Origin of the sequence: Pseudomonas neuropathica, from assembly GCF_015461835.1 — a bacterium.
In the GTDB taxonomy this organism is placed as follows: Bacteria; Pseudomonadota; Gammaproteobacteria; order Pseudomonadales; family Pseudomonadaceae; genus Aquipseudomonas; species Aquipseudomonas neuropathica.
In genome coordinates this window covers 57,672-171,223 of sequence record NZ_JACOPX010000005.1, presented here as the reverse complement: position 1 = coordinate 171,223, position 113,552 = coordinate 57,672, and the positions used below count along the sequence as shown (strand labels likewise).

111 protein-coding genes (1 of these 111 only partly in view) are annotated in these 113,552 nt (G+C 56.9%); 57 read left to right on the top strand and 54 right to left on the bottom strand.

All coding sequences use genetic code 11. From position 1 onward, the window contains the following. Positions 1-277: 277 nt before the first annotated feature. The 4 genes from H8F23_RS08530 to H8F23_RS08515 all read left to right on the top strand — a co-directional run bounded on the left by H8F23_RS08530 (position 278) and on the right by H8F23_RS08515 (position 5,934). Positions 278-1,720 carry a mannose-1-phosphate guanylyltransferase/mannose-6-phosphate isomerase gene (locus H8F23_RS08530; protein ID WP_194934035.1) on the top strand — a complete coding sequence of 481 codons (1,443 nt, stop codon included), beginning with the start codon at positions 278-280 and terminating at the stop codon, positions 1,718-1,720. Positions 1,721-1,867: 147 nt separating this feature from the next. Beyond that, positions 1,868-3,232, top strand: coding sequence for a phosphohexomutase domain-containing protein (locus H8F23_RS08525; RefSeq protein ID WP_194934034.1), 1,365 nt, complete (start codon positions 1,868-1,870; stop codon positions 3,230-3,232). A 207-nt stretch (positions 3,233-3,439) separates the two neighbouring features. Then, a complete protein-coding gene (locus tag H8F23_RS08520; protein ID WP_194934033.1) occupies positions 3,440-4,546 on the top strand; it encodes a glycosyltransferase in 1,107 nt (368 codons plus the stop codon). After that, positions 4,546-5,934 (top strand): glycosyltransferase family 4 protein, encoded by a 1,389-nt coding sequence (locus H8F23_RS08515; RefSeq protein ID WP_194934032.1) that lies wholly within the window; start codon positions 4,546-4,548, stop codon positions 5,932-5,934. Before H8F23_RS08520 ends, H8F23_RS08515 begins: the two co-directional genes overlap by 1 nt. Positions 5,935-6,204: 270 nt before the next feature. Here the strand turns inward: H8F23_RS08515 and H8F23_RS08510 are convergent, their stop codons facing one another. From H8F23_RS08510 to H8F23_RS08460, 11 genes are all read right to left on the bottom strand, one after another. Beyond that, positions 6,205-7,260: an acyltransferase family protein gene (locus H8F23_RS08510; protein ID WP_194934031.1), complete on the bottom strand. Its 1,056-nt coding sequence runs from the start codon at positions 7,258-7,260 to the stop codon at positions 6,205-6,207. A gap of 192 nt (positions 7,261-7,452) precedes the next feature. Next, a complete protein-coding gene (locus H8F23_RS08505) occupies positions 7,453-8,637 on the bottom strand; it encodes a glycosyltransferase (protein ID WP_194934030.1) in 1,185 nt (394 codons plus the stop codon). 39 nt (positions 8,638-8,676) lie between these two features. Continuing rightward, positions 8,677-10,674 carry a hypothetical protein gene (locus tag H8F23_RS08500; RefSeq protein WP_194934029.1) on the bottom strand — a complete coding sequence of 666 codons (1,998 nt, stop codon included), beginning with the start codon at positions 10,672-10,674 and terminating at the stop codon, positions 8,677-8,679. A 16-nt stretch (positions 10,675-10,690) separates the two neighbouring features. Next, positions 10,691-11,731, bottom strand: coding sequence for an FkbM family methyltransferase (locus tag H8F23_RS08495; RefSeq protein WP_194934028.1), 1,041 nt, complete (start codon positions 11,729-11,731; stop codon positions 10,691-10,693). A 5-nt stretch (positions 11,732-11,736) separates the two neighbouring features. After that, a complete protein-coding gene (locus H8F23_RS08490; protein WP_194934027.1) occupies positions 11,737-12,066 on the bottom strand; it encodes a cupin domain-containing protein in 330 nt (109 codons plus the stop codon). 1 nt (position 12,067) lies between these two features. Continuing rightward, positions 12,068-12,796 carry a glycosyltransferase family 2 protein gene (locus H8F23_RS08485; RefSeq protein WP_194934026.1) on the bottom strand — a complete coding sequence of 243 codons (729 nt, stop codon included), beginning with the start codon at positions 12,794-12,796 and terminating at the stop codon, positions 12,068-12,070. A gap of 1 nt (position 12,797) precedes the next feature. Next, a complete protein-coding gene (locus tag H8F23_RS08480) occupies positions 12,798-13,421 on the bottom strand; it encodes an HAD family hydrolase (RefSeq protein WP_194934025.1) in 624 nt (207 codons plus the stop codon). Next, positions 13,418-14,047, bottom strand: coding sequence for a PI-PLC domain-containing protein (locus H8F23_RS08475; RefSeq protein WP_194934024.1), 630 nt, complete (start codon positions 14,045-14,047; stop codon positions 13,418-13,420). The genes H8F23_RS08480 and H8F23_RS08475 overlap by 4 nt, the downstream gene beginning before the upstream one ends. Beyond that, positions 14,038-14,802, bottom strand: a complete 765-nt coding sequence (locus H8F23_RS08470; protein ID WP_194934023.1) for a glycosyltransferase family 2 protein — start codon at positions 14,800-14,802, stop codon at positions 14,038-14,040. The genes H8F23_RS08475 and H8F23_RS08470 overlap by 10 nt, the downstream gene beginning before the upstream one ends. A gap of 80 nt (positions 14,803-14,882) precedes the next feature. Next, positions 14,883-15,626, bottom strand: coding sequence for an ABC transporter ATP-binding protein (locus H8F23_RS08465; protein ID WP_194934022.1), 744 nt, complete (start codon positions 15,624-15,626; stop codon positions 14,883-14,885). Positions 15,627-15,640: 14 nt separating this feature from the next. Further along, positions 15,641-16,441: an ABC transporter permease gene (locus tag H8F23_RS08460; RefSeq protein ID WP_194934021.1), complete on the bottom strand. Its 801-nt coding sequence runs from the start codon at positions 16,439-16,441 to the stop codon at positions 15,641-15,643. 572 nt (positions 16,442-17,013) lie between these two features. Here H8F23_RS08460 and gmd point away from each other — a divergent pair. The 10 genes from gmd to fabF all read left to right on the top strand — a co-directional run bounded on the left by gmd (position 17,014) and on the right by fabF (position 28,511). Beyond that, positions 17,014-18,045, top strand: coding sequence for a GDP-mannose 4,6-dehydratase (gene gmd / locus H8F23_RS08455; RefSeq protein ID WP_194934020.1), 1,032 nt, complete (start codon positions 17,014-17,016; stop codon positions 18,043-18,045). Next, positions 18,045-18,944: a GDP-mannose 4,6-dehydratase gene (locus H8F23_RS08450; protein WP_194934019.1), complete on the top strand. Its 900-nt coding sequence runs from the start codon at positions 18,045-18,047 to the stop codon at positions 18,942-18,944. The genes gmd and H8F23_RS08450 overlap by 1 nt, the downstream gene beginning before the upstream one ends. Further along, positions 18,941-20,086 carry a glycosyltransferase family 4 protein gene (locus H8F23_RS08445; protein WP_194934018.1) on the top strand — a complete coding sequence of 382 codons (1,146 nt, stop codon included), beginning with the start codon at positions 18,941-18,943 and terminating at the stop codon, positions 20,084-20,086. The genes H8F23_RS08450 and H8F23_RS08445 overlap by 4 nt, the downstream gene beginning before the upstream one ends. Next, a complete protein-coding gene (locus H8F23_RS08440; protein WP_228759154.1) occupies positions 20,083-21,192 on the top strand; it encodes a glycosyltransferase family 4 protein in 1,110 nt (369 codons plus the stop codon). Before H8F23_RS08445 ends, H8F23_RS08440 begins: the two co-directional genes overlap by 4 nt. Positions 21,193-21,651: 459 nt before the next feature. After that, a complete protein-coding gene (locus H8F23_RS08435) occupies positions 21,652-22,623 on the top strand; it encodes a UDP-glucose 4-epimerase family protein (RefSeq protein WP_194934017.1) in 972 nt (323 codons plus the stop codon). Next, a complete protein-coding gene (locus H8F23_RS08430) occupies positions 22,620-23,639 on the top strand; it encodes an MraY family glycosyltransferase (RefSeq protein ID WP_194934016.1) in 1,020 nt (339 codons plus the stop codon). The genes H8F23_RS08435 and H8F23_RS08430 overlap by 4 nt, the downstream gene beginning before the upstream one ends. A gap of 114 nt (positions 23,640-23,753) precedes the next feature. After that, a complete protein-coding gene (locus tag H8F23_RS08425) occupies positions 23,754-25,748 on the top strand; it encodes a polysaccharide biosynthesis protein (RefSeq protein ID WP_194934171.1) in 1,995 nt (664 codons plus the stop codon). 110 nt (positions 25,749-25,858) lie between these two features. Further along, entirely contained in the window at positions 25,859-26,194 is a 336-nt protein-coding gene (locus H8F23_RS08420; RefSeq protein ID WP_194934015.1) for a ComEA family DNA-binding protein, read from the top strand. 216 nt (positions 26,195-26,410) lie between these two features. Beyond that, complete coding sequence (locus tag H8F23_RS08415) at positions 26,411-27,214, top strand: SDR family NAD(P)-dependent oxidoreductase (RefSeq protein ID WP_194934014.1); 804 nt, start codon at positions 26,411-26,413, stop codon at positions 27,212-27,214. Between the two features lie 22 nt (positions 27,215-27,236). Then, positions 27,237-28,511, top strand: coding sequence for a beta-ketoacyl-ACP synthase II (gene fabF / locus H8F23_RS08410; protein WP_194934013.1), 1,275 nt, complete (start codon positions 27,237-27,239; stop codon positions 28,509-28,511). Here the strand turns inward: fabF and H8F23_RS08405 are convergent. From H8F23_RS08405 to eat, 3 genes are all read right to left on the bottom strand, one after another. Next, positions 28,508-29,062, bottom strand: a complete 555-nt coding sequence (locus H8F23_RS08405) for a TetR/AcrR family transcriptional regulator (RefSeq protein WP_093435230.1) — start codon at positions 29,060-29,062, stop codon at positions 28,508-28,510. The genes fabF and H8F23_RS08405 overlap by 4 nt on opposite strands. A 137-nt stretch (positions 29,063-29,199) precedes the next feature. Further along, positions 29,200-29,367: a DUF2897 family protein gene (locus H8F23_RS08400; RefSeq protein ID WP_007908505.1), complete on the bottom strand. Its 168-nt coding sequence runs from the start codon at positions 29,365-29,367 to the stop codon at positions 29,200-29,202. Positions 29,368-29,496: 129 nt separating this feature from the next. Then, the gene (eat, locus tag H8F23_RS08395) at positions 29,497-30,861 is read right to left on the bottom strand and encodes an ethanolamine permease (protein WP_194934012.1); all 1,365 of its coding nucleotides are present in this window, start codon (positions 30,859-30,861) and stop codon (positions 29,497-29,499) included. A 398-nt stretch (positions 30,862-31,259) separates the two neighbouring features. Between eat and kdpF the strand changes: the two genes are divergently transcribed. The 6 genes from kdpF to H8F23_RS08365 all read left to right on the top strand — a co-directional run bounded on the left by kdpF (position 31,260) and on the right by H8F23_RS08365 (position 39,425). Beyond that, a complete protein-coding gene (gene kdpF, locus H8F23_RS08390; protein WP_007899818.1) occupies positions 31,260-31,349 on the top strand; it encodes a K(+)-transporting ATPase subunit F in 90 nt (29 codons plus the stop codon). A gap of 8 nt (positions 31,350-31,357) precedes the next feature. Continuing rightward, on the top strand, positions 31,358-33,052 hold the full coding sequence (kdpA, locus tag H8F23_RS08385) for a potassium-transporting ATPase subunit KdpA (protein WP_194934011.1): 1,695 nt from the start codon (positions 31,358-31,360) through the stop codon (positions 33,050-33,052). Positions 33,053-33,062: 10 nt separating this feature from the next. Beyond that, positions 33,063-35,120: a potassium-transporting ATPase subunit KdpB gene (gene kdpB, locus H8F23_RS08380; protein ID WP_194934010.1), complete on the top strand. Its 2,058-nt coding sequence runs from the start codon at positions 33,063-33,065 to the stop codon at positions 35,118-35,120. A gap of 230 nt (positions 35,121-35,350) precedes the next feature. After that, positions 35,351-35,896 (top strand): potassium-transporting ATPase subunit KdpC, encoded by a 546-nt coding sequence (gene kdpC, locus H8F23_RS08375; RefSeq protein WP_194934009.1) that lies wholly within the window; start codon positions 35,351-35,353, stop codon positions 35,894-35,896. 130 nt (positions 35,897-36,026) lie between these two features. Beyond that, entirely contained in the window at positions 36,027-38,678 is a 2,652-nt protein-coding gene (locus tag H8F23_RS08370; RefSeq protein WP_194934008.1) for a sensor histidine kinase, read from the top strand. Between the two features lie 48 nt (positions 38,679-38,726). Beyond that, positions 38,727-39,425: a response regulator gene (locus tag H8F23_RS08365; protein ID WP_194934007.1), complete on the top strand. Its 699-nt coding sequence runs from the start codon at positions 38,727-38,729 to the stop codon at positions 39,423-39,425. A gap of 135 nt (positions 39,426-39,560) precedes the next feature. Here H8F23_RS08365 and H8F23_RS08360 read toward each other — a convergent pair whose 3' ends face one another. Continuing rightward, positions 39,561-40,598, bottom strand: a complete 1,038-nt coding sequence (locus H8F23_RS08360; RefSeq protein ID WP_123453059.1) for a patatin-like phospholipase family protein — start codon at positions 40,596-40,598, stop codon at positions 39,561-39,563. Positions 40,599-40,813: 215 nt separating this feature from the next. On the opposite strand from H8F23_RS08360, the gene H8F23_RS08355 reads away from it, so the two are divergent. From H8F23_RS08355 to H8F23_RS08345, 3 genes are all read left to right on the top strand, one after another. Next, entirely contained in the window at positions 40,814-41,092 is a 279-nt protein-coding gene (locus H8F23_RS08355; RefSeq protein WP_007908543.1) for a hypothetical protein, read from the top strand. 79 nt (positions 41,093-41,171) lie between these two features. Further along, positions 41,172-41,936 (top strand): CHAD domain-containing protein, encoded by a 765-nt coding sequence (locus H8F23_RS08350; RefSeq protein ID WP_194934006.1) that lies wholly within the window; start codon positions 41,172-41,174, stop codon positions 41,934-41,936. A gap of 233 nt (positions 41,937-42,169) precedes the next feature. Continuing rightward, complete coding sequence (locus tag H8F23_RS08345; RefSeq protein ID WP_064120268.1) at positions 42,170-42,964, top strand: acyl-CoA thioesterase; 795 nt, start codon at positions 42,170-42,172, stop codon at positions 42,962-42,964. Position 42,965: 1 nt separating this feature from the next. Here the strand turns inward: H8F23_RS08345 and H8F23_RS08340 are convergent, their stop codons facing one another. The 3 genes from H8F23_RS08340 to H8F23_RS08330 all read right to left on the bottom strand — a co-directional run bounded on the left by H8F23_RS08340 (position 42,966) and on the right by H8F23_RS08330 (position 46,020). Continuing rightward, positions 42,966-43,331: a DUF962 domain-containing protein gene (locus H8F23_RS08340; protein WP_034155260.1), complete on the bottom strand. Its 366-nt coding sequence runs from the start codon at positions 43,329-43,331 to the stop codon at positions 42,966-42,968. Positions 43,332-43,518: 187 nt separating this feature from the next. After that, entirely contained in the window at positions 43,519-45,000 is a 1,482-nt protein-coding gene (locus tag H8F23_RS08335) for a methyl-accepting chemotaxis protein (protein ID WP_194934005.1), read from the bottom strand. A 213-nt stretch (positions 45,001-45,213) separates the two neighbouring features. Further along, on the bottom strand, positions 45,214-46,020 hold the full coding sequence (locus tag H8F23_RS08330; RefSeq protein WP_194934004.1) for a TatD family hydrolase: 807 nt from the start codon (positions 46,018-46,020) through the stop codon (positions 45,214-45,216). Positions 46,021-46,256: 236 nt separating this feature from the next. On the opposite strand from H8F23_RS08330, the gene H8F23_RS08325 reads away from it, so the two are divergent. From H8F23_RS08325 to H8F23_RS08315, 3 genes are all read left to right on the top strand, one after another. Beyond that, positions 46,257-47,678 (top strand): MltF family protein, encoded by a 1,422-nt coding sequence (locus H8F23_RS08325; RefSeq protein WP_194934003.1) that lies wholly within the window; start codon positions 46,257-46,259, stop codon positions 47,676-47,678. Between the two features lie 112 nt (positions 47,679-47,790). Further along, on the top strand, positions 47,791-48,225 hold the full coding sequence (locus H8F23_RS08320) for a DoxX family protein (RefSeq protein ID WP_007908568.1): 435 nt from the start codon (positions 47,791-47,793) through the stop codon (positions 48,223-48,225). Between the two features lie 248 nt (positions 48,226-48,473). Beyond that, the gene (locus H8F23_RS08315) at positions 48,474-48,782 is read left to right on the top strand and encodes a class I SAM-dependent methyltransferase (RefSeq protein WP_194934002.1); all 309 of its coding nucleotides are present in this window, start codon (positions 48,474-48,476) and stop codon (positions 48,780-48,782) included. 6 nt (positions 48,783-48,788) lie between these two features. On the opposite strand, the gene greB is transcribed toward H8F23_RS08315, so the two are convergent. Genes greB through H8F23_RS08300 form a run of 3 tightly spaced genes read right to left on the bottom strand, consistent with a single transcriptional unit; the run spans position 48,789 to position 52,508 of the window. Continuing rightward, complete coding sequence (gene greB, locus H8F23_RS08310) at positions 48,789-49,286, bottom strand: transcription elongation factor GreB (RefSeq protein WP_003226818.1); 498 nt, start codon at positions 49,284-49,286, stop codon at positions 48,789-48,791. A gap of 34 nt (positions 49,287-49,320) precedes the next feature. Continuing rightward, a complete protein-coding gene (locus tag H8F23_RS08305; RefSeq protein WP_194934001.1) occupies positions 49,321-51,825 on the bottom strand; it encodes an ABC transporter permease in 2,505 nt (834 codons plus the stop codon). After that, on the bottom strand, positions 51,825-52,508 hold the full coding sequence (locus tag H8F23_RS08300; protein WP_007908572.1) for an ABC transporter ATP-binding protein: 684 nt from the start codon (positions 52,506-52,508) through the stop codon (positions 51,825-51,827). The genes H8F23_RS08305 and H8F23_RS08300 overlap by 1 nt, the downstream gene beginning before the upstream one ends. 10 nt (positions 52,509-52,518) lie before the next feature. Here H8F23_RS08300 and H8F23_RS08295 point away from each other — a divergent pair, with 10 nt between their 5' ends. From H8F23_RS08295 to H8F23_RS08285, 3 genes are all read left to right on the top strand, one after another. Next, positions 52,519-53,124 (top strand): arylesterase, encoded by a 606-nt coding sequence (locus H8F23_RS08295; protein ID WP_016985507.1) that lies wholly within the window; start codon positions 52,519-52,521, stop codon positions 53,122-53,124. Between the two features lie 57 nt (positions 53,125-53,181). Beyond that, on the top strand, positions 53,182-53,475 hold the full coding sequence (locus H8F23_RS08290) for a hypothetical protein (protein ID WP_007908575.1): 294 nt from the start codon (positions 53,182-53,184) through the stop codon (positions 53,473-53,475). A gap of 136 nt (positions 53,476-53,611) precedes the next feature. Next, positions 53,612-54,583, top strand: a complete 972-nt coding sequence (locus tag H8F23_RS08285) for a L,D-transpeptidase family protein (protein ID WP_194934000.1) — start codon at positions 53,612-53,614, stop codon at positions 54,581-54,583. 126 nt (positions 54,584-54,709) lie between these two features. Here H8F23_RS08285 and oprI read toward each other — a convergent pair whose 3' ends face one another. After that, the gene (gene oprI, locus H8F23_RS08280) at positions 54,710-54,961 is read right to left on the bottom strand and encodes an outer membrane lipoprotei OprI (protein WP_003199355.1); all 252 of its coding nucleotides are present in this window, start codon (positions 54,959-54,961) and stop codon (positions 54,710-54,712) included. Between the two features lie 638 nt (positions 54,962-55,599). On the opposite strand from oprI, the gene H8F23_RS08275 reads away from it, so the two are divergent. Further along, entirely contained in the window at positions 55,600-55,881 is a 282-nt protein-coding gene (locus H8F23_RS08275; protein ID WP_003226804.1) for a GNAT family N-acetyltransferase, read from the top strand. A 60-nt stretch (positions 55,882-55,941) separates the two neighbouring features. Here the strand turns inward: H8F23_RS08275 and H8F23_RS08270 are convergent, their stop codons facing one another. Beyond that, a complete protein-coding gene (locus H8F23_RS08270; RefSeq protein WP_007908583.1) occupies positions 55,942-57,018 on the bottom strand; it encodes a 3-deoxy-7-phosphoheptulonate synthase in 1,077 nt (358 codons plus the stop codon). A 143-nt stretch (positions 57,019-57,161) separates the two neighbouring features. Further along, positions 57,162-57,605, bottom strand: coding sequence for a PilZ domain-containing protein (locus H8F23_RS08265; protein WP_099756854.1), 444 nt, complete (start codon positions 57,603-57,605; stop codon positions 57,162-57,164). On the opposite strand from H8F23_RS08265, the gene H8F23_RS08260 reads away from it, so the two are divergent. The 5 genes from H8F23_RS08260 (at position 57,604) to cysB (ending at position 61,569) form a co-directional block, all read left to right on the top strand. Next, positions 57,604-57,990 carry a thioredoxin family protein gene (locus H8F23_RS08260; RefSeq protein WP_194933999.1) on the top strand — a complete coding sequence of 129 codons (387 nt, stop codon included), beginning with the start codon at positions 57,604-57,606 and terminating at the stop codon, positions 57,988-57,990. The genes H8F23_RS08265 and H8F23_RS08260 overlap by 2 nt on opposite strands. After that, positions 57,987-58,943 carry a putative 2-dehydropantoate 2-reductase gene (locus H8F23_RS08255; RefSeq protein ID WP_194933998.1) on the top strand — a complete coding sequence of 319 codons (957 nt, stop codon included), beginning with the start codon at positions 57,987-57,989 and terminating at the stop codon, positions 58,941-58,943. The genes H8F23_RS08260 and H8F23_RS08255 overlap by 4 nt, the downstream gene beginning before the upstream one ends. 31 nt (positions 58,944-58,974) lie before the next feature. After that, complete coding sequence (locus tag H8F23_RS08250; RefSeq protein WP_093435175.1) at positions 58,975-59,880, top strand: 5'-nucleotidase; 906 nt, start codon at positions 58,975-58,977, stop codon at positions 59,878-59,880. 97 nt (positions 59,881-59,977) lie between these two features. Continuing rightward, on the top strand, positions 59,978-60,481 hold the full coding sequence (locus tag H8F23_RS08245) for a universal stress protein (RefSeq protein WP_007908589.1): 504 nt from the start codon (positions 59,978-59,980) through the stop codon (positions 60,479-60,481). A 113-nt stretch (positions 60,482-60,594) separates the two neighbouring features. After that, a complete protein-coding gene (cysB, locus tag H8F23_RS08240) occupies positions 60,595-61,569 on the top strand; it encodes an HTH-type transcriptional regulator CysB (RefSeq protein ID WP_007908591.1) in 975 nt (324 codons plus the stop codon). Positions 61,570-61,578: 9 nt separating this feature from the next. Here cysB and H8F23_RS08235 read toward each other — a convergent pair whose 3' ends face one another. Both H8F23_RS08235 and H8F23_RS08230 read right to left on the bottom strand, forming a co-directional pair. Further along, positions 61,579-62,061, bottom strand: a complete 483-nt coding sequence (locus H8F23_RS08235) for a GreA/GreB family elongation factor (RefSeq protein WP_194933997.1) — start codon at positions 62,059-62,061, stop codon at positions 61,579-61,581. A gap of 2 nt (positions 62,062-62,063) precedes the next feature. Continuing rightward, entirely contained in the window at positions 62,064-62,471 is a 408-nt protein-coding gene (locus H8F23_RS08230; RefSeq protein WP_194933996.1) for a hypothetical protein, read from the bottom strand. Positions 62,472-62,595: 124 nt separating this feature from the next. Here H8F23_RS08230 and earP point away from each other — a divergent pair, with 124 nt between their 5' ends. Together earP and H8F23_RS08220 are read left to right on the top strand one after the other, a co-directional pair. After that, the gene (gene earP, locus H8F23_RS08225) at positions 62,596-63,738 is read left to right on the top strand and encodes an elongation factor P maturation arginine rhamnosyltransferase EarP (protein WP_194933995.1); all 1,143 of its coding nucleotides are present in this window, start codon (positions 62,596-62,598) and stop codon (positions 63,736-63,738) included. Between the two features lie 48 nt (positions 63,739-63,786). Then, on the top strand, positions 63,787-64,356 hold the full coding sequence (locus tag H8F23_RS08220) for an elongation factor P (protein ID WP_007908599.1): 570 nt from the start codon (positions 63,787-63,789) through the stop codon (positions 64,354-64,356). A gap of 110 nt (positions 64,357-64,466) precedes the next feature. Here the strand turns inward: H8F23_RS08220 and H8F23_RS08215 are convergent, their stop codons facing one another. From H8F23_RS08215 to H8F23_RS08205, 3 genes are all read right to left on the bottom strand, one after another. Then, on the bottom strand, positions 64,467-64,886 hold the full coding sequence (locus H8F23_RS08215) for an organic hydroperoxide resistance protein (protein ID WP_194933994.1): 420 nt from the start codon (positions 64,884-64,886) through the stop codon (positions 64,467-64,469). Positions 64,887-65,210: 324 nt separating this feature from the next. Then, positions 65,211-65,666 (bottom strand): MarR family winged helix-turn-helix transcriptional regulator, encoded by a 456-nt coding sequence (locus H8F23_RS08210; protein ID WP_194933993.1) that lies wholly within the window; start codon positions 65,664-65,666, stop codon positions 65,211-65,213. Between the two features lie 72 nt (positions 65,667-65,738). Next, a complete protein-coding gene (locus tag H8F23_RS08205; RefSeq protein WP_194933992.1) occupies positions 65,739-66,695 on the bottom strand; it encodes a LysR family transcriptional regulator in 957 nt (318 codons plus the stop codon). A 109-nt stretch (positions 66,696-66,804) separates the two neighbouring features. Here H8F23_RS08205 and H8F23_RS08200 point away from each other — a divergent pair, with 109 nt between their 5' ends. Beyond that, on the top strand, positions 66,805-67,554 hold the full coding sequence (locus tag H8F23_RS08200) for a sulfite exporter TauE/SafE family protein (protein WP_175559623.1): 750 nt from the start codon (positions 66,805-66,807) through the stop codon (positions 67,552-67,554). Here the strand turns inward: H8F23_RS08200 and H8F23_RS08195 are convergent. Continuing rightward, positions 67,544-68,398, bottom strand: a complete 855-nt coding sequence (locus H8F23_RS08195; protein ID WP_007908606.1) for a LysR substrate-binding domain-containing protein — start codon at positions 68,396-68,398, stop codon at positions 67,544-67,546. The two genes, H8F23_RS08200 and H8F23_RS08195, sit on opposite strands and share 11 nt — an antisense overlap. 96 nt (positions 68,399-68,494) lie before the next feature. On the opposite strand from H8F23_RS08195, the gene H8F23_RS08190 reads away from it, so the two are divergent. Together H8F23_RS08190 and H8F23_RS08185 are read left to right on the top strand one after the other, a co-directional pair. Beyond that, positions 68,495-68,716 carry a DUF1127 domain-containing protein gene (locus tag H8F23_RS08190; RefSeq protein WP_093435156.1) on the top strand — a complete coding sequence of 74 codons (222 nt, stop codon included), beginning with the start codon at positions 68,495-68,497 and terminating at the stop codon, positions 68,714-68,716. Between the two features lie 80 nt (positions 68,717-68,796). Beyond that, the gene (locus H8F23_RS08185) at positions 68,797-70,023 is read left to right on the top strand and encodes a winged helix-turn-helix domain-containing protein (RefSeq protein WP_194933991.1); all 1,227 of its coding nucleotides are present in this window, start codon (positions 68,797-68,799) and stop codon (positions 70,021-70,023) included. Positions 70,024-70,121: 98 nt separating this feature from the next. Here the strand turns inward: H8F23_RS08185 and H8F23_RS08180 are convergent, their stop codons facing one another. Then, entirely contained in the window at positions 70,122-71,468 is a 1,347-nt protein-coding gene (locus H8F23_RS08180) for a class II 3-deoxy-7-phosphoheptulonate synthase (RefSeq protein ID WP_194933990.1), read from the bottom strand. A gap of 154 nt (positions 71,469-71,622) precedes the next feature. Here H8F23_RS08180 and H8F23_RS08175 point away from each other — a divergent pair, with 154 nt between their 5' ends. Then, the gene (locus tag H8F23_RS08175; protein WP_186613875.1) at positions 71,623-72,378 is read left to right on the top strand and encodes a spermidine synthase; all 756 of its coding nucleotides are present in this window, start codon (positions 71,623-71,625) and stop codon (positions 72,376-72,378) included. Positions 72,379-72,486: 108 nt separating this feature from the next. Here the strand turns inward: H8F23_RS08175 and H8F23_RS08170 are convergent, their stop codons facing one another. Next, complete coding sequence (locus H8F23_RS08170; RefSeq protein ID WP_093435147.1) at positions 72,487-73,278, bottom strand: crotonase/enoyl-CoA hydratase family protein; 792 nt, start codon at positions 73,276-73,278, stop codon at positions 72,487-72,489. Positions 73,279-73,700: 422 nt separating this feature from the next. Between H8F23_RS08170 and H8F23_RS08165 the strand changes: the two genes are divergently transcribed. Next, positions 73,701-75,374: a DEAD/DEAH box helicase gene (locus tag H8F23_RS08165; RefSeq protein ID WP_008088238.1), complete on the top strand. Its 1,674-nt coding sequence runs from the start codon at positions 73,701-73,703 to the stop codon at positions 75,372-75,374. A gap of 104 nt (positions 75,375-75,478) precedes the next feature. Here the strand turns inward: H8F23_RS08165 and H8F23_RS08160 are convergent, their stop codons facing one another. Next, on the bottom strand, positions 75,479-76,246 hold the full coding sequence (locus tag H8F23_RS08160; RefSeq protein ID WP_194933989.1) for a DODA-type extradiol aromatic ring-opening family dioxygenase: 768 nt from the start codon (positions 76,244-76,246) through the stop codon (positions 75,479-75,481). A 103-nt stretch (positions 76,247-76,349) separates the two neighbouring features. Between H8F23_RS08160 and H8F23_RS08155 the strand changes: the two genes are divergently transcribed. Next, a complete protein-coding gene (locus H8F23_RS08155) occupies positions 76,350-76,997 on the top strand; it encodes a thiopurine S-methyltransferase (protein ID WP_194933988.1) in 648 nt (215 codons plus the stop codon). A gap of 199 nt (positions 76,998-77,196) precedes the next feature. On the opposite strand, the gene htpX is transcribed toward H8F23_RS08155, so the two are convergent. Further along, positions 77,197-78,084, bottom strand: coding sequence for a protease HtpX (gene htpX / locus H8F23_RS08150; RefSeq protein ID WP_007908619.1), 888 nt, complete (start codon positions 78,082-78,084; stop codon positions 77,197-77,199). 303 nt (positions 78,085-78,387) lie between these two features. Next, on the bottom strand, positions 78,388-79,599 hold the full coding sequence (locus H8F23_RS08145) for a pyridoxal phosphate-dependent aminotransferase (RefSeq protein WP_007908620.1): 1,212 nt from the start codon (positions 79,597-79,599) through the stop codon (positions 78,388-78,390). Between the two features lie 224 nt (positions 79,600-79,823). On the opposite strand from H8F23_RS08145, the gene msrB reads away from it, so the two are divergent. The 3 genes from msrB to H8F23_RS08130 all read left to right on the top strand — a co-directional run bounded on the left by msrB (position 79,824) and on the right by H8F23_RS08130 (position 81,272). Then, positions 79,824-80,219, top strand: a complete 396-nt coding sequence (gene msrB, locus H8F23_RS08140; protein WP_093435141.1) for a peptide-methionine (R)-S-oxide reductase MsrB — start codon at positions 79,824-79,826, stop codon at positions 80,217-80,219. Positions 80,220-80,328: 109 nt separating this feature from the next. After that, on the top strand, positions 80,329-80,814 hold the full coding sequence (locus H8F23_RS08135) for a glutathione peroxidase (protein WP_016985485.1): 486 nt from the start codon (positions 80,329-80,331) through the stop codon (positions 80,812-80,814). Further along, positions 80,811-81,272 carry a MarR family winged helix-turn-helix transcriptional regulator gene (locus tag H8F23_RS08130; RefSeq protein ID WP_116256540.1) on the top strand — a complete coding sequence of 154 codons (462 nt, stop codon included), beginning with the start codon at positions 80,811-80,813 and terminating at the stop codon, positions 81,270-81,272. Before H8F23_RS08135 ends, H8F23_RS08130 begins: the two co-directional genes overlap by 4 nt. On the opposite strand, the gene H8F23_RS08125 is transcribed toward H8F23_RS08130, so the two are convergent. After that, positions 81,256-83,577 carry a hybrid sensor histidine kinase/response regulator gene (locus tag H8F23_RS08125; RefSeq protein ID WP_194933987.1) on the bottom strand — a complete coding sequence of 774 codons (2,322 nt, stop codon included), beginning with the start codon at positions 83,575-83,577 and terminating at the stop codon, positions 81,256-81,258. The two genes, H8F23_RS08130 and H8F23_RS08125, sit on opposite strands and share 17 nt — an antisense overlap. Before the next feature lie 167 nt (positions 83,578-83,744). Here H8F23_RS08125 and H8F23_RS08120 point away from each other — a divergent pair, with 167 nt between their 5' ends. Together H8F23_RS08120 and H8F23_RS08115 are read left to right on the top strand one after the other, a co-directional pair. Beyond that, a complete protein-coding gene (locus tag H8F23_RS08120) occupies positions 83,745-84,635 on the top strand; it encodes an ATP-binding protein (RefSeq protein ID WP_095048448.1) in 891 nt (296 codons plus the stop codon). Further along, positions 84,632-85,114 carry a GAF domain-containing protein gene (locus H8F23_RS08115; RefSeq protein WP_194933986.1) on the top strand — a complete coding sequence of 161 codons (483 nt, stop codon included), beginning with the start codon at positions 84,632-84,634 and terminating at the stop codon, positions 85,112-85,114. The genes H8F23_RS08120 and H8F23_RS08115 overlap by 4 nt, the downstream gene beginning before the upstream one ends. Here the strand turns inward: H8F23_RS08115 and H8F23_RS08110 are convergent, their stop codons facing one another. From H8F23_RS08110 to H8F23_RS08075, 8 genes are all read right to left on the bottom strand, one after another. Then, positions 85,115-88,060, bottom strand: coding sequence for an HD domain-containing phosphohydrolase (locus H8F23_RS08110; protein ID WP_194933985.1), 2,946 nt, complete (start codon positions 88,058-88,060; stop codon positions 85,115-85,117). Between the two features lie 47 nt (positions 88,061-88,107). Further along, complete coding sequence (locus H8F23_RS08105) at positions 88,108-91,752, bottom strand: transporter substrate-binding domain-containing protein (protein ID WP_194933984.1); 3,645 nt, start codon at positions 91,750-91,752, stop codon at positions 88,108-88,110. A gap of 8 nt (positions 91,753-91,760) precedes the next feature. Then, entirely contained in the window at positions 91,761-92,387 is a 627-nt protein-coding gene (locus H8F23_RS08100; protein WP_007908640.1) for a response regulator transcription factor, read from the bottom strand. Positions 92,388-92,754: 367 nt separating this feature from the next. Further along, positions 92,755-94,083 carry a deoxyguanosinetriphosphate triphosphohydrolase gene (locus H8F23_RS08095; protein WP_194933983.1) on the bottom strand — a complete coding sequence of 443 codons (1,329 nt, stop codon included), beginning with the start codon at positions 94,081-94,083 and terminating at the stop codon, positions 92,755-92,757. A gap of 76 nt (positions 94,084-94,159) precedes the next feature. Continuing rightward, positions 94,160-95,323, bottom strand: a complete 1,164-nt coding sequence (locus H8F23_RS08090; protein WP_093435124.1) for an EAL domain-containing protein — start codon at positions 95,321-95,323, stop codon at positions 94,160-94,162. Between the two features lie 123 nt (positions 95,324-95,446). Further along, positions 95,447-95,785: a hypothetical protein gene (locus tag H8F23_RS08085; RefSeq protein ID WP_093435122.1), complete on the bottom strand. Its 339-nt coding sequence runs from the start codon at positions 95,783-95,785 to the stop codon at positions 95,447-95,449. After that, positions 95,782-96,168, bottom strand: a complete 387-nt coding sequence (locus H8F23_RS08080; protein ID WP_093435120.1) for a phage holin family protein — start codon at positions 96,166-96,168, stop codon at positions 95,782-95,784. The genes H8F23_RS08085 and H8F23_RS08080 overlap by 4 nt, the downstream gene beginning before the upstream one ends. 2 nt (positions 96,169-96,170) lie before the next feature. Beyond that, positions 96,171-96,485, bottom strand: coding sequence for a DUF883 family protein (locus tag H8F23_RS08075; protein WP_007908653.1), 315 nt, complete (start codon positions 96,483-96,485; stop codon positions 96,171-96,173). Between the two features lie 305 nt (positions 96,486-96,790). Between H8F23_RS08075 and H8F23_RS08070 the strand changes: the two genes are divergently transcribed. After that, on the top strand, positions 96,791-97,999 hold the full coding sequence (locus H8F23_RS08070; protein WP_095048442.1) for an ammonium transporter: 1,209 nt from the start codon (positions 96,791-96,793) through the stop codon (positions 97,997-97,999). Here the strand turns inward: H8F23_RS08070 and H8F23_RS08065 are convergent. Continuing rightward, positions 97,996-99,708, bottom strand: a complete 1,713-nt coding sequence (locus tag H8F23_RS08065) for a cation:proton antiporter (RefSeq protein ID WP_194933982.1) — start codon at positions 99,706-99,708, stop codon at positions 97,996-97,998. The genes H8F23_RS08070 and H8F23_RS08065 overlap by 4 nt on opposite strands. Positions 99,709-99,915: 207 nt before the next feature. Between H8F23_RS08065 and H8F23_RS08060 the strand changes: the two genes are divergently transcribed. The 3 genes from H8F23_RS08060 (at position 99,916) to H8F23_RS08050 (ending at position 101,543) form a co-directional block, all read left to right on the top strand. After that, on the top strand, positions 99,916-100,152 hold the full coding sequence (locus H8F23_RS08060; RefSeq protein WP_093435113.1) for a glutaredoxin family protein: 237 nt from the start codon (positions 99,916-99,918) through the stop codon (positions 100,150-100,152). 112 nt (positions 100,153-100,264) lie between these two features. Further along, entirely contained in the window at positions 100,265-100,582 is a 318-nt protein-coding gene (locus H8F23_RS08055) for a transcriptional regulator (RefSeq protein ID WP_093435111.1), read from the top strand. A gap of 70 nt (positions 100,583-100,652) precedes the next feature. Then, complete coding sequence (locus H8F23_RS08050; protein WP_099756839.1) at positions 100,653-101,543, top strand: pseudouridine synthase; 891 nt, start codon at positions 100,653-100,655, stop codon at positions 101,541-101,543. A 79-nt stretch (positions 101,544-101,622) separates the two neighbouring features. Here the strand turns inward: H8F23_RS08050 and H8F23_RS08045 are convergent, their stop codons facing one another. Further along, on the bottom strand, positions 101,623-101,844 hold the full coding sequence (locus H8F23_RS08045) for a YgdI/YgdR family lipoprotein (RefSeq protein ID WP_007908660.1): 222 nt from the start codon (positions 101,842-101,844) through the stop codon (positions 101,623-101,625). 78 nt (positions 101,845-101,922) lie between these two features. Beyond that, positions 101,923-102,525 carry a molybdenum cofactor guanylyltransferase MobA gene (gene mobA, locus H8F23_RS08040; protein ID WP_194933981.1) on the bottom strand — a complete coding sequence of 201 codons (603 nt, stop codon included), beginning with the start codon at positions 102,523-102,525 and terminating at the stop codon, positions 101,923-101,925. 81 nt (positions 102,526-102,606) lie between these two features. Between mobA and moaB the strand changes: the two genes are divergently transcribed. Together moaB and H8F23_RS08030 are read left to right on the top strand one after the other, a co-directional pair. After that, positions 102,607-103,146: a molybdenum cofactor biosynthesis protein B gene (gene moaB / locus H8F23_RS08035; RefSeq protein WP_093435105.1), complete on the top strand. Its 540-nt coding sequence runs from the start codon at positions 102,607-102,609 to the stop codon at positions 103,144-103,146. Continuing rightward, positions 103,130-104,356, top strand: a complete 1,227-nt coding sequence (locus H8F23_RS08030) for a molybdopterin molybdotransferase MoeA (RefSeq protein ID WP_194933980.1) — start codon at positions 103,130-103,132, stop codon at positions 104,354-104,356. The genes moaB and H8F23_RS08030 overlap by 17 nt, the downstream gene beginning before the upstream one ends. Before the next feature lie 61 nt (positions 104,357-104,417). Here the strand turns inward: H8F23_RS08030 and H8F23_RS08025 are convergent, their stop codons facing one another. After that, complete coding sequence (locus H8F23_RS08025; protein ID WP_194934170.1) at positions 104,418-104,726, bottom strand: hypothetical protein; 309 nt, start codon at positions 104,724-104,726, stop codon at positions 104,418-104,420. Between the two features lie 312 nt (positions 104,727-105,038). On the opposite strand from H8F23_RS08025, the gene yegS reads away from it, so the two are divergent. Further along, positions 105,039-105,956 carry a lipid kinase YegS gene (yegS, locus tag H8F23_RS08020; RefSeq protein ID WP_093435097.1) on the top strand — a complete coding sequence of 306 codons (918 nt, stop codon included), beginning with the start codon at positions 105,039-105,041 and terminating at the stop codon, positions 105,954-105,956. Here the strand turns inward: yegS and H8F23_RS08015 are convergent. From H8F23_RS08015 to H8F23_RS08005, 3 genes are all read right to left on the bottom strand, one after another. Continuing rightward, the gene (locus H8F23_RS08015) at positions 105,940-106,599 is read right to left on the bottom strand and encodes a response regulator (protein WP_093435094.1); all 660 of its coding nucleotides are present in this window, start codon (positions 106,597-106,599) and stop codon (positions 105,940-105,942) included. The two genes, yegS and H8F23_RS08015, sit on opposite strands and share 17 nt — an antisense overlap. After that, positions 106,596-107,489, bottom strand: a complete 894-nt coding sequence (locus tag H8F23_RS08010; RefSeq protein ID WP_095048436.1) for a sensor histidine kinase — start codon at positions 107,487-107,489, stop codon at positions 106,596-106,598. Before H8F23_RS08010 ends, H8F23_RS08015 begins: the two co-directional genes overlap by 4 nt. Before the next feature lie 486 nt (positions 107,490-107,975). Beyond that, positions 107,976-108,443, bottom strand: a complete 468-nt coding sequence (locus tag H8F23_RS08005; RefSeq protein WP_095048435.1) for a hypothetical protein — start codon at positions 108,441-108,443, stop codon at positions 107,976-107,978. Between the two features lie 454 nt (positions 108,444-108,897). Between H8F23_RS08005 and H8F23_RS08000 the strand changes: the two genes are divergently transcribed. After that, a complete protein-coding gene (locus H8F23_RS08000; RefSeq protein WP_064391361.1) occupies positions 108,898-109,833 on the top strand; it encodes a chemotaxis protein CheV in 936 nt (311 codons plus the stop codon). Between the two features lie 166 nt (positions 109,834-109,999). Beyond that, positions 110,000-110,806: an MOSC domain-containing protein gene (locus H8F23_RS07995; protein ID WP_194933979.1), complete on the top strand. Its 807-nt coding sequence runs from the start codon at positions 110,000-110,002 to the stop codon at positions 110,804-110,806. A gap of 71 nt (positions 110,807-110,877) precedes the next feature. Here the strand turns inward: H8F23_RS07995 and ppnP are convergent, their stop codons facing one another. The 3 genes from ppnP to H8F23_RS07980 form a co-directional block, all read right to left on the bottom strand. Further along, positions 110,878-111,162: a pyrimidine/purine nucleoside phosphorylase gene (gene ppnP, locus H8F23_RS07990; protein WP_003226701.1), complete on the bottom strand. Its 285-nt coding sequence runs from the start codon at positions 111,160-111,162 to the stop codon at positions 110,878-110,880. 105 nt (positions 111,163-111,267) lie between these two features. Next, the gene (locus H8F23_RS07985) at positions 111,268-111,810 is read right to left on the bottom strand and encodes an exonuclease domain-containing protein (protein ID WP_194933978.1); all 543 of its coding nucleotides are present in this window, start codon (positions 111,808-111,810) and stop codon (positions 111,268-111,270) included. 70 nt (positions 111,811-111,880) lie between these two features. Then, positions 111,881-113,552, bottom strand: partial view of an acetyl/propionyl/methylcrotonyl-CoA carboxylase subunit alpha gene (locus H8F23_RS07980; RefSeq protein WP_194933977.1) — the 3' portion only. 290 nt of this gene lie beyond the right edge of the window; 1,672 of the gene's 1,962 nt are visible here — the last part of the coding sequence; its start codon lies off the right edge, out of view; the stop codon is at positions 111,881-111,883.

The window sequence follows — 113,552 nt, the reverse complement described above, 5'->3', positions numbered from 1 at the left end:
CTGTAGAATGATCAGCAATCATACCGGTTCTTGCGACTCGCGGTCGTGGGCGGGCAGCTTCGCCTCATTGGGTACGCCTCATAAAAGAAGCCCTGCCCCAATCGTTGATCGGCAAGGATCCGGGTGTTGCGTATTGATTTGGATTTAGGCCGAGCGGCTGTTTTCTCTAGCGGCTTGGAGCAAGTATTTGCGTCAGTCAGGACGCACAAATGACCGGAAATATAACTGAACCCGTTTCTGGAAGTATCTACTGGAGAGGGGGCTAAGGATTGAGAGCATGGAACTGATTCCCGTAATTTTGTCTGGCGGAGTGGGCAGCCGGTTGTGGCCTGTTTCTCGAGAAACCCATCCAAAGCCGTTCATGGCGCTGCCAGATGGCCAGAATCTAATCCAGAAAACTTTCCTTCGTGCTTCGCGTCTGGAAGGTGTGGTGGAAGTTCTGACGGTGACCAACCGCGAACTCCTGTTCAAAACTGAAGATGAATACAGCGCAGTCAACTCTGCCAAGCATGCTCAGGGTTTTATTCTTGAACCCTTTGGTCGCAATACAGCGGCGGCCGTAGCAGCAGCGGCACTTCAACTCGAATCCACGCACGGCCCCGATGCCCAGATGCTGGTGTTGGCTGCTGACCACCTGATCAAAGACGAAAAGGCTTTCGCTGCGGCCGTTTCCAGCGCCATGGCGCTGGCTGCCGACGGCTGGTTGGTGACGTTTGGTATTCAGCCAACCTACCCTGAGACTGGTTTCGGTTACATTGAAGCGCAGAAGGATGCCCCTCTTAAAGGTGGCTTGAAAGTCGCGCGTTTTGTCGAAAAGCCTAACCTTGAAACCGCTCAAAACTACGTCGGCGCGGGGAACTACTACTGGAACTCCGGGATGTTCTGTTTCCGGGTGGGCTCCGTCTTGGAAGAGCTGCGTCAGCATGCTCCGGATGTAGTCGAGGCGGTTAGCAAAACGATCGATAGCTCGCGTCTGACCTCGTCCGCCAAATACCGTTGCTTGGCCCTTGATGCCGAAGCATTCGCATCGGTGCCGGACATCTCCATCGATTACGCGTTGATGGAGCGCTCTTCCAAAGTTGCGACTGTTCCCTGTGACATCGGTTGGAGTGACATCGGTTCGTGGAACGCTGTCAGCGAATTGACCGAGCCCGACGAGAACGGTAACCGCTTTGAGGGCGAGGTACTGTCTCATGATTCGCGCAATAACTACGTCAACAGTGAAGACCGACTGACCGCGCTTGTCGGCGTCGAGGACTTATTGGTCATTGATACGCCTGACGCGGTGATGATTGCTCACAAGGATCACGCTCAAGACGTGAAGCATATTGTCAATCAGCTCAAGGCCTGCAGTCATACGGTGCACTTGCTTCACCGTACCGTGCATCGTCCGTGGGGTACTTACACCACGCTGGAAAACGGCGAGCGTTTCAAGATCAAGCGCATTGTTGTGAAGCCTAAAGCTTCTTTGTCGCTGCAAATGCATCACCACAGAAGCGAGCACTGGATCGTTGTGAGCGGCATGGCTGTCGTGGTGAACGACCAGCAGGAGTTGATGCTGAACACCAATGAGTCCACGTTTATTCGTGCCGGCCACCAGCATCGCCTGATGAACCCGGGAGTCATCGATCTGGTGCTGATCGAAGTGCAGAGTGGTGATTACCTGGGTGAAGACGACATCGTGCGTTTTGAAGATAACTATGGTCGTGTCGATAAGTAAACGCTCTTGGGACGATTTTTTGCCCGCTTGATAGGATTACTGTTGAGCGGGCATATTTTTATCCCGCGTTAGAACGATGTGCTTCTACCTGGCGAGTAAAAAGCAGCATCAGTTGCCTCGCTTCCACATACCCAGCAAGAGAGCGGTATGCATAGCCCTATAAAAACCCAGTGTTTCAAAGCCTACGATATTCGTGGTCAAGTCCCGTTGGATCTCAATGAGGATGTCGCCTATCGAATCGGTCGCTCTATGGTGACCGAGTTAAAGGGCAAAAGTATTGTGCTGGGACGCGATATGCGGCTTGAAAGCCCAATGCTTGCTGACGCGATGTCTCGCGGTTTGCGTGATGCAGGTGCGGATGTCATCGATATTGGTTTGTGTGGCACCGAAGAGGTCTACTTCGCGACCAGTGCGTTCAACGCCGACGGCGGGGTGATGATAACCGCGAGCCATAATCCCAAAGGTTATAACGGGATGAAGTTGGTAAAGTCCGAGTCACGTCCAATTAGCGGAGACACAGGACTCGACGCCATTCGTCTCAGGGTGGAAAGTGGCGATCTCGGAAGCTTGGCCGACTCACCAGGAAAAACTCGCTTCGAGCTCGTAAAGTCCCGGTATATAGAGCATTTGCTAAGTTACATAAAAGTTGCAGACCTCAAACCGCTGAAATTACTTGCCGACCCTGGCAATGGCGCTGCTGGTCCCGTTCTGCTGGAATTGATCGATAAATTGCCTTTTGATTGGGTTGTAATAAATGCCGAGCCCGACGGCAACTTCCCCAACGGCGTACCCAATCCGCTGTTACCGGAGAATCGAGAACTAACCCGACAAGCTCTGCTGTCTAACTCTTGCGATGTGGGTCTGGCTTGGGACGGCGATTTTGATCGCTGCTTCTTTTTCGACGGCAAAGGCCGTTTTATAGAAGGCTATTATGTCGTTGGTTTATTGGCTGAGATGCTTCTAAAAAATCATCCAGGCAGCAAAATCATTCATGATCCCCGATTGACCTGGAATACCATAGACCAAGTAGAACGGGCGGGTGGAGTCCCAGTGCTATGTAAGACAGGACACGCGTTTATCAAAGAGCGCATGCGTCTTGAAGACGCCGTTTATGGCGGTGAAATGAGCGCACATCATTATTTCCGTGATTTTGCATACTGTGATAGTGGGATGATCCCTTGGCTACTGGTAACTGCGCTTATGTCTACCAGTGGAAAGAGTCTTGCGCAATTAGTAGATGAGCGTATTGAGGCTTATCCGTGCACGGGCGAGATTAATTATCGAGTAGAAGACGTTTCGACCACTCTGCAGAAAGTCTTGGATTATTATTTGCCGCAAAACCCATTAATTGATAGAACAGATGGGGTTAGTGTTTCATTTGTGGACTGGCGGTTCAATTTGCGCGGATCAAATACTGAGCCTTTGTTGCGTTTGAATATCGAGGCGAAAGCAGATAAAGCCATGATTTGGGAACGCTTGAAAGAACTCGAATCATTGATTAATGCTGTTTAAAATGTTTGTGTGTTGTTAATGAGTAGTTTTGGATGCGATTTTTTTGGTGCCGTGGTGGCGTTCTGACTATTGATACAGTAGGTTTATATTTTGAAAACGGTCTTATTGCTAAGCACATATCCCATTGCCAGCCCGCGGCATGGAGGGCAGGTTAGGGTCGCAAATATCGCCAGAACGTTTAGCGCCAATGGTTGGAATGTTTTCCATATGGCGATTTACGAGCCAGAGGGATACCCTCCAGCGGTGTTGGGAAAAAATGACATTGAATTTCCTCCGGGTTCCAGCTTTAGAAAATATAAAAACAAATTCGTGCCCTTGATCAACGACTTACTCTCCGGTGAGTATGCAAGCTCGGAAGGGGGGGCGTTTCAGTCAATATTGAAAAAGCTGCCTCCGATCATCGATGCTATTCATGTAGAGCAGCCCTGGTTGTGGCCGCTGGTTCGAAAGATAAAAACGATTGAAAAATATAAAGATGCCTGCCTTATTTATGGATCTCAAAATATAGAGTCGCCATTAAAAAAAGAAATTTTAGACAGCTATCAAATTAAGGGCGCCGACGAAGTTATTGCGGATATCGATCGATTGGAGCAAACCGCTGCCCTTGAGGCTGATATCGCTACCGCGGTAACACAATCTGATTTTGAAATTATTTCAAGCTGGGGAGCAAAATTTCCGTTATTAGCTCCCAATGGCATATCTCCTTGGGAAGCACAGCAAAAAAATTTGGAAATATGGAAGGAGCGACTCCCTAAAAGTCCGTGGATTTTATATGTTGCAAGTGCTCATCCTCCAAATTTTATGGGGTTTAACGAGTGTTTGGGCAGTTCACTGGCATGTATCCCGCCAGATAGTAAGTTAGTAGTTGTTGGAAGCGTTTGTGAACACCTCGAGGCAACTCTTCGTGACAGCCGCTGGGGGGCTTTGAATTTGTCGCGATTGCAACTACTATATATGCTGCCTGACGAAGATCTAGACGCTGTAAAAACTCTTGCCCATGCGTTCCTTCTTCCTATTCCTCATGGCGGTGGCTCCAATATAAAAACAGCAGAAGCAATTTATTCTGGGAAGTATGTGATCGGCACCGAGTCAGCTTTTAGAGGGTTTGAGCAGTATCTCCATCTTCCAGAGTTAACAATTGCAAAAAATGCAAGTGAGTTTCATGCAGCAATAAGAGTGCGTTTATGCGGTCCGAACCAGCTTAGTTTGGAGGGGGCCGATAGAGTTAGCAGGGAGTCTCTGACTTGGACTCAGTGTCTTGCCGCCATTCCTCAAGCCGCAAAGACGAAAATTACTCAAAAGGCTCTAAGTTAATGACTACTTGGTTTGATGTTACTACCATATTAGCTTGGCGGCGTCCGGCTGTTGGGATTATCAGAACCGAAACAGAATGCGCTGGCTATGCGTTGGAAGAAGTTTCAAATGGTGCGAGCATAAAGTTTTGTTCATTCGATAGCATGTCTGGGTTCAATGAGGTTTCTGCGGTTAAAGTGGCTGAAACCCTAAAAAGAATTTCGGGTGATCATGCTCAAACGACTGTGAGAATTTCAAATAGTCAACCGCAAAAAAAAGCACTCGAAACACGACTTAAAGAAATTGCCTTACGTATAACTAGTCGATTACCTTCGCGGGTTCGTGGTTTATTGTATCAGGCTTTTCAACGTCGTAGATTAGCAATAGTTGAGGCGCTTGTATCGTTTAGGCATTTTCGCTTAGCTTTATCGTTGTTCTTCAAGCCGGCGAATAATAAATTTGTTCCTGCCAGGAATAAAACCAATCTAAGTATAGAGGTAAATCCGTTTAAAAAAGGAGACTGTTATATTTCCGTTGGTTTGGACTGGGATAATAAAGACCTACCGTATCTTTATAGATTGAAAAAACATGTGGGTATGAGAGTCGTACTATGTTGCTACGATATTATCCCTGTAAGACTTCCGCATCTCTGTGTTGGCGATGTGGCAGCTAAATTTGCAAACTATTTTTCTGACGTGGCGTGGTGTGCGGATCAGATCCTATGCATATCGGAATATACGCGGACAGACCTAAAACTTTTACTTGAAGAGTTGGGTGCCCCAGTTCCTGATATGCTAGTTATAAAGTTGGGGGGCGATATACTTCAGCAAAAAAGCCCAGTAACTAGTGTGGAAGTGTTATCGCTACTGCAAAAAAAATTCATTCTTTTTGTTTCTACTATCGAGCGTAGAAAAAATCATGAAGTGTTATATCGGGCATACACAAGGCTCATAAGCAAGGGTGTCACAGATTTACCACTGCTAGTATTTGTTGGAATGCCTGGGTGGGGAGTTAATGATTTCTTGAAGGATCTAGAACTGGATCCGAGAGTAAAGGAGTATATAAAGGTTCTGAGCAATGTTTCAGACTCTGATCTGGTGAGCCTATATAGAAACTGCATGTTCACGCTTTTTCCTTCTCTCTATGAAGGCTGGGGACTACCTGTTGCCGAAAGTCTTGCGGCAGGTAAATATTGTCTGGCTTCTAATGCAGCCTCCATACCTGAGGTGGGAGGTAAGTTGCTTGACTATATTGATCCATGGGATATTTTATCGTGGGAGTCTGAGTTGGAAAAATATATTTCTGACTCCGAGGCGCTACGTCTCAAAGAACAGCATATAAAATGTGACTACCGTATTGTTCCTTGGGCTGAGACTGCAAGAAGTATTTTTTCTAATGCTGTCAAATGATGAAGTTGGTTGGTTTTTGTTTATAAAGTCGAAGGGATGACTGGGATATAGCAGCCCGCTCCCTCAGGATACTTAGCCTTTTCTTAAACTGTTGTTTGTTAAGCGCCCGATGTAATGCATCGGGCGATTTTTATTCAAAGGGATAAGTGTGACTTTTATAAATGGTTCCATATTTGCTGCGCTACGCATATTGCTTCGGCGATTTATTAAAACTTTTGACTATCTTAAGATTCGCTTGCGTCTGTGCTTATCCTATAAAAAACTAGATTCTTATTGAAGCTTTTGATTCTCCTCTGTAGACGTTAGTTTTATTTTTTTTGGCTTCATAAGGTTTTTTGAGAAACGCACCATTGGCGTTTCTATTAATACATGGACGCCATATGAGACGATTAAACTTACAGAAATAAATACTATAAAAGTGATTAAGTTGTTTTCTGGTGAAAAGTGCTTTATTAGAACTGCCGCTGCCATATGGCAGGCGTAAAGGGAGTAAGATAACTTACCTAAAAGCTGGAAAATTTTATTATAAAGAAAAGCACAGTGATTTTGGAAGTAAATCAAATAGCAAAATGTTGCAAATGCTAACAGCCAACTAGGGGCGCCTTTATCGAGTGATACATATATTGGAAACGGCGCTATGCTAAATACCAATAGTATGCCAACCAGTCCTGCTATCAGTTTTTGCAGTGAGATTTGATTAGAGTGAAATAGCCAGAAAATCCAGCCTAAGATAAGCATTGGGAGCGTTGAGGCTAGTACGCCAAAGTTTGTTGCCCATTGATGCATTGGGTGGTGGGGGATAATATGAAAGCGGCCTACAGCCAAAAAAATCAAAGTAATCAGTGCGATAGAGTATAAGTCTGCTTTAAAAGCACGCGCAAAGAAATAAGCGAAACCAATTAGTAGATAAAATTTTACCTCGATTGCGAGTGTCCAAAAAATGGGCTCCACGAGAAACTCATTTGGTAGGACGTCTGATCCAAATAAGCTCACGCTAAGTAAAAAATTTTCAAAGTCTAGGTTTCTCGGGCTATCTATTATGTACTCTGACAGTATTCTCAGTGCTACGGCAGCTATGGCGATAGGGTAGAGTCTAAAAATGCGTTTTACAAAAAAATCACTACCGGAACTGACGGTTGCGCTGGCGGCTACAACGAAGCCGCTTGTTATGAAAAAAAGTCCTACGGCATAGCTGCCTATAAAACTTGCGATGTAATACGCGACGCTATCCATAGGGGCCTCTATCAGTGCGGTCACATAGTGATCTAGCACGACCAGAAGCGCCGCAATACCTCTCGCCCCGTCCAGTGACTTAATCCTGTTCAAGTCAGTCTTCCTTCGTGTCTAAATTAATGTTCTGTACTCCATATCATCAACGGCGCTTTTTTATATTGCAGCTGGTAGCTTGGAGGCCTTGATCTAATAGCGTAGTGCATGAGAGAGCGTTTCAGAATCTGCTATTGTTATTTTATGCCGATTCTGATCCTGAGAAGAGCGTGACACTAGAAGCGCACTCGATTAATCGAGCAATAGTTTGTTTCTATTTTCAAGAAAGCTATTTTGTTTGTTTGTTAAGATGCCACCATGGAGTATAGATTGGGTATTGTTAATGACACCAACAATTTTTGATGCAAATCCATCGTGATCATATGGATCCGCTGTGAGCGTCGGATTCTGATTGATTTCACCACAGGATGAGTTATTCGATGAAATTACCGGAATACCCTGAGCCTGCGCTTCTAAAATCGGAAGGCCCAGACCCTCGTAAATAGAAGGAAAGAAAAGAACTTTGGCTTTTTTCATAAGCGATGCGAGAAGTTGATCTGAGGGCGAGCGATACCATTCAACATTCGAGCTAATTGATGAGATTTCCTGTAGAAAACGAGTAACCTCCTTAAAAGGCATGCGTTCACGTCCGACGACGATAATCTTCAGATCTGTTTGTGCTGCAGCCTTTTTTAACGATTCGGAGACTGCAATAAAGTTTTTCCTATGGTCAAGCACGTTCACTAATAGAATATAGTCGCGATTTTCACTTTCGATAGAATTCGTATTTCCGAAGTCTTTGAACGGAATGCAGATTTCCAATCTCGGTTCTAAACTTTTACCATAGAAGCTAATAAAGTCATTTTTGGTGCTTTCGCTGATGCAGATGATTTTTTGAACGTTCTTGATATAAAAGTCATAACCTATGCTGTGTTCATGAGCAAAATGGTAGGCATTCAAGAAGCGAGGCATACGAAGGGCGCCAATCGCTAGAAGATTTGGCACCATGTCATAGACGAAGCCCATTGTATATTGGCCCTCAGGCACCGAGCCTGAAGGAGAACACATCCAAGGAGTGGTCAGTATTGATTCGTCGAAATCTTCCAGACGGATTTCTTTAGGATCGTCCCAATGGCAATTGTATATCTTACCTGTCTTTGTCGTTGATTGTATTGGAGCTTCATTTGGGACTGGATTACCTTTAGCCCAGTCCGGAGCCGAGTGCATTAGAAGAGATGAGTGCTCAATGTCGCTCATCATTGCTTTAGCGTCATCTTTCGAACATGCACATAAGCGACCCTGGTGGGGGGTCGCTAATGTGAGGTTATGCCCTTGTGCGGCTAACTGATGCCAATGATATCGGATGACACGTCGAACTCCGATATGCGTACTATAAAAGTTACGCTCCACTATCATTAATATCTTTTTTTGTTTCATGTGTTTTTTCTATATAAAAGGCACGGATAAATTGAGTATCTAGTCTGCTTTCACTGGTCTTGCATCAATTTTAATCAGCGCTACAGCCAATTTTCTGACGTCTTTGGACTTTCCGTCATCGCTAGGAGAGGACGGGGAAAGCGGAGTGAACGCAAATTGTAGAGTTCTAGCGCCTTTGAAAATTGTCCTTGGTAGTCGAAAAGAGTACTTCTTAGCGGATTTTTTCTTCGACAATGTCAAGAGTGTTATAGGGGTGCCGTTGCAAGTGACCCAGACCAGCTGATTTTTTGTATTTTCGGGCGCGAAACCTCTGGCTGTAACCTCAAGGTTCAAATCATGATTGACGTCAACTTCAGGTACAGGAAGATTCAAGATTGATTGATCTCCAAGTGACCAAACACCCCATGCCTCACGAGCTGCCCAACCGCTACCTAAGATAGAATTCGATATGTTTGCATTTTTTTCAAATAGAATTGGATATTGAGTAGTTATTGGTTGTTTCTTTACTAGGATGGCTGTCAATACCAAAGAGGTATCAGATCTGATATCGATTACTACTTGTGAAGGGTTCGGTGCCAAAATAGTTGTGTCAATGAGGATGGTACATGAGGTCTCTTCCTCTTTCGTGTCCCAGTTCAAGACTTGATTAATACCATTTGTCTTGATTTCAATATCTGATTTGTTAGTGTTACTATGAAAGAAGATTTCAAGACTAAGGTCTTTGCTATTTGGTTCAACACAGATCGAGAGATTTTTATTCCGCTGAAGTGATACTAACCCTTCATTGGTGATGGTCCATACGGACTGATCTAGAACAATTCCGTCGGCGGATAATTGTTGCGAACTCTTGCCGAATAGGCTGACCTTATTATCAAGTTTGATAGCGCTGGCCGACGCGTAAGACAGGTCAGTGCATCCATAAGGCAAGGAGTAATTGTAATTCAAGTCTGGGAGTCGAGCGAACTCGTAGATATAGCCAGGTCGTGAGTCTGTAACAATGAGTTCAACGGTTCTTGCAAGGCGCGGAGTTATTCCTTTTTCGCTCATACAGCGAGAAAGCTCAACATCTTCACCTTGGTTCCAGAACAAAAGTTCGTTCCAGGGAGTTTCTAGAAGCGTCGCCCTCTTGCTAATGATCACACCTCCATTCACATAGACGTTAGGATTGTAATCGCCATATTGCAGCATACTGCTCGGACTCCAGTTCCAAGTGCTGCCAAGGGTAACCCAGTCCGGGAAACGATTACCTTCCAGATCTATTTGGGCTGGAACAATAACTGAAAAGTCCGCCCCAAACTCAAACATTTGATCCAGGAAACCCCTCGGTATTTCATAGCGGTCGTGTGCTATCAATAAGTTTTCGGCGTTTGAAGTCTCGACGATAATATTTTTCTTTTTAGTGATCCATCCTTTCGCAGAATGCTCATCGGGAGCATCAATATACCGAACCTTTTCGTTGTATTGTTCTAGTGACTCCCTTAAAGAGGCTGGCCCACAAATAGCAACGCTCCACGCGATATTATCTATGCCACGCACTTGCTGAACGCTATCGATAAAGCGTATTACTTTCTCTGGACGCCGACCATCTGTAATAAGCGCGAACTCAAATGTTGATAGGGTAGGTGGTACACTATTTCTAGTGCAATACATACTGTAGACGATGGTCCCGTCTTCATCGGTATCTTGATTAAGTAATTCAAAGGTGCACTCTTTGTGTCTTCTTAAAAATGCACCGAAAGAAAATAAAGTAAGCAGATTAGATTGCGAAAATCTGACAAAGAGCAAGCACTTTGCATTATGTTGTAGAAGTCTCAGCGCCTCGTCAATGATCAATGGCCATTGTTTAAATTTACCCAGATCGTTTTCAGTCAGATAAACGGCACTAAAATTTCCATGTAAAGACGGTAGCTCGCGGAAATCGCTGCTAGGATCAAATATCCGAGGCGACGATACGAAATTGTTAGCAGGAGGGTATACTCCAGCCCAGAATACGGTTTTGACGCCGCAAATTTCACTCATTAATTTTGAGTCGAGCATTCTCAGTTAATCGCCTTTATCGTATAAGCTTTTTTAGTGCGCGCAGGGGAGCGCTAAATTTCCAGCTTGTGGAAAGGTAGATGGCTTCAATTTGTGATTTGAGAAAGTTATTTTCGTCTCTCAGTCTACTGTTTTCATCATTAGATGAAAATTCAACAAAGTGCGAACCAGCAGCACCCTGCAGTTCAGAATCGAGTTGGGCTTTGATTTTTTTTGCTTCTGATTTCCAGTACAGCACACGTGCCCATGCTGCGGAATTTTCAGCCACATAATGACGAGCGCGCGCAAGTTCCTGCTGTACGGACAGAGATACCGGATCACCAGGGGGAAGAGTTGGAGAGTCAGACGCTACGTGCCAGTAGTGCTTGCCATCGTATAACGGAACACCCCGCAGTTTCAGATTATCTTCCACTTCACGCCAGTTTACGCCTTTTCGATTAAAGAAAACATTAACTTCAGCGCAGGCCGGGTCGTTTGATTTGATGGCGAATGGTTCAAATCCATGGTTATCTAAGAAAGAAAGAACCTCAAATAGTGCTGGTTCCCCGTTATAGAGTGATGTCGCAGATGTGGTAGGTGTTTCCAGCATTCCAGCGTCGACTGATGAAAGATACTTGCCCAGTGACTCCAGTACTCTTAGATCCACACCCTGGGCATCAATTTTTATAAAACTTATATGGTCGTATCCCTCTCGTTCCAGAAGAGAGTCCAAACGAATAACATCTACATCGATTACTTCGTCGAAGTATAAGTCAGATCGCTCTTTCCAATATTCATCGTTGGTAATTGAACTTGAGTTAAAAGGAAGAAGGCTAGATACTCCCCAGTCGGCATGACGGGCAACATTGAACGTGGTCCGGCAAGGGGTAACATCAATAGCTGCTTTAAACAGCTGAATGTTAGTCAGGCTCATGCTGTCTTTTTTTTCTTCCAGAGCCTGATACAGCTCGGGTATTGGTTCGATACCAATTATTGGTATACCTGAAGACCGAGCTGCAACAGGAAACAAAAAATCACCGTTGTTTGCTCCAATGTCGAGAATACAAGTTTTAGTCATTGATATCACTCTTCACTGATAACAAATTTATCATCCAGTGCTCCCGGATGTTTGACAACCACCGTTATAGAGTCTGTGATGGAAAGAAAGTCTGTAGCCTCTCCTGGCGCAATAGTAATGATGTCTCCAGCGGTCCATTCGCGGCCGCACATTCTTACCGTCCCCTCAACAACTACGGTAATTTCAGTAGCGATTTTGTGATAATGTGCACCTTCGGAGTCGCCTTGTGTATAGCGCTTTACAGCGACTTCACAGGCATCAGTATTTAATACGGACGGGCTGAATGCGCCTACAAACCAGCCCTTGACCATGCTTTCCAGGCGATCTGACTTCATTCTATGCTCCGCTCTCTTTGAAATGATCTAGTTTCTCAATTTGACGCGCAGATTTTAATGGATGGAATTTCTGTGCATCAATTCTATGAACACCAATGCGTCCTTGACGAAGAATCAGTTCATTTAAGGTTGGGCAAATGTAATACTGTCCATCCACATGAGCATTCTTTAGAATTGCCTGTTTTGCGCAACTAACAAAATCCTTTCCGTGACGGAACCAATAGAATCCAACTGTAGCATTGTTACTGATAGGGTTTTTTTCAGCGCACTCAACGACGAGCTGTTCCGAATTTATCCGAACGTATGAGTAGCGAGGGTGAACAGATGGAAATACGATTACTCCAGCGTCAAACTGTGATGCATAAAAGCTGGAAATAATGGCGCTAAAGTCCAAGTCAATCAACTCATTGCCATTGAGAATGAGCAGTGGTTCTTCATTATCAATTTCTGCAACTGCGAGCAGTGCAGTACAGGCGGCGCCGCCGGTCTTTCGCCGTATTTGTAATACTTGAGCCTTAGGAGAGAGCAACCTTACAATGTTGTCGAGATGCCAGCGTTTGCAGTCATCTTCTCTCACGGCGAGAATTAGCTTTGAGTCTTTAATTGCGTTGCATTGCTCGCTTAAATGTTGGATAAGCGGCTTGCCATCAACTTCGGTAAGGCAGAGAGGGTAACCGCTATCCTTATCGTCATGTGGCTCATTCGCGGCAAGAACTAATACATTAGTCATTTTAGTTACCTTCTGCGCGTCGAATCGCATTCATGATGTTTTCATAATTTACTTCGTCAACATCGCTGACGACTAATACATGTGCGCCGGATGCTCGGGCCGCTAATATACCATTCTCGTTGTCTTCTACGATAAGACACTCGGCAGGGGTGAAGCCAAGTTGCTGCATGGCTTTAATATAAATGTCGGGAGAAGGCTTTGGTTTTTCTACATCTTCATTAGAGAGCATAATATCCAGATAATCGTCGAGATCAGCTTTTTGCATCATTGTCTGGACGGTTGCTCGAATAGAGTTGGATGCTACTCCAAGTTTGTAACCATTCGCCCGTAGTGATGAAAGTGCGTATTCGTGAATAAAACGCGGACGGCATTTTTCATGCACCATGTCCATCGTATAAGACTGCTTCAGTTCATTGATAAATGAATGTAGCTCAATGGGCAAATTGCTCATTTTGCTGAGCATATTGAGTTTAGTGCTTGTTGGAAGTCCGTCGAAAGACGTTAGGTGATCATATCTGGAGATTTCAAAGCCAAATAAAGCTAGAGCCTTGTTGAGCGCTTCATAGTGCCATTCTTTAGCGTCGATTAAGACACCATCCATGTCAAAAACTATAGCTTTAATCATAACGTGGTCTCAAAAAAATTTACTGCGTGTTCTGGGAGATCAGTGCATAGCAAAATATTGTTATTGCTATGTAGGCCGGCGTTTTTCAGATTTTGCCAAAAATGAATGTGGTCGCGACGATGCAGTTCGGGAGAAACAATGCAAACTCTGATATTTTGCTTTACAAGCTTCGTCAGCTTTTCTATTCGCCATTCATCGCTTTCGAATGCATCAAACCAAATACCGCAGGTATTTTTCTTAAATGCAATTATCGGCTCCTCCTCGCTCACCCTTACGAACGTAGGATTTCCTGCTGCGATCTGTGCTCTGGTATCAGGGATCGACATGTCGAAAACAAACCAATTGGCATAAGCATGCCGTTTCATTGTTGAGCCAATGGCAACGGCGAGCCCGTCGGCCTTCACATTCAAGGCAAGAGTTGGTTTGTTTTTACCGGCGATCTCGAGCAGTTCATCCAACGTAATTTCATTTCCGGTTGGGGGATCATGTGAGATGACGAGCTTTCCAGAGAGATCCCGAACATCAGTTTCCGTACCAAATCCGAGAGAAAAAGACCGCTCAAATGCCAGCGGAGTATTCTTTTCTTCTGCTTGTAACCAGTAACCTCTGTGGCTGATTATTTCCATTTGGCGTTCTCGACCGCTGGTCTTGATATGGAATGATTGATGAACAGTGCCAGGTCTGCTGGGGTTCCCAGTCCGTACATGCCATTTGCCTCTGAGCCAACGCTATAAATTCCGACAACCTTTTCTTCTTTGATCATTCTATTGTATGCAGGTGCGACATAGAATTCACCGTTTACGCGTTCGTCGGCTGCGATCATGTTCTCTGCGGCACTAACAAAATCACGACCACGCGAAAAATTATAGATTCCGACGGTCGCGTCGTCGGATATTGGTTCTTTTTCTACTACGTTGGTCACATGCTGGTTAGCGTCAGTTGCGGCGAAAGACCACTTTGGATCATTCGCTTTCATTGTCATGATCAAGCCATCCAACGAACGTGTCTCTATGTCATTCAGATAGTCATCAATGGATGTATCAATGAATTGATCACTATTGGCAATCATCAGTGCGTCGTCGCTGTTGATTAGATGTTTTGCAGTCAAAACTGTGCAAGCGGCACCTTCTGTAATACCGTCGAGCAATATGACTTCATGGTTTGGTGCCCATGTTGGAAGCATTTCGTCAAGCTTATAAAGTGAATAGTGCTCGCGCTGGCAAATGAATATAAAGCGGTGCTCGCGGTTCGGGCGCAGATTGGCAATCACAAGTTGGATCATAGGCATGCCGTGAATCTGGATTAACGGTTTGGGGTCCGTAAAACCAGCGTTAGCAAATCGGCTTCCCTTTCCAGCCATTGGAATAACTATGTTCAACATTTTAATTGCCCGCCATCATGAGGGTGAAAATCTCGTATTTTGTCGCTGCATCAATTTTCATTAGTTATGGAAATTGATGCTCAACCACCAAAATATGCGGCCGCGACAGTTTGCGGATCAGAGTCCATGCGAATTTTTCCGTGTTCAAGCCATATGACTCGATTGCAGGTATGCATTATCAATTCTCGTGAGTGTGTTGCAATGACAAGAATGTTTGTCGATTGTACTAACTCCGTCATTCGAATTTCTGCTTTATGCTTGAAGCTTTCGTCTCCGACTGAAAGCCATTCATCCATTAGGAGTATTTCAGGTCGAACAACCGTTGATACCGCAAATGCCAAGCGTAGGTGCATGCCGGTCGAGTAAGTTCGAAGGGGCATATCGACAAAGTCGCCAAGCTCAGAGAAGTCGATGATTTCATCTATTTTTTGACTTATTTCACTTCGTGTCATCCCGAGTAAGCCGCCACGGAGGAATATATTTTCCCTGCCTGTGGCTTCAGGGTCGATCCCTAAAGAGATGTCGATTAGTGAGCCAATGTCTCCGGATATTGTCGCGGTTCCGGAGGAGGGCGTGTAAACACCGCTAAGAAGTCTTAATAAGGTACTTTTCCCAGCGCCGTTATGACCAAGTAATCCGACGCGATCGCCATCATTGAGCTTGAAGTTTAGGTTTTCAAGCGCTCGAACGATAACTCGTCCTTGGTTGTCAGCCCCCAGTTGCCCTCCAGTGGCAACTTGAATCAACCGTTTTTTTAATGACCGCCCATTTGCATTGTAGATAGGGAAATCGACGCAAGCATTGTTAAACTCAATAAAAGCCATGGTTGTTTGTTTTCTCAGAGCCAGTATGCAATTCGGCGTTTGTACCGACCATAGATCGCGAGGGTAAGGAACCATCCGGTTAGTGCTAAAGCCCCTGAGACCAGCCAGTTTGTCATTGTGGGTGTTCCGCCAAGCAGAGGCGTGCGGATTACTTCAACCAGATGGTATATAGGGTTAAGGTCGAGTAAGTACAAGCCGGCTCGCTGAGGTATCAGATTTGGCATCCACATGATTGGCGTCAGATAAAAGGCAATCTGCAACAGGCTGCCAATTATCTGTGGTAGATCCCTGTACCTTGCACATAATACGCTCAGTAGCAGGGCGACCCAAGCAAGATTAATCGCCACAAGTACAAAGCCGGGAATGCTCAAGAAGGCGACTAGACCAATAGGCTTTCCAACGCTTATTAGAACAATCGGGAAGATTACAATGTTGTGCGCAAGGATTAATATGTTGCGCCAGATCATGCGCAATATATGTACAAACAGTGGAATTGGTAGTTGTTTGATTATCCCTTCCGCGGCAATGAATGTTGTGCACCCTTCATTGATCGCCGTGGAGATAAAACTCCACAGAATCATTCCCGCTGCAAGGAATGGAAGGAACTCTTTGATTGGAGCGTTGAAGATTTGGCCAAAAACAATTCCAATTGTTCCTATCATAACTCCCATGCTAATAGTGAGCCAAAATGGCCCTAGCGCAGATCTCCTATACCGCTGGCGAACATCTTGCCACCCTAACATTCCAACCAAAGAATAACGGCGCGAGGCGGCGAATATGTCCGAAAAAGCGGCGGTTATTGACCTATTTAGCATTAGAAAATCCGGTTTATTGTGAAAAAGCCAGAAATGTGATTTCGCGGCTCTGCCGCCTCCACTTTTCTATCCGCCCATTTTCGCTCCTCCGCACGACGTGTCAACTAGAGAAGTGCGGCTGCGGGCCTAGGCTCAGTGCAGGGTTGCTTCCCTGGCGGGGGCAATTGGTTGTTCTCGGGGTGCTTGGTTCGACCTAGAGCGGAAAGTTGTGCCTCGCCCGAAGGGAAAATCAATCTTCTCCCCTGGTTTTCTCTGCTTAAGCTCGGTATTTATTGGCTGCAGGTAAGGCTTGCTTGCTGATTCTCACTGAAAGACGTCTCTTGAGGGCGAGTTCAAACGGGGCATCTGTATGCCTCTCTGGCGCATTCTTGATACCGATATTCGTTAAATCCCGTATGAGTACGGTACCGGCATAGGTTGCGGTTGAAGTCTTAAGTGATTCTTACGCTGGTCTCGATGTAAAATGGCCGGGACTGTATAATGTTGGTATGTGATAAAATGCTATCACGGCGCTTTTTTTGATAGCGCCCGTCTATTCGCATTCGTGTTCAAATGGAGTTTAAAGGATTCGCATGAAAGCAATCGTTACTGGCATCACTGGTCAAGACGGCGCCTACCTGGCGGAACTGCTGCTCGAGAAGGGGTACACCGTTTACGGTACCTACCGTCGTACCAGTTCTGTCAATTTCTGGCGTATCGAAGAGCTGGGTATCCAGCAGAACCCTAACCTGCATTTGGTCGAATATGATCTGACAGATCTCTCTGCCAGCATCCGTTTGCTGCAAACCACTGAAGCCACCGAGGTGTATAACCTCGGCGCGCAGAGCTTTGTGGGCGTGTCGTTCGAGCAGCCAATCACTACGGCTGAAATCACTGGCCTTGGTGCCGTGAACCTTCTGGAAGCGATCCGTATCGTCAATCCAAAGGTGCGTTTCTACCAGGCATCGACCTCTGAAATGTTTGGTCAGGTACAGGCTATTCCGCAGGTCGAGAGCACGCCTTTCTATCCGCGCAGCCCTTACGGTGTCGCCAAGCTTTACGCTCACTGGATGACCATCAACTACCGTGAGTCGTACGGTATTTTTGCGACCAGCGGCATTTTGTTCAACCACGAATCGCCTCTGCGTGGTCGTGAGTTCGTAACCCGCAAAATCACTGACTCCGTGGCCAAGATCAAGCTCGGTCTGCTCGATAAAATGGAGCTGGGCAACCTCGATGCCAAACGTGACTGGGGTTTTGCCAAGGAGTACGTAGAAGGGATGTGGCGCATGTTGCAGGCCGACGTACCGGATACCTTCGTATTGGCGACCAATCGTACCGAGACCGTCCGTGATTTCGTATCCATGGCGTTCAAGGCCGCTGGTATCACTATTTCCTGGTCGGGTACTGCTGAAGCCGAACAGGGCACTGATGCTGCTACCGGCAAGGTACTGGTTACCATCAATCCGAAGTTCTACCGTCCTACCGAAGTTGAGTTGCTGATCGGCAACCCGGCCAAGGCCAAGGAAGTATTGGGTTGGGAACCGAAAACCTCGCTTGAAGAGCTTTGCCGCATGATGGTCGAGGCTGACCTGCGCCGTAACAAGCAAGGGTTCTCTTTCTGATGATCAATGCTGGCAAACGTGCGCTGATTACGGGTATTCATGGATTTACCGGTCGCTACATGGCGGCTGAGTTGCGAGCTCATGGCTACGAAGTTGTCGGGATGGGTAGTCAACCCTCCGATGATCATAATTATCATCAAGTCGATCTGGCTGACGGTATTGGTCTACGCACGTTGCTGGCAAAGATTCAGCCGGATGTCGTTGTGCACCTGGCTGCGTTGGCGTTTGTCGGACATGGTGCGGCAGATGCGTTCTATCAAGTCAATTTGATAGGCACGCGTAATCTGCTGGACGCTGTTGCCGCCTGCGGAAAGGTTCCGGATTGTGTACTGATTGCCAGCAGCGCCAATGTCTATGGCAATGCATCAGGGGGCATGTTGTCGGAAGCTACAGTGCCGGCTCCTGCCAACGATTACGCCGTTAGCAAGCTGGCCATGGAGTACATGGCCAAGCTCTGGATGGATCGTCTTCCCATAGTTATCGCGCGGCCGTTCAATTACACAGGTGTTGGGCAGGCCGAGAACTTCCTGTTGCCGAAAATCGTCTCCCATTTCCTGCGCAAGGCGCCAAGGATTGAATTGGGTAACCTCGACGTTTGGCGCGACTTCAGCGATGTTCGGGCTTTGGTCAAAGCCTATCGTGGTTTGATCGACGCGAAACCCTTGGGACAGATCGTGAATGTCAGTTCGGGACAAACGCACTCACTTCGAGAGGTTATCGAGTTGTGCACGTCGCTGACTGGGCATGACATCGAAGTCGATGTGAATCCAGCATTTGTTCGCGCCAACGAGGTGAAAACCTTGTGCGGCGACAACTCAAAGCTGCGGGATCTGGTTCCCGGATGGGCAACGGCGCCCTTGAGCGAAACCCTTAGCTGGATGCTGACGGCTGATAAATGAAGTTAATTCTTTCTGTTGAGCCGGTCCGTTTTCCACTGACCGGCATTGGTCGCTACACCTATGAGTTGGCGCTGCGACTGCAGCAGAATCGCGAAATCACTGACCTGCAGTTTTTCGCAGGTCGGCGATTTCTACCTTCGTTGCCTGCTGCTTCCGATACGTCGGGTAACGGCTATGGCCTCAAGCGAGCCGTTCAGAAAAACTTCCTGGCGGTTGAAGCCTATCGCTTGCTGATGCCACTGCTCAGGAAGCAAGCCCTCAAAGGTCATGGTGATTTTCTTTACCATAGCCCCAATTATTATCTGCCTCCGTTTGCCGGGCGCAGTGTCGCGACCTTTCACGACCTTTCTCCTTTTACGTGGTCCCACTGCCATTCGCCGCAACTTGTGCGCTATTTGCAGAAGGAGCTCAAGACGACGCTAGTCAGGGCTGACGCTCTGATAACGGACTCTGAATACACGCGTAAAGAGTTGTGTGACTATTTCTCCTGGCCTATTGAGCGGATTCACACCGTGCCGTTGGCCAGTTCTGCCGAGTTTCATCCTCGCTCCGCGGATGACCTCCGGTTGACTCTGTCGCGACATGGGCTTGAGGTGGGCGGCTATAGCTTGTTTGTGGGTACCATTGAGCCCCGCAAGAATATCGAAACTTTGCTCGACGCTTATTCACGTTTGCCACTGGAACTGCGCAAGCGCTGGCCGCTTGTGTTGACTGGTTACTATGGATGGCAAAACGAGGATATTCATAACCGGCTTGAAAGCGCACGTCGCGAGGGCTGGGCCTATTATCTCGGTTTTGTTCCCAGTGAAGACTTGCCTCTGTTGTTCGCCGGTGCGCGGCTATTTACGTTCCCTTCGTTGTACGAGGGCTTCGGTTTACCGGTGTTGGAGGCTATGAGTTCGGGCGTTCCCGTCGTTTGCTCCAACAGTTCTTCCCTGCCAGAGGTTGCCGGTAATGCGGCACTTATGTGCGAAGCAACGGACACGCTGGCGTTGACTGAACTTTTGCGCCAAGGCCTTGAAGATGAGGTGTGGCGCGCCAGTGCCATTGAACAGGGATTACTGCACGCAGCGAAGTTTTCCTGGGAGCGGTGCGCAAAAGAAACGTTCGAGGTTTATCAGAAGGTGGTCGACGGGCGATGATCAAGGTTCTGCACTTCTTCAAGACTTATTACCCGGAGACAATGGGGGGCATCGAACAAGTCATCTTTCAGATTGCCGAAGGTGGTTTACAACACGGGTACGAGTCCCAGGTGCTCTATCTCAGTGAGCGAGGGGCTGCACGCAATGAACCGATTGCGCATCATCTGACCCATCGCTCAAAACTGGATCTTCACATTGCATCTACCGGATTCTCGTTTTCGGCGCTAAGGGATTTCATCGAGCTGGCTCGAGAAGCGGATATTGTTCATTACCATTTTCCGTGGCCTTACATGGACCTCGTTCATTTTGCGAGTCGAGTAGGCAAGCCGAGTGTGGTCAGCTATCACTCCGATATCGTCAAGCAAAAAACGCTGCTCAAACTTTATCAGCCACTAATGAATCGCTTCCTGTCCAGTGTCGACTGTATTGTCGCGTCGTCGCCAAATTATCTGGCCAGCAGTCCGGTTTTGACACGATTTGAAGATAAGGTACGTGTTGTGCCTTACGGTCTTGATCGCTCGACTTATCCCGTCCCTTCTGCAGAAAAACTGGCATTTTGGCGAGATCGGTTGGGTGAGCGATTTTTTCTTTTTGTAGGTGCCCTGCGTTATTACAAGGGCCTGGATTACTTGCTTGAGGCAGCCAGGACGACCGGGTTACCGGTGGCCATTCTTGGAGGCGGGCATCTTGAGGCAGAACTCAAGGCTCAAGCCGCGGAAGCGGGTGTGTCCAACGTGCATTTTCTGGGGTTACTGCCTGACGAAGACAAGGCTGCGCTGCTGACGCTTTGCTACGCTTTTGTCTTTCCATCGCATTTGAGATCGGAGTCTTTCGGAATTTCCCTGCTCGAAGGGGCTATGTACGGAAAACCGATGATCTCTTGTGAAATTGGCTCGGGCACCACCTACATTAATATTGCCGAAGAAACCGGATTGGTCGTCCCTCCCAGGGATTCCATTGCATTGGCACAGGCTATGACAAGGCTGTGGAGCGAACCTGCGACAGCTGCCAGGATGGGCTTGGCCGCCGAACGCCGGTTTGAGGAGGTGTTTTCCTCAAGTTTGATGGCGCAATCTTACGCTGATATTTATCGCTCGTTGCTATAAAGCTTTTCGCAACCCATGTTAATGGGCTGTCAGGACAATGCCTTGTCTGGCGGATGTTTGCGGATAATTAGAGTCGATTTTTTTTCGTTTTATTGTCTGGCTACTTGCGTGCAAGTTTTTCTCAAGCAAAGTTTGTTTCATTTAATATTGCTTGTTGCAGAGTGTGTGCGTGAGTTTGCCAAAGAACTTGTTTTGTTAACAGTCTGTAAGCCGCGCAAAATGCAGCAGTGAGGCTTGCCTCAATGAAGGCGGGTTTCAGGGTGTGTTTTTATGACGTGGCGCAAGTTGTCTTTTCCTGCTGCTTTGAAGTGGCCAAGAATCGCGTAATTCAATAGACTGCCACTCGCATATCCCTCGACGAAGCGATCTCCATGGTTGCTGCAGTCACGCATCCATTTGCCGCTTCAACGAGGCTGTTGTCGACAGGCAAGCATTGATTTCTTAGCTCAAGGTGCTTTCATGAGATCCAAGACATTCCTGATTACCGGCGGTAATGGTTTTCTGGGGAGAGCACTTATAGATCGGCTAATGCTGGGATCGGATTGTTCTGTCGTCGCGCCGATGCGTTCCAGAACTCATGAGCATGCTCCAGGCGTGGACGTTATACCCTTCGAAGGTCTCAGTGGGGCTAACGATTGGAGTCGCGTCCTGACAGAAGTTGATGTTGTCGTTCATGCGGCAGCGCGCGTTCACGTCATGGACGAAGTCGCGGTCGATCCCTTGGCTGCCTTCCGGGAAATCAATGTCGACGCGACTTTGAACCTCGCTCGTCAGGCTGCGGCATCGGGAGTTAAACGGTTTATCTTCGTCAGTTCGGTGAAAGTTAACGGCGAGCGCACTTCTCCAGGCGCTCCTTTTTACGCTGATGATGTGCCTGCCCCGCTTGACGCTTATGGCATTTCCAAATTTGAAGCCGAGCAGGGCTTGAAGCGACTGGCGCAGGTTACGGATATGGAAGTGGTGATTATTCGCCCGGTTCTGGTCTACGGTCCGGGGGTGAAAGCTAATTTTCTCACTATGATGCAATGGCTGGATCGTGGTGTTCCGTTGCCATTTGGCTCGGTGCGTAATAGCCGCAGTCTGGTGTCAGTAGGCAATCTTGTGGATCTCATCGTGACCTGTGCCGACCATCCGGGTGCTGCCAATCAAACTTTTATGGCGAGCGATGGCGAAGATGTTTCTACAAGTGAGCTGTTGCGCAAGCTGGGCCAAGCGTTGGGGAAGACCAATTATCTATTGCCTGTTCCGGTATGGATGATGGAGCGGCTGTTGGCACTGGTAGGACGGCGGTCTATATCTCAGCGGCTTTTCGGCTCTCTGCAGGTCGATATCAGTAAAAATCGACAGTTACTGGGTTGGACCCCGCCCATCAGTGTCGATAAAGGCCTAGGCCTGACCGCACAGCATTTTCTGGAAACCCGCAAATCATGACTTATGGATGGTTCCTTTCCGTCGTTCTCTGCCTATCCTTCTCCCTCACTTGGGCGTTACGCCGTTACGCGTTGGCGCGCAGTTTGATGGATATTCCGAATGCGCGCAGTTCGCACTCTGTGCCTACTCCTCGTGGCGGTGGCGTAGCGATAGTGATCGCATTTGTTTTTGCGCAAGTAGTGTTATGGGGCGTCGGAATTACTTCGGGTAGCGCTTTTCTCGCTGTTGCCGGCGCTGGAAGTCTGGTTGCAGTGATTGGCTTCATGGATGACCACGGCCATATCGCGGCGCGCTGGCGTCTGCTAGGGCATTTTCTGGCTGCGGGATGGCTGTTGTTCTGGATGGGCGGCATGCCCGTGGTGGAGGTACTCGGAGCGCAGGTCGATCTGGGTATCTTTGGTCATTTTCTGGCACTGTTTTATCTCGTATGGTTGCTCAATCTTTACAACTTCATGGATGGCATTGATGGCATCGCAGGTGTCGAGGCGGTTTGTGTTTGTCTTGGGGCGTGTGTGTTGTATTGGCTTGTCGATGCAACAGCGTTGATCTGGGCTCCGTTGATGTTGGCTGCGGCGGTGATGGGCTTTCTATACTGGAATTTTCCACCGGCAAAAATTTTCATGGGTGATGCGGGCAGCGGATTTCTTGGCGTTGTTCTGGGCGGTCTTTCTCTGCAGGCTGCGTGGCATGATCCTTCGTTGTTTTGGGGCTGGCTCATCCTGCTCGGTGTGTTTATCGTGGATGCCACTTTCACGTTGTTCCGGCGCCTGCTCAGAGGAGACAAACTGTATGAGGCTCACAGAAGCCACGCCTATCAGTTTGCTTCCAGGCAATTTGGTCGGCATTTGCCCGTAACCTTGGCAACAGGCTTGATCAATCTATGCTGGCTGTTGCCTATTGCGGTAGGTGTTACACGGTTTGGGCTGGGCGGCGTATGGGGTGTACTTTTAGCCTATATCCCGCTGGTTTTTCTCGCGATCAGGTTTCATGCGGGAGAACTCGAAAAGACCGCTTAGTATGGAAAAGAACACAGTTCTGGTATCCAGGTTTAGAGTCATGATGGCGGCTTGTGGTGATTCATTACGGTGATCAGCATTTGAAAGAGGGAAACTGAGGTGCTTGAAGAGTTAATGGATAAAGTCAGAGAGCGTCTCGTTGGGCTTCCACGGCGGCGCAAACGACTGATACAGGTTGGCACAGATATTTTTCTGGTCTGGATGGCTTTGTGGTTAGCGTTCATCGTGCGCTTGGGTATCGATGATATGTACAACCCCTTCAAAGTCCACTTCTGGCTATTTGTCTGCGCCCCTGTTGTGGCCATTCCATTGTTCATTCGCTTCGGCATGTACCGTGCCGTCATGCGCTATTTTGGCAATGACGCGTTGATTGCGATTATCAAGGCTGTCAGTTTGTCTTCGCTGATTCTGGCGGTTGTCGTTTATTGGTACAGCAATCACGAAGCGGTTGTGCCTCGCTCGATCATTTTCAATTACTGGTGGTTGAGCCTGGTCATCATTGGGGGATTGCGGTTATGTATGCGGCAATACTTCATGGGAGACTGGTTTACAGCCGCGCAGCATGTTCCTTTTGCCAACCGTGACGATGGTCTGACCAAAGTTGCGATATACGGCGCAGGTGTAGCAGGCAATCAACTCGTTGCCGCACTGCGCATGGGGCGCGTTATGCGCCCTGTTGCCTTTATCGATGATGATCCGGGTATTTCCGATCGCTCGATCTCTGGCCTGCAGGTCTACAAACCCAAGCATATACAGCAGATGATCGACGTCACAGGCGCGCAGGAAATCCTTCTCGCGTTGCCATCCTCGACTCGTGCTCGTCGCCGGGAAATTCTCAACTTGCTGGAAGGCTTTCCACTGCATGTTCGCAGTGTGCCGAATTTTTCCGATCTTGCGAGTGGCCGAGTCAAAGTCGAAGATATTCAGGAAGTCGATATTGCAGACCTGCTGGGGCGCGATGCCGTTCCAGCTCAGCCTGATCTTCTGGAGCGTTGTATCAAAGGCAAGACTGTCATGGTCACAGGTGCCGGCGGTTCGATCGGTTCGGAGTTATGTCGGCAGATTTTTGCGTTGGAGCCAACCGCGCTTCTGTTGTTCGAACACAGTGAATTCAATCTCTACAACATTCTTTCAGAGCTGGAGCAACGCAGCTCTCGAGAGTCGGCTCCGGTTCGATTGCTTCCCATACTCGGGTCTATACGCCACCAGGACAAATTGCTCGATGTGATGAAAACCTGGAAGGTTGACACGGTTTATCATGCGGCCGCCTACAAGCATGTGCCCATGGTCGAACACAACATCGCCGAAGGTGTACTGAACAATGCGATCGGAACGCTCAATACTGCTCAGGCTGCCCTGCAATCCGGCGTAGCGAATTTTGTGCTGATCTCGACCGATAAGGCGGTGCGGCCCACTAATGTCATGGGCAGTACCAAGCGCTTGGCGGAGTTGACGCTTCAGGCGCTCAGTCGTGAAGTCGCGCCGGTATTGTTCGGAGACAATGCAAAAGTTTCCCGGGTTAACAAAACCCGTTTCACGATGGTTCGCTTCGGTAATGTGTTGGGTTCCTCCGGGTCGGTGATTCCGCTGTTCCACAGCCAGATCAAGTCCGGCGGGCCGCTGACCGTCACTCATCCGAAGATTACCCGTTATTTCATGACCATCCCCGAAGCCGCGCAACTGGTTATTCAGGCCGGTTCGATGGGGCAGGGTGGCGATGTGTTTGTGCTGGACATGGGCGAGCCGGTGAAAATCGTCGAACTGGCAGAGAAGATGATCCACTTGTCCGGTTTGAGTATTCGTTCCGATCGCAATCCGCAGGGCGACATCTCCATCGAGTTCACGGGATTGCGTCCAGGTGAAAAGCTCTATGAAGAGCTGTTGATCGGCGACAACGTTGCTGCAACACCGCATCCGATGATCATGACGGCCAATGAGGATCATCTGCCTTGGGAAGTGTTAAAGGTTAGGTTGGCCAATTTGTTGGCGGCGGTTGATGAGGATGATTACGCTCGCGTTCGCCAGTTATTGCGAGAAACCGTCAGCGGCTACACCCCCGACGGCGAAATCGTCGACTGGATCTACCAGCAGCGTCGTCTCGAACCCTGATTGTTTCACATTCTGTAACGCACGCATTTTTGACATCGCTCCACCATGACCTAAGTTTGGAGAGCAGCTTCGGAAAAGCTGCTTTCTCAAACGATGATGGAGCGTCACAAATGCGTACCCGTTACTTCTATTCTCTGATCTTTGCTTTTCTCACCAGCGCCTCGATCGCCGCTATTGCCGCACCTGTTGCGCCAGCGGAGTCACCGAAAGCGCCGTTGGTGATGGATGCAGCGGCAGCTTCCCAAAGTGCAAAAGTCGATCTCAACGATGCCGACGCGGCGACGCTGCAAAAGGAACTGGCGGGAGTCGGTGAGGCCAAGGCGAAAGCGATTGTTACGTATCGTGAAACAAACGGGCCGTTTTCATCGGTGGATGAGTTGCTGGAAGTGAAGGGGATTGGCAAGGCGATCCTGGATCGCAATCGCGACAAGCTGGAAGTCAACTAAGCTGAGTGTTCAACGCCAAGAGGCCGGTCATTGACCGGCCTTTTTCATTTGACGCAGTGCTTGGCTGCGGATAGCAGTGGAAAGGGCAGCTGCCGGATGATCTAAAATTACGACTATCATATTGCCTTTAGATTATGTCTATAATAATTTTCCGATGCGTTGAGCCAATACGCCTCATCGGCAAATTCCTTCATCAAGCGTTCCAGGAGCATTCTCATGAATTCTGCACAATCCCAAGGTACTGCTCTGGTGACCGGCGCATCGTCGGGTATCGGTGCGATTTACGCTCAGCGCCTGGCGGCGCGTGGTTTTGATCTGCTGCTGGTGGCCCGTGACAAGGGTCGTCTGGAAGGCGCTGCGAGTCAGTTGCGTGAAGCCCATGGCATTCAGGTCGAAGTACTCAAGGCCGATCTGACGCTGAAGGACGATGTGCTCAAACTCGAACAACGCCTGCGCAGCGATTCCAGCATCAGCTTGCTGGTCAATAACGCCGGTGTGGCGGCGGACGGATTGCTGGCCAACGCCGATATGGACCAGTTGGAGCGGTTGATTCAGCTGAACATCACCGCCGTCACCCGACTGGCATCGGCGGCCGCCGCCAGTTTCGCCAAGGCCGGGCGTGGCACGATCATCAATATCGCCTCGGTGGTGGCATTGTTTCCGGAACGTTTCAACGCTACCTACAGCGCCAGCAAAGCTTATGTACTGAGCCTGACCCAGTCGCTGAACACTGAACTCGAAGGCACCGGCGTGCAGATCCAGGCCGTGCTGCCGGGGGTGACCCGCACCGAAATCTGGGAGCGTTCCGGTATCGATGCCAGTGGCATTCCGGCAGAAATGGTCATGGACGCAGGCGAGATGGTCGATGCGGCGCTGGCCGGTCTGGATCAGGGCGAGTTGATCACCATTCCTTCGCTGCCTGACGCAAGCGAATGGCACGCCTTTGTTGCGGCTCGCCATGTCATGGCACCGAACCTTTCCCGCAGTTCCGCAGCCCAACGCTACAAGTCCGGCAATTGAATTGATCAGAGGTCACCACGGTATGGATTCGCGTCGAATAGTCGTCACGGGCATGGGCCTGGTTTCACCCTTGGGCAGCGATCTCGAAGTCGTATGGCAGCGTTTGCTGGCCGGGCGTTCTGGTTTGCGTAACTTGCCTGAGGCAACGGTCGCTGATTTACCCACGCGAGTCGGCGGCGCGGTGCCGACGCTGGAAGAGGACGCTGAAGCAGGTTTCGATCCGGATCGCGCCACGCCACCGAAGGAGCAGAAGAAGATGGACCGCTTCATTCTGTTCGCCATGGAGGCTGCCCGTCAGGCGCTGGAGCAGGCTGGCTGGCATCCTGCAGAAAGCAAAAGCCAGGAGCGTAGCGCAACGATCATCGGTTCCGGTGTCGGCGGTTTTGGCGCGATTGCCGACGCCGTGCGCACCACCGACAGTCGCGGTCCTCGGCGTTTGTCACCGTTTACCATTCCTTCGTTTCTGGTCAATCTCGCGGCAGGTCACGTGTCCATTCAACACGGCCTCAAGGGGCCTTTGGGCGCACCGGTGACGGCGTGCGCTGCGGGTGTTCAAGCGATTGGCGACGCGGCGCGATTGATCCGCGCCGGCGAAGCGGATATTGCCGTGTGTGGCGGCGCGGAAGCCTGCATCGACCGTGTCAGTCTGGCCGGTTTCGCGGCAGCGCGGGCACTGTCGAGCGGTTACAACGACACCCCGGAGCGCGCGTCTCGGCCGTTCGACAGTGGTCGCGATGGTTTCGTGATGGGCGAGGGCGCCGGGCTGTTGGTGATCGAATCCCTCGAGCATGCGTTGGCGCGTGGCGCGACGCCTTTGGCGGAGCTGGTCGGCTATGGCACCAGCGCCGACGCCTATCACCTGACGGCCGGGCCTGAAGATGGCAGTGGTGCGCGGCGGGCGATGACGCTGGCACTGGCGCAGGCGGGTATCGAGCCGGATCAAGTGCAGCATCTCAATGCGCATGCGACCTCGACGCCAGTGGGCGATCTGGGTGAGTTGGCCGCGATCAAGGCGTTGTTCGGAACCGAGAATAAAATCGCCGTAACCTCGACCAAGTCAGCCACCGGTCATTTGCTCGGCGCTGCCGGTGGGCTTGAAGCCATTTTCACACTGTTGGCGATTCGTGATCAGGTGGTGCCGCCGACTTTGAATTTCGACAATCCCGATCCGGCGAGCGCAGGCGTGGACATTGTTCATGGCCAGGCTCGGCCGATGTCGATCGAATATGCACTGTCCAACGGTTTCGGGTTTGGCGGGGTCAATGCCAGCGTATTGTTCAAGCGCTGGCAGGCTTAGTCGCGGTTCTTGAGGTGATCGCGGGTGATATCGAGGATGCGTTGCGCAAACCCGGCATCCGCGACACTGCGCGACAGCAGCAGTGCACCGACCAGGGTCGACATGATGACGATGGCGCGGTCAGCGCTGTTCTCGCCTTCGAGGCTGTTTTCGATCTGCTCCAGCCGTGCGTTGAGCACCACGTCACTGGTGGGACTCGGTTGCCCGCGCAGCCCCAACTCGGAAGAAATGGTCAGCAGCGGGCAGCCTTCATCTGGCGATGTCTGGTGCCATTCGGACAGATACGTCTCGATGAACACATCAAGCGCGTTGTCCTGGGCAAAAATCTCGGCACATAACCCGTCGACCTGGTTGCCGGCCTCTTGCAAGGCCTTCTCGACCAACTCGTCCTTGGACTTGAAATGTGAGTAGAAACCGCCATGGGTCAGACCCAGCGCTTTCATCAGGGGTTGCAGGCCGGTAGCGCCGATTCCGTCCTTGCGAAAACGTGCCGAAGCCTCCTTGATGATGCGCTGATGGGTCTGGGCTTTATGATCCTGCGAATAACGCATCTGGAACTCTCCGCAACAATGTCCCCATCTTAACCAAGGAAAATTAGATGGTGACTGTACTTCTACTTCTTAAAAGCGTGCGGATAGCTCCAATGGCTATAAAAAGCACAAACCCCGCAGATCAGGCGGGGTTGTGTTCAGCGGTCTTGGGCGTCTTTGGCGTCCGCTTCGGCATTGCGTTGGGCAACGCGTCGGCGTTCTTCATCGGTCAGATCGACCTTGTTGGCGGTGTCGCGCAACATCATTAATCCACCCACGATCGAGCCGATTGCAACGACCAGAATCAACCAGGCATACCAAGGCATAACGGCTCTCCTTAAGGGCAGGTCGACGGACGAGGATTTCGCCGTGCAACGCTGCATACCACTTTTGAGCGAAGTGAACTCGCAGTGGTTCCATTCTAGGCCGCTTGTACCCGGTACACCCGAAATCCCTCAATGACCTGTCAGCATCGCATCGGCTGGCGCGTCGGCACGCAGTTGTCCGGTCAGCAGGAAGTAGCCGAAACCGACCGCCATGAAGCCAAGGAAGATCAAGCCGATCAATGCGTTGAACCAGGCCATCGCCACCAGACAAACCACCGCCAGCACCAATGCAATCATTGGAATCAACGGATAGCACGGCGCGCGGAAAGTACGCTCGAGATTGGGTTCCGATTTACGCAGTTTGAACAGGCTGAGCATGCTCATGATGTACATCACGATGGCGCCGAACACGGCCATGGTGATCATCGCCGCGGTGAGCGTCATGCCGCCGAGGTTGATCAGCCCGTCGCTGTAAATCGCGGCAATGCCGATGATGCCGCCGACAATGATTGCGCGATGCGGTGTCTGGAAGCGTGAAAGTTTCGCCAGCGAGGCTGGCAGGTAACCGGCGCGGGCCAGAGCGAAGAACTGACGCGAGTAGCCGAGAATGATCCCGTGGAAACTGGCGATCAGACCGAACAGGCCAATCCACACCAGCATGTGCAGCCAACCGGAGTTATCGCCGACCACGGTTTTCATCGCCTGCGGCAGCGGGTCGTTGATGTTGGCCAGGGTGCGCCAGTCGCCGACGCCGCCGGCAAAAAACATCACGCCCATCGCCAGTAACACCAGAGTCAGGATGCCGCTGATGTAAGCCTTCGGAATCGTGCGTTTCGGATCCTTGGCCTCTTCGGCAGCCATTGCCGCGCCTTCGATGGCGAGGAAGAACCAGATCGCAAATGGAATGGCCGCGAACATCCCGGCAATCGCCGGCGCGCCAAATACATCCGACCCTGCCCAACCGTTCAAGGCGAAGTTGCTGAAGCTGAACGCGGGCGCAACTACGCCCATGAACACCAGCAGTTCGGCGACGGCCAGCACGCAAACAATCAGCTCGAACGTGGCCGCCAGTTTCACCCCAAGAATATTCAGGCCCATGAACACAATGTAGGCGCCGACTGCTGCGTGTTTGGGGTCGAGCGCCGGAAACTGCACATTGAGGTAGGCGCCAATCGCCAGGGCAATGGCCGGTGGCGCGAAGACGAATTCGATCAGCGTGGCCAAGCCTGCAATCAATCCTCCTTTTTCACCGAAGGCGCGTCGGCTGTAGGCAAACGGCCCGCCCGCATGGGGAATCGCGGTGGTCAGTTCGGTGAAACTGAAGATAAAGCAGGTGTACATGGTCGCGACCATGAACGAGGTCACCAGAAAACCCAGCGTACCGGCCACGCCCCAGCCGTAACTCCAGCCGAAATATTCCCCGGAAATCACCAGCCCTACGGCGATGCCCCACAGATGCAACGTGCCCAGTGTGGGTTTGAGTTGTGTGTTCATGCGTTTGCTCCCTGAACGGTTTGGAAAGCTCAGGGGAGGGCGTTTGCAGTGCGCGTGCCATTGCGCTGAAACAAGTCGTAATGAGTTGAAAGCTGTCGTATCGGGGATGTTCGCGGGGGGATAGCTGCTTTTTGTGCGCCAGTTGGGTGCAGTGGTGCCTGTTTTGACGCTATCGCGAGCAGGCTCACTCCTACAGGGGAACGCATCCCAACTGTAGGAGTGAGCCTGCTCGCGATGGGGCCTGCACTAACGTCAGAAAATCTCTCCGTAAAGCCCGCATAAACCCACTCTTTACGCTTTCTTTATGCACAGCCAACACCCTCGCTCTCGTTCCTTTACAGCCTCCTTTCCGACAATGCCTCCACACGCGGCAATACGCCGTAACACGGAGATCTTCCATGAGCGTTCTGGACGGGGTGTCACTGCTGTTGGCAGTGGGGCTGTTCATTTATCTGTTGGTTGCGCTGTTGCGCGCGGATCGGAACTAGGAGCGGCTATGCACAGTTATGACTATTGGCTGATCCTCGCGTTTTTTGCGGTGGTCTTGCTGCCGGCGCCGTTCCTCGGGCGCTTCTACTACAAGGTAATGGAAGGTCAGCGCACCTGGCTGACGCCGATTCTCGGTCCGGTCGAGCGCGGTTGCTATCGCGTCGCCGGGGTTGATCCTAACGCCGAGCAGAGCTGGCAGAAGTACACGCTGGCGCTGCTGGCGTTCAACCTTGCCGGTTTCCTGCTGCTGTTCGCGATCCTGTTGTTTCAGGATCACTTGCCGCTGAACCCGCAAAATCTGCCGGGCCAGGAATGGACGCAGGCATTCAACACCGCGGTCAGTTTCATGACCAACACCAACTGGCAGTCCTACAGCGGCGAGGCGACCCTCAGCTATCTGAGCCAGATGGTCGGTCTCACCGTGCAGAATTTCGTCAGCGCCGCCACCGGCCTGGCCGTGCTGGTTGCGCTGTGCCGTGGCATCGGTCGCAAGTCGACCAAGACTCTCGGCAACTTCTGGGTCGACATGACCCGCGCCACTCTCTACGGGTTGCTGCCACTGTGCTTGCTGCTGGCGTTGTATCTGGTCTGGCAGGGCGTGCCGCAAACCTTCGCGCAGTATGTGAATGCGGTGACGATGCAGGGCGTTGATCAAGTGATCCCGCTCGGCCCGGCCGCCAGTCAGATTGCGATCAAGCAACTGGGCACCAACGGTGGTGGCTTCTTCGGCGTCAACTCGGCGCATCCGTTCGAGAACCCGACGGCGTGGAGCAACCTGTTCGAAGTCGCTTCGATCATTCTGATTCCGGTGGCGCTGGTATTCACCTTCGGCCATTACGTCAAAGACCTGCGTCAGAGCCGCGCGATCATCGCCTGCATGCTGGCGCTGTTCCTGATCGGCGGCGCGACTTCGCTGTGGGCTGAATATCAGCCAAACCCGACGCTGAACAACGCTGCGGTTGAACAGACCGCGCCGCTGGAAGGTAAAGAAGCACGCTTTGGCACCACCGCCACCGTGCTGTGGTCGGTGACCACCACCGCAGCGTCGAACGGTTCGGTCAACGCCATGCACGACAGCCTCAACCCGCTCAGCGGCATGGTCGCGCTGGTCAACATGATGGTCGGCGAAGTGATCTTCGGCGGCGTCGGTGCCGGGCTCTACGGCATGTTGCTCAACGTGCTGATCGCGGTGTTCCTCGCCGGTCTGATGATCGGGCGTACGCCGGAATACCTCGGCAAGAAACTCCAGGCGCGCGAAGTGCAATTGCTGGTCGTCACTCTGTTGGTGATGCCGGTCGGCGTGCTGGTGCTCGGTGCGATTGCCGCAGCGGTTCCCAGTGCTGCGGCGACCATCAGCAACCCCGGCCCGCACGGTTTCAGCCAGTTGCTCTATGCCTACACCTCGGCGAGCGCCAACAACGGCTCGGCGTTCGGTGGTCTGGGTGCGAACACGCCGTTCCACAACTTGATGTTGGGTCTGGGCATGTTGATCGGCCGCTTCGGTTACATCCTTCCCGTGCTGGCGCTGGCGGGCAGTCTGGCGATGAAGAAAACCGCACCGATCGGCCAGAACAGCTTCCCGACCCACGGCCCGCTGTTCGTGACCCTGTTGACCGTGACCATTTTGCTGGTGGGCGGCCTGACCTTCTTGCCGACTCTGGCGCTCGGCCCTATCGCCGAACATTTAAGTATGGGCTTCTAAGGAATCCATCATGAATATGCCTGCAATCAAACCCGCTGCCACCAAGGCACCGGAACAAGCGAAAACCGCGATCTCGGCCCTGTGGCGGCCGGCGCTGGTACAAGCTTTCGTCAAGCTCGACCCACGGCAATTGAAGCGTTCGCCGGTGATGCTGGTGGTTGAGCTGACCGCAATTTTCACCACTGTGCTGTGCTTCATTCCCGACGCCGATGTGCCGACCTTCGTCGCTGCGCAAATCGCCCTGTGGCTGTGGTTCACCGTGCTGTTTGCCAACTTCGCCGAAGCCTTGGCCGAAGGTCGCGGCAAGGCCCGCGCCGACAGCCTCAAGGCGGGCAGCGAAGGCCTCAGCGCCCGGCGCAAATTGGCCAATGGCAGCTTTCAAGTGGTGCCAGCGGCAAGCCTGCGCAAGGGTGATGTAGTACGCGTCGAAGCCGGGGAGATGATCCCCGGTGACGGTGAAGTCATCGAAGGCATCGCGGCGGTCAACGAAGCGGCGATCACCGGTGAATCGGCGCCGGTGATTCGTGAGTCCGGCGGTGACCGTTCGGCCGTCACCGGCAACACGCGACTGGTCTCCGATTGGCTGCTGGTGCAAATCACCGCCAATCCGGGCGAGTCGACCCTTGATCGCATGATCGCCCTGGTCGAAGGCGCCAAACGCCAGAAGACCCCGAATGAAGTGGCGCTGGATATCCTGCTGATCGGCCTGACCCTGATCTTCCTGCTGGTGGTCGTGACCCTGCAGCCGTTCGCCCATTTCGCCAACGGCAGCCTGCCGCTGGTGTTTCTGGTGGCGCTGCTGGTTACGCTGATCCCGACCACCATTGGCGGTCTGTTGTCGGCGATCGGTATCGCCGGGATGGATCGTCTGGTGCGCCTCAACGTGATCGCCAAGTCCGGTCGTGCGGTGGAAGCGGCGGGCGACGTGCATGTGTTGCTGCTCGACAAGACCGGCACCATCACCTTCGGTAATCGTCGTTGCAGTGCGGTGTATGCCGCGCCGGGTGTGAGTGGTCGTGAACTGGCCGAAGGTGCGTTGTTCGCCTCTTTGGCTGACGAGACCGCTGAAGGTAAATCCATCGTTGAATACCTGCGTGGTCTGCATCCGCAACCTGAGCCGGCGCTGGAAACCTTGACCGCTGTGCCGTTCAGCGCTGAAACCCGGTTGTCCGGCGTCGACTATCAGGGCCGTGTCTATCGCAAAGGTGCGGTGGATTCGCTGCTGAATTTCCTCAGCCAAAAACGCTCGGATCTGGCTCCGGCACTGTCGCGGGAAATCGACAAGATCGCCCAGAGCGGCGGCACCCCGTTGCTGGTCTGCGCCGACGGCAAACTGCTTGGCGCGATCCACCTCAAGGACGTGGTCAAACCGGGCATCCGCGAGCGCTTTGCCGAACTGCGCAAACTGGGCATTCGCACCGTGATGGTCACCGGCGACAACCCGCTGACCGCAGCCGCCATCGCCGCTGAAGCAGGCGTTGATGACGTCCTCGCCGAAGCCACCCCGGAGAAGAAACTCGCGCGCATTCGTCACGAGCAGAACGATGGTCGTCTGGTTGCGATGTGCGGTGACGGTGCCAACGACGCGCCGGCGCTGGCTCAGGCGGACGTCGGTATGGCGATGAATGACGGCACACAGGCTGCCCGCGAAGCGGCGAACATGGTCGACCTCGACAGCGACCCGACCAAGCTGCTCGACGTGGTGCAGATCGGCAAGGAATTGCTGGTGACTCGCGGTGCGCTGACGACGTTTTCCATCGCCAACGACGTGGCCAAATATTTCGCGATTCTGCCGGCGCTGTTCGCTTCGATCTATCCGCAACTGGGCGTGCTGAACATCATGCAACTGACCAGTCCGCAGAGCGCGATTCTCTCGGCGATCGTCTTTAACGCCTTGATCATCGTCGTGCTGATTCCGCTGGCGCTGCGCGGTGTGCGCGTGCAGGCGGCGAGTGCGGCGGCGCTGCTGCGACGCAATCTGCTGATCTATGGACTGGGCGGGATTCTGGTGCCGTTCGTGGGGATCAAAGCGATCGACATGTTGCTCACGGCGCTGCATCTGGTGTGAGGCCGGAAAAAGCCCCTCACCCTAACCCTCTCCCAGAGGGAGAGGGGACTGACCGAGGTGACTGCGGGAGCTTCACCGACTTGAGATACCGAGCCTAACTCAGGTTTTGAACTGCACAAAGATCGGCTCCCTTTCCCCCTCGCCCCCTTGGGGGAGAGGGCTGGGGTGAGGGGGAAAAGATCTCCCTGACACCCCACCAAAGTTTGCCCAACGAATTCGAGGATCTTGAAATGTCCACAATGATACGTCCGGCCCTGAGCCTGCTGGTGCTGATGACCCTGGTCACCGGTGTCGCCTATCCACTGGTGGTGACCGGTGTTGCGCAAGTCGCATTCCCCGCCCAAGCCAATGGCAGCCTGGTGCGAGACGCCGACGGCAAGGTCCGCGGCTCGTCGCTGATCGCGCAGGATTTTGTCGGCGATGCGTGGTTTCATCCACGGCCATCCGCCGGTGCGTTTGCGACCGTTTCCAGCAGCGCGAGCAACCTGGCCCCGAGCAATCCGGCACTGGCAACCCGCGTGATCGACGACGCCAACAAACTCCAGGTTCCCGGCCAAGGCCCAGTGCCATTGGCCCTGCTGACCACCTCCGGCAGTGGCCTCGATCCGCACTTGCCACCGGCGGCAATTGCCTATCAACTGGCGCGTGTCGCAGCAGCGCGAAATGTGCCGGTATCGACTCTTCAGCAACTGCTCGATGCGCATATCGAACAGCCGCTGGTGGGGCCGCCGGTAGTCAATGTGCTTGAGCTGAACATGGCACTGGAACAGCTCTGAATAGGCGGCGCGACCATTCGCGAGCAAGCTCGCTCCCACAGGAGGACGCGTTCCAAATGTGGGAGCGAGCTTGCTCGCGAAGGGGCCATCATAGACACCGCATAAACATCAGGAAGAGAGAGCATCAAGCATGAGCGACTCCGGCCGCGCCGACGCGCTGTTAGCAGACCTGCCCCGTGACGGCCGTGGCCGGCTCAAGGTTTTTCTCGGCGCCGCTCCCGGTGTCGGCAAGACCTACGCCATGCTCCAGGCCGCCCACACGCAATTGCGCCAAGGCGTGAAAGTCATCGCTGGCGTCGTCGAAACCCATGGTCGCGCCGAAACCGAAGCGCTGCTCGGCGGCTTGCCGCAGCAAGCGTTGGTGCGCTCGGAATACCGTGGCGTGATGCTCGAAGAAATGGACCTCGACGGCATTCTCGCGGCCAAACCGAAACTGGTGCTGGTCGATGAGCTGGCCCACAGCAACGCCCCCGGCAGTCGCCACACGAAACGCTGGCAAGACATTCAGGAACTGCTCGCCGCCGGCATCGACGTGTTCACCACGGTCAACGTCCAGCACCTGGAAAGTCTCAACGATCAGGTGCGCGGCATCACCGGTGTGCAAGTGCGCGAAACCCTGCCGGACTGGGTGTTGCAAGAAGCCTACGAACTGCTGTTGATCGACCTGCCGCCGCGTGAACTGCTCGAGCGTCTGCGTGAAGGCAAGGTCTACGTGCCGGAACAGGCGCGTGCGGCGATCGATGCGTTTTTCACCCAGACCAACCTCACCGCATTGCGCGAACTGGCGATGCAAACCGCTGCCGCACAGGTCGATAACGATCTCGCCCAAGGCTATCGCCAACTCGGTCAGGCCGCGCCGGCGGTGCGTGGCCGATTGCTGGTTGGCGTCGATGGCGATGCGCAGGCCGAACGCCTGGTTCGGCATGCCAGTCGTGTCGCTCAGCGCCGGCATCTGCCGTGGAGTCTGGTACACGTCGATAACGGCGCGGTGCGCGACGAGCAATCACGTCTGCGTCTGCAAAGTGCTCAGCAACTGGCGGAGCGCCTCGGGGGGGAAGTGGTTTTACTGCGCGCCGGTGAAGTCGCGAAAACCTTGGTCCAGCATGCCGCCGAGCGCCGTGCGAGTCTGGTGCTGGTCGGCCAGTCCCGGCCGAGTTGGCGGCGTCGACTGTTCGGTGGTGGCTTGGCCGCGCGTCTGTTGCGTCAGGCCCATGGCCTGGAAATCAACGTCCTCGACAATGATCATGAACGCCCGCAATCGCGGCCGCGAAACCCGCTGACGCTGGTGTGGTTCGACTATGCGCTGGCGCTGGTCGCCACGGTGTTGGCCAGTGCCCTGGCGTGGGCAGTGTCGAGCGTGCTGCCGCTGCCGAACATCTCGCTGGTGTTCCTTGCGGCGGTGCTGCTGGTGGCGGTGCGCAGCAGTCTCGGCCCGGCGCTGGCCTGTGCGGCGCTGTCGTTTCTGACCTACGACTTTCTGTTTATCCCGCCGAATTTTTCCTTCAGCATTCAGCGCGAAGAAGACGTGCTGACCTTGCTGTTCTTCCTGCTCATGGCGGCGCTCACCGGCAACCTCGCGGCGCGTCAGCGGCGGCAATTGCAGGCCCTGCGCGACACCCAGGAAGAGACCACCGAACTGCTCGATCTGTCGCGCAAACTCACCGCTGCGACCGATCGCCAAGCGGTGGTCAGCGCTGCCGCGCAACACCTCAATGGCTGGAGCGATCTGCAGTTATGCCTGCTCAACCGGGACGGGCAGGGCGGCTGGAAGGTCGAGACGGGTGGGCCGTTGGAGTTTACCGAGTCCGAACGCGCCGCCGCTGACTGGGCCTGGCAACACGATCAACCGGCAGGCATGGGCACTGGCACGCTGCCGTTCGGACGCTGGTGGTGGTGGCCGCTGTCAGTCGAGGACGGGCCGCTGGCGCTGCTCGGGGTCTGTGCGAAAGAAGGCCAGACCTTGAGCGGCCAGCGTCGGCGTTTACTCACCGCGTTGAGTCAGCCGCTCGCCCAAGCGTTGGCGCGCGCGCAGTTGGCTGATGACCTGGAAGCCGCACGCCTGCACGGTGAAACCGAACAACTGCGCAGTGCCTTGCTGGCCTCCGTGTCCCACGACTTGCGCACGCCGCTGACCGCCATGCGCGGCAGCATCGACAGCCTGTTGGCCCTTGGCGAGGCGATACCGCTGGAGGACCGTCGCGAACTGCTCGAAGGCACCCGCGACGAAGCCGAACGCCTCGATCGCTACATCCAGAATCTGCTCGACATGACCCGGCTCGGCCACGGGGCGCTGAAGCTGGCGCGGGACTGGGTGTCGCCGGCCGACATCGTCGGCAGTTCGCTCAATCGTCTGCGCGCGGTGCTGGCGCCTTTGCAGGTCAGCACCGATGTGCCGAGTGAACTGCCGCTGCTGTTTGTCCACGCCGCGTTGATCGAACAGGCGCTGGTCAATGTGCTGGAAAACGCTGCACGCTTTTCGCCACCTCACGGTCGTTTGCAACTGAATGCGGGAGCGAATGACCAAGAGATTTTCTTCTCGGTCAGCGATGAGGGGCCGGGGATTCCCGAGGATGAACGGGCGAAGATTTTCGACATGTTCTACACCGCTGCCCGCGGTGATCGCGGCGGCCAGGGCACCGGCCTCGGCCTGGCAATCTGTCAGGGCATGGTCGGCGCGCACGGCGGGCGCATCAGCGTCGCCGACGGCATCGACGGACGCGGCACCTGCATCACCTTGCACTTGCCGTTGCAGACGCAACCGGGGATGGACGATGAAGCCTGATGGCGACTGCGCTACTCTCTTGCCACTTCTTTGTGTTGATGTGAATTCATGAGCCAGACCGCGACCATTTTGGTCATCGACGACGAACCGCAGATCCGCAAGTTCCTGCGCATCAGCCTCGCTTCTCAAGGCTACAAAGTACTTGAAGCCGGCACCGGTGCCGAAGGGCTGGCGCAAGCGGCGCTGAACAAACCGGACCTGCTGGTGCTCGATTTAGGCTTGCCGGACATGGATGGCCAGCAAGTGCTGCGCGAGTTTCGCGAGTGGGCGACGGCGCCGGTGCTGGTGTTGTCGGTGCGCGCGAGCGAAGGGCAGAAAGTCCAGGCGCTGGATGGCGGCGCCAATGACTACGTGACCAAGCCGTTCGGCATCCAGGAGTTTCTCGCCCGAGTCCGCGCCTTGTTGCGTCAGGCTCCGGCAGGGGAGGCGCAGCAGGCGGCGCTGAGCTTCGGCCCGCTGACCGTGGATCTGGCTTATCGGCGGGTGTTGCTCGACGGTGTCGAAGTGGCGCTGACCCGCAAGGAATACGCGGTGCTGGCGCAACTGGCACGGCATCCGGGGCGGGTGATTACCCAGCAACAATTGCTCAAGGATATCTGGGGGCCGACCCACACCGAGGACAGCCATTATCTGCGGATTGTGGTGGGGCATTTGCGCCAGAAACTGGCGGATGACCCGACGCGGCCGCGATTTATCGTGACCGAGGCGGGGGTTGGGTATCGTCTGCTGAGCGAGAACGGCCTGTAGTTTTTGGGGTGGCTGTTCTGGCCCCATCGCGAGCAGGCTCACTCCTACAGGGGATCTGTGTCGAGCATAAATCCCCTGTAGGAGTGAGCCTGCTCGCGATGAGGGCATTGCATTCAATCGAGATTTTTCAGCCGATCACCCCTGCTCACTGTCATACCGATCCAGCGTATCCCGGGCAATCTCGCGCCCCAATGCGATCAGCTCCGGCGCCTTGTAAAACTCGAAAAACCGGCACACCCGCTTCGGCACATTGATCAGGATATCCGGCGGATACCCGGCAATCTTGTACTGCGCCAACGAGGTCTGCATCACCTCGAAACTCTGGTTGATCAAATCCAGCAGCGACGCCGGCCCGACGTTATCGATGATGAACGAACCGGTCGCCGATTTCGGTGCGCCTTCACGCTCGGGCGCGGCTGCCGGTTGCTGGCTCTCCGGCTCGGCGCCGTCCAGCCAGGGATTGATGTCCGCCGCTTCGGCGCGCAGCGCTTCCTGTTCGAGCCGCAACAATTGCTCGGCCTGTGTACGGCGGAATGGCATCTTCGATCCCAGCGAACTGATCAGGCTGTCGAAGCGTGAGCGAAAAGCGGCCGGGCGCTGGATTACCGGCAATTTGTAGTGACGCTGATTGGTCGAGTTGAGATTGACCGCAATGATCAGATCGCAGTGGCTCGACACCACCGGCACGATCGGCAACGGGTTGAGAATGCCACCGTCGACCAGCATGCGATTGCCTTGCATCACCGGGGTGAACAGGCTGGGAATCGCCGCCGAGGCGCGCATCGCCTGATGCAGGCAGCCTTCCTGGAACCAGATTTCTTGCTGGTTGGTGAGGTCGGCGGCGACGGCGGTGTAGGGAATGCGCAAGTCTTCGATGTTGACCTCGCCGACGATCTTGCGGATCTGCCCGAAGACCTTTTCGCCGCGAATCGCGCCGAGGCGAAAACTCACGTCGACCAGGCGCAGCACATCCAGATAGTCGAGACTTTCGATCCAGTTTTTGTAGACGTCGAGTTTGCCAGCGGCATAGATCCCACCGACCACGGCGCCCATCGAACACCCGGCAATGCAGGCGATTTCGTAACCGCGTTTCTCGATCTCTTCAATGACCCCGATATGGGCATAGCCCCGGGCGCCACCGGAGCCCAGTACCAGCGCGACACGTTTTTTCATCCAACGTCCTCCCGACAAGGTTCCACAATGCACCCATCGCCGGGCAGGCTCAATCGCCGAAGTCGTTGAGTGCGCCAGTGACGTCGTTTTTTCGCTACTGCATGGCCCTTCAGCGCTATCCTTCTCAGTTGCGCGGTTTCACCCGCCGGCAAGGCACTTTTTCGTAGCCCGGCCGTCTTACCTGCACGACTGTTGACCTATTTGAGGTGTGAGTGATGAAAGCCTGGATCTGTGTGCCGTTGATGGCTCTGGCATTGGCCGGTTGCGCCGGTAAAACCGCTTACCGCGACAGCTGCGGCAGCCAGCTCGACGCGGCCTGGCATGAGCTGGATCTGGCCAAGGCCGAAGGCTTTGCCGGCACTGTCAGCTACTCCAAAGCGTTGTCGCTGCTGACCGCCGCGAAGACCCAGCAGCAATTCGAGGGTTTCGAAGGTTGCAGCAAGAAAGCCGAGAAGGCGCGTTTCTACATTCGCGAATCCCGCGCCGGCCGCTAAGCTGCTGACGTGAAGCAAGGACGCTGCTTTGACTGAGCGGCAAAATGAACCTCGAAGCCATTTGAATCAGGAGCAAGTGATGTCTGCGTTGGTTGACCGGTTGGTGGCTCATGTCCTGAGTCTGGAAGTGCGCCTGCTGGCCTGTCAGGCACGGCTCACTGCACGGACCGACCCCGAGGCGCTGCATGATCTGCGCACCACGGTGCGGCGCTTGCGCAGTCTGTTGCGGCCATTGCGCGGTCTGCCCGGTGTCGAACAACTGGAAGATGCCGCTTCGGCGGTCGGCCAATTGACCACCCCGTGGCGTGATCGCGAGGTGTTGGCGGCGTACCTGCTCGCGCATGATCAGCCCGAAGCCGCGCAACGCCGCATGGTGCAGATGGCCGAGGCTTATCCGGCGCTGGCGGCGAGTGCCGAAGTGGCCTCGCTGCTGATGATTCTCGACGCTTTCCCGCGATTTCTGCGTGCGTCTCAGCGTCAGGGCTTGCTCAAGGGCTTGGACAAACGCATCGAAAAGCGCTTGGGCAAGCAATGGCAGAAACTCGACGAGGCGCTGCACGATCCCGCCCATGACCGCCATCGCCTGCGCCTGCTGATCAAGCGCGTGCGTTACGGCATTGAGGCCTATCCCGAACTCGACCGCTTGCCCGAGGCGGCGCTGGCTCGCCTCAAGTCTGCCCAAGGCGCGCTGGGCGACTGGCACGATTGCTGGCAGTGGCTGGCGAAGGCTGAGCTGGAGGCGGATCTGCAGCCCTGTGTCGCCACTTGGCAGGCGACCATGATCAACGCCGAAAGCAAGGCTGATCGCGTGCTGGAAAAACTCAGTTCAGCCTGTTTCAAATAACCTTAGCCCCGCGATATCTCCTGTAGGAGCTGCCGAAGGCTGCGATCTTTTGATCTTGTTGTTAAAAATCAAAATCAAAAGATCGCAGCCTTCGGCAGCTCCTACAGGGTTTTGTGTCTGTATTGAAATACGCTAAGGCCTTTCTGTCAGCCCATTTGACCGGAATAGACGCTGCGGCGCTCTGCAGCTCTGGTTAAGATCCCTGCATTCCTTTCTTGTTTTCTGAGGTTGCCATGCGCTTTAGCGATCTGCTCGAGGCGGTCCGCCGCCAACCGGAACTGACGATCCCTGCCGAATGGGGCCAGGGCCGTGCCAGTTTTGGTGGTCTGGTGGCCGCGCTGCAATACGAAGCCATGCGCGCGAAAGTCCCGGCAGATCGCCCGGTGCGTTCGCTGGCGATCACCTTTGTCGGCCCTGTCGAACCTGAAGTCCCGGTGAGTTTCGAAGTCGATGTACTGCGCGAAGGCAAAGCCGTCAGCCAGGTCATGGGCCGGGCGATGCAGAATGGTCAGGTGGTAACGATCGTTCAAGGCAGCTTCGGTGCTTCGCGGCCGTCGGAGGTGGCAGTCGAAGCCTATCCGGCGCCATCAATGAAGCACTGGGATGAATGCCAGGAGTTGCCTTACATCAAAGGCGTGACGCCAGAATTCATGCGTCATCTGGCAATGCGCTGGAGTGTCGGTGGGATGCCGTTCACCGGCACTCAATCGCGGCTGATGGGCGGCTGGGTGCGGTTACGCGGAGATGTCAAAGAAGAACCGGTCAACGAGGCGCATCTGCTGGCCCTGGTGGACGCGTGGCCGCCCGCGCTGTTGCCATATCTGAAGAAGCCGGCACCGGGTAGCACGCTGACCTGGACCATCGAATTCGTGCAGCCGCTACACGATTTGAGCACGCTGGACTGGTGCCAATATCTGGCCGATATCGAATACGCCGCCGACGGCTACGGCCATGTCGCCGCCAAGCTGTGGAGCGCGGAAGGGGAGTTGATTGCCATGAGTCGTCAGACGGTCACGATTTTCGCCTGACTCAATGCCGACGGTGGCGTTCACGCCAGGCGCGCCACCAGCCGCCACTCAGAAAGAAGCGCGGAAAGGTCAGAAACTGCTCGACCAGTAAACGCGAGACGGCATCTTTACGATCACTGAACGGCTCGGAGGCTTGCGCCTCCAGGCTGTGGCCATGGCGCTGCAAACCCAGCGCCGCGATGATGCCGATCACGCCGATAGCCACACTGGCCAGACTCAGGCTGAACACCCCGGAGACGATCAGCAGAAACGCGACGATAAACAACGGCACGGCAATCAGGTGCAGCACCAGATTGGTCGGGTGCTGATGATTGCCCGGGTACGCGCGCCATTGCCACGCGGGAAGGTTGGGGTGACGTTTGCCCATGTTTGCTACTCCTCGATCCATGTTGAACTCATGGTTGAAGAATAGGCCCGGGCGCCGAGGGCGGCGAATCAAGGTTGGCTATTGGCATCATAGTAATGATGGACAAAAAAGATCGCAGCCTTCGGCAGCTCCTACATTGAAATGCCTACACCTGTAGGAGCTGCCGAAGGCTGCGATCTTTTGATCTTCAGAGCTTCAACTGACCTATTGCCTTGCTCAACTCCCCGGCCAACGTCGCCAGTTCATTACTCGTGGTCGCCGAATCCACAGTCTGCTGCACCGTGTTCTCGGTCACATCGCGAATACTCACCACCGCTCGGTTCATCTCCTCGGCGACCTGACTTTGCTGCTCCGCCGCCACGGCAATCTGCGTGTTGCTCTCACGCATCTGCGCCACCGCGCCGGTGATTTCCGCCAGCGCCGCACCCGCCTCCTGCGCCTGCTGCACACAATCGTCGGCCTTGTACGAACTTTCCTGCATGAAATCCACCGCATCGCGAGTGCCAGCCTGCAAGGCCGAGACCATCGTGGTGATTTCGTCGGTCGAGGTCTGCACACGTTTGGCCAGGTTGCGCACCTCATCGGCCACCACCGCAAAGCCGCGGCCCATCTCACCGGCGCGGGCCGCCTCGATGGCGGCGTTCAGTGCCAACAGGTTGGTTTGCTCGGCAATGCTGTGAATCACGCTGACCACGCCGTTGATCTTCTGGCTGTCCTCGGCCAGCCGTTGAATCATCTCGGCGGTCTGCTGCACACCGCTGGATAACCCGGCAATCGAATGCTGCACCCGCGCGACCACTTGCTGACCGCTGCCGGCGAGGCCATCGGCGGTCTGCGACAAATCGCGAGTGGCGCCAGCATGTTGGGCGATGTGGTAAACGGTGGCGGTCATTTCGTTGATCGCGGTGGCGGCCTGATCGGTTTCGCTCTGCTGGCCGAGCATGCCGTGGCGCACTTCGTTCATGCTTGACGCCAGCCGTGCCGCGCCGACATCCAGTTGCCGCGCGGTATTGGCCACCGTGGTGACGACGCGTTGATAACCGGCCTGCATCGCGTTGAACGCATTGGCCATCTGCCCGACTTCGTCTTTGCCGGCCAGCGGCACACGGGCCGAGAGATCGCCGCTTTTCTCGACGTGGAGCATCACGTCTTTCAGCGTGTTGAGCTGGCTGAGCAGGAAGCGGATCAGCAACTGCGAGGCGCACAGCATGGCGAACATCAGAATGAACACCGCCACCGCATAGTTGGCGAAACGTTCGCTGAACACTTGGCTCAGGCTCGGACCATAGGCAATCACCGCGACCTGCTGACCATCGGCGCGGCTGAACACTTCGGCGCCCATCAACGGATTTTCGCCGAACAGCGGCAGGTGATTGATCTCGTTCCAGCCGTTGCTTTCCGTGATTTCCAGCAAGGGTTGATCGTTCAGGCGCGGTGCTTCACCGCGTTTGAAGGTCAGCACGTGATCCGCCTTCGGCAGCGGCTGCCCGGCCGGCCAGGCCTTGAGCAATTGTGCCTGGGCCTGTGCGGATGCTTGCGATGCGTGACTGCGCGCCTGTTGTTCGAGTTGCACGGCGTACAGCACCAGCAGCAGGGTGGTGACGAAGGCGACCGCATTGACCGCCCAGAATTTGTATTTCAGCGAGATATTGCTAAGCCAGGCACCCATGGAGGTCTTCTCTGATAGCGGAAACAGTTTTGGCAAGGTGCCATTATTGTGCCGCTATGCAGATCTGCGGATCTTGATATGAGTCAACAGACAAAGCGGTTCCCCCCGTAGGAGTGAGCCTGCTCGCGATGGCGGCTGCCCATTCGACATTTAGGCGACTGACACACCGCTATCGCGAGCAGGCTCACTCCTACAGGGGGCAATTATGGGGTGTCAGGGGAGGGGGGGGAGGTTGTAAAACGCCCGGGCGCACGCGGTGGTATGCGCCGCCAGATCTTCCTCGGTCTCGCCGCGATGCAACGCCACCTCACGCAGCACTTCAGTCAGATATGCCGGCTCATTGCGGCCGTTTTTCGGTTTTGGTCGGAGCGTGCGCGGCAGCAGATACGGCGCATCGCTTTCCAGCATCAACCGTCCACGCTTGATCTCTTTCACCAGTGGATGCAAATGCGTACCCCGGCGCTCATCGCAGATCCAACCGGTGATGCCGATGTGCAGATCCAGATCGAGATAGCTGAACAGGGCTTTTTGCTCACCGGTGAAGCAATGCACCACAGCGGCGGGCAGGTGATCGCGGAAGTCTTTCAATATTTCCAGCAAACGCTGGCTGGCATCGCGCTCGTGCAGGAACACCGGCATTTGCAGTTCAACGGCTAGCGCCAAGTGTTCCTCAAGGACTTTCTCCTGCTGTGGGCGCGGCGAGAAATCCCGGTTGAAATCCAGCCCGCATTCACCCACCGCGACCACATTGGATTCCTTCAGCAAACTGCGCAGGCGGCGCGCGCTGTCAGCGTTCCAGTCACTGGCCGAATGCGGATGAATACCGGCAGTGGCGAACAGTCGCTGGCCGCTTTCATCGAGTTGCTGGCACAGCTCCAGGGCTTGCTCGCTGCCCTCGACGCTGGTGCCGGTCAGCACCAGTTGGCACACGCCCGCGGCATAGGCGCGATCGAGTACGGCCTGATGTTTGTCGGCGAAACTGGGGTTGGTCAGGTTGACGCCGATATCGATGAGTTGCATGGTTGCTACCTCGGGCCGAAGGCCGGAAAGCATACCAGAGCTGTAGATTCATAAGAAAAGCCAAGAACTACAACGAGTTATAGCTGTCTGTTGATGCCGCGACGCAGACCGGTTTGGTAGAAGTGCCATTACTGTGCCAGTCTCTCGCACGTTGCCAGCGCTCATGGCGCTCTGTTTTCGTCGGTGATTTCGACGGTTTAACGATGAAATCGCCCCGTATTCTTTCCGGAGAGTGGATGGTTCGTCCCTCGGTTTTGCTCCTGTTGTGTGGCTCGCTGCTACTGCCGATGACGGCGGTTGCGCGCCTGCCCGGGCCGCTGCAAGCCGTGCCGGCGGCCAAGGTGCGCGACTTGTCCGAGATTCGCAGCAGCCGCGTATTGCGGGTGCTGGTCAATCAGAGCCGCAACAGCTCCGGCGAAGTCCAGGGTCAGGCCATCGGCGTCGAATACCATCGCCTGCGCGCCTTCGAGCAATACCTCAACGGCCATGCCCGCGATGGTCAGGAAATCACCCTCAAGATCATTCCCAAAGCCAAGGATCAACTGCTCGGCGCCTTGCAGCGGGGCGAGGGTGATCTGGTCGCGCCGGGCGAACTGCTCGATCTGCAATCGGGCTACGCCGTGGCCAGTAGCGAACCAATCGCCAGCAACGTGCCGCTGGTGCTGGTCGGGATCAAGGGCGAACGGCGCTACACCAAGGTCGAGCAGCTCTCCGGTAAAACCCTGGCGTTGCCGACCGGCAGTGCGGCGGGGGAGGCGGTCAGTCAGCTCAATCAGAAACTGGCGTTGCACAAACTGGCGCCGATCAAGATCGAATGGGTCGATCCGACCCTGGCGGTCGAAGACGTGCTGGAGATGGTGCAGGGTGGCATTTTCCACCTGACCATCGTCGAGCAACCCATCGCCGAGCGCTGGGGCAAGATCCTGTCGAAGCTGCGGTTTGACCGGCAACTGATAATCAGCGAACCGGGCGAGGAGTACTGGTTCGTGCGCCGCGACGCCTCGATGTTGCGCGCGAGCATCGATCGCTTTCTCGGCGGTTACAAGAAGCCATCCAATGAAGATGCGGCGTTTTTGCGCATCTATCGCCGTCTTTATCAAGTCCACTATCCCTTGGCCAAGGCTGATCGCCAGCGCCTGGAAAAACTGCGCCCGACCCTGCAAAAGCATGCCGACGCGCAGAACATGGACTGGCTGAATCTGGCCGCACTGGCGTTTAAGGAGTCACGCTTGCAACCCAATGCCCGCAGCGGCAGTGGTCCGACCGGGCTGATGCAGATCACGCCTTCTGCCGCTCAGCGAGTCGGCGTGAACAACATTCAGAATCTCGATGCGAATGTGCAGGCCGGGGCCAAGTACCTGGCGATGATCCGCCGCAAGTTCTTCAACAGTCCCAAGCTCAATGAACGTGAACGCATGGCTTTCACGTTGGCGGCCTACAACATCGGCCCCGAGCGCGTGCAGGGCATGCGCGCTGAAGCCCGGCGGCGTGGACTGAACCCCAATCAGTGGTTCTTCCAGGTCGAACGCATTGCCATGGAGCAGGTAGGAATGGGGCCGGTCAGCTATGTTAATAGCGTGAACAAGTATTACTTGGCGTTCGACCGGGAGCGGGAGTCGTTGGAGCCCGGGGCGCAAAAAGTCGTCTCACGGAAATGATCTAATAAATCGATTGTTATGGCGAAATATTTGCGCTTTTAACATGAAATTTATTGATTAATATAGCGGCCAACCAACACACATAACTTCTCGCAAAAACAAGGAACGCCCCATGAGCTCTCTGATCAACAAAGTACTGTTCACCCGCGCTGGCTACGGTCTGACCATCCTGCGCATCGCTGTCGGCGTAATCTTTGCGGCTCACGGTTCGCAAAAACTCTTCGGTCTGTTTGGTGGTTACGGTTTGGCGGGCACCGCGCAGTACATGGACAGCATCGGTCTGCACCCGGGCTACCTGATGGCGACGCTGGCGGGCGGTACCGAATTCTTCGCTGGCCTGGCGTTGATCATTGGCCTGCTGGTGCGTCCGGCAGCATTGGGTCTGACCTTTCTGTCGCTGGTGGCGATCTTCACCGTTCACATCAGCAACGGTCTGTTTATGGCCAACAACGGTTACGAGTTCGCCCTGGCTCTGCTCGGTGGCAGCCTCGCCGTCCTGATCGAAGGCGCCGGCAAGCTCTCGGTGGACCGCGCCATCGCCGGTTAAGCGCTCTGGCTCAAGGAACAGGCCCGCATTGTGCGGGCCTTTTTTGTTGCGGCTGATTCTTGACACTGATCGGTCACGTTCTCTAGGATGTTGCCCATGCGCCGATTTAAACAGCTACTTGCGGGGCGCCAGGTGACTTCAACAGTTGCCGTCAGAAGCCGGAACAGGGCTTCGAAATACCGCTAAAGCGCTGGTTCGGTGTTGCCTCTCACCTGCCATGCAGACTTTTGAGGCAGAGACACGACACGATGAATGCACTACGCCCTCCAGCACGTCCCGCACCGATCACGGCGCATATCACCCAGCGCAACCCGAAAATCCTCCTTGGCGGCAAACATCAGCCGACACTGTTGCGTTATCTCGATGGCTGGCCACGGCGCAGTGGCGGTCCTGCCGCGTTCCTGATCCAGTTCGTTGAAGACGGCGAGTCGCTGTCACGTTTTGCCAGTGACAGTTTTGATCTGGCGGTGATTCAGACGCCGAGCACTGACGATGCGCCGGAGATGATCAAGCAACTGGTGCGCGTTGCGCGGCAGGGACTGATCACCCGCCGCTGATTCGCTTTACGGATAGTCGATGGCGACGATGTAAACGAACTGCTCGCCGGTCGGCGTCTGCACCCGGACTTCTGCATCCAGCGCCTTGCCGATCAAGGCGCGGGCCAGTGGCGAGTCAATGCTGATCAGGCCCAGTTTCAGATCCAGTTCATCGGGGCCGACGATGCGGTAGCGCGATTGCTTGCCGTCTTCGTCTTCGATAGTCACCCAGGCGCCGAAGTAGACCTTGTTCGGGTCGCTGGGTTTTTCGCTGACGACTTTCAGAGCTTCCAGGCGTTTGGTCAGAAAGCGTACGCGACTGTCGATTTCGCGCAGCATCTTCTTGCCATAGGTGTACTCGGCGTTCTCCGAGCGATCGCCCTGAGCCGCGGCCTCGCTGACCGATTGCGTCACTTGCGGGCGGCGCACATGCCACAATTCATGGAATTCGGCGCGCATCCGCGCTTCACCTTCAGGGGTGATCAGCGCGGTGCCGGCGGTGCGGGGAGGGCGATAACGGCTCATGGCAACTTCTTGTGATTAAGACCGCTTGAGTCTATCAACCCTCACGCAACACTGTCAGTGGACTTGCATTGAGTGCCCGGCGCGTACCGAACACGCCTGCACCGCCAATCAACGCCGCGCCAATCAACGGCAGCACCAAGAGCCACGGATGCGGGTGCCACGGCAGGTCGAACGCGTAGCGATACAACACCAGACTCACCACTTCCGAGCCGATCGCGGCGAGCAAACCACTGACTGCACCGAGCAGACCGAATTCGATGCGCCGCGCCTTGATCAGCAACTGCCGCTCCGCGCCCAATGCACGCAACAACGCACCTTGGCGGATACGTTCATCCAGCGTCGACTGCAAGCCGGAAAACAGCACGGCCATACCCGCCGCCAACACAAACAACAACACATATTCGACCGCCAAAGTGACTTGGGCGAGGATACTGCGCAGCTGTTCGAGTAGCGCCTCGACCTGAAGAATGGTCACCGCCGGGAAGGTGCGTGACAGTTCGACGATCTGCTGATCATGGCCGGGGGCCAGATAGAAGCTGGTCAGGTAAGTCGCCGGCAGATCCTTCAACGTACCGGGCTGGAAGATCATGAAGAAGTTCGGCTGGAAGTTGTCCCAGTTGATCTCGCGCAGGCTGGTGACCTTCGCTTCACGGTTGACCCCGCCGACACTGAACACCATGTGATCGCCGAGTTTGAGCTTGAGGCTTTCGGCGACTTTGCCTTCCACCGATACGCCGGGAACACCGTCGGTTGGCTGATCTTTCCACCACTCACCGGCAGTGAGCTTGTTGCCCGCCGGCAAATCCGCCGCCCAGGTCAGGCTCAAGTCGCGCTGCACAGCGCGATCTCCCGCCGAATCCTTGCTGACGATTTGCTGCACAGATTCGCCGTTGATGCTGATCAATCGGCCGGGTACGACCGGATAAAGAGGTGCGGCTTGCGCGGACACTTTTATCAGGTGATCGGTGAAAGCCTGTTTATCTGCCGGCAGAATATTCAGGGCGAAGTAGTTCGGCGCGTTTTTCGGTAGCTGGTTTTGCCAGGTGTCGAGCAATTCGCCGCGCAGCAGGGCGATCAATGCCATCGACAACAGAATCAGGCCGAAAGCCAGCGACTGACCGGCCGCTGCCAACGGATGCCGCAGCAACTGGCCCAGGCCCAAGCGCCATGGCAGCGAAGCGCGGGCGAGCATCCGTCGCAGGCTTTGCAGCAACAACAGCAGCAAACCACCCAATACCAACGCGGCGACCACGCCACCGCCGAGCAGAGCGAATGTCAGCAGCAGATCGAGGCTCAGGCGCCACATGATCAGGCCTAGCGCACCCAGGGCGGCGCCGTAAACCATCCAGGTGCTCGACGGAATCGGCAGCATGTCGCGGCGCAATACACGCAGCGGCGGCACACGACCCAATGCGGCCAGCGGCGGCAAGGCGAAACCGGCCAGGGCGACCAGCCCGGTGCCGATCCCGGCAATAGCAGGAAACAGACCGCCCGGTGGAACATCGCTTGGCAGCAAATCATGTAGCAGCGCGAACAACCCCAATTGCGCAAGCCAGCCGAGCAAGGCCCCGCTGAGCGCGGCGAGCAGCCCCAGTACAGTCAGTTGCAAACTGAACAGCACCATGGTTTCCCGACGAGACAGACCGAGACAGCGCAGCAACGCACTGGCATCGAAGCGGCGACTGGCGAAACGGTTGGCCGACAATGCCACCGCCACTCCGGCCAACAAGACGGCGACCAGACTAGCCATATTCAAATAGCGCTCGGCCTTACCGAGTGCACCGCCAATCTGCCGGTTGCCATCGCGGGCATCCTGAATCCGCTGATTCGCTGCGAGCCCGGGTTTGATCAGTTGCCGATAGGTTTCCAGCGCCTGCGGTTCACCGCGCCACAGCTCGCGGTAACTCACGCGGCTGCCGGGTTGCACCACGCCGGTGGCCGCGAGGTCGTCGAGGTTGATCATCACCCGCGGCGTGAGGCTGTAGAAGTTGCCGGCGCGATCCGGTTCATACGTCAGCACGCGGGCCAGTTTCAACGTCTTCATACCGACATCAATGCTGTCGCCGATTTTCAGATCCAGTGCAGTCAGCAGGCGTGCCTCGACCCAGGCTTCGCCGGGTTGCGGTTCGCCACCGGTTTCTTCGGTAGCGAAAGGCGCGGGTGCGCTCTTCAGTTCGCCGCGCAACGGATAGGCACGGTCGACGGCTTTGATACTCGACAACTGAATGCCATTGTCGGTGGCGATGACGCTAGAGAATTCCACCACTTGCGCATGCTTCAGACGCAACTCGGTGCCACTCCTGATCTGTTCTTCACGGGCTGGCGAGCTGCCCTCCAGCACCAGATCGGCACCGAGAAATTCGGTCGCGCGCAGCATCATGGCGCCGTTGAGACGGGCGCCGAAATAACCGATGGCGGTACTCGCCGCCACCGCCACCACCAGCGCGAAGAACAACACGCGCAATTCCCCGGCGCGGGCATCGCGCATGAGTTGGCGTATGGCGAGACTGAACAGACGCAACAGCGGCAAACGTGCCATCAAGGCTCCAGAGGGGCGACCAACAGCCCGGCTTCAAGACGGATCAGGCGCCGGCAGCGATGGGCCAGGCGTTCGTCGTGTGTCACCAGCACCAGGGTGGTGCCGCGTTCCTTGTTCAATTCGAAGAGCAAATCGCTGATGCGCTCGCCAGTGTGGCTGTCGAGGTTGCCGGTCGGTTCATCGGCGAACAGCACGTCAGGTTCGGCTGCGAAGGCGCGGGCAATGGCCACACGTTGCTGCTCGCCGCCGGAGAGCTGGCGCGGCGAGTGCGTCAGGCGCTGGCCGAGACCGACGCGCTGGAGCAATTCGGTGGCCCGTTCACGCGCATCTTTGCGGCCGTCGAGTTCCAGCGGCAGCATGACGTTTTCCAGTGCGTTGAGGCTGTCGAGCAACTGAAAGGACTGGAAGACGAAGCCGACATGCTCGGCACGAATGCGTGCACGCTGGTCTTCGTCGAGATTGCTCAGGCCCTGGCCGGCGAGGATGACTTCGCCGCTGCTCGGCAAGTCGAGGCCGGCGAGCAGGCCGAGGAGGGTGGATTTGCCCGAACCGGACGCGCCGACGATGGCGAGGCTGTCGCCCTTGTTCAGTTCCAGGCTGAGTTCGTGCAGGATAGTCAGTTCACCTTCCGCGCTGGGAACCACTTTGCTGAGGTTCTTCGCGGTGAGAATGCTTGCGCCCATGGAGAATCCGATGCGTGTGTGGTTTTTGAGTGCTGGCCTGGCCTTGATGTGCATGGCCCAGAACGCAGCGGCGGGTACTGTCCTGATCGTTGGCGATAGTATCAGCGCCGGTTTCGGACTGGATACCCGCTTGGGATGGGTGTCGTTGCTCGAACAACGGCTCAAACAGGAGGGTTTCGACGACAAAGTGGTCAATGCCTCCATCAGCGGCGACACCAGCGCTGGAGGCCAGGCACGGCTGCCGGCGCTGCTTGCAGAGCATAAGCCTGAGCTGGTGATCCTCGAACTCGGCGGCAATGATGGCTTGCGTGGAATGCCGCCAACTCAATTGCAACAAAATCTTGCCTCGATGATCGACAGCTCGCGTCAGAGCGGGGCCAAGGTGCTGCTGCTCGGCATGCAACTGCCGCCCAATTACGGCAAGCGTTACACCGATGCCTTCGCCGAGGTCTACGGCAAACTCGCCGACGATAAAAAGATCCCCCTGGTGCCGTTTTTCCTCGACGGCGTCGGCGGTCATCCGGACCTGATGCAGGCCGATGGTCTGCACCCGGCAGCCGGGGCTCAGGGCAAGTTGCTGGAAAATGTCTGGCCGACGCTAAAACCGCTGTTATGAGGCTTTTCTAAGGACAGGCTTTCGGCTAATGTGGCGCCCCCTTATCTGGAGCCCCCGATGTCGCGTTCTGCCTGGTCCCTGTTTGCCTACCAACTGATCGAGCCTGACGAACAGCTGGATCTGTTCGCCTGCCAGGAAGTGCGGGTGCATCTGGTGACCCGTCAACTCGAACTCGGTGGCTCGGCTGATCGCACCCTGTGCGGCAGCTTGCTGCCGGCGCAACCGCGCTGGTCGAGCGTCGATCGCCGGGTGTTTCAGGATCAACGCCTGTGCTCGCTGTGCCGGGCGATTCTGGAATCGCAGAAGCGCGGCACCTCGCCGATCTGGCCGGAGCTGCGGTTCGAGCTTTAAGATCAAAAGATCGCAGCCTGCGGCGGCTCCTACATGAAGAGTTTCGCCAGCCTATCGGGCTGTCTCCCCGAATCCCCAAGGTGCGGTGTACAATCGCGCTCTTATACCCTTGTTGATCATGCGAAGGATTTTCCGGATGTTGCCGCGCTTTCCTGCCGTCACCCGCTGCCTGTCACTTGCCGCCCTGTGTGTGGCCGGTCCCGTTGCTGCATTGGAGTTTCCCCTGCCACCACCCGGTGAAGACATCATCGGTCAGGTGCAGGTGATCAAAGCCAAGTACGAAGACACCTTCGCCGATCTGGGCACGAAGTACGATCTGGGTTACTCGGAGATGGTCGCGGCCAACCCGGGCGTCGATGCCTGGTTGCCGGGTGCCGGCACCGAAATCGTCCTGCCGACCCGTTTCATTCTGCCGCCGGGCCCGCGCGAAGGCATCGTTATCAACCTTGCCGAATACCGCCTCTACTACTTCCCGAAAGGCCGCAACGTGGTGTACACGTTCCCGCTGGGTATCGGTCGTGAGGGTTGGGGTTCGCCAATCGCACACACCTCGATCATCGCCAAAACGCCAAACCCGACCTGGACGCCTCCAGCGTCGATCAAGGCTGAACACGCCGCAGACGGTGATCCGCTGCCAAACGTAGTGCCGGCCGGCCCAGACAACCCGTTGGGCCCGTTCAAGTTCACCCTGGGTACGCCGGGTTACCTGATCCACGGTTCGAACAAGAAATTCGGTATCGGCATGCGCACCAGTCACGGCTGCTTCCGCATGTTCAACAATAACGTGCTGGAAATGGCCAGCATGGTGCCGGTAGGCACGTCGGTGCGTATCCTCAACGATGCCTACAAGTTCGGCAGCAGTGGCGGCAAGGTTTATCTGGAAGCGCACACGCCGATCGACGACAAGGGCAACCCGTCTGTGGTCGACAAGCACACTGCGGTGATCAACGCGATGCTCAAGCGTGAAGACGTCACCAGCAACCTGCGCGTGAACTGGGATGTGGTGCGTGATGTGGTCGCGGCCGAAGATGGCCTGCCAACGGAAATCGGCACGCCGACTACCTCGGCCCCGATGGTTTCGAGTACACCGATCGACTTGCAACAGTAAGTCGAGGTTAAAGGCCCGCCGATGCGTGCAGCGCCGGCGGGTTTTTTATTGCCCGGGCAAAAGCATCGGGCACAAAAAAGCCGACCCGAAAAATCGGGTCGGCTCGATAACAACCCCGAAGGATTATTACTTGCGGCTAGCTTTGTCCAGCATGCGCAGAGCACGCTCGTTAGCTTCGTCAGCAGTCTGTTGTGCTTTTTGAGCAGCAGCCAGAGCTTCATCAGCTTTACGGTAAGCTTCGTCTGCACGAGCCTGGGAGCGAGCAGCTGCGTCTTCAGTAGCGGTCAGACGTGCTTCGGTTTCTTTCGATGCGCTGCTGCAACCGGTAGCCAGAACTGCGGCCAGAGCCAGAGCAGAGAATTTCAGAACGTTGTTCATCGTGTTCCCCTTCAAGGACTTTCAATTAAGTGGCTGTCTCCTCACGATTGAGGAAATAGCCGGCGTACATACTACCCATTACTTGTAGTAAGTAAACTGACGTAAGGCAAGAAGCAAAAAAAATTGTAGGCGTTGATTCTTTTTCGAGCAACTTTTAACTGCGCTGTTTAAAAAATATACAGCTGCAAGCCCCGAGCTGAGCGAGTTAATGAGAAAAAGTTCCCGTTGCCACGTGCTGTTTTTGCAGTCTTGGCTAAAGTCTTTCTAGATGAATACGTCGACACTTTTGTTCCGAATTTGCGTGCTGCTTCGCTTATCTTTGTCCATGTTGAGGTGACTTTAAAAAAGGCTGCACGTCTTAAGTCTCAACATCCGGCAATGTTCAGGTGACCGGTTTGGCAAGATCTTCTTCCAGGCCCACCCTGCGTCCATCGGAGCAACCCCCGTCAACCCGCTTGATGACGAGCGTACCTTGAGCATTTTTGCCAATGGTGCCTACTATTTATCAGGTGCCAGGTTGCGCGAGATCGGTGTGGCTCTTCTCGGTGTCCATCAGGCACGGGGTGGCGTAGATGTTCCTTCGCCGGAAAAACATCGGTAAGGTAGGGGTCAGAATTCAAGACCCGCGAGGAGTAGTGATGAGCGAGGCGTTGTCCATCCACCATGACCAGGCTGGTCATCAGTTCGAGACCAATGTGGACGGTCATCGTGCCTACCTGACCTATATGGATCTGGGGAAACAGACCCTGGATATCTATCGCACCTTCGTGCCCAATGCCCTGCGTGGCCGTGGCATTGCCGCAGCGCTGACCGAAAGCGCGCTGCAGTACGCCGAAGAAATGGGCTACACGGTGATCCCGTCTTGCTCCTACGTCGAGCGCTACATGGAGCGTCATCAGCGCCGCGCCGCCAAGATCTGAATCGCACACACAAAAACGCCGGGCATTGCCCGGCGTTTTTTTATGCCTGTAAAACGCTGATCAGCTGCGCTGGCGTTTCGGCAGAACATCCTTGAGCTTGGCGTGCATGCTGCGCAGGGTGTTCTCGGTGGCGGACCAGTCGATGCAGGCATCGGTGATCGACACGCCGTATTGCAGGTCGGCGAGGTCTTTCGGAATCGCCTGGCAGCCCCAGTTCAGGTGACTTTCGACCATCAGGCCGATGATCGACTGGTTGCCTTCGAGGATCTGGTTGGCGACGTTTTCCATCACCAGCGGTTGCAGGGCCGGATCCTTGTTGGAGTTGGCGTGGCTGCAGTCGACCATGATGTTCGGCTTGATCTTCGCTTTGTTCAGCGCCTGCTCGCACAGGGCAACGCTGACCGAATCATAGTTCGGCTTGCCATTACCCCCGCGCAGCACCACGTGACCGTAGGCATTGCCTTTGGTGGTGACGATCGACACGCCACCTTCCTGGTTGATGCCGAGGAAGCGGTGCGGGCTGGACACCGACTGCAAGGCGTTGATCGCCACAGTCAGACCGCCGTCGGTGCCGTTCTTGAAGCCGACGGCCGAGGACAGACCGGAAGCCATTTCCCGGTGAGTCTGCGATTCGGTGGTACGTGCACCGATGGCCGACCAGCTGATCAGATCCTGCAGATACTGCGGGGAGATCGGGTCGAGGGCTTCGGTGGCGGTCGGCAGGCCTTTTTCGGCCAGATCCAGCAGCAACTGACGACCGATGTGCAGGCCGTCCTGAATCTTGAACGAGTCGTCCAGGTACGGATCGTTGATCAGGCCTTTCCAGCCCACGGTGGTCCGTGGCTTCTCGAAATACACGCGCATGACCAGATACAAGGTGTCGGAAACTTCCGCCGCCAGCACCTTGAGGCGATCGGCGTATTCGTGGGCAGCCTTGATATCGTGGATCGAGCACGGGCCGATCACTACGAACAGACGGTGGTCGGTGCCATCAAGAATGTTGCGAATGACTTCGCGGCCCTTGGTGACGGTGCGCAGGGCAGCATCGCTCAGAGGGATATCACGCTTGAGCTGATCGGGAGTGATCAGGGTCTCGTTAGAGGCGACGTTTAGGTCGTTGATCGGTAAATCAGCCATCGTTTACTCGTCAGGTCACGGGTGCCGGCCGCCAGCGATCCCCGCGCGGCGGAGCACAGCAGATTTAAGCGCGTCGGGGAGCGGAACCTTAGCGCGTAAAGCGCCTGCTCGACAATGGGCATGTAACGGTTTAGAGAAGAGCGTCAGTCCAGCACTGGCTGGGCGAAAGCCTTGCGCACGCTGTCGTGGGAGAACTCGTCGGCGTGTTGCTCGACCCATTGCAGGGCCACCGCCTGAATTTCTTGCAGGTCATCGTGGGTGTCGTGCATGCGGCAGTAGCGCTCGATCTGACACACTTGCTCACCCATTCGCGCACTGAACAGCGTCTGCTCATCGGTAAACGCGATGCCCACCAGATAGCCTTTTTTGCGCCGCAGACACCACGCCACATAGCCCGGGTAACAGATGTCGGCATGCAGTGACGGCATGCGCACTTGCAGCGCCGTGCCATGGCGCCAGGCACGGTGGTAATTGCAAGCGATGCCGCCGAGGCTGATAGTGTGCAGCTGTTGCCTGGAAATACACTCAGGCTTGAGCAAGGTTAATTCAACCGGCACCTCGTCCGGATGAGGAATGAAACGTCCCATGAGCACAGACTCCCTGTGTCAGCCATTTGACATTGTTTCCCCCAGTATAGTGGTCGAATCCGAACTGACCGATTTCGACGCCGACCAACGGCTATTGGCGATGAGCGGCGTTTCGCTGGTGATTTTTACCAGCGTCGGCTGCGCCAGTTGCCGATATGCCCGCGAAGTGTTGCCGGCTATGGCGTTGGGGATTGATCGTCTGTGCTGGATCGATGCCGGCGACAACGGCGGGTTGGTCGAGCGCTATCAGGTCTTTCATTTGCCGGCGTTGTTTGTGGTGCGCGACGGCGAGTTCTTTGGAGCATTGCACACGCGCCTGACGGCCGATGCGTTGAACGCGGCGCTAGCGCAGGCACTGGGTCGAATTGCAGAGGAGTTGCCATGATGGGGGCAGTGAACAAGCCGGTGGTGGGGATTATTGGTACCGGCGCAATTGGTGGTTTCTACGGCGTAATGCTGGCACGTGCCGGTTTCGATGTGCACTTTCTGTTGCGCAGTGAGTTTTCGGCGGTGGCTGAGCGCGGTTTGCAAATCAACAGCGCGGTGCATGGCCCGCTGACGTTGCATCCGGCGCAGGCCTATTCGTCGGCCGAAGACATGCCCAAATGCGACTGGCTTTTGGTGGGGGCGAAAACCACCAGCAACGCCGGTCTCGCGCCTTCAATCATTCAAGCGGCCAAGCCGGATGCGAAAGTGCTGGTGCTGCAAAACGGTCTCGACGTCGAAGACAGCTTGCGTGAACTGCTCCCCGAGTCCCTGCATCTGCTGGGCGGCTTGTGCCTGATTTGCGTACACCGCGAAGGTCCGGGTCTGGTGACCCATCAGGCACTCGGCGCGGTCAACGTTGGCTATCACAGCGGCCCGGCCGTGGATGATGGCGCGCGCATGGCGATTGTCGAGGAGGGCAGCGGGTTGTTTCGCGCTGCCGGAATCGATTCCCAGGCAATGCCCAATCTGCAACAGGCGCGCTGGCAGAAACTGGTGTGGAATATTCCCTACAACGGACTCTCGGTGTTGCTCGGCGCCAGCACCACGCCGCTGATGGCCGATGCCGACAGCCGCGCGTTGATCCAGGCGTTGATGGCCGAAGTGGTGCAGGGCGCCAAGGCCTGCGGCCAGGAGATACCGCCCGGATACGCCGACTATCTGTTCATGATGACCGAGAAAATGCCCGACTACTGGCCGAGCATGTACCACGACTTTTTACACAAGCGGCCGCTGGAGCTGGAGGCGATTTACGCTCGGCCACTGGCAGCGGCCAAAGCGGCGGGCTGTGAGCTGCCGCGCATCGAAGCGCTGTATCGTAATTTACGTTTTATCGACCGGCGCAACGTTTAGGTCGTTTTTTTTGTGAAGGACGGGGGAAGGCATGGCCAAGAACATCGATGACAAACTGGTGCTGGCGATTTCGTCGCGTGCCCTGTTCGACCTGAGCGAGAGCCACAAGGTCTACCTGTCGAGCGGTGTCGAAGCCTATCGGCAATACCAGATTGAGCATGAAGACGAAATCCTTGCGCCTGGCGATGCTTTTCCGCTGGTGGAAAAACTCCTGAAACTCAACAGTCGCCTCGGCCGCGCGCGGGTCGAGGTGATTCTGGTCTCGCGCAACAGTGCCGACACCGGCCTGCGCGTATTCAACTCGATTCACCATTACGGTCTGGCGATTTCCCGCGCGGCGTTTGTTGGCGGGCGCAGTCCGTATCCGTATCTGAAAGCCTTTGGTTGCGACCTGTTTCTGTCGACCCATGCCGAAGATGTGCGCGCGGCGCTGGATGCCGGATTCGCAGCGGCGACGATTCTGTCCGGTGGTGCCAGTCGCGCGGCCAGCGACGAATTGCGCATCGCCTTCGACGGCGACGCAGTGATTTTTTCCGACGAGTCGGAACGTGTCTATCAGTCCGGCGGACTCGAAGCGTTTCAGGCCAAGGAGCGTGAGTCAGCTCGTGAGCCTTTGCGCGGTGGGCCGTTCAAGGGCTTTTTGGCGGCGCTCAATCTGTTGCAGCGCGAGTTTCCCGATGACGATTGCCCGATCCGCACGGCGCTGGTCACCGCGCGTTCGGCGCCGGCCCATGAGCGGGTGATCCGCACCTTGCGCGAGTGGGACATTCGTCTCGACGAATCGCTGTTCCTCGGCGGCCTGACCAAATCGGCATTCCTTGAAGCCTTCGCCGCCGACGTGTTTTTCGACGATCAGGCCGGCCACTGCGAGCTCGCCCGCGAAGTGGTCGCCACCGGTCACGTGCCTCACGGCATCAGCAATGAGCCGTCCATCTAAAGCCCTGTGCTTCAAGACGTTGCGTCGCACGTCGTAGTCGCCAAGGCACTGCTAAGCTGAATCAAATCTCCGCCATGTTGGCACGCGAGGAGGTCATATGATTCGTTCGATGCTGTATGCCACTGACCTCGGTCTGTACGCACCGTTAGTGATGCAGCATGCCCTGGCGTTGGCGCGAACGTTCAATGCCGATCTGTACGTGGTGCACGCGGTGGAGCCGATGGGGCTGTTTGCCGAATCGGTGTTGCAGAGCTATCTCGACGAGCAGGCATTGAACGAATTTCACAGTCAGGGTCTGAAAACAGTCATTGCCAATATCGAGCAGCGGGTGCTGGAAAGTTTTCGCGAAGAACTGGGGGATGAAGGCGAACAGGATCTGCAGCGTATTCGCGCCGTGCGCGTGCTGCAGGGCGATCCGTCGCAGGTGATTCTCGACCAGGTGCAGAAACTCTCCGTCGATCTGCTGATCGTAGGCAGTCATAGCCATGGGGTGGGCGCGGAAACGCCGTTGGGGCGCACGGCGGCGCGGGTCCTGCAATTGGCCAAGGTGCCGGTTTATCTGGTGCCGTTAGTGGAGCGGCGGCGGCGGGAGGATCGCTAAGGCAGGAATAATGGCGCTTTGATAAAAAAGTTCTAGATTTATTATTCAAACCATTAATATAGTTATATACCGTCGCTGATGCCCGTGGCGTCTACCTGCTTTGAGGGATTCATATGAAGCTTCAACAATTGCGCTACATCTGGGAAGTGGCGCACCACGACCTCAACGTTTCCGCTACAGCCCAAAGCCTTTACACCTCGCAACCGGGCATCAGTAAACAAATCCGCCTGCTGGAAGACGAACTCGGTGTCGAAGTGTTTGCCCGCAGCGGCAAACACCTGACCCGCGTGACCCCGGCCGGTGAGCGCATCATCACCACCGCCGGTGAGATTCTGCGCAAGGTCGAAAGCATCAAGCAGATCGCCCAGGAGTTCTCCAACGAGAAAAAAGGCACCCTGTCGATCGCCACCACCCACACCCAGGCACGTTATGCGCTGCCGCCGGTGATCAGCAATTTCATTAAACAGTACCCTGATGTAGCGCTGCACATGCACCAGGGTTCGCCGATGCAGATCGCCGAAATGGCCGCTGATGGCACTGTGGATTTTGCCATCGCCACCGAAGCGCTGGAGCTGTTCGGCGATCTGGTGATGATGCCGTGCTACCGCTGGAATCGTTGCGTGGTCGTACCGCAGGGCCATCCGCTGACCAAGTTGCCAAAGCTGACCCTGGAAGCGCTGGCCGAATACCCGATCGTGACTTACGTGTTCGGTTTCACTGGTCGTTCGAAACTCGACGAAGCCTTCAGCCATCGCGGCCTGACGCCGAAAGTGGTGTTCACCGCCGCCGACGCCGACGTGATCAAGACTTACGTGCGTCTGGGTCTGGGTGTGGGCATCGTCGCTAAAATGGCAGTCGACACCAAGCTCGACAACGATCTGGTGGTGCTGGATGCCAGCGAACTGTTCGAATCGAGCATCACCAAGATCGGTTTCCGTCGTGGCACTTTCCTGCGTGGTTTCATGTGCGACTTCATCGAGAAGTTCGCCCCGCACCTGACTCGCGAAGTCATGGCCAAAGCCATTCAGTGCCACAACAAGCAGGAACTGGAAGAGCTGTTCGACGGCGTCGAGCTACCCGTTCACTGATCAGTTGCCTCAGAGTACCTCGGTGACAGCAAACTGTTGCCGAGTGCCCGCCACCAGAATCTCCACCTCATCACCTTCGCACTTGCCCAGCAGACCTTTGCCCAGCGGCGAGCGCGGAGTGATGACGGTAATCGGCTGACCGACCACATCGACTTTCAGGCCTGCTGCATCCGGCGCCAGAAACAGCCATTGCTCGCGACCCTTTTCGTCCTCCAGGCCGAGCAGGGCACCGACTTCGATACCACGGTTTTCATCGTAGGCCCGCAGCGTCAGGTTCTGGCACAACGCCAAAGACTGACGGATTTCCTCGACCCGTTTTGCTTGCCCGGCTGCCAGATACGACGCTTCCAGACCCAGCGTGTCGTACTTGTTTTCGGCGATGTTTTCTTCGTGCGTCGCGGTTTCGTAAGCGGTTTGCGCGGCGCGTTCGGCGATATCGAGGTCGATGCGCAATTTGTCGAGAATCAGTTGGTGGACGGCGTGCTTGTTCATGATCAATCGCAGAATTGCAAAACGTTGGCGCGGGATTTTTCGCTTGGAGCCGTCTGATCCTGTTGCAACCAGAACTGGCATTTTGGATTCGACAGATTGCGCGTACTGCCGCGTGCCTGATCCAGACGCACTTGCTGCTCGCTCTTGCGCAGGTTTTCTTCGTACTGTTGGAACAGCGGGCTCTGCGGCGGAATATCCGGCTGCACCTGCACCGCCGGTGGATTAGCCAACTGCTGCACAGCCTGGGCAACCGGTGCCAGTTGTTCTTTGAACAGCAAATGCGACAGCAGCCAGCAGGTCAGCGCAATGGCGACGAAGCCCAGCCACATGCCCAAGGCAATACTGCCGGTCAAATGCAGCGCGCTAAGCTGAACAGGCAACGGGCGACGCGGGTTGGGACGGTAGGGCATGGCTGCCTCCTGGCGGGTGATTGCGGGCAAGTGGCGATTGTCGCACGAAGATTAATCGCCGTCGGCTCTTCTGCGCGAGGTGATTTATGCGGACAATCGCTGCTTTTGCCAACGGGAGTCTTGAATGCCGCAATTGAAACCCCGCTGGGATATTTTTTGCACCGTGGTCGACAACTTTGGCGACATCGGCGTGACCTGGCGTCTGGCTCGGCAATTGGTGGCTGAGCATGGTTTGGCGGTGCGCTTGTGGGTCGATGATCTGCGCGCATTCGAACGCATTTGCCCGGCGATCGATATCAACGCCGCACAGCAATCGCAACAAGGCGTCGAAGTGCGGCACTGGCCAGCCGAGTGGGTGCACACAGAGGCGGCGGATGTGGTGATTGCTGCGTTCGCCTGTCAGTTGCCCAGTGACTACATGGACGCGATGGCCACGCGACAGCCGCCGCCCTTGTGGATGAACCTCGATTATCTCAGCGCCGAAGACTGGGTGATCGGCTGTCACGGGTTGCCGTCGGTCAAATACAAATCGGTGCAGAAGTTCTTCTTCTTTCCCGGATTCCAGTCAGGTACTGGCGGGCTGTTGCGTGAGCGCGGCTTGCTCGAGCAGCGTCGGCAATTTCAGCAGGATGCCGAGGCTCAGCGCCAATTCCTCCAAGGTCTCGGGATCGATCGTGCGCCTGGCGCCCAGCTGATTTCGCTGTTTGCCTACGAGAACGCCGGGTTGGCCAGTTGGCTGGACGTTTTGGCGGCGGACGCTGCGCCGACTCACCTGTTGGTGCCGGAAGGGCGGATTCTTGGCGACGTGGCGCGCTGGCTCGGGGTGGAAGCGCTGACGGTGGGCGAGATCAATGTGCGTCAGTCGTTGACCGTGCAGGTGTTGCCGTTCGTCCGTCAGGATCAATACGATCAGTTGCTCTGGTGCTGCGATTTTAACGCGGTGCGTGGTGAGGACTCGTTTGTGCGGGCGCAGTGGGCGGGGCGGCCGATGCTCTGGCACATCTATCAGCAGGACGAAGACATCCATCTGGACAAGCTTGATGCCTTCCTCGTGCTTTACACAAAAGGTCTGTCACCGGCCGCTGCCGAGGCGATGAACGGTCTGTGGCGAGCCTGGAGCGCCGGTCAGCCCATCGGTGAACACTGGCTCGAAGTCCGTAAACATTGGCCAGACCTGCAGGAAAATGCCGAAGCGTGGTGTCTGGAACAAGGCTTGCAGGCCGATCTTGCCGCAGCGCTGGTACAGTTTTACCTAAATTGGATATGATACGCGGCCTAGATTTTTGTAAATCCCATCCAAATTCGGATATTCGCAATGAAAACTGGTAAAGAACTGAAACCCGGTACCGTGATCCGTCTCGAGAACGATCCTTGGCTGGTTCAGAAAGCTGAATTCACCAAGTCGGGCCGTAACAGCGCGATCATGAAGACCAAGCTGAAAAACCTGCTGACCGGTTACAAGACCGAGATCGTTTACAGCGCTGACGACAAACTGGACGACGTAATCCTCGACCGCAAAGAAGCGACCCTGTCCTTCATCAGCGGCGACACCTACACGTTCATGGACACCACTGACTACACCATGTACGAGCTGAACGCTGAAGACATCGAAGCTGTTCTGCCTTTCGTTGAAGAAGGCATGACCGATGTTTGCGAAGCGATCTTCTTCGAAGAGCGTCTGGTTTCCGTAGAGCTGCCGACCACCATCGTGCGCGTAGTTGACTACACCGAAGGTTCGGCTCGTGGCGACACTTCCGGCAAAGTCATGAAGCCAGCCAAACTGGCTAATGGTACTGAGCTGCAGGTTGCTGACTTCATCGAAATCGGTGACAAGATCGAAATCGACACCCGCGAAGGCGGTTCCTACAAAGGCCGTGCCAAATAAGCACTGCTTTTTACGGAAAGAAAAAGCCCGGCCATTGAGCCGGGCTTTTTTGCGCCTGCGATATGTGTCACGCCGCAGGCTCACTCCTACATTGGAATTTGCGTATGGCTTCAAACGGTGACGTGCAGACGTACATCGACGTTGCCACGGGTGGCGTTGGAGTACGGGCAGACCTGGTGAGCGGCGTCGACCAGCGCTTGCGCATCGGCTTGTTCCAGGCCTGGCAGGCTGATGTGCAGGTCGATGTCCAGACCGAAACCGCCAGGGATCTGGCCGATACCGACGTGGGCGGTGATCGAGGCGTCGTCAGGGATTTTGCGTTTGGTCTGGCCGGCGACGAATTTCAGTGCGCCGATGAAGCAGGCCGAGTAGCCGGCAGCGAACAGTTGCTCTGGGTTGGTTGCCGCGCCGCCGGCACCGCCGAGTTCTTTCGGAGTGGCGAGTTTGACGTCGAGGATGTTGTCGCTGGAGACCGCACGACCGTCACGGCCGCCAGTGGAGGTTGCGATTGCAGTGTAGAGAGTTTGCATGGTGTGAGCCTCGTTGAGTGTTTTTTTTGCGCTAATTGTTTGCGCGCTAAGTAAGTGCGAAGTGAATGTATCGCGCTAATATATTGCGCGCAAGATAAATTTCTGAAGAATTTGCGTTTCGGCAAAACGGCGAATCGCTGGTCAGCCTGAAAAGTGCGATTTAGACGGGATGGCGGGGAGATCAGGCGTTGAAAAATATTTTTCAGACGACGAGATCAAATGTAGGAGTGAGCCCGCTCGCGATAGCGGTGGTTCAGTCGACTTCTGAGTTGACTGGCACACCGCTATCGCGAGCAGGCTCACTCCTACAGGGATTGGTGGGCCTTAGATAAGGCTTTCTTGTAGATGGCTACGCAGCGCCTGCAACTCTGATTGCAGGTTTTGCAGGCGTTCCAGGGTGAAGCCGCTGGCGCCGAGGATGCATTGCGGAACGGTCTGGGCTTTTTCTTTCAGCGCTTGGCCTTGCTCGGTCAGCTCGACAATCACTACCCGCTCATCCTCACGACTGCGGGTGCGGCTGAGCAACCCTTCGCCTTCCAGACGCTTGAGCAGTGGCGTCAGCGAGCCAGGATCGGTCAGTAGTCGAGTGCTGATTTCTCCGACCGTCAATCCATCCTTCTCCCACAACACCATCATCGCCAGGTACTGCGGATAGGTCAGGTTCAAGGCTTGCAGCAGCGGCTTGTAGACCTTGGTCATCATCAGCGAAGTGGAATGCAGGGCGAAGCAGGCCTGGTTATCCAGCAGCAGGTCGTCGCAGGTGTCGCGTTGGGAAGTCATGTCAAAGCCTTGTTCGGTGATGGTCATGAATCTAGCGCTCGAATCTTTAATGCGCCAGATAATTCTCCGGATCTAATGGCGGCCGAGATCCCGTTGCAGCGCCAGATCCCACGGCGGCACTGGACTGAAACGAGTCTTGAGGTATTCAAGCAACAAGCGGCTGCGCGAGTTGGTTTGCTGTTCCATGCGCAGTGCGTAGATGCCGGTGGATTCCGGGGGCGGCAGGCCGTTCTCGCAGAACAGCGGGACCAGTTCTCCGCGCAGCAGGTATTCGCTCGCCAGCCAGGTCGGCAAATGCGCAATCCCTAATCCCGCCAAAGCCCCACACACCAGCGCTTCGGCATTGTTGGCGCTCATGCGGATGCGCGCCGGGCGGTGCAAGTGCATCTGGCCGTCCTGCTCGAACCGCCAGGCAAAAGGCGGGGCGAGGCCTTCCCAGTCCAGACCGTCATGCTCGCCAAGTTGCGCCGGACTGCCGGGCACACCCCGGCGTTTGAGATAGTCAGGACTGGCACAGGCTATGCGCACCATGCTTGCCAAAGGCGTGGCCACCAATCGTGTGTCAGCCATTTGCCCGGCACGCAGCACCAGGTCAACCTTGCCCAGGTTCGAGCCGCCCATGTCGACGAAACTGTCGATCAAGTGCAACTGCACATCCAGCCCCGGGTAGAGGACGAGAAAGTCGGCGATCACCGGTGCCAGATGCCGTCGTCCGAACGCGGCGGGGGCGTCGATGCGAATCAAGCCTTCCGGCGCGCTGCTCAAGGACACGGCTTCGGCCCGCGCCAGTTGCAACTCGGCGACAATGCGCCGGGCACGTTCGGCAAACGCCAGACCGGCGGGTGTTGCTCTGACGGCGTGGGTGCTGCGTATAAATAACTGGCTGCCGACGGCGCTTTCCAGGCTGTCGATGCGTCGCGCAACGGCCGAAGGTGTCAGCGGATGACGGCGCGAGGCGGCGGAAAAGCTGCCACTCTCCAGCACATCGAGAAACAGCCCTAATTGTTCAGTCAGTTGGTTGGGGTTCATGAGAATTCACGCTTGTGCGAAATCGGCATAGCCATTGTGCGTTGCTGTGCGTTTCCCCGCCAGCCACGACTGCGTAGGATGAATCGCCTGACGTAAGAGGAATTCAGCTGTGATGGAGTTTTTGTTGTACCTGCTGTTCGGCGCCGCCCTTGGCACACTTGGCGGCATTTTCGGCATCGGCGGCGGCTTGATTGCTATCCCGTTGCTCGGTGTGTGGTTCGGCCTCGATCAGCAGATTGCCCAAGGCACGGCGCTGGTCATGGTGGTGCCGAACGTGATGCTGGCGCTGTGGCGCTATCACCAGCGCAATCGCATCGAACTGCGGCATGCGCTGCCCTTGGCGCTGATGGGTTTCTGCTTTGCGTGGATCGGTTCGATCTGGGCGGTGGGTATCGATGCGCAAACCATGCGCATCGGCTTTGTCGCTTTCCTGGTGGTGCTCTCGGCGTACAACCTGCTGAAGATGTTTGGCAAGCAACCCGCTGCGACTTCCGAGATGCGCTATTCCTGGCCTTGGCTCGGCGTCCTCGGTGCGGCGTCCGGAACCATGGGCGGCTTGTTCGGTGTCGGCGGTGCCGTGGTGGCAACGCCAGTGCTGACCAGCCTCTTCGGCACCACGCAAGTGGTCGCTCAGGGCTTGTCGCTGGCGCTGGCGTTGCCTAGCACCGGCGTGACCCTGGTGACCTACGCGGTACATCACGAAGTGGACTGGATGATCGGCCTGCCGCTGGCCATCGGCGGTCTGGCGAGTATCAGTTGGGGGGTGAAAGTTGCCCACGCCATGCCGGAAAAACTTCTGCGCGGGCTGTTCTGCGGTTTTCTGGTGCTGTGTGCGGTGATGCTCGCGTTTAAAGTTTAAAACCTTCGACGATATGCTCGGCCAGGCACTCGGTGATCGGTGACGGATTGTTCAGGTTGCGGATCAGCATGATGCTGGCCTCGGGCAACAGCGGCAGATCTTCGGCGGCGCCGAGAATGCGCATGTCCGGGGTGATCAGGCTTTCCAGTTGCGCGGTGATCGCCAGACCCGCGCTCACCACCGCCATCAACGCCGAGAGGCTGGTGCTGTTATAAGCGATGCGGTATTCGCGGCCCATCGCATCCAGTGCGTTACACGCCCACAAGCGGCAGAAACAATCACTGTTGAACATCGCCAGAGGTAGTGGCGTTTGTTCGTGGGCGCTGAAATTCTGCGCCTCGGCCCAGACAAAACGCTCCTTGCGCAGCAACTGACCGATTTCGTTGCCCGGTTCACGGGTGACGATCGACAAATCCAGGTCAGTACGCTGCAACAGTTGTTTGGTCGATTCGCAATGCACTTCGATCTGGATAAGTGGATAGAACTGCGCAAACCGCGACAGGATCCCCGGCAGAAAACGCATCACGTAGTCATCCGGCGTGCCGATGCGCACGGTGCCGACCATGTGCGGCTCGCGCAAGGTGTTGAACACTTCGCTGTGCAGCTTGAGGATGCGCCGCGCGTATCCGAGCAGCACCTGGCCTTCAGCGGTCAGGCGCACCTGGCGTCCGTCGCGCTCAAACAATTGCCGCTGCAACACGTCTTCTTCCAGACGCTTCATCTGCATGCTCACCGCCGACTGCGTGCGGTTGACCATTTCGCCGGCGCGGGTGAAACCGCCCTGATCGGCAATCGCGACAAAGGTGCGCAGGACATCGGTATCGATACTGGGGTAGGCCGACAATTGATGAATCTCCGTGATGCATGCCATCAGAAACATTCGTTGGATTGATCTTAGCGCCGGCGCGAGACTTGAGCCATCCACAAAGGAGGCAACACGATGAAAGGTCAAAGAGAGTATGTAGACGACGCAAAATTTTCCGGCCACGGCCATCTCGTTTCCGACCTGCTGCACAAGTTTAGCCGCTGGTACGAATTGCACCGTGAACGCGAGTTGCTCGCCAGTCTGAGCGACGAAGCGTTGAAAGACATCGGCGTCAGTCGTGCCGACGTTGAACACGAGTCCGTGCGGCCGTTCTGGGATGATCCGATGCATAAATGACCCGTTGCATAAATGATGAGCAGAACGCTACACAAACCCTCTTCCAGTGAGGTAGGTTGCGAGCAGACAAGGAGATGCTCATGCCCGCGACTCTGGCCTTTTCCCTCAAACAGGCGCGACGACTGGCGCTGGCTGCCCAAGGGTTCAACGGGCGCCAGCCGCCGACCGTCAAGGCGCCACACGTCAACCGGCTGATCGAAAGGCTGGGTTTGCTGCAAATCGACTCCGTCAACGCCGTGGTGCGCTCGCACTACCTGCCGCTGTTTTCCCGTCTCGGTTCCTATTCTTCCGACTTGCTCGACCAGGCTGCCTGGAGTTCGGGGCGACGTCGCACGTTGTTCGAATACTGGGGACACGAAGCCTCGTTGCTGCCGATGTCGATGTATCCGTTGCTGGGCTGGCGCATGCAGCGGGCCAGGCGTGGCGAGGATATTTATCAGCAACTGGCCAGATTCGGTCGCGAGCAGCAGGACGTGGTGCGTCGGGTCTTGAATTCGGTGGAAGAGCAGGGCGCGTTGGGCGCCGGCAGCCTTTCAACCCGTGCAGACAAGGCCGGACCGTGGTGGGACTGGAGCGCGGAAAAACATGCGCTGGAGTGGCTGTTCGCTGCGGGTGAAGTGACGGTGGCGGGGCGGCGTGGTTTTGAGCGTTTGTATGATTTGCCGGAGCGGGTGATCCCTTCATCGATCTTGCAACAGGCGTTGCCTGATGAAGCCGAAGCGCAACGTGGGCTGCTGTTGCACGCGGCACAGGCCTTGGGTGTCGGTACTGAAAAAGACCTGCGTGATTACTTTCGTCTGAATCCGGCGGATGCGCGGCCACGTCTCGCGGAACTGGTTGAAGCCGGGCAGTTGCAGATGTGCGAGGTCGCCGGTTGGCGGCAAATCGCCTATTGCCTGCCGGAGCCGAGCGTCCCGCGCAAGGTCATGGCCAGTGCGCTGCTGTCGCCCTTTGATTCGTTGATCTGGGAGCGTAGCCGGACTGAGCGCTTGTTCGATTTTCGCTATCGGCTGGAGATTTATACGCCACAGGACAAACGGGTTTACGGCTATTACGTGTTGCCGTTTTTGCACAACGAGAGGATCGCCGCACGGGTCGATTTGCGCGCCGAGCGGGCGGCGGGGCAGTTGGCGGTGCATGCGCTGCACGAGGAAGCGCCGGGGCTGGATGAGCAGGGGATGCTGGCGCTGGCGGAGAATCTGCGGCGGATGGCGGATTGGTTGGGGCTGGCGCGGGTGCAGTTGAATTGTCAGCGCGAGAGTGCGGCGCGGTTGCGGGTGGCATTGGCGCAGACAGGCTGTGACTGAGCGGGCCCCTTCGCGAGCAGGCTCGCTCACACAGGGGATATGCGAACGACACAAATCCAGTGTGGGAGCGAGCCTGCTCGCGAAGGAGGCGACGCGGTCTAGCGACGAACCTGCTTCAGGGTTTCAGCGATCAAAAACGCCAACTCCAGCGACTGATCAGCATTCATCCGTGGATCACAGTGCGTGTGATAGCGATCCGACAAGCCATCTTCAGTAATCGGCCGCGCACCACCGATGCACTCGGTGACATTCTGCCCGGTCATCTCGATATGAATGCCGCCGGCATAAGTGCCTTCCGCCTCGTGCACCTGGAAGAACTGTTTAACCTCGCCAAGGATCTGCGCGAAGTCGCGGGTCTTGTAGCCGCTGCTGGCCTTGATAGTGTTGCCGTGCATCGGGTCGGAACTCCACAGCACTTGCTTGCCTTCGCGCTGCACCGCGCGGATCAGCGCCGGCAGGTGATCGCCCACCTTGTTCGCGCCCATCCGCGCAATCAGGTTGAGGCGCCCCGGATCGTTGTCCGGGTTGAGCACGTCGATCAGGCGGATCAGGTCATCGGGGTCCATGCTTGGGCCGACTTTGACGCCGATCGGGTTGTTCACCCCGCGCAGGAATTCGACATGCGCGCCGTCGAGCTGACGGGTGCGGTCACCGATCCACAGCATGTGCGCCGAGCAATCGTAGTAATCGTTGGTCAAGCTGTCGCGACGCACGAAGGCTTCTTCGTAGTTCAGCAGCAGCGCTTCGTGGGCGGTGAAGAAACTGGTTTCGCGCAGTTGCGGCGAGCTGTCCATGCCGCAGGCGCGCATGAACGCCAGGGTTTCATCGATGCGGTCGGCGAGATGACTGTATTTTTCAGCCAGCGCCGAATTGGCGATGAAATCGAGGTTCCACTTGTGCACTTGGTGCAGGTCGGCAAAACCGCCCTGAGCAAACGCGCGCAGCAGGTTCAGGGTCGCGGTGGACTGGTGGTAGGACTGCAGCAGGCGCTCTGGATCCGGCACGCGGCTCTTTTCGTCGAAGCCGATGCCGTTGACGATGTCGCCCCGGTAAGCCGGCAGCGTCACGCCGTTGATGGTCTCGTCGTTGGCCGAACGCGGTTTGGCGAACTGACCGGCCATGCGCCCGACCTTGACCACCGGGCAGCCTGCGGCGAAGGTCATGACGATCGCCATTTGCAGTAACACTTTGAACGTGTCGCGAATCTTCGCAGCGGAGAATTCGGCAAAGCTTTCCGCGCAATCACCGCCCTGCAGCAGGAATGCCCGGCCCTGGGTGACTTCGGCAAACTGGCGGCGCAGTTCGCGCGCTTCGCCGGCAAACACCAGTGGCGGATAACTGGCCAGCGTCTGCTCGACCTGGCGCAGATGCGCCGCGTCAGGATATTGGGGTTGTTGCTGGATCGGCAGGGCGCGCCAGCTATCAGGGCTCCACGGTTGGCTCATCACGGTCTCTAATTGGTTCTACGCACGGGAAGCCCAATGGTAGCAGCAATTAGTGCGTGACCTGCTCCCGCCCCATCGCCGACAATCGCCGCTTTGCCACGGCGCCACAGCGGTGCCATCGCGTCACCGCGCCCGGTGACCATCAGGAGACGAAATGACTGAGGAGCGCGTCGAGCATCTGCTCGCCGAAGTACAGGATGAGTTCGGCGTGATTCGCGTGCTGGAAGTGGCTGATTACCGCTTTCTGGAGTTCGGCGATGCGATCGAGCAGAGCTGCGTGTTCACCGCAGATCCGAGCTGGCTGGAGTACGACTACACCCGGGCGATGCTGATCGGTGCGTTGTGCCACGAGCAGCCGGAGAGCGCGCTGTTTCTCGGGCTCGGCGCTGGTACATTGACCCAGGCCTGCCTCAAGTTTCTGCCGCTGGAAGATGTCGAAGCCATTGAACTGCGTCCGGATGTGCCGCGCCTGGCCATCGAGTACCTTGGCCTGGACGATGATCCACGCTTGTATATACGCGTTGGCGATGCGCTGGAACTGCTGCCGACCGCCGAGCCTGCAGATCTGATTTTTGTCGACCTGTATACCGATGTCGGTCCGGGCGTCGGGCATCTGGCCTGGAGTTTTCTCGGCGACTGCCAGAAGCGTCTGAATCCGGGTGGCTGGCTGGTGATCAATCAGTGGGCCACCGATGACGGCAAGCCGTTGGGTGCGGCGTTGTTGCGCGGGCTGTATCACCGGCATTACTGGGAATTGCCGGTGAAGGAGGGCAACGTGATTCTGATTGTGCCGGCGGATCTAGATCAGGTGTTGGACATGCAGGCACTGACGGCCCGGGCTGAAGCGCTGGCACCGCGGTTGGGGTATTCGTTACAGTCGTTGATCAACAGTATTCGCCCGGCGACCTGAGTCGTCAGTGACGGCCTCTTCGCGAGCAGGCTCGCTCCCGCATTGGAATGCATTTTCCCTGTGGGAGCGAGCCTGCTCGCGAAAAGGATCTGATAACCAGCAAATATTTCAGATCCCTTTGAAGACTCCAGGCCGCCGCTCCACCAGCGACCGCACCCCTTCCTTGGCATCCTCACTCGCCAACAATTTCTTCACCAACGCCGGTAACCCTTGCGCGGCCGCCGTCTCACCCTCATACCTTGCCTGTCGCGCTGACATCAACGTCGCCTGCACCCCCAACGGCGCCTGCCGGGCAATCCGCTCAGCCAATTCAATCGCCCGCGGCAACAGGTCTTCGCTGGCCATGACTTCCTGCACCAACCCCAGGTGCAACGCCTCGTGCGCATCAAACTCATCGCCGGTCAGCAGCCAGCGCATCGCGTTGCCCCAACCGGCGATCTGCTGAAAACGTAAAGTCGCACCACCAAAAGGAAAGATCCCACGCTGCACTTCCATCTGCGCGAAGCGGGTATTGCTCGCACACAGGTTTATATCGGCTGCCAGCATCAGCTCGATGCCGATGGTCAGGCAGTAACCCTGCGCGGCGACAATCACTGGTTTGCTCACCCGTGGCCCGACGAAAACGCCCCACGGATCGCAACCGCCGGTCGGAACCTGCCAGCCCTGGGCGAGGGCGGAACTGGCGTTGACCAGATCCAGGCCAGCGGTAAAGTGCTCGCCATGCCCGAACACCACCGCCACCCGCGCTTCGCTGTCGGCCTCGAACTCGCCGTAGGCCAGGCTCAGCTCGTTGAGCAGGTCGAGGTCGAAAGCATTGCGCTTGGCCGCTCGATCCAGGCCAATCAGATGGACGTGACCACGACGTTCACGGCTGACGCGGCCGGGGCAGGGCTGATTCATGGGTAGATCCTCGGGCGGGAAGGGCGGGTGCAGCGACGGTATGCCGCACATCAGTGAATCGTTTAAGCGTCATCGCCCGCAGGGCCGGGCCTTTGAAAAATAGACCTTCGCGCGATTATCCGCAAAACCCCGTTACACAGCGGTGACACGCTCATTCAGGCAATAAAAAAAGCTCCCTTTTTGGGCAAAATCCGGTATAGTGCGCGCCGGCCTTTAACCGGGCCGCGTTTAGGTAGCGCATTTCCCGAAGTCAGCTTCGGCTGCACGTCCGCATTGCGGGCTCTTCCCGGACGATTCTTTTTTTCATTCATTCGTTTTCGCAAATCCCCGCCGACAAAGCTGCCAGGGCGACTCTTGAGTCTCAACACGGCATGCGCAGCTTTGGAGCATGGGTCTTTGCGGATGCACTTAGAGGCAGACCCATGACCCAGGAAACCGGCGGATTCGCCGCTTTTAATCTTAACCCGAATATTCTTGCAGCCGTCGCAGCGACTGGCTACGAAGAGCCTTCGGCGATTCAGCAGCAATCGATCCCGATCATCATGGCCGGCCAGGACATGATTGGTCAGGCGCAAACCGGTACCGGTAAAACCGCCGCGTTCGCACTGCCTATTCTGCACCGCATCGATCCTGCCAAGCGCGAACCGCAAGCCCTGATCCTGGCGCCAACTCGTGAGTTGGCGCTGCAAGTAGCAACCGCTTTTGAAACCTACGCCAAGCAAATGCCGGGCGTTACCGTTGTGGCCGTTTACGGCGGCGCGCCTATGGGCCCACAACTGAAAGCAATCCGTAATGGCGCACAGATCGTTGTCGCCACTCCGGGCCGTCTGTGCGACCACCTGCGTCGCGACGAAAAAGTTCTGTCGACCGTGAACCACCTGGTTCTCGACGAAGCTGACGAAATGTTGAAACTGGGCTTCATGGATGACCTGGAAGTCATCTTCAAGGCTCTGCCAGCGACCCGTCAGACCGTTTTGTTCTCGGCTACCTTGCCGCAGTCGATCCGCGCCATTGCCGAACGCCATCTGCGCGATCCGCAACACGTGAAGATCCAGACCAAGACCCAGACCGTTACCGCGATCGAACAGGCTCACCTGTTGGTTCACGCTGACCAGAAGACTTCGGCCGTTCTCAGCTTGCTGGAAGTGGAAGATTTCGACGCTCTGATCATGTTCGTGCGTACCAAGCAAGCGACCCTGGATCTGGCCAGCGCCCTCGACGCCAAAGGCTACAAAGCCGCGGCGCTGAACGGTGACATCGCCCAGAACCAGCGTGAGCGCGTCATCGACTCGCTCAAAGATGGCCGTCTGGACATCGTTGTCGCGACCGACGTAGCTGCTCGTGGTCTGGACGTTCCGCGCATCACTCACGTGTTCAACGTTGACATGCCGTACGACCCAGAGTCCTACGTTCACCGTATCGGCCGTACTGGCCGTGCCGGTCGCGAAGGTCGTGCACTGCTGCTGGTGACTCCACGTGAGCGCCGCATGCTGCAAGTGATCGAGCGTGTAACCGGTCAGAAAGTTGCTGAAGTACGCCTGCCGGACGCTCAAGCCGTTCTCGATGCGCGCATCAAGAAACTGACCAACAGCCTGTCGCCGCTGGTCGCTGATGCCGAGTCGACTCACGGTGAGCTGCTCGATCGTCTGACTGCAGACATCGGCTGCACTCCGCGTGCTCTGGCTGCTGCGCTGCTGCGCAAAGCCACCAACGGTCAAGCGCTGAACCTGGCGGCGATCGAGAAGGAACGTCCACTGGTGCCGAACAACGCACCGCGCGGCGACCGTCCTGAGCGCACTGGTGATCGTCCTGATCGTGGTGACCGCGAGCGTCGCGCGCCAATGCCTTTGGGCGAAGGCCGTGCTCGTTGCCGTACCGCGCTGGGCGCGCGTGACGGTATCGCTGCGAAAAACCTGCTGGGCGCCATCCTCAACGAAGGCGGTCTGGCCCGTGAAGCGATCGGTCGCATCCAGGTGCGTGACAGCTTCAGCCTCGTCGAGCTGCCGGAAGATGGTCTGGACAAACTCCTGACCAAACTGAAGGACACTCGCGTTGCTGGCAAGCAGTTGAAGCTGCGTCGCTATCGCGAAGATTGATCCGCCCTTGGGCTGATTGATCGAACATAAAAAATCCCCGACTGGTTCGGGGATTTTTTTGCCTGTTTTTTGCCTTTGTGGGAGCGAGCCTGCTCGCGAAGGCATCAACCGAAGCGGTAAATATCCATGCCCAGCGCACCCATTGTGAATCCCTTGTGCGCAACGCTGAACTCTCCCCCCGCACCCCGCGCGAAATACAACGGCAACAAATGCTCATCACTCGGATGACTGCGCACCGCATGCGGCGCCTGCTGACGATAATCGTGCAGCGCTGCCTCATCGTCGGCCGCGAGCTTGTCGATCACCCAGTCACGGAAATCCCGCGCCCACGGCTCGACACTTTCCGGGCCGGCGTGCCAGTCGAGCTCACGCAGGTTGTGGGTGATGCTGCCAGATCCGATCAGCAAAATGCCCTGATCACGCAGACTCGCCAGCGCGCGGCCGACCCGGGTTTGCAGCGCCGGGCCAGCGCGACTCGGCAGGGAGACCTGCACCACCGGGATATCCGCCTGCGGGTACATCAGCGACAGCGGCACCCAGACACCGTGATCGAACGGACGTTGCGGGTCGAGCCGTGCCGGTAGATGCGCGGCCTGCAACAATTTGGCGACTTCGGCGGCCAGTTGCGGATTACCCGGCGCCGGATACTGCACTTCAAACAGCGCCCGGGGAAAGCCGCCGAAGTCGTGCCAGGTTTCCGGTTGCGCATGGCTGCTGACCAGCAATTCCTGGCTTTCCCAGTGCGCGGAGACGATAACGATGGCTTTGGGTTTCGGCAATTCGGCGGCCAGACGAGCCAGAGCCGGGCCACTGGCACCGGGCTCCAGGGCCAGCATGGGTGAACCATGGGAAATGAACAGGCTGGGCAACATGACGGGTTCCTGAGCGTTAAGATGGCTTCATCTTCAGTCAGATCATTGATCTAAATCTAATATAAGTTTTAACGCTTTTTGATCGAATTATTGGGAGTGATGCATGCAGCCTGAGTTTTGGCACAAGAAGTGGGCTTCGGGGCAGATTGGTTTCCATCTGCCTGAGGTAAACCCGTATTTGCAGCGGCACTGGGCGGTACCGGCAGCGGCGCGAGTGCTCGTGCCTCTGTGCGGGAAAAGTCTGGACCTGGTGTGGCTGGCCGGACGCGGTCATCAGGTGCTCGGGGTCGAACTGTCGGAAAAGGCTATCGAGGACTTTTTCAGTGAACATCAGGTGCAGCCGCAGATCAGCCAGAAGGGCGCGTTCAAGGTCTATCGCGGTGAAGCCATCGAGCTGTGGTGCGGTGACTTTTTTGCGCTAACGGCGAGCGATGTGGCCGATTGCACCGCGTTGTACGACCGCGCCGCGCTGATTGCCTTGCCGGCGCCGATGCGTGAGCGCTATGCGGCGCATCTTCAGCAGATTCTGCCGCTGGCTGTGCAAGGGTTGTTGATTACCCTGGACTACGATCAGGCGCAGATGCCGGGGCCGCCGTTTGCGGTGGGGGATGATGAGGTGCAGCGGTTGCTGAGTGGTGCCTGGCAGGTGCAGGTGCTGGAAGAGCAGGATGTGCTGGGGGAGAGCTGGAAGTTCCTTCAGGCTGGCGTGACGCGGCTGGAGGAGCGGGTTTATCGGGTTTCTTCTCTCTAAGTTGTGTTGGATGTTCCTGCCTCATCGCGAGCAGGCTCACTCCTACAATGATGGGTGCTGAATCACAGATTGTGTGACCTCCACAAAACCCTGTAGGAGTGAGCCTGCTCGCGATCAGGCCAGCCAGAACAACCTGAATTCAAGCCAACGAAAAAGGCCCGCATCACTGCGGGCCTTTTTCATTGTTGCACCGGTCGGATCAACCGCGACGACGCAGGGCGTCGATACGCTCTTCCAGCGGTGGGTGGCTCATGAACATGCGGGCAAAGCCCTGTTTGATGCCACCGTTGATGCCAAAGGCATTAAGGGTGTCCGGCATGTGCACCGGCAGGCCCTGTTCGGCGCGCAGGCGTTGCAGTGCGCCGATCATTGCGCTGGTACCGGCCAGGCGGGCGCCGGCTTCGTCGGCACGGAATTCGCGCTTGCGCGAGAACCACATGACGATCGCACTGGCGAGAATGCCCAGCACCAGTTCGGCGAAAATGGTCGCCACGTAGTAGGCGATGCCCTGGCCTTCTTCGTTCTTGAAGATCACCTTGTCGACGAAGTTGCCGATGATCCGCGCAAAGAACATCACGAAGGTGTTCACCACGCCCTGGATCAGCGCCAGGGTGACCATGTCGCCGTTGGCGACGTGGCCGATTTCGTGGGCCAGCACGGCTTTCACTTCATCGGGTGAGAAGCGCTCGAGCAAGCCCTGGCTGACCGCGACCAACGCGTCGTTCTTGTTCCAGCCGGTGGCGAAGGCGTTTGCTTCGTAGGCCGGGAAAATACCGACTTCGGGCATCTTGATCCCGGCTTCGCGGGACAGTTGCTCGACAGTTTGCAGCAGCCATTGCTCATGCCGGGTACGTGGCTGGCTGATGATCTGGGTGCCAGTGCTCATCTTCGCCATCCACTTGGAGATGAACAGCGAGAACAGCGAGCCGGCGAAACCAAAGACTGCACAGAAAACCAGCAGCTGACTAAGGTCGAGATCAACCCCGTTGGCCGCCATGAACCCGTTGAAGCCGAAAAGGCTCAGGGTGATGCTGGCTATCAGCACGACCGCCAGGTTAGTGGCCAAAAACAGCAGGATGCGCATCATGGTTGTAGAAATCTCCTCAAGCTAAAGATGTAGCGTACTGCGGGGTATATAAGGTGCTGCACCGGGCTATTCAACTGAGTGACTATTTCAAACTGTGTCCTACAGCGGATTCTTCGGTGCCCGGCACATTTCCCACGACAGATAACGATAGGGATGACGGCCAGCCGCGACCCGTCGCCATTAAGCTGGACGCAGGTAAACGGTACGAATCGCAAGTGTAGAAGGCGTGCGCGGACGCGGAACGCAGAAGTGTTGCTGAATCAGACAGTGCGCAACGTTTGGCCGTTGCGCACTGCTGGCCAGTTACTGGCGGTAGGACTTGAGGAAGTTGCCGATACGGCCGATGGCCATTTCCAGATCGTCGACGCGGGGCAGGGTGACCACGCGGAAGTGATCCGGCCACGGCCAGTTGAACGCCGTACCCTGTACCACCAGCAGCTTCTCGGAGAGCAGCAGGTCGAGGACGAATTTCTCGTCGTTATGGATCGGGCAGACTTTCGGGTCGATCTTCGGGAACGCATACAGCGCGCCCATCGGTTTGACGCAGCTCACGCCTGGAATGTCGTTAAGCAATTCCCAGGTGCGGTTACGCTGTTCCAGCAGACGACCCTGCGGCAGCACCAGGTCGTTGATGCTCTGATAGCCGCCCAATGCGGTCTGGATCGCATGCTGGCTCGGCACGTTGGCGCACAGGCGCATGTTGGCCAGCATGTCGATGCCTTCGATGTAGCTCTGGGCATTGTGCTTCGGCCCGGAAATGGCGATCCAGCCGGAGCGGAAACCCGCCACACGGTACGACTTCGACAGACCGTTGAAGGTCAGGCACAGCAAGTCCGGGGCTAGCGACGCGGTGCAGATGTGCACGGCATCGTCGTACAGAATCTTGTCGTAGATCTCGTCGGAGAACACCACCAGGTTGTGCGCGCGGGCGATTTCCAGCATGCCCAGCAACACTTCCTTCGAATACACCGCGCCGGTCGGGTTGTTCGGGTTGATGATCACCATGGCTTTGGTGTTCGGGGTGATCTTGGCCTTGATGTCGGCCAGATCCGGGAACCAGTCGGCGCCTTCGTCGCACAGGTAATGTACGGCGTTACCGCCGGCGAGGCTGACGGCGGCAGTCCACAGCGGATAGTCCGGGGCTGGCACCAGCACTTCGTCGCCATTGTTGAGCAGCGCCTGCAGCGACATCACGATCAGCTCGGACACGCCGTTGCCCAGATAGATGTCTTCGATGCCGACACCTTCAACATTCTTCTGCTGGTAGTACTGCATCACCGCTTTGCGCGCGCTGAACAGACCTTTGGAGTCGCTGTAGCCTTGCGCGGTCGGCAGGTTGCGGATCACATCCTGAAGAATTTCGTCCGGCGCTTCGAAACCAAACGGCGCCGGGTTGCCGATGTTCAGCTTGAGGATGCGCTGGCCTTCCTCTTCCAGTCGTTTGGCGTGCTTGAGCACCGGGCCGCGAATGTCGTAGCAGACGTTGGCGAGCTTGTTCGATTTGCTGAACTGCATGGCGATGTGATCCCGAAAATGAACGATCCAGGCGGCGGATGGACAACCGTACTGGGATTCCTGCGTCTTCACACAGGCGGACGTCTTGAGCCGTGGCTCCCATAATCCGTTTGAATGCGCCCGGTCTGGCTGCCAGACTGGTGCGTGACGAGGCGCAATCATACGTGCCGCCCGATCCGTGGAAAAGGTACAGATCGGGCTTTTTCAGCCGCTGAGGTGTGATGATGGAAAAGTTGGAAAAAACCCTGGAAGAATGGCGGGCGATGCTCGACCCTGAGCAGTACAACGTTTGTCGTCTGAGCGCGACCGAGCGCCCGTTCTCCGGCAAATACAACGACACCAAGACCGATGGTATCTACCACTGCGTCTGCTGCAACGAGCCGTTGTTCGACTCCAAGACCAAATTCGACTCCGGCTGCGGCTGGCCGAGCTTCTACGCGCCAATCGGCGAAAGCGCGATGACTGAAATCCGTGACATCAGCCACGGCATGATCCGCACGGAAGTGAAGTGCGCGCGCTGTGATGCGCATCTGGGCCATGTGTTCCCGGACGGCCCACCGCCGACTGGTTTGCGTTATTGCATCAATTCGGTTTGCCTGGATCTGGTTCCGCGCGCATAAACGAATGAAGGCGACCTTCGGGTCGCCTTATTATTCGATAATTAAATTGCACACAATTTAATTGCTCGCTATGTTTGATCTTTCTTGACTGTCTACGGAGCCCGACGCCATGAGCGACAACCTGTTGAACATTCCGTGCACCACCATCAAGGGGGAGCAAAAGACCCTCGCCGATTTCGCCGGTAAAGCGGTTTTAGTGGTCAACACCGCGAGCAAATGCGGTTTCACTCCACAGTACAAAGGCCTCGAAGAACTGTGGCAGACCTACAAGGATCAGGGCCTGGTGGTTCTGGGCTTTCCGTGCAATCAGTTCGGCAAGCAGGAGCCGGGTAACGAAGGGGCGATCAGTGAGTTCTGCGAGCTGAACTTCGGCGTCAGCTTCCCGCTGTTCAAGAAGATCGACGTTAACGGTGGAGACGCGCATCCGCTGTTCGTGCAGCTGAAAAAACGCGCGCCGGGCCTGCTTGGCTCCCAGGGCATCAAGTGGAACTTCACCAAGTTCCTGATTGGCAAGGACGGAAAACTGGTCAAGCGTTTTGCCCCGACCACCAAGCCGCAGGAGCTGAGCGGCGAGATCGAAGCCCTGCTCAAATGAACAGCTTGCCGGTCGATTCGCTGAAGCTCGACAACCAGTTGTGCTTCAAGCTGTACGCCGCCTCTCGGGCGGTGATTCGTGCCTACAAACCGATGCTCGATCAGCTCGGCCTGACGTACCCGCAATACCTGGCGATGCTGGTGTTGTGGGAATGGCAGGACGCTGCGCCGGAGCAACCGACGGTCAAGGCGTTGGGCGAGCGTCTGGCACTGGACTCGGGCACGCTGACGCCATTGCTCAAGCGCCTGGAGCAGTTGCAATGGGTGCAGCGTCAGCGTTCAACGCGTGACGAGCGCGAAGTGCACCTGAGTCTGACGCCGGCAGGCCAAGCCCTGCGCGAGCAGGTCGGGCCGCTCAAGGCCCGATTGCTGTGCGACAGCGGGGTGGATCTGGACCGTCTCAATGAGTTGCGTGACGGCCTCGATCACTTGTTGGGACAGATCAAAGCGCTGTCGTAGTCGGGATCCACTGATCGAGCAGCGCCGCCAGCTCTTCACGGCGAAACGGCTTGGCCAGATAGTCGCTCATGCCGGCTGCGCGGCAGCGTTCGCGTTCTTCGGACATGGCGTTGGCGGTCAGAGCGACGATGGGCAGGCTCGGCCAGCGCCCGCTTTGACGGATCTGTCGGCTGGCTTCGTAGCCATCCATCACGGGCATGTTGCAGTCCATCAGCACCAGATCGAATTCGTGATACTCCAACTGATCCAGCGCTTCGGCACCGTGGGCGGCGACGATGACCTCGCAGCCCAGTTTGCCAAGCATGCCTTTGGCCACCAGTTGATTGACCGGGTTGTCCTCGACCAGCAACACCCGCCCACGCCGCACCGAGGGAGACGTTTCGAGCTGCGCATCGTTAACGGCGACCACGTCCGGTTGCAGGGTGCGTCGCAGGTTCTGGTACAGCGCATTACGCGCCAATGGTCGGGCCTGTTGCTGCAGAGGCGCGAGGGCGGCGGCTTCTTCGCTGGGCAGGAAACTGCCGTAGGCGGTTACCAGCAGAATCGGCGCCCCAAGCGTCGGGCGCAAGCCGAACAGACACTCCGGACAATCGGTGATCACCACGTCCGGCGTCAGGCCCAGCAGTGAGTCATCGATGGTGCGCTGCTCATATGTAAGTCCCCACACCGGCAGCAGACTCTGCAACAGTTCCGCCAGTCCACTGCTGGCAGCGGTGATGGCGAGGATTTTCCCGTGCAGCGGCGCCGGAACCAGTGCGCGGGTATGACACGGCAGTGGCAGCTCGGCACAGAACTGACTGCCGAACCCGGTCTCGGAGCTGATGGTCAGGCGCCCCTGCATGGCTTCGCAGAGGTTGTAGGTCAGCGCCAGACCCAGCCCGGTGCCGCCGTATTGTCGAGTAATGCCGGCGCCCGCTTGAGTAAACGGCTGGAAGATTTTCAGCTGCGCGTCCTGGGCGATACCGATGCCGGTGTCGCAGACCTCGATGCGCACACCATCCTTGTAGGTCGACAAGCGCACATCCACCCGGCCGAAGCGGGTGAATTTCAGCGCGTTGGACAGCAGATTGCTGACGATCTGCCGCACGCGGGTCGGATCGCCCAGCACCAGTGCCGGGAAGTGCGGGTCGATCAGGCAGGTCAGTTCGACGCTCGGCGCGGCGTTCTGCGACAGCAGGTTGGCGGTGTCTTCAATCAACGAGCCAAGATCGAACGGGATGTGCTCAAGCTCCAGTTGCCCGGCATCGAACTTCGACAGGTCGAGAATATCGTTGAGCAATTCGACCAGCACCTTGCCCGAGTCGTGGGCGATCGACAGTTGTTGCTGCTGTTCGGCATTCAACGGACCGTCGAGTGACAGCGCGATCATTCCCAGCAGGCCGTTGAGCGGTGTGCGGATCTCATGGCTCATGTTGGCGAGGAACGCCGAGCGGGCCTCGGCCATTTCCAGGGCGGTGCTGCGGGCGACTTCGAGTTCCTGATTGGACTGGCTGAGCCGCGCATTGATCGCCTTGAGTTCGGCGGTGCGCGCCGAGACGATATTTTCCAGTTGTCCGAGATAGTCGGTCAGCCGGTTTTCGGCGTTGCGCCGCTGCTGGATTTCTGTGGCGATGTTCTCGAACTGTTGATTGGCGACTTTGACCAGTACGCCGATTTCATCGTTGGCGTGGCCGGCCGGACATTCCAGCGTGGTCGGTTCGGCGCTGCGCGGGTCGCGCCCGCTGAGTTCGCGGATGACCCGCACCAGTGGTTTGGTCAACATCACATAGAACAGCGCCAACAGGATGCCGGTGAGAATCAGGCTGCGGGCGAAGCCATTGAGCAGGGTCACCTCGGCGCGGCGCAGGAAGCGGCTGCCGAAGGCATAGGTGTCGACCTCAAGGCTTAACACGCCCAGCGATTCATTGGGCAGATGATCCAGATACAGACGATCTTCGAACTGGCGTTTGGCGCCAAACAGGAAGTCGCTGATGACCCGATAGCCGCTTTGCAGTTCCGGGCGTTTGACGCTGGCCAGCACCGTATTGTTGTTGTCGATCAGTTGCGCAGAAATGATTGCCGGCGAGCGCAACAGGCCCAGGGTCAGTTCCTGCGCCAGTTCGGCGTCGATGTTGTAGGCGATCCGTGAGGCCGGGTTGTGGCTGATTTCCAGCAAAGACAGGATTTCACGGTTGATGGAGGCGTCTTCACTGGCATAATCGATGCCGATTTGCAGCAGGCTGAGCAGCGTGCCCAGAATGAACCCGACCAGCACGGTAAGCCTGGCTTGCTTGTAAGACAGCCGGTGGGTGAATTTGATATCCATGGGGTGTTGAACCACTTCCGTTTCCCTTCGCTGCTCAAGCATAGTCGATCATGTATGGATACCGAGGTTCCCGAATCGCCTTGTAACAAGGCTTGGTAGGGTGATTTTTATCTGTGTGTCGTCGCATGATTCACCATCATCACTGTGAACGTGCCCGAGGAGAAGACGTGGATTCCCGATTAAATGCTTTTCTTGAACGCGCCGAGTCGGTTCTGGCGCGTATCGAACCGTTGTTGCCGGCACCACGGCCGGTGATCGACTGGGGCACTTGTCTGGCGGCGCGCTGGCAACGCGACGGGCGCAGCGGCTATCTGATGCCGCTGGAAGTCAGCCTCGACATGCGCCTGTCCGACCTGATCGGCGTTGACCGTCAGCTCGAACAACTGGGGCGCAACACCCAGCAGTTTCTCGATGGCATGCCCGCCAACCATGCGTTGCTCTGGGGTTCGCGCGGTACCGGCAAGTCGTCGCTGGTGCGAGCCTTGCTGGCGGAACACGCCGCCGCCGGCCTGCGCCTGATCGAGATCGAGCGTGATCATCTGGCGGATCTGCCGCGGGTGGTCGAGCAGATCGGCAAGCTGCCACAACGCTTCGTGCTGTTTTGCGATGACTTGTCGTTCGAATCCGGAGAAGGCGATTATCGCGTTCTCAAAAGCGTCCTCGACGGCTCGCTTGAACAGGCCCCGGACAATGTCTTGCTGTACGCCACCTCCAACCGCCGCCACCTGGTGCCGGAAAAGGAGAGCGATAACGAAAACTGGAAACGCGTCGACGGCGAACTGCATCCCAGCGAAGCCGTTGAAGACAAGATCGCGCTGTCGGACCGTTTCGGTCTGTGGCTGTCGTTCTATCCGTTTACCCAAGAACACTTCCTTAACGTCGTCGAACACTGGATCGGCCAGTTGGCCGCCAAGGCCGGCCTGAGCTGGCAGCGCGACGAAGCACTGGACATCCTCGCCGTGCGTTGGGCCACCGGCCGCGGTAATCGCAACGGACGTTGCGCGTACCAATTCGCCCGTTACTGGGTGGGACTGAAATTGTTGGAGCACAAGGCATGATTGATTTGCAACAAAGCGGCCAGGGCCTCGAAGGCTATGGCATGTGGGCCGCACAACTGGAATCGCTGCTGGCGGACGAGCGCGATTTCATCGCCAACGCCGCGCAGTTTTCGGCGTTCCTGTTCAACCAGCTCGATGACCTGAACTGGGCGGGCTTTTACCTCAATCGCAACGAAGAACTGGTGCTTGGTCCGTTCCAGGGGCAGATCGCCTGCGTGCGCATTCCGTTTGGTCGTGGTGTGTGTGGCGCGGCGGCGGCCACTCGGCAAACCCAGCGCGTTGAAGACGTACACGCGTTCCCGGGGCATATCGCCTGCGACAGCGCCTCGAACAGCGAGCTGGTCGTGCCGTTGGTCAAGGAAGGGCGTCTGATCGGTGTACTCGACCTCGACAGCCCGAAACTGTCGCGTTTTACCGCGCAGGATCAGGCCGGCATCGAGCAACTGGCAGCGATTTTCCTGCGTCTGACCGACTGCTGATCATGCGGTGAGGCCAGCCTTGTGCAACAGGCTGGCCGGATCGACTTTATCGATCTGTGCGGGATCGAGAAAACGCACGGCGTACTGCATGTAAACGCCTTCGTTGATGAACAATCCGAATAGCTGAGCATCGATGTGCGCCTCACGGCACATGGTGGCCATGATCGCCAAGGCTTCGCTCAGGGTTTTGGCCTTTTTGTACGGGCGATCGGCTGCGGTCAGCGCCTCAAAGATATCGGCAATCGCCATCATCCGCGCGGGCAGGCTCATGTCCTCACGCTTCAGGCGTTTCGGGTAACCGGTGCCGTCCATTTTTTCATGATGACCGCCGGCGATTTCGGCAATGCTGTCAAGGTGGCCGGGGAAGGGCAGGTGGCTGAGCATCATGATCGTCTGCACCATGTGGTGATTGATCATGTAACGCTCTTCGCGGGTCAGGGTGCCACGGTTGATGCTCAGGTTGTACAGCTCGCCGCGATTGTATTTGTAGTGCGGTACATCCAGTTTGAAGCCCCATGGATTGTCTTCGGGGATCAACTCGTTCGGGTCGCGTTCAAGCAAGTGCTCTGGCTTGTCTGCCAAAAGTTTTTCACTGACCGGCAGATTCGGTGCCGGCGTGCGCGCCTGACGCCGGTTCTCCTCCCATGACACGCCCAAGCGGTCATCAAGGGTGCGCAGCCAGGTGCGTTGCGCCAGATGGTCAAGGCGCTGCAGATCCGCCTCTGCCATCGCTTCACTGCCCAGATTGCAGCGCGCGACAAACGTAAAATCGTCGTCCAGCGCCGTCAGCGTGGCATCGCGCAATTCGGCCAGTGCAGTCTCATCGCCGCCCAGAGCGCACGCCTGCCAATAGCTGATCCAGGCATCACGCTTGAGTACTTCGAAACGCGTGCGAATTTCATGAATACGGTCGTTGATGGTTTCCAGTTTGGTGGCCTTGTCGACCACGTATTCCGGCGTCGTCACCTTGCCGCAGTCGTGCAGCCACGCGGCAATGTGCAAGGCTTCCCATTCATCCTCGCTCGGTTGGTAGGCACTGAACGCCGGCGCCTCGCTTGCCGCTGCCGCCTGAGCGAGCATCAACGTCAGCTCTGGCACGCGCTGACAATGGCCGCCGGTGTACGGACTCTTGGCGTCGATGGCGCCAGCGAGCAGTTGAATGAAGGCGTCGAGCAATTGCTTTTGGCGGGCTTGCAGGCGTTGGCTCTCGATGCTGACCGCCGCCGCGCCGGAGACAGCCTGGAGGAATGCGATGCGATCAGGGCGCAGTTTTTCCAGATCGGCTGCTGTGCCGCTGTCGCTCACCAGCAGAATCAGCAGGCCGATGGTTTCGTTGTGGCGGTTGTGCAGGCGGATGCCGATCAGATGGATGCGGGGCGATTGCATTGCCAGCAGGACCTTCTGCAAGTCGCCGGCCTGATCGACGCCGAAGTTGCTCACCACGTTGTTGGCGCCAACCAATTGTTCAAACCACGCCGGCCCTTTGTTCTGCTGCAGGTCGTGGCCCTGAATGTCGAACGCTTCCAACGCCTGAGACGTACCATCGATCACCAGCCCGTATGGCTCCATGCGGCTGCTGTCGCTTTCTCGCAGATAGATCAGCCCGGCCTGCGCCTGCGCAATCTGCACCGTTTCAAACAGCACCCGCTGCAGCAGGGGGGCAAAGCGGGTTTCGGCGCCAAGGGTGTCGGTGATCCGGAAGAAACTCGCCAGGGTGTCTTTCATCCGCGCCATCGACACGCTCAACTGGTCCACTTCAAGCACCGGCGAGCGGCGGGCCAACGGGAAATTGAAATCGAAACTGCGAATCGCATCGGCTTCCTTGACCAGCGCATGCAGCGGCTTGACCAGAATTCGCGAAATCACCCAGCCCAGCGGCAGGCACAGCAGCAGGGTCGCGAGGGTGATCAGCGCGCCTTGCCAGCGCAGGCGGTAGGCATCGATCAATAACTCGTCCTCGGGCACCAGCAGCGCCAACTGCAAACCTTTCGGACCGCCCTCCTGAATGTTGCTGCGGGCGACGATCCACTGGCGACCATCGGCTTCCAGGCGATTGCCTGTGGCTGCGCCGGACAACAGCGCATGCAAGCCCGGACTCAGATCCGCCGCTTTGGCCAGATGCGCGCCGCTACTGTCGACGATCAGGCGTTCGCTGTCGGGATAGGCCACGGCGTTGCCGTCGGCATCGAACAGGGCAATTTCGGTGGAGGGTGTGACGACATGTTTGCTCAGCGCCGCCGACAGGGCGACCAGCGTCAGGTCAGCACCGATGACGGCGTTCTCGCCGCTGCGTCGAGCCAGCGTCGTGCCGACATTGCGCGTGGAGAAAAACACGTAGGGCTCGGTGGTGATTTGTTCGTTTTGCTGGCGAGCATGGTTGAACCACGCACGGCTACGCGGATCGTAGCTGTCGTCGGGGTTGTCCTGACGGCTGATCAGCGACAATGTCTGGTCAAAAAACAGCGATTGCGAGTGCACCGCGCCCTGCGGGTCATGTTCGATACTCCAGACCTGATACGCCGCCGCTTCAGGGGCCTTGAGCAATGTCTTGATGGCGGTGCTGCGCAACGGACGCACCATGAAAAAATCGCCATTGGCATAACCCAGATATAGCGACGCCAGATTGGGATTGTCGCTGAGCGACTGGCTAAACGGTCGGAGCAAGGGCAAGCGTTGTTCTAGGCGCGCGACCTGAGTGGCGGGGTCATCCGCCAGCAAACTCAGCAGGTGCCGAATCGGCTGATAGGTTGCGGACATGTCCAGACGTACGTCTTGTTCGATCCTGTCGAACAGCTTTTTGCTGCTCGAGAGGATGATCTGCGTCGTCTGGTGATAATTGAACAGGCCCAGTACGACCCCGGTGAGCAGCAACAGGAATGTGAACATGACGCTGATGTGCACATGCAGCGGAAACCGGCGTTGCTCCGGGCGCAGTGGGCTGGGCATTTCGGACTCTCCATGATGGTTAACTCACTGCTCAGCGCCAAGCATAGTTAAGGCAAGCTCATTGTGCTTCGATCCGACACCGCCAATTGTTGCTGTAATGCCTGCTCCAGTTCGAGCATGGCGCGGTTGCTCGCCTCGCAACGGCGAGCGACTTCGTCTGTCGCCAAGGCCTCGGCGCAGGCCTGCTCAAGGGCATCGCAACACTCGATCACGCGCGATGCCTGCGCGATACGTGCCGCACCCTTGATTTTGTGAGCGACCACCATCAGCGCGCCGCGATCCTGTTCCGGCGACAGCGCGAGCAGTTCCTCTCGGTCGAGACGGCTGCTTTTGAGCAATTCCGCCAGCAGACGGCGAGCCTGGGCCGGATTGCCACCGGTCAGCATGTTCAGGTTTTGCAGGTTGAAAGCCGGCGGCGCTGATGTCGGTGTAATGCCATCGACCCACTGGCTGAGCAGGCTCAGGCTCAGGGGTTTGAACAGGCAGTCGTTCATGCCGGCCTGCTTGCAGCGCTGGATTTCTTCGGGCTGCGCATTGGCCGTGAAACCCAGCACGGTGCATGGCGGACAGCGCGCCTGCAGTTCCTGCTGCCGAATGGCGCGGGTCAGTTCATAGCCATTCATCAACGGCATGTTGCAGTCGACAATCACCAGATCGAAATGGCCGGTCTTCCACAGTTCCAGGCCGCTGCAACCGTTCTCGGCAATGCTGAAGTGATGGCCGAGAAACTCCAGTTGTTGACACATCAGCAGGCGATTGGCGGGATGGTCGTCCACCACCAACACGCGTAAGGGGGTCTGCGATGCCTTGATCGGGGATTCACTTTTGACCGTGCTCAGCTGTATTGGCAGCGTTTCCAGTGCCAGCGAGACGCAGACCTGGGTGCCGATGCCAGGCTGGCTGCTCAATTGCAATTGCCCGCCCATCATTTCGCACAGGTTGCGGCTGATCACCAGCCCCAGGCCGGCACCACCTCTGCCTTGCTGGCTGCTGTTTTCCGCTTGGGCAAACGGTTCGAACAAGCGCTGCTGATCCTCGGCACTGATACCGACGCCGCTGTCCTGTACGGTCAGCTGCATCAGGGCGCGGGCAGGTACATCGGTGTTCATGAGGTCGAGGGTGATCCGCACATGCCCCTGTTCGGTGAATTTGATCGCATTGCTGACCAGATTCGACAGCACCTGCTTGAAACGCAGTGGGTCCAGATGCACATCGATGGCCAGATCTGGTGGGTTGAAGATGACTTGCAGGGAGAGGTTTTTCTGCCGGGCGAGACCGTCGAAGATCCTGGCCACTGACGTCACCGTATCGACCAGATTGACCCGTTCCGGGCAAAGACTCAGACGCCCGGATTCGATCCGTGCGATGTCGAGAATGTCGCCGATCAAACCCAGCAAGTCCTTGGCCGAGTGGTACGCGGTGTCGATGGATGAGCGATCCGGATGCTGCGGATCCATGCGTTTGAGCGTCAGTTCGAGCATGCCGATCACCGCGTTCATCGGCGTGCGGATCTCGTGGCTCATGGTCGCCAGAAAGGTGCTTTTCGCCCGGTTGGCCTCATCCGCCCGTTCTTTGGCCGTACGCAACTCGTCGAACAGCTGGCGGCGCTCGCTGATGTCGATCCAGCCGCCAATGATGCCTTTCACCTCACCGCTGGAGTCGCGGTACGGCAGTATCCAGTGATAGATCGTCAGACGCCGGTTGCCGATGTGCAGGGGCCGGTCGACGACCATCGGCGTGCCTTCGGCGATGACACGCTGGTAATCGGCCTGAAACGCTTGGGCCTCGAAGGCATTGCTCAGGGAACCCTCGATGACGTTTTTGCCGATGACATCCTCGCGGCGGGCATTGAATGCTTCGAGATAGCTCTCATTGCAACTTTGCAACCGTCCCTGGCGGTCGCGCACGTAAATTGGATGCGGTGTGCCGTCGACCAGCGAACGCATGAATTCGAACTGGTCATTCAGCGCTCGTTCGGCAGCCTGGCGTTTTTTGATCTGGTGGCGCATGTAAGCGTTCCAGACCAGCAGCAACAGCAGTAACAGGAAAGCACCGATGATCACTTGATAGAACAGGCGTTGGTAGTTGTGCCAGATGTTCTGCGAGACAGTGGAGTAACCGCGCCAGCGCCCATTGATCACCCCCAGTTCGTCGGGTGCGATGCTCAACAACGCCTTGTTGATGATCGACGTCAGTTCCGTGTTGTCCCGCGCGGTCGCCAGTGAAAACGCCGCCTGGCCCGTGCCGATCGTGGTGGTGATCTGCAGCGCCTGATTGAAGATTCGCGAAGAAATGAAATAGTTGGCAATTACCAGCGAGTTCACCGCACCGTCGACATGGCCTTCAGCGAGCTGGGACACCGCGCTGAACGTATCTGCCGTTTCGATCAACTGGATGCGCGGATATTCCCGACGCAGGTACTCGACCATCGGATTGCCTTGGGCAATCGCCAGTCGCTTGCCCTTGAGCTTGCCCAGATTGGTCGGACCATCCGCGCTTTTGCGGGTCAGCAGAACATAGGAGTTTTCCAGATAGGGACGACTGAAGTTGAGGGTTTTCTCGCGCTCCGCCGTCGGCAGTAATGCGGCGATCAGATCGGCTTGATGACGGTCGATCTGCTGGATCATTTCCGCGTCGTTGCGGCTGCGACGGATCTCGAAACGCAGGCCGGTGCGCAGACGGATCAGCTCAAGCAGGTCGGCACTGATGCCGCGAAAATTACCGTCATTGTCAAAGAATGTCAGCGGCGCGAACGCTTCATTGACCACCACACTGACCACCGGATGTTGTTTGAGCCACGCTTCTTCGCGCTGGGTCAGTTGCAGTTTCCGGTCGGTGAGCAGCAGATCGCTGCCAGCGCTCCAGCGCTTGGCAATATTGTCACGCTCACTGGCCGGCACAGCTTTTAGTACTGCATCGATGATCGCCAGCAGTTGTGGGTTGTTGCGGCGCACGGCGAAGCTGAATCCCTGGGCTTCCTGCTTGCCGAAATTGGCCATGCGCACGTTGTTCAGATAACCCTTGTTGATCATGTAGTGAGTTGAAAGCGTGTCGCCGAGAAACACATCGGCCTGATCGAACGCCACGGCGTTGATTGCATTCTGGTAGGAGGGGTAGCAGGTGATGAGCGCTTTGGGGTACAGCGCCTTGACTTCGGGCAACGGCAGATAGTGATAGACCATGCTCAATCGCAGCCCGGCCAGGCCTTCGGTGAGTGAGCGGGTTTCGTCCTCGCGGGTAACCAGCACCGGCATGTCAATGGCATAGGGTATCGACAGCGCCAGGTCGGCATTGCCCGCTTCGAAGCCGTTCGCGGTACCGAGCAGGTCGATCCGGCCATCGACCAGTGCGCTAATCGCCGCGTCCCGAGAGGGAAAGCGCTGCACCCGGATCGCTAGACCGGTGGCCTGGCCGAGGAGCCCGGCGTAGTCGGCGGTCAGACCTTCGTAATCCTTGCCACTGGTCGTCATGTCAAAAGGCGGGTAGTCGGGCGCGGAGGTGCCGACGACCAGTTCGTTACGTGTCAGCAGCCACTGCCGTTGGGAGTGTTCGAGCGTGACCGGCACTGGCTCGTCCGCCGACCGGCTGAGCAAGGCGTAGTCAGGTGAGGTGCCGGGCATGGCGAACACATTGGCGCTCAGGTAAAAACCTGCGCTCAACGTAATTAAATAGTCCTTTAAACGGCTGGGCATGCGGGCTCTCACACGAGTGCGTTTCGTTTGGCCATCTCGATAAGTTCTACAAGGGATTTGGCCTTGAGTTTTTGCATCAGACGTTTTTTGTAGGTGCTGACGGTTTTATTACTCAGAAACATGCCCTTGGCTATTTCCTTGTTAGTGCGACCCTGAGCGAAAAGTTGCAAGACCATCAACTCGCGATCATTAACAGATTTGAATAATTCAAGTTCGGCAAAACGGATGTCGTCGCTGCGCACCGGATTCAATGCCTGGCTGGGGAAGTAGTTGTAACCGGACAGTACCGCTTTGATCGCACTGACCAGTTCACTCAAGTCTTCCTGTTTGCAGACATAACCCGATGCGCCGGATTGCATGCAGCGAATGCCGAACAGCGTCGGACACTGTGCCGTCAGGATCAGGATCTTTAACGGGGAACCCATGGCATTGAAGCGAGCCAGTACTTCGAGGCCATCCAGCTTGGGGATGCTCACATCGAGAATGACCAGATCGGGCATGCACTCGCGCACCATTTGCATGGCATCGACTCCGTTATCGGTTTCACCGACGACCTTGTAACCTTCATGCTCCAGCAGCATTCGAACGGCGAGACGGATGACCGGGTGATCGTCGACAATAAAAACGGAGTTCATAATAAAATCCCATGCAAGCACGAATAAAGCGCGCACCTTAGCTCAGTTGAATGAGCACTCGCATGAAGTGACATGGCTTCAGTCACGATATCGGATTAATCCTACAATTAATGAGGAAACGGACTACAACCAAACTAGGTTTGACGTAAGGAAGTGCTGGATTTGAATGGGCTTATAGTTTGACTTGAATGATTTGCAAGTACTGGCCATAAATGGCTTTTTAAAGATGTTTAAAGTTGCCGAGTCATCGGCGCAATAATTGCCGCTATTCCAGCCATATCAGACGCCCGTCGACACTTGTGGGTCGATAATCACAGGCTGTGTGGATACGGGCGGCCATCGTTATGGCCGCCCGTAGGCGAGCGGGTCAGTGACTGGAGCGCCCGGTCATTTCCAGCGCCATGTCGCTGGCGTAGCTGTCGGTCATGCCGGCGATGAAATCGATCATGCGCAGGAACGACGTGTGTAACGAACCTTGCGGATCCGGTGCGTTACTGCCCAGAAGATCGAGAATGCGCCGGTTTTTGAATGACGGTGTACGACCGTTGTGTTGTTCCAGCGCCGCGCCGCAGAACGAGTTGAGCAGAATCTCGAGCGTGGTATAGGCGCCGATTTCATGCAGGGTTTTGCGTTTGTCCTGAAAGATTTTCTTGCGGGCGATGTCCTTGGCATTCAGCACGCAACGCTTGGCCGGGCCGTGCATGTGCTCGACCAGATCGCCGTGCAGCGTGCCGGCGAGGAGGGCGTCCTGTTGCTCGACAAAGGCCCGTGCGGCGGCGTTGGTCAAATGCTCGATGGCCTTGCCGCGCAGGATCGCCAGTTTGCGTCGGCGCGAATCCTGCGGGCCGAGCTGCCGATAGGTTTCCGGCAGATCATCACCCACCAGCCCGAGCAGCAGCGATTCGACTTCGGCGTACTCCAGCAGCTCCATTTCGAGACCGTCTTCGAGATCAATCAGCGCGTAGCAGATGTCGTCGGCGGCTTCCATCAGGTACACCAGCGGGTGACGCGCCCAGCGCTGATCTTCGATTTGCGGCAGGCCCAGTTTGTGGGCGATCTGCTCGAGCAGCGGCAACTCGCTCTGATAGCAGCCGAATTTGTGTTTCTTGTAGCCCAGGGAGTCGGCGTGACGCGCGGTCCACGGATACTTCAGGTAAGTGCCGAGGGTGGCGTAGGTCAGTCGGGTGCCGCCGTCGAACTGGTGATACTCCAGCTGGGTCAGGACCCGGAAACCCTGGGCATTGCCTTCGAAATTGAGGAAGTCAGCGCGTTCGGCTTCGCTCATGCCGTCGAGCCAGCCGCGTCCGGCGGCCTGCTGGAACCAGTGGCGGATAGCATCTTCACCGGAATGACCAAACGGCGGGTTGCCAATGTCGTGGGCCAGACACGCCGATTGCACCACCATGCCGAGGTCGGCCGGGTCGCACCATTCAGGCAAGGTATTGCGCAGAGTTTCACCCACCCGCATGCCCAGCGAACGGCCGACGCAACTGACTTCCAGCGAGTGGGTCAGGCGCGTGTGAATATGGTCGTTGCTGGTGACCGGGTGCACTTGAGTCTTGCGCCCCAGACGGCGGAAGGCGCCGGAGAAGATGATGCGGTCATGGTCTTTGTGGAAAGGGCTGCGGCCAAGTTCTTGCGGGCTGTGCAGCGGCTTGCCGAGGCGTTCGCGGTTGAGCAGGGTGTGCCAATCCAAGGCTGATTCTCTCCGTCAGGTGACTGGGGGCGTTGACCCCTAGCTTCCCGGTTCACGTCCGCCCCTGCAAGCGGAACTACAGTCCGGCGGCGTCAATGTCGATCAGCAGCAAACGTTCACCGTTGTCGAAAAACTGCCCGGCTGTCAGGCAGTACTGATTGCTGGTGGCATCGCGGTAGGTATTGGAGAGCGTCAAGCGCCGCTCCTCCCAACCTTCGGCGAGCAAATGATAGAAGTACGGGCGCCACGACCAGTTGTGCCCCAGATAGCGATTGTCGGCGACCCAGCCATGCTGCCGCCATTCCAGATTGGGTGTCAGTTGCGTGCCGTGGCGATCGCATTGATAAAACCGCAGCAGCCAGGGGAAGGCGTCCAGTTGCGGCAATGCGCTCAAAGGGGCATGGGCCTGAGCCCAGGCCTGCAGGATCGACATCAGTTCAGCGAGTTGCTGGCGCATTTGCATCAGCCGCCCGCGCTCCACGAGTTTCTGCCGGACATAGCGCTGGCGCAGCTCGGCGAAGCGTTGGACGAACGCGTCACTGGGGAAAAACGCCTCCTGTGCCCGCGCGAACAGGAATCCCTGTACATAGCGCGATCCGCATTCCAGGGCGAAATTCAACTGTGCTTCGGTCTCGACGCCTTCGGCGATGATCCAGCAGCCGGTCTTCTCGGCCATCTGCGCCAGGGCCTTGACCACATCACTGCTCGGCCCACCCAATGCTGCGGCCTGGAACAGCCGCATATCAAGTTTGAGAATGTCCGGTTGCAACGCCAGCACTCGATCCAGTTGCGAGTAGCCGGCGCCAAAGTCATCGATAGCGATCCTCGCTCCGGCCTCGCGATAGCGCGCGACGACTTCGGCCAGACGTTGACCATTGCCACCCAGTTCGGTGATCTCGAAGACGATGCGTTGTGGATCGATACCGTAGCGCGCCAATTGTTTGAGGCTGGGCAGGGCCTGATCGGCGCGCAGGCGACTGATCCAGCGTGGCGACATGTTCAGGCTGAGAAACCAGTCTGCCGGCGCTTCATGCAAGCGGCTCAAGGCGTTGTCGCGGATCTGCCGGTCGAGACGGCGCAGGGCAATGGCGGGCGTGCGTGGGTCGGCAAATAGAGGCCCAACCGAGTTCAGTTGACCGTCGGCCTGGCGCAGGCGCCCCAGTGCTTCGACGCCGGCAATGCGTCCGGTGGCGGTATCGATGAAAGGCTGAAAGCAGGCGAGCGGTTGCCCGTCGATCACGGGGCCTCCTTAGTGGTTCTTGTTCTGGTAAACCCCGCCGACCGGGTAGGCGCACGGGATCGAACCTCCGGATAAAGAGGTTCATCCCGCCGACAGTGCAAGAATGTAGCCAGATGTATCTGTTCAGCGTTTCGCCGAGCTCTGCATCACCAGCTTGATCAGCGGTCCGAGGCTGGTGCCGAGCCGGATCAGGCGGGTCAGGCCACCGACACCGCCGCTTTTCGCGCCTTTGCCGGTGATGAAGCCTAATAGCGTAACGGCGGCCACGCCCCACAAAGGCGCGTGTTTGATGCCGAAACCACCTTGCAGGTTTTGCGACATGCCGCGCATGCGCTGCAGAGGCTGCAACACTTGCCCGGCTTCATGGCGGATTTCCTGACGATGCATTTCCATGCGCAGGCGGATCAACGCCTTGCGCATTTCCCGACGCGAGCTGTTGTGTGGCAGTTCAGGCAGGCTCATGGCAGCAGGCGCTCCCGGTCGTTGGCCAGCTCTTCGAGCGTGCCGTGGAAAGGCGAGGACTCATCGAAGATCGCAGCCTTGAGGCGCAGCGCGCAGAAAATCGAGGCAAGGGTATAGAACACGCACAGGCCGATGATCGCAGCAAGGCGATAAGTGTCCCAAAACACAATCATCACCAGTGTCGATAAGCCCACCAGTAATAACAGGGCAAAGACCAACGCCAGGCCTGCGAACAGTAACAGGCTGACGGTACGTGATTTCTGCTCCTGCAATTCAATGCCGAACAATTCGACATGGCTGTGCAGCAGACCGAGAACGGCGGCGCCCAGGCGTCGCGTGGAAGAGGCGGTGCCCGCAGCCGGGCCGGATTCACCGATCGACATAATCAGCGCCGGGTAGCCAACAGGCCGATCAGGAAGCCGACACCGGCGGCAATACCGACGGACTGCCAAGGGTTGGCCGAGACGTAATCTTCGGTGGCCGTGACCGCCGCCTGACCGCGATCACGCAAGGTTTCTTCGGTCAGTTTCAAGGTTTCGCGGGCGCGCAGCAGGCTGTCGTGAATCTGCTCGCGCAGCTCATCGGCCTGATCGCCGGCCAGGGTGGCGGTGTGCTCGAGCAAGCGTTCGGTGTCGGCGACCAAAGTCTGGAAGTCGTTCATCAGGATTTCTTGAGCGGTCTTTGCCTTGATGCTGGCCATGGGTGGATCTCCGTAAGTGACGTCTGAAGCGTTCGAGTATGAGCCTTGCGCGAAGGTTCAGTACAAATGACTGGTACAACTTTTGCTGTGTCGTGGTGCGTTCCCCGGCGGTTGTGCGCTGTTGCCGGGCGTGCGCATTGAGAAACCTTATCCCAAACAAGCCCGGTTCGTGTCAGGACATCGACCTCGTGCGCCAAAGCGGTTCGCCGGACCTTCGGATCTGTGACTGCGTGGTCGCAACTTGGTGCATGAAATGTGCGCATGAACCGCTTTGGTGCCTTTTTCGCCTTTAGGTCTGCCTGCTTATGGAAAATCTGCAAAGCGCTGTGGACACGCTGGTTCACAGCTCCAATACCTTGTTCATTCTGATCGGTGCGGTGATGGTGCTGGCGATGCATGCCGGTTTCGCCTTTCTGGAAGTCGGTACGGTGCGCCAGAAAAACCAGGTCAATGCACTGTCGAAAATTCTCAGTGATTTCGCCGTCTCGACCCTGGCCTATTTCTTTATAGGCTATTGGATTTCCTATGGCGTGACGTTTATGCAGCCGGCGGCGGTGCTGAGTGCCGATCACGGTTATGGACTGGTGAAGTTTTTCTTCCTGCTGACTTTTGCCGCAGCGATCCCGGCGATTATTTCCGGCGGCATTGCCGAGCGCGCGCGTTTCGTGCCGCAGTTGTGCGCCACGGCCTTGATTGTCGCGTTCATCTACCCCTTTTTCGAGGGCATGATCTGGAACGGCAACTACGGTTTGCAAGCGTGGCTGACGGCGCAGTTCGGTGCCGCTTTCCATGATTTTGCCGGTTCCGTGGTGGTGCACGCCATGGGCGGTTGGCTGGCGCTGGCGGCGGTATTGCTGCTGGGGCCGCGTAATGGCCGTTATCGCGACGGTCGTCTGGTGGCGTTCGCACCGTCGAGCATTCCCTTTCTGGCGTTGGGTTCCTGGATTCTGATTGTCGGCTGGTTCGGCTTCAACGTGATGAGCGCGCAGACGCTGCAAGGCGTCAGCGGTCTGGTTGCGGTCAACTCGTTGATGGCGATGGTTGGCGGCACCATGGCGGCGCTGCTTGTCGGACGTAATGACCCGGGCTTCCTGCATAACGGCCCATTGGCCGGGCTGGTGGCGATCTGTGCCGGGTCGGATCTGATGCATCCGGTCGGCGCGCTGGTGACTGGCGCGATCGCCGGTGCACTGTTTGTCTGGTGCTTTACCGCCGCCCAGGTGAAATGGCGCATCGATGATGTCTTGGGTGTGTGGCCATTGCACGGTTTGTGCGGCGTGTGGGGCGGGATTGCCTGCGGGATTTTCGGCCAGACTGCGCTCGGCGGTATTGGCGGCGTCAGCTTGATCAGCCAGTTGATCGGCACCGCGCTGGGTGTTGCGGTGGCGCTGATCGGTGGCTTCGCTGTGTACGGCGTGATCAAGGCGCTGCACGGGCTGCGCCTGAGTCAGGAACAAGAGTATTACGGCGCTGACCTGTCGCTGCACAAGATCGGCGCGGTAAGTCAGGATTAAGTCTCGGCATCGTCGCTACCGGGATAGAAACCGTGGAGCAGGCGATACCGGTCGATGCGCACCTGATCGACTTTTTCCTGCACCTGATGCGCCGGCAAGCCGAGCATGATCAAGGCGTGGGAGGCGAGCATCAGGCTCGACTCCAATAGTTCCGGCACCACTTCGGTGGCGCCGGCGGCTTTCAGTTCGGCCCACTGGCTGTCGTCGCGGGTACGCACCAGTATCGGTACGTGGGCGTTGAGCCGACGTGCTTCCTTGAGGATACGCAGGGCAATGTCGCTCTGATCCACGGCGACCACCAGCAGTCTGGCGCGCAACAGGCCGACAGCAGTCAGCAGATCGCCGCGCGACGAGTCGCCGTAATGCACGTCGCTTTCTCCACTGGCGGCTTCCTGTACCCGCACCGGGTCATTGTCCAGCGCAATAAAAGGCTGCTCGGCGTTGCGCATGAAACGACCGATGGATTGGCCGACGCGGCCGTAGCCGCAAATCACCACATGCTGGTTGAGGTCGGCATTGAGTGCGCTGATCTCTTCGATCTGCGCCTCCTGATTGGGTTTGCGGTGCAGCACTGCTGCGATGCGTGGCGCTGCGCGCAGCAACAAGGGCGTCAGCAACATTGAGCAGAACGTCGCTGCGAGCAGCAGGTCGCCCAGTGCTTCGGGCATCATGCTGTGTTGTTGCATCTGTGCCATCAGGGCGAAGCAGAACTCGCCCCCCTGCGCCAGCGCCAGACCGCTGCGCCATGCTGTTTCGCTGTCACTGCCGCGCCACTTCACCAGCAAGGCGACGACGATACCCTTGATCACCATCAAGCCGACGGTGAGCCCGAGGATCAGCAGGCTGTGACTGACGAACAGTTGCAGGTCGATGAGCATGCCGATGCTGACAAAAAACACCCCGAGCAGAATGTCGCGGAACGGCCGGATATCCGCCTCGATCTGGTGTCGATAGTGGCTTTCACCGAGCAACATGCCAGCCAGAAATGCACCAAGGGCAGGGGACAGCCCCAGCAGGTGCGTCAGCCACGCGGTCAACAGCACAATCACCAGCGCCAGCAGCACGAACAATTCTGCCGAGCGTGACGCGGCCACTTCATGGAACAGCCGCGGCAGTAACCAGCGACTGGCCAGCAGCAGACCGACAAACAGCACCACGGTTTTTGCCAGGGTCAGTGGCAACGCCCAGTACCAGGCTTGCTCGCTGCTGCCGGCAAACACTGGCACCAACGTCAGCAGCAATACCGCGACCACGTCCTGAAACAGCAGAACGCCAACGGCATTCTGGCCGTGACTGCTGAATACCTCGCCGAGGCTGCCCAACTCTTTGGTCACAATCGCCGTTGAGGACAGCGAAAGCCCGGCACCGAGCAACAGCGCCGGCGTCATCGGCATGCCCAACAGCATCAGCAGCAAACCGAGCAGCGCAGTGCTGATCAGCACCTGCTGGCTGCCGAGACGAAACACCACCTGGCGCAGGGCGATCATCTTCGACAGGGAGAACTCCAGGCCCAGTGAAAACAAGAGAAACACCACGCCCAGCTCGGCTACGTCAGGCAAGTGTTCGCTTTCGTTGACCCAGTCGAAGGCGCTCGGCCCGACCAGCAGTCCCACGCACAGGTAACCCAGAACCGGTGGCAACCGCAGGCGACGGAACAGGGCAATGACCACGAGGGACGAGGCGAGGATGATCAACAGATTGGCAAACACTGGACACTCCGATGGCAGATCAGGCTTTTCAAGCGTAGAGGCAAAAAGACCGGGAGGATCGCGCAAATGATTTTTCTGTGGACTGATTTGCGTCAGGGTTTTGCCTGTGCCCCTTTGTTGAGGGGCTGGAGCCTTTGGGCGGCGCTGGCTCGACGGGTTTTCAGGTGCGGCCTAGAATAGGCCCACTCATTTTTTGGTTGAGCAATCATGCCTCCTGAATGTCAGCTGTTCGGCACCCTTGGATGCCATTTGTGTGAAGTCGCCGAGGCCGAGTTGATGCCTTTTGTCGAGCACGGCCTGCTGGTGGAACTGGTCGACATCGCTGAAGACGAATCCTGGTTCGAGGCTTATAGCCTGCGGATTCCGGTGTTGCGCCGTGTCGACAGCGGGGCTGAGCTGGACTGGCCATTCAGCGCTGATGAGGTCGTAGCGTTTCTGGGTTGATCCGCATTTTCTGGTTTATCCCGCCGGTCGCTACTGCCATGCATTCCTTGGCATTTTGCGGTTTCATCGGTTACTGTATGTTCATACAGTAAATGCGTCAGAGGGATGAACCGTGGTCAATGTCGAACAGTTGAAAAACAGCGTGAACCGGATGTCGGTTGACGTGGTGCGCGAGGCCGTTCTCGAATTGCGCCTGGACGGGCTGGTCACGGAAGGCAAGACGCCGTTCAACAAGCTGCATTTCAACACCTGCTTTGCCGAAATCGAGGCCTTGTTTCAGCGTGCCGGTTACCACAAGCAACTGGATGTGGTCGGTTATCAGGGGCTGCTCTACGCCTTGTACGATCCGGGCCGCTGGGAGGCAGTTGATGTATTGCGCTGGCTCAAGGAATTCACTGACGCCGCAGCGCTGAAAACAATTCCGGCCTGAACATTCTGCGCTAGGTTCGCTTCCCTCAGTGCTGGATAATGCCGCCCTGCATTGAGGGTTCGATTTTCGTATGTCCACATCTACATTTTCCGCTGCTCAGAATCAGGCGAGCACACTTTATCTGCCGCCCGGTAAATGGCTGACCGTACTCGATTGCCTGTGCGAGCATTTCAGCGCCATTGACCGTGAGCAATGGCTGGACCGGATCGCCCGGGGACGGGTGCTGGACGGCCATGGCCAGCCGATCCCGGTGGACTTGCCTTACAAGGAAGGTCTGCGGATTCATTATTTTCGCGAAGTGCCGGACGAGAAGCCGATCCCGGTAGTCGAGTCGATTCTGTATGCAGACGAGCATCTGGTGGTGGCTGACAAACCGCATTTTCTGCCGGTGACGCCCGCCGGCGAATACGTTGAGCAAACCCTGTTGCGCAGGCTGATTCATCGCCTGGACAATCCTCACTTGGTGCCGCTGCACCGCATCGACCGGCATACGGCGGGACTGGTGATTTTCTCGGCCAATCCGCAAACCCGATCGGCTTATCAGTCGCTGTTCCCCACGCGGCAGATCGACAAGCGTTATGAGGCCATCGCTCCGGCACTGCCCGATCTGAATTTCCCCCTGGTGCACAAGAGCCGTCTGGTCGATGGCGAACCGTTTTTCCGCATGCAGGAAGGCGTGGGTGCCAGTAATACCGAAACGGCGGTGGAGGTTCGGGAAAAGCATGGCGATCTGTGGCGCTACGGTTTGTTTCCGGTGACTGGCAAGAAACATCAACTGCGCGTCCACATGACTGCGCTGGGGGCGAGCATCTGCAACGATCCGTTCTATCCGCAGGTGTTGAAAGACGTCGAGGACGATTACGCCAATCCGCTGAAGCTGCTGGCGCAAGGGCTGCGGTTTGTCGACCCGGTGACCGGTGAGGAGCGCGAATTCGAGAGCCGGATCACGCTGCAGTGGTGACACCGCCTCGCTTTTCGAGCACCCATGAAAAAGCCCGCAATCAATGCGGGCTTTTCTATATCCGGTGTCGACCCAGAGCTTACAGCTCTTTAACGGTACGAACCTGATCCTTGTTGATGCGAGTTTCTTTGCCGTCCAGCTGTTTGAACTCGTAGAAGCCCGAATCGTCATCGTATTTCGGGGTGTCGACGGCCTGGATTTCGCGACCGTCATTCAAGGTGATCACTGTAGGCGACGAGCAACCGGCGAGGGTGGCAAGGCCCAGTGCGAGCATGAAAGTGGCGAGGGTCCGTTGAGTCATGGGTGTGTCTCCGAATGGGAATTCTTTTGGTTACTGAGCTTGAGACGTATACAAGGCGTGAGAGTTCCTTGAATGGTGTCAGTCTGACACAGTGTTGTGGGAATTTAACAGTTCGGGGGTGTTCAGGTTGGCCAGCCGCGGGTCGTTGTCAGGGCACTCCAGGGCAGTGGAGCCGAGACCGCGCATGACCCGGCCGGGGCTGCGTTCACCGGCATTCCAGGCATCTTCGAAAGCCGTTAGAAGGGCCACCGGAATCACACACAGCAAAGGTTCCCAATGCTCGTCATGGCGCAACATTAAAGGTTTTTCAGGATGCTGATTGGCAGTCTCGCGCATGCTTTGCAGCAGCGCGGCGTCAATTCGCGGAACGTCGCACGGCAAAACCAGCAGGTGGCTATGGCGCGCCGCTTTCAGACCGGCACGAATACCTGCCAATGGCCCCGGAAAATCGCCTTCGTCATCGACTACCAATTGATCGGCAAACGGCGCGTAGCGCTCGCGATTGCGGTTGCAGGAGATGATCAGGTCGTCAGTCAGCCCGCGTACCTTACGCTGCAAATGTGCAATCAACGGTTCGCCCAGCCACTCGACCAGGCCTTTGTCCTGACCGCCCATGCGTTGGCCGCGCCCGCCTGCCAAAAGCAGAATGGAGCAGGGGGGCAATTGCGAATCGCGGGTCATGGCAGCTCTCCAGAGGGGCGGCGAAAAAATAGGGCGCTGTGATATAACACCGGGCTGTTTCTCCTACAACTGGACGAGCCTATGAAAGCCAAGGCTGATGTACCTTTCGTGCCGCTCAATATTGCGGTGCTGACAGTCAGTGACACCCGAACTCTCGAAACCGACACCTCAGGCCAGGTCTTCGTCGATCGCTTGACGGCGGCCGGCCACCGTTTGGCGGAGCGGGTTTTGCTTAAAGATGACCTCTACAAAATTCGCGCGCAAGTCGCCACCTGGATTGCCGACGATGTCGTGCAGGTCGTGCTGATCACCGGCGGTACCGGATTTACCGGTCGCGACAGCACGCCGGAAGCGGTTGCCTGCCTGCTGGATAAACAGGTCGACGGGTTTGGTGAGTTGTTCCGGCAGATTTCGGTAGCCGATATCGGCACCTCGACAGTTCAGTCCCGGGCGCTGGCCGGTCTGGCCAATGGCACGCTGGTGTGCTGTCTGCCAGGTTCGACCAATGCCGTACGCACCGGTTGGGATGGCATCCTGGGCGAGCAGTTGGACGCGCGTCATCGCCCGTGCAACTTCGTGACTCATTTGAAGCAGGCAGCGCCTTGTGAATCCCGTGGGTAAGCCGGGCAAGACCGGTGCGCTGATGCCGGTCGAGCTGGCGCTGGAGCGCCTGCTCGACATGGCCGAGGCGTCGCCGATTGTCGAGCATGAGTATTTGCCGCTGGCTCAGGTTCAGGGGCGTGTGCTGGGCGAAGACCTGATTTCGACGCTGGATCTGCCACCCTGGCCAAACAGCGCCATGGACGGTTATGCGCTGAATCTGGCCGACTGGACGGGCGAACCGATGCCGGTCAGTCAGAAGGTGTTTGCCGGGCAATCCCCCGAACCGCTGACGCCGGGTACCTGTGCACGGATCTTCACCGGGGCGCCGGTGCCCGCGGGCGCTGATTGCGTGGAAATGCAGGAAAACGCTGAGGTTCAAACCGATGAAACGGTGCGTTTCCTTGAGCCGATGAAGGCCGGGCAGAACATTCGCCCGCAAGGTCAGGAAACCACAGTCGGTGAACTGATTCTGCCCGCCGGAACCCGCTTGGGTCCGATAGAGCAGGGGCTGGCCGCATCGTTGGGCCGCGCCGGGTTGAAGGTCGTGCGCAAGGTTCGTGTCGCGGTGATTTCCACTGGCGATGAATTGGTCGAACCGGGCCAGGCCCTGGGGCCGGGACAGATATACAACAGCAATCGAGTGTTGCTGTGCAGTTGGCTGCAACGCCTGGGCTGTGAGGTCGTTGATGCCGGTATTATTCCGGACGATCTGGCCACGACCCGTGCGCGTCTGGGTGAGTTGCAGGATGTTGACCTGATTCTTTCCACCGGTGGCGTGTCGGTGGGTGAGGCGGATTTTTTGGGTATCGCATTGCGTGAAGAGGGCGAGCTTGCCCTTTGGAAGCTGGCGATCAAGCCTGGAAAACCGCTAACTTTTGGCCATTTCCGCAACGTGCCGGTCATTGGCTTGCCAGGCAATCCGGCGTCGACACTGGTGACCTTTGCGCTGCTCACTCGGCCTTATCTGTTACGCCGTCAGGGCGTTCGGGTCGTCGAACCGCTGAAGTTCACCGTGCCAGCAGGGTTTGACTGGCCGGTGGCAGGCAATCGGCGTGAGTACCTGCGAGGCCGCCTTGAGCAAGGACGGGCGACTGTCTACCGCAACCAGAGCTCAGGTGTACTGCGTAGCGCCGCGTGGGCAGATGGATTGGTTGAAGTGCTGGAAGGTCGCACGCTGAGCGTCGGAGACGAAGTGGTCTTCATCCCGCTGAGTGACTTGCTCGACTGATCACTATCTCGTAAATGCAGGCGTCGGCTGATTCAGGCGGCGCCTGCAATGACTGATTCAATTAATTGCTGATCAATGTCACAAGCTGATCGAATCGGCTATTGGCCACCCAGCCCAGCAAACCCAGCACTACCGCTGTTGCACCCGCCGAGTACGCAAGCCGGTGTTTGATCGTTCGGACATCACCGCGAATTTCGTCCATGTCCCGTCGAAGGTATTTGAGATGGGTTTCCAGCTCGGTAACACGGGGTTCCATATCAACTTCTCCAGTGGTTCTGGCGCTGTTTTTGAAATCGGACTTGTGATTCGCGCGACTTTCGACAAGGGGGCCAACCGGACTCACGGGTATTCTTGCTTCATGACCAGGCATGGAAGCATCCACCGATTGTTTCAACTGTTTGCTTGCAACCTTTTCCAGCTCTCGAACCGGCAAGAGCCCATGGGGTGTATCCACTCATTACATGCACGTCCTTGTGTGTTGGATTGAAAATCGATACCGCCAACACACGGTGACCCAATGCTCGAACCGGGTCAATTAAGCCGATTCCGCATGTTTTGTAAGAAAAAATACCGTCGTGTAGGACGTCGAGGCTCGGAACGCTGAATTAATTACGGGTTTGACGGCTTTTTTGCGTGCGCCAGTGGTCAAGATGTCTTAACCGATCGATTTGGGAGTGATGATATGAGTGAACGCCGGGCGCTGTTGATTCTGCATGGCAAGCAGGCACTCAACGAGGCGGTACGCACCGCCGTCGAGGACAAGCGCAAGCAAGGCTGGGAGCTGGCCGTGCGTCTGACCTGGGAGGCAGGGGACGCACAGCGCTGGGTAGAACAAGCCTTGGCCGACGGCTACACGAAAATCATTGCCGGGGGCGGCGATGGCACCTTGCGCGATATCGCCGAAGCGCTCGCCGCGCATCCTGGCAAAGCCAGCCTCGTACTCCTGCCTTTGGGCACTGCCAACGATTTTTCCCGTGCCGCCGGCGTACCGCTGGAGCCTGCCGAAGCCCTTGAGCTGCTCGATGTGCCACCGCGCGCCATCGATCTGGGTGAAGTGGGCGGGCAGATTTTTCTCAACATGGCCACCGGTGGTTTCGGCAGCCAGGTCACGGCCAATACCTCCGAGGACCTGAAAAAAGTACTTGGCGGTGCTGCTTATCTGTTCACTGGCTTGTCACGATTCAGCGAGCTGCATGCCGCTTACGGCGAACTTCAGGGGCCGGATTTTCACTGGCGTGGCGAGCTGTTGGCACTGGGTATCGGCAATGGCCGACAGGCCGGCGGTGGACACGTGTTGTGCCCGGAGGCGCTGGCCGATGATGGCTTGCTGGATATCAGCATTCTGCCGGCGCCCCAGGAGTTGGTGGGCACCTTGAAGACGCTGCTCAGCGATGGTTTCGGGATCGACAACATGTTTGTTCGCACCCGTCTGCCATGGGTCGAAATCAAGGTCGCCGAGGGGCTGTGCATCAATCTTGATGGTGAACCGCTCGAAGGTGACAGTATGCGATTCGAGGCGCGTCCGGCGGCGTTGCGCGTGCATTTGCCGGAACATTCTCCCTTGTTGAGCAGCGCCGGGCTGGTCAGTCGTCCAGGCTGATGATCTGCTCACGCACGGCGAAGAGCACCAGACCCGCCACGTCGTAGATTTGCAGACGCTTCATGATTTGTGAGCGGTGGGTCTCGACAGTCTTGATGCTCAGGCCCAGGCCATTGGCGATTTCCCGGGTGGATTTTCCGCGCACGATCAAGCGCAGGATTTCCAGTTGGCGCGCGGTCAGATTGTGCGAGTCGGCTGCCTCCGGCTGCTGCTTCTGATTACGGGTCAGGGCTTGATTGATGACGGTATGGGCGATCGCCGGGCTCAGGTAGCGCTCGTTGTTGCGCAGGGCTTCCAGTGCATGCTCAAGTTCTGTCGCTGTGGTGTCCTTGAGCAGGTAGCCGTGGGCGCCGGATTCCAGCGCCTGCATGATCAGCGCCGGATCGGTGTGCATCGACAGGATCAGCACCTTGCTCTGCGGGCGCACCCGCTTGAGCCGTTGCAGGGCTTCCAGGCCACCGGTTTCTTTCATGGAGATATCCAGCAACACGATATCCGGATTCAGTTGCTCGACCATTTCGAGCAGCTGCGAACCGTCATTGGCCTCGCCAATCACCGCGTAACCGGGAATATCCAGCACCAGAGCGCGCACGCCGGCCCTGATCAGCGAGTGGTCATCCACCAGAAGTAAGTTGCAAGTCAACGCATAACCTTATTCGTACTGGCCCGCTCGAGTGCGCGTGGCGCCCACGGGAAGAGTGCTTCGATTTGAGTGCCTTTGCCCGGTTCGCTGATGACGTTCAGGGTGCCACCCAGTTGCTCGATTCGTTCGGCCATCCCGGCCATGCCTCGTTGTCCTTCACGACCGGGGTTGGCCGCCGGGGCGAATCCCAGGCCGTCATCGCTGATCAGCAACGTCAGACCTTTGGGCAGACGTTGCACGCGTATCACCAGATTTTTTGCCTGTGCGTGACGCAGGATATTGGTAACAGCCTCTTGGGTAATACGAAAGGCGGCGACTGCCATTTCTTCCGGAATGCCATTGAGCCGCTGCTGGCAATCGAGGCTCCAGTGCACGTTAGTGTTGGCCAATGTCTTGAGCAGGTGCGCACGCAGGCTGGCTTCAAGTCCCAGGCTGGTCAACTGGCGTGGGTTGAGAATGGCTGAAACGTCGCGCACCTTGTTGAGGGTTTCTTCCAGGGTGTCGCACAACGCGGTGCATTGTTCCTGCAAGTCGTCGGGCATGCGCCGCTTGAGCCATTCGCTTTGCAGTTTGGCGGCCGTCAGCAGTTGGCCGATATCGTCATGCAGTTCGCGGCTGAGGCGATGGCGCTCGTTTTCCTGGACTTCCAGCAAGCGGTCAGCGAGTTCCTGCGGCTGAAACTTGATTGATTTGCGTGACAGTCGATATTGCACCCAGACGCACGCAGTAGCAGCGATCTCGAGCAGCAGCAATCCCAGGCAAAGTGGTGTTGAAAGAGCGTAGGTCAGCAGACTGCCGAGCGTGGCCGCGACACACAGTATGAGTGTGAACCGGCGAGCATTTTCGCGGGAGGGTGGCCATGTAGTGATTGACTTGAGGCTGGCGTACATAACGGATGGAGCCAATGGATGTTCGCTGCGGGCAGACCGGCCGGAGGCTGACGGGTCTCTGTCTGAAAATGCTGTCAATTATATTATTGATTTCAACGCGGTTCAGTAAACGTATTGGCCGCCAACTATCAGTGGATAGCGATCTCTGAAGTCACTGTGCCACTAATTTGAAAGCAACTAATGGGCGGCATAATACCACTTAAGATACCGTTGGTCGCGTTTGCTATATATGTCCATTGAGTCAGGAAATACGTGATATTGGACGCAAGTTCCATAATGGAAAAGTCGATTTATTGTGTTCGATAGATGTCGGTGTTGCCTGAAGTTGTGCTTGTTTGCACACAGGTAAACCCTGAGGCCGGCAAAAAATATCGGCGTCGGTCTTCAGTGATTATTTAGTTCGACTTGTCGCTGGCAGGTATGAACTATTCAATTGCGACCTTCAACGCGTGTGTCCCAAGTGCCTGTGCGGGTACCGAGTGCGGATCAGGCTTGTCCCGAGTAGGGCAGTTGGGGCAAACGTTTGCCCGTCCGGGGCGGCTGATGGCGGCTTTGGCTGACCTGGAAGGCGAATGCTTCGAGCAGCAAAGCCTGCTCACTTTCATCCAGACTCAGTTGCCCGGTCTGCTGATCGACCAGTTCAAGCTGCCAGGCCATCAATGTGAAGCAATCCTGCAAGGCTTGCAGGGCCTGTTCGTGAAGGTCGACGTGTTCCTGATTGAGGTTGAGCAGACTGTAAATGTGCAGGGAAAACTCGGAAATCGCCTCCAGCGCCAGGGCTTCAGCCCTGCGTGCGAGTTTCAGGAGAGTACTGAGCATGCACTCGATGGCGTCCTTGTCATTGCTGATCAATTGCAGATGGCTGAGGCATTCTTCGGACTTGGCCAGGAGTTGCTCGGCCTCGACAAGGAATTCGGGGAAGCGTTGTACCCACTCTTTGCGGTCCATTGGCATGCTTATCTCCACAACGTCATGTCTGATGAGGGAATGCCGTGTGTGGCGACGATCGTGAATCGTCGGGAGATCGCGCCCAGACGTGCAAGTGCACAGACTGAGGGGTTCCAGAGGGCTTGTTTCCACTGAACTGCGATCGCACACAATAGCCTGACTCCGTTCATGCAATGAGAATGGCGTCACATTAATGGCTATTGGATATTGCGAATATCAGGTTGGGCCTGATTGTTACTAGGGGAATCCCTTAGGCGCGGGAACCTACCGTGCAAACCGAGGTCGCGCCGCAGAGAATGTAGCAGATGAAAATCACCGGGCCAGTAAAGCATGATGTTAATGTGACATCAATGCCTGTTCATGGCATTTTTGATGGGGTCGGGTATGGCAATCAAGAACTGCGATTTGCCGCCGATAACCTCACATAGTGAATTCATCAGAACAAGCCCAGGAGTCATTGATGGCCGGCATTCTCGACACGGTAGACCAACGCACGCAACTGGTGGGTGAGAATCGCCTGGAAATTCTCATGTTTCGACTGGCCGGGCGGCAGTTGTTCGCAATCAACGTGTTCAAGGTTCAGGAAGTGCTGCAACTGCCGAAGCTGACCTTGATGCCGCAGCGTCACCCGTTTGTGTGCGGGGTGGTCAATCTGCGCGGTCAGACCTTGCCGGTCATTGACCTGTCGCAGGCGATCGGTATGCGTCCGTTGGTGCCGGGCCCCAACAGCACGATCATCGTCACCGAATACAACCGCTCGGTGCAGGCCTTCCTGGTGGGCGGTGTGGACCGTATCGTCAACATGAACTGGGAAGCCATTCTGCCGCCGCCGACCAGCGCCGGGCGTCAGCACTATCTGACCGCGATCAGCAAGGTCGACGATCAACTGGTGGAAATCATCGACGTCGAGAAAGTCCTCGCCGAAATCGTTCCGTATAACGCCAAGGTCTCGCGTGAAAAACTCGATGATCCGGTGCTCGAGCGCGCCCGTGGCCGTGAAGTGCTGTTGGTGGACGACTCCAACGTGGCACTCTCGCAATTGCGCGACACCCTCGGCCAGCTCGGGGTGAAAATGCACATTGCCAGCGATGGCCTGAAGGCGCTGAACATGCTCAAGGCCTGGGCCGATACCGGCGTGAACATGACCGACAAGCTGCTGATGATCTTCACCGATGCGGAAATGCCGGAGATGGACGGTTATCGCCTGACTACCGAAATTCGTAACGATCCGCGTCTGCGTGGCTTGTACGTGGTGCTGCATACCTCGCTGTCCGGTAGCTTCAACGACTCGATGGTGAAGAAGGTCGGCTGCGACAACTTCCTCTCCAAATTCCAGCCGGACAAACTGGTCGACGTCGTTCGCCAGCGCCTGATGCTCGACGAAGTCCCTGCCTGACCACACACCCATTTAGGAGTGAGCCTGCTCGCGATAGCGGTGTGTCAGCCCCGAATCATTACCTGACACACCGCTATCGCGAGCAGGCTCACTCCTACAGTTATTGCTCTTTGATTCCTGATCAAGCTCGTATAGGGTGGCGTTTTTACCCTCCAGGGAGCTGGCCATGCTGCGTCTGAGCGCGCTTTATCGTTACCCGTTGAAATCCGGCAAAGTCGATGTGCTGCAAAGTGTTGATCTCGACAAGCTGGGGCTTGATGGCGATCGACGCTGGATGCTCGTGGACGAGGCCAGCGGCCGCTTTCTGACCCAGCGCGCTGAAGCGAAGATGAGTCAGTTGTCGGCGCTATGGAATGCGCAGGGCGGTCTGACCCTTAGTGCGCCGCAACAGCCTCCCATCGAAATTGCCTTGCCGGGTAACGATGCCGAACTGCGTGGCGTGACGATCTGGCGTGACACCTTGCGCGTGCCGGATGCCGGTGATGAGGCGGCGCGCTGGGTCAGCGATTTCATCGGCAAGCCGACCCGGCTGGTGCAGGTGCCGCTGGATCGCGCCCGGACCACCCAGGCTGGCTTCGGCAAGGATGACGATCAGGTCGCGTTCGCTGACGGATTTCCGCTGTTGTTGATCGGCGAGGCCTCTTTGCAGGACCTTTCGCAACAGGTCGGACGACCATTGGAAATGCTGCGTTTTCGGCCGAACCTGGTGATCGAAGGCAGTGAGGCTTATGCCGAAGACCGTTGGAAGCGCATTCGCATTGGCGATGTCGAATTCCGCGTGGTCAAGCCGTGTTCGCGTTGCATCCTCACCACCATCGACCCGCAAACCGGTGAGCGCAGTGCCGATCGCGAGCCTCTGGCTACCTTGCAGAAATACCGCGCCGAAGCCGATGGTGCGATGTTCGGCCAGAATCTGGTCAACGACAACAATGGCCGACTCGAAGTCGGCATGCCGGTGGAGATTCTCGAATAATCCGTCTCTGAAACGAAAATGCCCGTGTCCTTGGACACGGGCATTTTTTTATCGCAGTGAAAGCCGTGGGTTTAGCCGCGGTACTCGCACAGGTAAGCGGTGTCGACCGCAACTTTCAGCTGGAACTTGCTGTTGGCCGGGACGTTGAACTGGCTGCCGGCGGCGAAGGTTTCCCAGTCGCTGCTGTCGGGCAGTTTGACGGTCAGTGCGCCGGAAACCACATGCATGATTTCACGCTGAGCGGTGCCGAATTCGTATTCGCCCGGGGCCATGACGCCGATGGTCGCCGGACCTTCAGCAGTGCCAAAGGCGATCGACTTGACGGTGCCGTCGAAGTACTCGTTGACTTTAAACATGGGCGATTCCTCGAAAAGGGTTAGAAATTGGAGGCGGCCAGTATGCACAAGGCTTTTCGCGCCGTCACCTGCCCGGCGTCTGTCCGGTGAGTTCTCGAATTGACCCTAGAGTGGCAACACCAGTGGCAACAACCGCGCGGTGTTGCGCGCATCTTCCAGTGCCCGATGCTGCTGGCCGCTGAACTGCATGCCGGCCAATTGCAGCGCACCGTTGAGGCCTAATGGACGCTCCAGGCGCCGAGCCTTGGCGAAGCGTTGTTTGAGATTCATGTGCGGCACCTTGCTCAAGCCACTGTCGATTTGCAGACGCTGCCATTCCTGCAACAACTGCTTGCGGTCGTAATCGCCCCAACTGGCCCAGCCTTCAAGGCGTGTCTGATGTTGCGCGAGCCAGTGTTCGAACGCCCGCCAGACTTCGGTCAGCACTTGCGCCGAGTCGATATTGGCCTGAGTGATGTGCGTGAGTTCACGACAAAAAGGCGTGAGCAACGGCCGTCGCGTCGGTTTGACGAAACGCTGGAAGTGATCCTGCTCGCGCCCGGCGCGATCGACCAGGGTGGCGCCGATCTCGATAATTTCCATTTCGGTGACTGGCCAGCCGCCCTCATCGGTGGTGGCTTCCAGATCTATGACCAGCCAGTGAGGCATCGCAGGGTTCCTGATTTCCGCGTTCTGATAACTCAGAGCGTAGTCAAAACCCGCACGGGCGTGTGGGCGACTACTCGACCTGTAACAGAACCTGACGATTTTTTACCTGATCGCCGACCTTGACCTGCACCCGCTTGAGCACGCCGTCGATGCCGGCCTTGAGCGGGTGCTCCATTTTCATTGCCTCCAGCACCACCAGCAACTGACCTTTGCTGACCGGACTGCCTTCGCTGACCAGTACGTCGACGATGGCACCGTCCATGGGTGCTTTCAGGGTGCCGGAGCTAACGCTGGTCTGACTGTCGATCACGGCGTGAGTTCGATCCTCAAGGCGCAGACTGCCGGGATGGCAGAACAACCAGAGTTGCTCGTCATTCAGGCGGTAGGTGTGGCGCTGACGAAGGCCGTCAACTTCCAGCGTGACCGACTGGGCATCGTGGTCGATAAGTTTCAATTCAAGTGTGCGTTCGGCTATCTGCACTTTGAATGCTCCGTGCGCTTGCGCGAGCAGTTGCACTGTCCAGTTCTGATCGTCGAGACCGAGCCGATAATTCAACGGCACGCCGGCGTTATTGCGCCAGCCGGTGAGTGGCGCGCGGTGGCAGAGAGCGCCGGTCTGATAGAAAAGTACCGCAGCAATCGCCAGGTCCTCGGCGTCGGGAGCATAACGGTGCAGGCAGGGCTGATCGCTGAAGTGGCGGGCAATCAAGGCAGTACTGAAGTCGCCGCTGATGAACTGCGGGTGTTGCAACAGACTGACGAGCAGGCGCTGATTGCTCTGTACACCCAATAGCACCGTGTCCTGTACCGCGCGCAACAGTTTGCGTCGGGCTTCCTCGCGAGTCGCACCCCAGGCGATCAGCTTACCGAGCATCGGGTCGTAGAACGGGCTGACCGATTGCCCTTCAAGCAAACCATGGTCGATTCGCGTACCGTGCTGCAGCGCCGGTTCCCAGGCTTGCACTCGGCCGGTTTGCGGGAGGAAGTCTTGCGCGGGATCTTCGGCGTAGAGCCGCACCTCCATGGCATGTCCGTTGAGCTGAACCTGATCCTGGGTCAGCGGCAACGGCTGCCCTTCGGCAACGAGCAATTGCCATGCGACCAGATCCAGCCCGGTAATCAGTTCAGTTACCGGGTGCTCGACTTGCAGGCGCGTATTCATCTCCAGAAAGTAGAACTGGCCGCGTGTGTCGAGCAGAAACTCAACGGTGCCAGCGCCGACATAGTTCACTGCGCGCCCGGCTTTCAATGCCGCTTCACCCATGGCCTGACGCAACTCGGCGGTCATCACCGGGCAGGGCGCTTCTTCGATGACTTTCTGGTGGCGACGCTGAATTGAGCAGTCACGTTCGCCCAGGTAGATCAGGTTGCCGTGCTGATCGCCGAACAGCTGCACTTCGACATGCCGCGGTTCGATCAGCGCCTGTTCAAGGATCAATTCGTCGCTGCCGAAAGCGTTCAATGCTTCGGAGCGCGCGGTGCGCAATTGCGCTGGCAAATCAGCCGCGTTGTGCAGCAGACGCATGCCGCGCCCGCCACCGCCGGCACTGGCCTTGATCATCAGTGGGTAGCCGATGCGTTCGGCCTCGCGCAGCAACGTTGCGTCGTCCTGTTCAGCACCCTGATAACCGGCGATGCACGGCACGCCGGCTTCGAGCATGGCGATTTTTGACTGGCGTTTGCTGCCCATCAATTCGATGGCTTCGACGCTGGGGCCGATGAAGATCAGCCCGGCCTGTTCA

Coding starts and splice junctions, on each gene's coding strand:
- H8F23_RS08185 (WP_194933991.1), top strand. CDS start 68,797: ATGCCCGCGACTCTGGCCTTTTCCCTCAAACAGGCGCGACGACTGGCG.
- H8F23_RS08435 (WP_194934017.1), top strand. CDS start 21,652: ATGAGATCCAAGACATTCCTGATTACCGGCGGTAATGGTTTTCTGGGG.
- H8F23_RS08160 (WP_194933989.1), bottom strand. CDS start 76,246: ATGTTGCCCAGCCTGTTCATTTCCCATGGTTCACCCATGCTGGCCCTG.
- earP (WP_194933995.1), top strand. CDS start 62,596: ATGCCGCAATTGAAACCCCGCTGGGATATTTTTTGCACCGTGGTCGAC.
- H8F23_RS08405 (WP_093435230.1), bottom strand. CDS start 29,062: ATGCGTTATTCGCAGGATCATAAAGCCCAGACCCATCAGCGCATCATC.
- H8F23_RS08045 (WP_007908660.1), bottom strand. CDS start 101,844: ATGACTCAACGGACCCTCGCCACTTTCATGCTCGCACTGGGCCTTGCC.
- H8F23_RS08025 (WP_194934170.1), bottom strand. CDS start 104,726: ATGCCTGGTCATGAAGCAAGAATACCCGTGAGTCCGGTTGGCCCCCTT.
- H8F23_RS08400 (WP_007908505.1), bottom strand. CDS start 29,367: ATGCCTTGGTATGCCTGGTTGATTCTGGTCGTTGCAATCGGCTCGATC.
- H8F23_RS08465 (WP_194934022.1), bottom strand. CDS start 15,626: ATGGCTTTTATTGAGTTTAACAATGCTTGCGTCGATTTCCCTATCTAC.
- H8F23_RS08495 (WP_194934028.1), bottom strand. CDS start 11,731: ATGACTAAAACTTGTATTCTCGACATTGGAGCAAACAACGGTGATTTT.
- oprI (WP_003199355.1), bottom strand. CDS start 54,961: ATGAACAACGTTCTGAAATTCTCTGCTCTGGCTCTGGCCGCAGTTCTG.
- H8F23_RS08365 (WP_194934007.1), top strand. CDS start 38,727: ATGAGCCAGACCGCGACCATTTTGGTCATCGACGACGAACCGCAGATC.
- H8F23_RS08485 (WP_194934026.1), bottom strand. CDS start 12,796: ATGACTAATGTATTAGTTCTTGCCGCGAATGAGCCACATGACGATAAG.
- H8F23_RS08275 (WP_003226804.1), top strand. CDS start 55,600: ATGAGCGAGGCGTTGTCCATCCACCATGACCAGGCTGGTCATCAGTTC.
- H8F23_RS08480 (WP_194934025.1), bottom strand. CDS start 13,421: ATGATTAAAGCTATAGTTTTTGACATGGATGGTGTCTTAATCGACGCT.
- H8F23_RS08450 (WP_194934019.1), top strand. CDS start 18,045: ATGATCAATGCTGGCAAACGTGCGCTGATTACGGGTATTCATGGATTT.
- kdpF (WP_007899818.1), top strand. CDS start 31,260: ATGAGCGTTCTGGACGGGGTGTCACTGCTGTTGGCAGTGGGGCTGTTC.
- H8F23_RS08470 (WP_194934023.1), bottom strand. CDS start 14,802: ATGTTGAACATAGTTATTCCAATGGCTGGAAAGGGAAGCCGATTTGCT.
- H8F23_RS08170 (WP_093435147.1), bottom strand. CDS start 73,278: ATGAATCAGCCCTGCCCCGGCCGCGTCAGCCGTGAACGTCGTGGTCAC.
- H8F23_RS08180 (WP_194933990.1), bottom strand. CDS start 71,468: ATGAGCCAACCGTGGAGCCCTGATAGCTGGCGCGCCCTGCCGATCCAG.
- H8F23_RS08330 (WP_194934004.1), bottom strand. CDS start 46,020: ATGCAACTCATCGATATCGGCGTCAACCTGACCAACCCCAGTTTCGCC.
- H8F23_RS08305 (WP_194934001.1), bottom strand. CDS start 51,825: ATGGCACGTTTGCCGCTGTTGCGTCTGTTCAGTCTCGCCATACGCCAA.
- H8F23_RS08335 (WP_194934005.1), bottom strand. CDS start 45,000: ATGGGTGCCTGGCTTAGCAATATCTCGCTGAAATACAAATTCTGGGCG.
- H8F23_RS08100 (WP_007908640.1), bottom strand. CDS start 92,387: ATGAACTCCGTTTTTATTGTCGACGATCACCCGGTCATCCGTCTCGCC.
- H8F23_RS08315 (WP_194934002.1), top strand. CDS start 48,474: ATGAATGCACTACGCCCTCCAGCACGTCCCGCACCGATCACGGCGCAT.
- H8F23_RS08190 (WP_093435156.1), top strand. CDS start 68,495: ATGAAAGGTCAAAGAGAGTATGTAGACGACGCAAAATTTTCCGGCCAC.
- H8F23_RS08010 (WP_095048436.1), bottom strand. CDS start 107,489: ATGTACGCCAGCCTCAAGTCAATCACTACATGGCCACCCTCCCGCGAA.
- H8F23_RS08340 (WP_034155260.1), bottom strand. CDS start 43,331: ATGGGCAAACGTCACCCCAACCTTCCCGCGTGGCAATGGCGCGCGTAC.
- H8F23_RS08490 (WP_194934027.1), bottom strand. CDS start 12,066: ATGAAGTCAGATCGCCTGGAAAGCATGGTCAAGGGCTGGTTTGTAGGC.
- H8F23_RS08360 (WP_123453059.1), bottom strand. CDS start 40,598: ATGAAAAAACGTGTCGCGCTGGTACTGGGCTCCGGTGGCGCCCGGGGC.
- H8F23_RS08295 (WP_016985507.1), top strand. CDS start 52,519: ATGCGTGTGTGGTTTTTGAGTGCTGGCCTGGCCTTGATGTGCATGGCC.
- greB (WP_003226818.1), bottom strand. CDS start 49,286: ATGAGCCGTTATCGCCCTCCCCGCACCGCCGGCACCGCGCTGATCACC.
- kdpA (WP_194934011.1), top strand. CDS start 31,358: ATGCACAGTTATGACTATTGGCTGATCCTCGCGTTTTTTGCGGTGGTC.
- H8F23_RS08230 (WP_194933996.1), bottom strand. CDS start 62,471: ATGCCCTACCGTCCCAACCCGCGTCGCCCGTTGCCTGTTCAGCTTAGC.
- H8F23_RS08350 (WP_194934006.1), top strand. CDS start 41,172: ATGTCTGCGTTGGTTGACCGGTTGGTGGCTCATGTCCTGAGTCTGGAA.
- H8F23_RS08530 (WP_194934035.1), top strand. CDS start 278: ATGGAACTGATTCCCGTAATTTTGTCTGGCGGAGTGGGCAGCCGGTTG.
- eat (WP_194934012.1), bottom strand. CDS start 30,861: ATGAACACACAACTCAAACCCACACTGGGCACGTTGCATCTGTGGGGC.
- H8F23_RS08115 (WP_194933986.1), top strand. CDS start 84,632: ATGATTGATTTGCAACAAAGCGGCCAGGGCCTCGAAGGCTATGGCATG.
- H8F23_RS08320 (WP_007908568.1), top strand. CDS start 47,791: ATGAGCTCTCTGATCAACAAAGTACTGTTCACCCGCGCTGGCTACGGT.
- H8F23_RS08125 (WP_194933987.1), bottom strand. CDS start 83,577: ATGGATATCAAATTCACCCACCGGCTGTCTTACAAGCAAGCCAGGCTT.
- H8F23_RS08105 (WP_194933984.1), bottom strand. CDS start 91,752: ATGCCCAGCCGTTTAAAGGACTATTTAATTACGTTGAGCGCAGGTTTT.
- H8F23_RS08075 (WP_007908653.1), bottom strand. CDS start 96,485: ATGGCCAGCATCAAGGCAAAGACCGCTCAAGAAATCCTGATGAACGAC.
- yegS (WP_093435097.1), top strand. CDS start 105,039: ATGAGTGAACGCCGGGCGCTGTTGATTCTGCATGGCAAGCAGGCACTC.
- H8F23_RS08235 (WP_194933997.1), bottom strand. CDS start 62,061: ATGAACAAGCACGCCGTCCACCAACTGATTCTCGACAAATTGCGCATC.
- H8F23_RS08220 (WP_007908599.1), top strand. CDS start 63,787: ATGAAAACTGGTAAAGAACTGAAACCCGGTACCGTGATCCGTCTCGAG.
- H8F23_RS08165 (WP_008088238.1), top strand. CDS start 73,701: ATGACCCAGGAAACCGGCGGATTCGCCGCTTTTAATCTTAACCCGAAT.
- H8F23_RS07985 (WP_194933978.1), bottom strand. CDS start 111,810: ATGCCTCACTGGCTGGTCATAGATCTGGAAGCCACCACCGATGAGGGC.
- H8F23_RS08370 (WP_194934008.1), top strand. CDS start 36,027: ATGAGCGACTCCGGCCGCGCCGACGCGCTGTTAGCAGACCTGCCCCGT.
- H8F23_RS08215 (WP_194933994.1), bottom strand. CDS start 64,886: ATGCAAACTCTCTACACTGCAATCGCAACCTCCACTGGCGGCCGTGAC.
- cysB (WP_007908591.1), top strand. CDS start 60,595: ATGAAGCTTCAACAATTGCGCTACATCTGGGAAGTGGCGCACCACGAC.
- mobA (WP_194933981.1), bottom strand. CDS start 102,525: ATGACCCGCGATTCGCAATTGCCCCCCTGCTCCATTCTGCTTTTGGCA.
- H8F23_RS08355 (WP_007908543.1), top strand. CDS start 40,814: ATGAAAGCCTGGATCTGTGTGCCGTTGATGGCTCTGGCATTGGCCGGT.
- htpX (WP_007908619.1), bottom strand. CDS start 78,084: ATGATGCGCATCCTGCTGTTTTTGGCCACTAACCTGGCGGTCGTGCTG.
- H8F23_RS08255 (WP_194933998.1), top strand. CDS start 57,987: ATGATGGGGGCAGTGAACAAGCCGGTGGTGGGGATTATTGGTACCGGC.
- H8F23_RS08000 (WP_064391361.1), top strand. CDS start 108,898: ATGGCCGGCATTCTCGACACGGTAGACCAACGCACGCAACTGGTGGGT.
- H8F23_RS07995 (WP_194933979.1), top strand. CDS start 110,000: ATGCTGCGTCTGAGCGCGCTTTATCGTTACCCGTTGAAATCCGGCAAA.
- H8F23_RS08505 (WP_194934030.1), bottom strand. CDS start 8,637: ATGAAACAAAAAAAGATATTAATGATAGTGGAGCGTAACTTTTATAGT.
- H8F23_RS08300 (WP_007908572.1), bottom strand. CDS start 52,508: ATGGGCGCAAGCATTCTCACCGCGAAGAACCTCAGCAAAGTGGTTCCC.
- ppnP (WP_003226701.1), bottom strand. CDS start 111,162: ATGTTTAAAGTCAACGAGTACTTCGACGGCACCGTCAAGTCGATCGCC.
- moaB (WP_093435105.1), top strand. CDS start 102,607: ATGAAAGCCAAGGCTGATGTACCTTTCGTGCCGCTCAATATTGCGGTG.
- H8F23_RS08155 (WP_194933988.1), top strand. CDS start 76,350: ATGCAGCCTGAGTTTTGGCACAAGAAGTGGGCTTCGGGGCAGATTGGT.
- H8F23_RS08460 (WP_194934021.1), bottom strand. CDS start 16,441: ATGCTAAATAGGTCAATAACCGCCGCTTTTTCGGACATATTCGCCGCC.
- H8F23_RS08260 (WP_194933999.1), top strand. CDS start 57,604: ATGAGCACAGACTCCCTGTGTCAGCCATTTGACATTGTTTCCCCCAGT.
- msrB (WP_093435141.1), top strand. CDS start 79,824: ATGGAAAAGTTGGAAAAAACCCTGGAAGAATGGCGGGCGATGCTCGAC.
- H8F23_RS08440 (WP_228759154.1), top strand. CDS start 20,083: ATGATCAAGGTTCTGCACTTCTTCAAGACTTATTACCCGGAGACAATG.
- H8F23_RS08080 (WP_093435120.1), bottom strand. CDS start 96,168: ATGTCGATCGGTGAATCCGGCCCGGCTGCGGGCACCGCCTCTTCCACG.
- H8F23_RS08085 (WP_093435122.1), bottom strand. CDS start 95,785: ATGAGCCTGCCTGAACTGCCACACAACAGCTCGCGTCGGGAAATGCGC.
- H8F23_RS08515 (WP_194934032.1), top strand. CDS start 4,546: ATGACTACTTGGTTTGATGTTACTACCATATTAGCTTGGCGGCGTCCG.
- H8F23_RS08415 (WP_194934014.1), top strand. CDS start 26,411: ATGAATTCTGCACAATCCCAAGGTACTGCTCTGGTGACCGGCGCATCG.
- H8F23_RS08325 (WP_194934003.1), top strand. CDS start 46,257: ATGGTTCGTCCCTCGGTTTTGCTCCTGTTGTGTGGCTCGCTGCTACTG.
- H8F23_RS08525 (WP_194934034.1), top strand. CDS start 1,868: ATGCATAGCCCTATAAAAACCCAGTGTTTCAAAGCCTACGATATTCGT.
- H8F23_RS08250 (WP_093435175.1), top strand. CDS start 58,975: ATGGCCAAGAACATCGATGACAAACTGGTGCTGGCGATTTCGTCGCGT.
- H8F23_RS08290 (WP_007908575.1), top strand. CDS start 53,182: ATGTCGCGTTCTGCCTGGTCCCTGTTTGCCTACCAACTGATCGAGCCT.
- H8F23_RS08285 (WP_194934000.1), top strand. CDS start 53,612: ATGTTGCCGCGCTTTCCTGCCGTCACCCGCTGCCTGTCACTTGCCGCC.
- H8F23_RS08270 (WP_007908583.1), bottom strand. CDS start 57,018: ATGGCTGATTTACCGATCAACGACCTAAACGTCGCCTCTAACGAGACC.
- H8F23_RS08060 (WP_093435113.1), top strand. CDS start 99,916: ATGCCTCCTGAATGTCAGCTGTTCGGCACCCTTGGATGCCATTTGTGT.
- H8F23_RS08345 (WP_064120268.1), top strand. CDS start 42,170: ATGCGCTTTAGCGATCTGCTCGAGGCGGTCCGCCGCCAACCGGAACTG.
- H8F23_RS08500 (WP_194934029.1), bottom strand. CDS start 10,674: ATGCTCGACTCAAAATTAATGAGTGAAATTTGCGGCGTCAAAACCGTA.
- H8F23_RS08110 (WP_194933985.1), bottom strand. CDS start 88,060: ATGCCCAGCCCACTGCGCCCGGAGCAACGCCGGTTTCCGCTGCATGTG.
- H8F23_RS08430 (WP_194934016.1), top strand. CDS start 22,620: ATGACTTATGGATGGTTCCTTTCCGTCGTTCTCTGCCTATCCTTCTCC.
- H8F23_RS08420 (WP_194934015.1), top strand. CDS start 25,859: ATGCGTACCCGTTACTTCTATTCTCTGATCTTTGCTTTTCTCACCAGC.
- kdpB (WP_194934010.1), top strand. CDS start 33,063: ATGAATATGCCTGCAATCAAACCCGCTGCCACCAAGGCACCGGAACAA.
- H8F23_RS08205 (WP_194933992.1), bottom strand. CDS start 66,695: ATGAACCCCAACCAACTGACTGAACAATTAGGGCTGTTTCTCGATGTG.
- H8F23_RS08475 (WP_194934024.1), bottom strand. CDS start 14,047: ATGGAAATAATCAGCCACAGAGGTTACTGGTTACAAGCAGAAGAAAAG.
- H8F23_RS08130 (WP_116256540.1), top strand. CDS start 80,811: ATGAACAGCTTGCCGGTCGATTCGCTGAAGCTCGACAACCAGTTGTGC.
- H8F23_RS08425 (WP_194934171.1), top strand. CDS start 23,754: ATGGATAAAGTCAGAGAGCGTCTCGTTGGGCTTCCACGGCGGCGCAAA.
- H8F23_RS08135 (WP_016985485.1), top strand. CDS start 80,329: ATGAGCGACAACCTGTTGAACATTCCGTGCACCACCATCAAGGGGGAG.
- H8F23_RS08050 (WP_099756839.1), top strand. CDS start 100,653: ATGTCCACATCTACATTTTCCGCTGCTCAGAATCAGGCGAGCACACTT.
- H8F23_RS08175 (WP_186613875.1), top strand. CDS start 71,623: ATGACTGAGGAGCGCGTCGAGCATCTGCTCGCCGAAGTACAGGATGAG.
- kdpC (WP_194934009.1), top strand. CDS start 35,351: ATGTCCACAATGATACGTCCGGCCCTGAGCCTGCTGGTGCTGATGACC.
- gmd (WP_194934020.1), top strand. CDS start 17,014: ATGAAAGCAATCGTTACTGGCATCACTGGTCAAGACGGCGCCTACCTG.
- H8F23_RS08265 (WP_099756854.1), bottom strand. CDS start 57,605: ATGGGACGTTTCATTCCTCATCCGGACGAGGTGCCGGTTGAATTAACC.
- H8F23_RS08145 (WP_007908620.1), bottom strand. CDS start 79,599: ATGCAGTTCAGCAAATCGAACAAGCTCGCCAACGTCTGCTACGACATT.
- fabF (WP_194934013.1), top strand. CDS start 27,237: ATGGATTCGCGTCGAATAGTCGTCACGGGCATGGGCCTGGTTTCACCC.
- H8F23_RS08520 (WP_194934033.1), top strand. CDS start 3,440: ATGGCGATTTACGAGCCAGAGGGATACCCTCCAGCGGTGTTGGGAAAA.
- H8F23_RS08210 (WP_194933993.1), bottom strand. CDS start 65,666: ATGACTTCCCAACGCGACACCTGCGACGACCTGCTGCTGGATAACCAG.
- H8F23_RS08245 (WP_007908589.1), top strand. CDS start 59,978: ATGATTCGTTCGATGCTGTATGCCACTGACCTCGGTCTGTACGCACCG.
- H8F23_RS08005 (WP_095048435.1), bottom strand. CDS start 108,443: ATGCCAATGGACCGCAAAGAGTGGGTACAACGCTTCCCCGAATTCCTT.
- H8F23_RS08445 (WP_194934018.1), top strand. CDS start 18,941: ATGAAGTTAATTCTTTCTGTTGAGCCGGTCCGTTTTCCACTGACCGGC.
- H8F23_RS08070 (WP_095048442.1), top strand. CDS start 96,791: ATGGAAAATCTGCAAAGCGCTGTGGACACGCTGGTTCACAGCTCCAAT.